The 83091-nt window shown below is 61.2% G+C and carries 62 protein-coding genes, 1 tRNA gene and 12 pseudogenes; 43 read left to right on the forward strand and 32 right to left on the reverse strand.

The genetic code is table 11. From position 1 onward, the window contains the following. Both CI41S_RS37065 and CI41S_RS37070 read left to right on the forward strand, forming a co-directional pair. Window positions 1–694: tyrosine-type recombinase/integrase (locus CI41S_RS37065; RefSeq protein ID WP_172628347.1), on the forward strand; the 694-nt coding region annotated here is incomplete at its 5' end. Beyond that, window positions 691–966 (forward strand): hypothetical protein, encoded by a 276-nt coding sequence (locus CI41S_RS37070; protein ID WP_244626805.1) that lies wholly within the window; start codon window positions 691–693, stop codon window positions 964–966. The genes CI41S_RS37065 and CI41S_RS37070, both read left to right, overlap by 4 nt. Here the strand turns inward: CI41S_RS37070 and CI41S_RS37075 are convergent. Further along, window positions 944–2089: a tyrosine-type recombinase/integrase gene (locus CI41S_RS37075; RefSeq protein ID WP_139863995.1), complete on the reverse strand. Its 1146-nt coding sequence runs from the start codon at window positions 2087–2089 to the stop codon at window positions 944–946. The two genes, CI41S_RS37070 and CI41S_RS37075, sit on opposite strands and share 23 nt — an antisense overlap. Before the next feature lie 123 nt (window positions 2090–2212). Here CI41S_RS37075 and CI41S_RS45430 point away from each other — a divergent pair. From CI41S_RS45430 to CI41S_RS37090, 3 genes and pseudogenes are all read left to right on the forward strand, one after another. Further along, a pseudogene (locus tag CI41S_RS45430) lies at window positions 2213–2335 on the forward strand (transposase domain-containing protein); the annotation flags it as partial. Between the two features lie 308 nt (window positions 2336–2643). Beyond that, window positions 2644–2796 (forward strand): annotated as a pseudogene (locus CI41S_RS44760) (transposase); the annotation flags it as partial. Next, window positions 2763–4112, forward strand: a complete 1350-nt coding sequence (locus tag CI41S_RS37090; protein ID WP_244626806.1) for an IS3 family transposase — start codon at window positions 2763–2765, stop codon at window positions 4110–4112. The pseudogene CI41S_RS44760 and the gene CI41S_RS37090, both read left to right, overlap by 34 nt. A 41-nt stretch (window positions 4113–4153) precedes the next feature. Here the strand turns inward: CI41S_RS37090 and CI41S_RS37095 are convergent, their stop codons facing one another. Next, on the reverse strand, window positions 4154–4699 hold the full coding sequence (locus CI41S_RS37095) for a GNAT family N-acetyltransferase (RefSeq protein WP_139863997.1): 546 nt from the start codon (window positions 4697–4699) through the stop codon (window positions 4154–4156). Between the two features lie 965 nt (window positions 4700–5664). Between CI41S_RS37095 and CI41S_RS37100 the strand changes: the two are divergent. The 7 genes and pseudogenes from CI41S_RS37100 to ltrA all read left to right on the forward strand — a co-directional run bounded on the left by CI41S_RS37100 (window position 5665) and on the right by ltrA (window position 12958). Further along, window positions 5665–6757, forward strand: a pseudogene (locus CI41S_RS37100) (IS110 family RNA-guided transposase). Between the two features lie 436 nt (window positions 6758–7193). After that, window positions 7194–7307 carry a transposase gene (locus tag CI41S_RS45435; RefSeq protein ID WP_430650066.1) on the forward strand — a complete coding sequence of 38 codons (114 nt, stop codon included), beginning with the start codon at window positions 7194–7196 and terminating at the stop codon, window positions 7305–7307. Window positions 7308–7618: 311 nt separating this feature from the next. Continuing rightward, window positions 7619–7855 (forward strand): IS66 family insertion sequence element accessory protein TnpB, encoded by a 237-nt coding sequence (tnpB, locus tag CI41S_RS37110; protein ID WP_430650065.1) that lies wholly within the window; start codon window positions 7619–7621, stop codon window positions 7853–7855. Window positions 7856–7965: 110 nt separating this feature from the next. Continuing rightward, a complete protein-coding gene (gene tnpC / locus CI41S_RS37115; RefSeq protein WP_283813179.1) occupies window positions 7966–9183 on the forward strand; it encodes an IS66 family transposase in 1218 nt (405 codons plus the stop codon). Further along, entirely contained in the window at window positions 9074–9445 is a 372-nt protein-coding gene (locus tag CI41S_RS45100) for an IS66 family transposase (protein ID WP_283813180.1), read from the forward strand. The genes tnpC (CI41S_RS37115) and CI41S_RS45100 overlap by 110 nt, the downstream gene beginning before the upstream one ends. A gap of 470 nt (window positions 9446–9915) precedes the next feature. Then, a pseudogene (locus CI41S_RS37120) lies at window positions 9916–11114 on the forward strand (IS256 family transposase). 557 nt (window positions 11115–11671) lie between these two features. Next, window positions 11672–12958 (forward strand): group II intron reverse transcriptase/maturase, encoded by a 1287-nt coding sequence (gene ltrA, locus CI41S_RS37125; protein ID WP_244626807.1) that lies wholly within the window; start codon window positions 11672–11674, stop codon window positions 12956–12958. A gap of 78 nt (window positions 12959–13036) precedes the next feature. Here ltrA and CI41S_RS37130 read toward each other — a convergent pair. Next, window positions 13037–14129, reverse strand: a pseudogene (locus CI41S_RS37130) (IS110 family RNA-guided transposase). A 180-nt stretch (window positions 14130–14309) separates the two neighbouring features. Here CI41S_RS37130 and CI41S_RS37135 point away from each other — a divergent pair. After that, window positions 14310–15077 (forward strand): methyltransferase, encoded by a 768-nt coding sequence (locus CI41S_RS37135; protein ID WP_139864000.1) that lies wholly within the window; start codon window positions 14310–14312, stop codon window positions 15075–15077. A 76-nt stretch (window positions 15078–15153) separates the two neighbouring features. Here the strand turns inward: CI41S_RS37135 and CI41S_RS37140 are convergent, their stop codons facing one another. Continuing rightward, on the reverse strand, window positions 15154–15387 hold the full coding sequence (locus CI41S_RS37140; RefSeq protein ID WP_139864001.1) for a hypothetical protein: 234 nt from the start codon (window positions 15385–15387) through the stop codon (window positions 15154–15156). Between the two features lie 488 nt (window positions 15388–15875). On the opposite strand from CI41S_RS37140, the gene CI41S_RS37145 reads away from it, so the two are divergent. After that, window positions 15876–17351, forward strand: coding sequence for an MATE family efflux transporter (locus CI41S_RS37145; protein WP_347339288.1), 1476 nt, complete (start codon window positions 15876–15878; stop codon window positions 17349–17351). An 888-nt stretch (window positions 17352–18239) separates the two neighbouring features. On the opposite strand, the gene tnpC (CI41S_RS37150) is transcribed toward CI41S_RS37145, so the two are convergent. The 4 genes and pseudogenes from tnpC (CI41S_RS37150) to CI41S_RS37165 all read right to left on the reverse strand — a co-directional run. Continuing rightward, window positions 18240–19829, reverse strand: a complete 1590-nt coding sequence (tnpC, locus tag CI41S_RS37150) for an IS66 family transposase (RefSeq protein WP_139864002.1) — start codon at window positions 19827–19829, stop codon at window positions 18240–18242. A 69-nt stretch (window positions 19830–19898) separates the two neighbouring features. Continuing rightward, window positions 19899–20252, reverse strand: coding sequence for an IS66 family insertion sequence element accessory protein TnpB (gene tnpB / locus CI41S_RS37155; RefSeq protein WP_139486162.1), 354 nt, complete (start codon window positions 20250–20252; stop codon window positions 19899–19901). Further along, window positions 20249–20671, reverse strand: coding sequence for an IS66-like element accessory protein TnpA (gene tnpA / locus CI41S_RS37160; RefSeq protein ID WP_139481344.1), 423 nt, complete (start codon window positions 20669–20671; stop codon window positions 20249–20251). The genes tnpB (CI41S_RS37155) and tnpA (CI41S_RS37160) overlap by 4 nt, the downstream gene beginning before the upstream one ends. A gap of 79 nt (window positions 20672–20750) precedes the next feature. Continuing rightward, window positions 20751–20891 (reverse strand): annotated as a pseudogene (locus tag CI41S_RS37165) (tyrosine-type recombinase/integrase); the annotation flags it as partial. A gap of 687 nt (window positions 20892–21578) precedes the next feature. Here CI41S_RS37165 and CI41S_RS37170 point away from each other — a divergent pair. From CI41S_RS37170 to CI41S_RS37185, 4 genes are all read left to right on the forward strand, one after another. Beyond that, on the forward strand, window positions 21579–22523 hold the full coding sequence (locus CI41S_RS37170) for a zinc metalloprotease HtpX (RefSeq protein ID WP_172628348.1): 945 nt from the start codon (window positions 21579–21581) through the stop codon (window positions 22521–22523). A gap of 446 nt (window positions 22524–22969) precedes the next feature. Continuing rightward, window positions 22970–23755, forward strand: coding sequence for a hypothetical protein (locus tag CI41S_RS37175; protein ID WP_139864004.1), 786 nt, complete (start codon window positions 22970–22972; stop codon window positions 23753–23755). 103 nt (window positions 23756–23858) lie between these two features. Continuing rightward, entirely contained in the window at window positions 23859–24317 is a 459-nt protein-coding gene (locus CI41S_RS37180; RefSeq protein WP_139864006.1) for a hypothetical protein, read from the forward strand. An 18-nt stretch (window positions 24318–24335) separates the two neighbouring features. Next, window positions 24336–26117: a S8 family serine peptidase gene (locus CI41S_RS37185; protein ID WP_139864007.1), complete on the forward strand. Its 1782-nt coding sequence runs from the start codon at window positions 24336–24338 to the stop codon at window positions 26115–26117. Between the two features lie 416 nt (window positions 26118–26533). Here the strand turns inward: CI41S_RS37185 and CI41S_RS37190 are convergent, their stop codons facing one another. Beyond that, window positions 26534–28111 carry a winged helix-turn-helix domain-containing protein gene (locus CI41S_RS37190; protein WP_139864008.1) on the reverse strand — a complete coding sequence of 526 codons (1578 nt, stop codon included), beginning with the start codon at window positions 28109–28111 and terminating at the stop codon, window positions 26534–26536. 268 nt (window positions 28112–28379) lie between these two features. On the opposite strand from CI41S_RS37190, the gene CI41S_RS37195 reads away from it, so the two are divergent. From CI41S_RS37195 to CI41S_RS37205, 3 genes are read left to right on the forward strand one after another with little or no spacing between them, the layout of a single operon-like run. After that, window positions 28380–29993: a calcium-binding protein gene (locus tag CI41S_RS37195; RefSeq protein ID WP_139864009.1), complete on the forward strand. Its 1614-nt coding sequence runs from the start codon at window positions 28380–28382 to the stop codon at window positions 29991–29993. A gap of 29 nt (window positions 29994–30022) precedes the next feature. Continuing rightward, window positions 30023–32164 (forward strand): type I secretion system permease/ATPase, encoded by a 2142-nt coding sequence (locus CI41S_RS37200; RefSeq protein WP_139864010.1) that lies wholly within the window; start codon window positions 30023–30025, stop codon window positions 32162–32164. Next, a complete protein-coding gene (locus tag CI41S_RS37205) occupies window positions 32151–33599 on the forward strand; it encodes an HlyD family type I secretion periplasmic adaptor subunit (RefSeq protein ID WP_139864011.1) in 1449 nt (482 codons plus the stop codon). Before CI41S_RS37200 ends, CI41S_RS37205 begins: the two co-directional genes overlap by 14 nt. Window positions 33600–33692: 93 nt before the next feature. On the opposite strand, the pseudogene CI41S_RS45440 reads toward CI41S_RS37205, so the two are convergent. Next, window positions 33693–33878: pseudogene (locus CI41S_RS45440) on the reverse strand (hypothetical protein); the annotation flags it as partial. Between the two features lie 36 nt (window positions 33879–33914). Between CI41S_RS45440 and CI41S_RS37215 the strand changes: the two are divergent. Further along, the gene (locus CI41S_RS37215; protein ID WP_139864012.1) at window positions 33915–34298 is read left to right on the forward strand and encodes a hypothetical protein; all 384 of its coding nucleotides are present in this window, start codon (window positions 33915–33917) and stop codon (window positions 34296–34298) included. Between the two features lie 230 nt (window positions 34299–34528). Here the strand turns inward: CI41S_RS37215 and CI41S_RS37220 are convergent, their stop codons facing one another. The 3 genes from CI41S_RS37220 to CI41S_RS37230 all read right to left on the reverse strand — a co-directional run bounded on the left by CI41S_RS37220 (window position 34529) and on the right by CI41S_RS37230 (window position 40111). After that, window positions 34529–36322, reverse strand: a complete 1794-nt coding sequence (locus tag CI41S_RS37220; RefSeq protein ID WP_139864014.1) for an adenylate/guanylate cyclase domain-containing protein — start codon at window positions 36320–36322, stop codon at window positions 34529–34531. 302 nt (window positions 36323–36624) lie between these two features. Next, entirely contained in the window at window positions 36625–38400 is a 1776-nt protein-coding gene (locus tag CI41S_RS37225; RefSeq protein ID WP_139864016.1) for an adenylate/guanylate cyclase domain-containing protein, read from the reverse strand. A gap of 934 nt (window positions 38401–39334) precedes the next feature. Then, the gene (locus CI41S_RS37230) at window positions 39335–40111 is read right to left on the reverse strand and encodes an MBL fold metallo-hydrolase (protein WP_139864017.1); all 777 of its coding nucleotides are present in this window, start codon (window positions 40109–40111) and stop codon (window positions 39335–39337) included. 73 nt (window positions 40112–40184) lie between these two features. Here CI41S_RS37230 and CI41S_RS37235 point away from each other — a divergent pair, with 73 nt between their 5' ends. After that, complete coding sequence (locus CI41S_RS37235; RefSeq protein WP_139864018.1) at window positions 40185–41078, forward strand: LysR family transcriptional regulator; 894 nt, start codon at window positions 40185–40187, stop codon at window positions 41076–41078. On the opposite strand, the gene CI41S_RS37240 is transcribed toward CI41S_RS37235, so the two are convergent. The 4 genes from CI41S_RS37240 to CI41S_RS37255 all read right to left on the reverse strand — a co-directional run bounded on the left by CI41S_RS37240 (window position 41079) and on the right by CI41S_RS37255 (window position 45277). Continuing rightward, window positions 41079–42020 (reverse strand): alpha/beta fold hydrolase, encoded by a 942-nt coding sequence (locus CI41S_RS37240; RefSeq protein ID WP_139864019.1) that lies wholly within the window; start codon window positions 42018–42020, stop codon window positions 41079–41081. It abuts the gene before it with no gap. Window positions 42021–42048: 28 nt separating this feature from the next. Then, window positions 42049–42792, reverse strand: a complete 744-nt coding sequence (locus CI41S_RS37245) for an SDR family oxidoreductase (RefSeq protein ID WP_139864020.1) — start codon at window positions 42790–42792, stop codon at window positions 42049–42051. 284 nt (window positions 42793–43076) lie between these two features. After that, window positions 43077–44069 carry a polysaccharide deacetylase family protein gene (locus CI41S_RS37250; RefSeq protein WP_139864022.1) on the reverse strand — a complete coding sequence of 331 codons (993 nt, stop codon included), beginning with the start codon at window positions 44067–44069 and terminating at the stop codon, window positions 43077–43079. Between the two features lie 86 nt (window positions 44070–44155). Continuing rightward, entirely contained in the window at window positions 44156–45277 is a 1122-nt protein-coding gene (locus tag CI41S_RS37255) for an alkene reductase (protein ID WP_139864024.1), read from the reverse strand. Window positions 45278–45380: 103 nt separating this feature from the next. Between CI41S_RS37255 and CI41S_RS37260 the strand changes: the two genes are divergently transcribed. Then, complete coding sequence (locus tag CI41S_RS37260; protein WP_139864025.1) at window positions 45381–46256, forward strand: LysR family transcriptional regulator; 876 nt, start codon at window positions 45381–45383, stop codon at window positions 46254–46256. Window positions 46257–46815: 559 nt separating this feature from the next. On the opposite strand, the pseudogene CI41S_RS37265 reads toward CI41S_RS37260, so the two are convergent. Continuing rightward, a pseudogene (locus CI41S_RS37265) lies at window positions 46816–47046 on the reverse strand (alpha/beta hydrolase); the annotation flags it as partial. A 274-nt stretch (window positions 47047–47320) separates the two neighbouring features. Then, window positions 47321–47677: a hypothetical protein gene (locus tag CI41S_RS37270; protein WP_139864026.1), complete on the reverse strand. Its 357-nt coding sequence runs from the start codon at window positions 47675–47677 to the stop codon at window positions 47321–47323. 1301 nt (window positions 47678–48978) lie between these two features. On the opposite strand from CI41S_RS37270, the gene tnpA (CI41S_RS37275) reads away from it, so the two are divergent. The 4 genes and pseudogenes from tnpA (CI41S_RS37275) to CI41S_RS37290 all read left to right on the forward strand — a co-directional run bounded on the left by tnpA (CI41S_RS37275) (window position 48979) and on the right by CI41S_RS37290 (window position 51695). Beyond that, window positions 48979–49404 (forward strand): IS66-like element accessory protein TnpA, encoded by a 426-nt coding sequence (gene tnpA / locus CI41S_RS37275; RefSeq protein ID WP_210242730.1) that lies wholly within the window; start codon window positions 48979–48981, stop codon window positions 49402–49404. Continuing rightward, window positions 49401–49748: an IS66 family insertion sequence element accessory protein TnpB gene (gene tnpB / locus CI41S_RS37280; protein WP_139864027.1), complete on the forward strand. Its 348-nt coding sequence runs from the start codon at window positions 49401–49403 to the stop codon at window positions 49746–49748. Before tnpA (CI41S_RS37275) ends, tnpB (CI41S_RS37280) begins: the two co-directional genes overlap by 4 nt. A gap of 69 nt (window positions 49749–49817) precedes the next feature. Then, window positions 49818–51459 (forward strand): annotated as a pseudogene (gene tnpC / locus CI41S_RS37285) (IS66 family transposase). Continuing rightward, entirely contained in the window at window positions 51456–51695 is a 240-nt protein-coding gene (locus CI41S_RS37290) for a hypothetical protein (RefSeq protein WP_139864028.1), read from the forward strand. The pseudogene tnpC (CI41S_RS37285) and the gene CI41S_RS37290 overlap by 4 nt, the downstream one beginning before the upstream one ends. Window positions 51696–52743: 1048 nt before the next feature. Here CI41S_RS37290 and CI41S_RS37295 read toward each other — a convergent pair. From CI41S_RS37295 to CI41S_RS45445, 3 genes and pseudogenes are all read right to left on the reverse strand, one after another. Next, window positions 52744–54129 (reverse strand): FAD-binding oxidoreductase, encoded by a 1386-nt coding sequence (locus CI41S_RS37295; RefSeq protein ID WP_139864029.1) that lies wholly within the window; start codon window positions 54127–54129, stop codon window positions 52744–52746. Between the two features lie 394 nt (window positions 54130–54523). Continuing rightward, window positions 54524–57610 carry an adenylate/guanylate cyclase domain-containing protein gene (locus CI41S_RS37300; RefSeq protein WP_172628349.1) on the reverse strand — a complete coding sequence of 1029 codons (3087 nt, stop codon included), beginning with the start codon at window positions 57608–57610 and terminating at the stop codon, window positions 54524–54526. A gap of 51 nt (window positions 57611–57661) precedes the next feature. Further along, window positions 57662–57814, reverse strand: a pseudogene (locus tag CI41S_RS45445) (double zinc ribbon domain-containing protein); the annotation flags it as partial. Between the two features lie 510 nt (window positions 57815–58324). Between CI41S_RS45445 and CI41S_RS37305 the strand changes: the two are divergent. The 7 genes and pseudogenes from CI41S_RS37305 to CI41S_RS37320 all read left to right on the forward strand — a co-directional run bounded on the left by CI41S_RS37305 (window position 58325) and on the right by CI41S_RS37320 (window position 63300). Further along, complete coding sequence (locus tag CI41S_RS37305; protein WP_172628350.1) at window positions 58325–59017, forward strand: winged helix-turn-helix transcriptional regulator; 693 nt, start codon at window positions 58325–58327, stop codon at window positions 59015–59017. A 124-nt stretch (window positions 59018–59141) separates the two neighbouring features. Then, window positions 59142–59588 (forward strand): YybH family protein, encoded by a 447-nt coding sequence (locus tag CI41S_RS37310; RefSeq protein WP_139864032.1) that lies wholly within the window; start codon window positions 59142–59144, stop codon window positions 59586–59588. A 4-nt stretch (window positions 59589–59592) separates the two neighbouring features. Beyond that, the gene (locus tag CI41S_RS45105; RefSeq protein WP_283813181.1) at window positions 59593–59721 is read left to right on the forward strand and encodes a hypothetical protein; all 129 of its coding nucleotides are present in this window, start codon (window positions 59593–59595) and stop codon (window positions 59719–59721) included. Window positions 59722–59810: 89 nt separating this feature from the next. Continuing rightward, on the forward strand, window positions 59811–59975 hold the full coding sequence (locus CI41S_RS43900; protein ID WP_172628346.1) for a hypothetical protein: 165 nt from the start codon (window positions 59811–59813) through the stop codon (window positions 59973–59975). Window positions 59976–60477: 502 nt separating this feature from the next. After that, window positions 60478–60774 (forward strand): annotated as a pseudogene (locus CI41S_RS44775) (DUF1254 domain-containing protein); the annotation flags it as partial. Window positions 60775–61405: 631 nt separating this feature from the next. After that, window positions 61406–61774, forward strand: coding sequence for a DUF1214 domain-containing protein (locus CI41S_RS44780; protein ID WP_244626808.1), 369 nt, complete (start codon window positions 61406–61408; stop codon window positions 61772–61774). Between the two features lie 518 nt (window positions 61775–62292). After that, window positions 62293–63300: a PAS domain S-box protein gene (locus tag CI41S_RS37320; protein WP_244626809.1), complete on the forward strand. Its 1008-nt coding sequence runs from the start codon at window positions 62293–62295 to the stop codon at window positions 63298–63300. A 216-nt stretch (window positions 63301–63516) separates the two neighbouring features. Here CI41S_RS37320 and CI41S_RS37325 read toward each other — a convergent pair whose 3' ends face one another. Next, window positions 63517–63963: a cupin domain-containing protein gene (locus CI41S_RS37325; protein ID WP_139864034.1), complete on the reverse strand. Its 447-nt coding sequence runs from the start codon at window positions 63961–63963 to the stop codon at window positions 63517–63519. A 118-nt stretch (window positions 63964–64081) separates the two neighbouring features. On the opposite strand from CI41S_RS37325, the gene CI41S_RS37330 reads away from it, so the two are divergent. Beyond that, window positions 64082–65617: a winged helix-turn-helix domain-containing tetratricopeptide repeat protein gene (locus CI41S_RS37330; protein WP_139864035.1), complete on the forward strand. Its 1536-nt coding sequence runs from the start codon at window positions 64082–64084 to the stop codon at window positions 65615–65617. Window positions 65618–66063: 446 nt separating this feature from the next. Here CI41S_RS37330 and CI41S_RS37335 read toward each other — a convergent pair whose 3' ends face one another. The 7 genes from CI41S_RS37335 to CI41S_RS37370 form a co-directional block, all read right to left on the reverse strand. Next, window positions 66064–66459: a hypothetical protein gene (locus tag CI41S_RS37335; RefSeq protein ID WP_139864036.1), complete on the reverse strand. Its 396-nt coding sequence runs from the start codon at window positions 66457–66459 to the stop codon at window positions 66064–66066. 436 nt (window positions 66460–66895) lie between these two features. Then, on the reverse strand, window positions 66896–67153 hold the full coding sequence (locus tag CI41S_RS37345) for a hypothetical protein (protein ID WP_139864037.1): 258 nt from the start codon (window positions 67151–67153) through the stop codon (window positions 66896–66898). A 336-nt stretch (window positions 67154–67489) separates the two neighbouring features. After that, window positions 67490–70849, reverse strand: a complete 3360-nt coding sequence (locus tag CI41S_RS37350) for an AAA family ATPase (protein ID WP_139864038.1) — start codon at window positions 70847–70849, stop codon at window positions 67490–67492. 178 nt (window positions 70850–71027) lie between these two features. After that, the gene (locus CI41S_RS37355; protein WP_139864039.1) at window positions 71028–71453 is read right to left on the reverse strand and encodes a YybH family protein; all 426 of its coding nucleotides are present in this window, start codon (window positions 71451–71453) and stop codon (window positions 71028–71030) included. Window positions 71454–71855: 402 nt separating this feature from the next. Then, a tRNA-Val gene (locus CI41S_RS37360) sits at window positions 71856–71930 on the reverse strand. A 148-nt stretch (window positions 71931–72078) separates the two neighbouring features. Further along, window positions 72079–73362: a coiled-coil domain-containing protein gene (locus CI41S_RS37365; protein WP_139864040.1), complete on the reverse strand. Its 1284-nt coding sequence runs from the start codon at window positions 73360–73362 to the stop codon at window positions 72079–72081. Window positions 73363–73504: 142 nt separating this feature from the next. Next, on the reverse strand, window positions 73505–74110 hold the full coding sequence (locus CI41S_RS37370; protein ID WP_139864041.1) for a DUF1134 domain-containing protein: 606 nt from the start codon (window positions 74108–74110) through the stop codon (window positions 73505–73507). A gap of 151 nt (window positions 74111–74261) precedes the next feature. On the opposite strand from CI41S_RS37370, the gene CI41S_RS37375 reads away from it, so the two are divergent. After that, a complete protein-coding gene (locus CI41S_RS37375) occupies window positions 74262–74726 on the forward strand; it encodes a YHS domain-containing (seleno)protein (protein ID WP_139864042.1) in 465 nt (154 codons plus the stop codon). Here the strand turns inward: CI41S_RS37375 and cysQ are convergent, their stop codons facing one another. Then, window positions 74727–75554 carry a 3'(2'),5'-bisphosphate nucleotidase CysQ gene (cysQ, locus tag CI41S_RS37380; protein WP_139864043.1) on the reverse strand — a complete coding sequence of 276 codons (828 nt, stop codon included), beginning with the start codon at window positions 75552–75554 and terminating at the stop codon, window positions 74727–74729. Between the two features lie 259 nt (window positions 75555–75813). On the opposite strand from cysQ, the gene chpT reads away from it, so the two are divergent. The 6 genes from chpT to CI41S_RS37410 all read left to right on the forward strand — a co-directional run bounded on the left by chpT (window position 75814) and on the right by CI41S_RS37410 (window position 82440). After that, window positions 75814–76458 carry a histidine phosphotransferase ChpT gene (gene chpT / locus CI41S_RS37385; protein ID WP_139864044.1) on the forward strand — a complete coding sequence of 215 codons (645 nt, stop codon included), beginning with the start codon at window positions 75814–75816 and terminating at the stop codon, window positions 76456–76458. Window positions 76459–76650: 192 nt separating this feature from the next. After that, window positions 76651–79356, forward strand: coding sequence for a hybrid sensor histidine kinase/response regulator (locus CI41S_RS37390; protein ID WP_139864045.1), 2706 nt, complete (start codon window positions 76651–76653; stop codon window positions 79354–79356). Window positions 79357–79432: 76 nt separating this feature from the next. Next, window positions 79433–79903, forward strand: a complete 471-nt coding sequence (locus tag CI41S_RS37395) for a chemotaxis protein CheW (protein WP_139864046.1) — start codon at window positions 79433–79435, stop codon at window positions 79901–79903. A gap of 60 nt (window positions 79904–79963) precedes the next feature. After that, window positions 79964–80329 carry a response regulator gene (locus CI41S_RS37400; RefSeq protein WP_139485826.1) on the forward strand — a complete coding sequence of 122 codons (366 nt, stop codon included), beginning with the start codon at window positions 79964–79966 and terminating at the stop codon, window positions 80327–80329. Window positions 80330–80404: 75 nt separating this feature from the next. Further along, window positions 80405–81577 (forward strand): protein-glutamate methylesterase/protein-glutamine glutaminase, encoded by a 1173-nt coding sequence (locus CI41S_RS37405; protein WP_139864047.1) that lies wholly within the window; start codon window positions 80405–80407, stop codon window positions 81575–81577. Further along, window positions 81574–82440 (forward strand): CheR family methyltransferase, encoded by an 867-nt coding sequence (locus CI41S_RS37410; protein WP_139864048.1) that lies wholly within the window; start codon window positions 81574–81576, stop codon window positions 82438–82440. Before CI41S_RS37405 ends, CI41S_RS37410 begins: the two co-directional genes overlap by 4 nt. A 235-nt stretch (window positions 82441–82675) precedes the next feature. On the opposite strand, the pseudogene CI41S_RS37415 reads toward CI41S_RS37410, so the two are convergent. Then, window positions 82676–83091: pseudogene (locus tag CI41S_RS37415) on the reverse strand (IS5/IS1182 family transposase); the annotation flags it as partial.

An 83091-nucleotide genomic window follows, 5' to 3' on the forward strand; every position in this document is an offset into this window, starting at 1 on the left:
AGGCAAGGCGATGTGCTGGTCGTTGCGTGCCTTTCTCCGCTACCTCCACCATAGGGGGCTGAACGCGCGCTCGTTGGCGGATTGCGTTCCATCGGTGCGCCGATGGAGGCTCGCAACTCTACCGACCTATCTGCCTGCCGCTCAGGTGCGGAAGGCTCTCGACGGTTGCGGCCGAGAGACGGTGATAGGACGGCGCGACTACGCCATTCTGTTGCTGCTGGCCAAGCTCGGCCTGCGGGCCAACGAGGTCGCAACGCTCACGCTCGATGATATCGACTGGCGCGCCAGCGAGATACTCGTTCGCGCCAAGGGCCGACAGCGGGCACGGATGCCGATACCGCCAGACGTTGGCGCGGCTATCGTTGCTTATCTGCGCAATGGCCGCCCAAAGTCGTCGTGCCGACGGCTGTTCGTCCGCACACTCGCGCCACACGTCGGCCTTGCTTCCGGATGCGCGATCACCATGATCGCCAAGGCCGCTCTCGATCGCGTTGGAATCGGAGGTTGCGCACACCGCGGCGCCCATATCTTCCGCCACAGTCTCGCTATCGAGCTTCTCCGATCTGGCGCGACCTTGTCGGATATCGGACAGTTGCTGCGGCACGAGAACCACGACACCACCCGGATTTACGCGAAGGTCGATATCGATGCGTTGAGAACATTGAGCCTGCCCTGGCCGGGAGGCGTGCAATGACCAATCTGCGCGCCGCACTCGATAAGTACCTGAGCATGCGCAAGAGGTTTGGCTACAAGTACGAGCACCAGACCCGTCGGCTCGCCGACTTCGTCGCCTTTATGGAGAAGCGCAAAGCCAGGATCATCACGACGAACCTGGCAATGGAATGGGCAACGCTGCCGCCCGATCGTCATGCATCCTGGGCGCTGCGATTGAGCGACGTGCGCGGGTTCGCGCGCCATGTCGTCGATCGGCTGGAAATGGTGATCACGATGCTCTGGAACGCGTGATCACGATGGCCTGGAATCGGTGATCACGATCGGCTGGAACGCGCAAGATATGGGCGCCGCGGTGTGCGCAACCTCCGATTCCAACGCGATCGAGAGCGGCCTTGGCGATCATGGTGATCGCGCATCCGGAAGCAAGGCCGACGTGTGGCGCGAGTGTGCGGACGAACAGCCGTCGGCACGACGACTTTGGGCGGCCATTGCGCAGATATGCAACGATGGCCGCGCCAACATCTGGCGGTATCGGCATCCGTGCCCGCTGTCGGCCCTTGGCGCGAACGAGTATCTCGCTGGCGCGCCAGTCGATATCATCGAGGGTGAGCGTCGCGATCTCGTCGGCCCGCAGGCCGAGCTTGGCCAGCAACAACAGAATGGCGTAGTCGCGCCGTCCCATCACCGTCTCTCGGTCGCAACCGTCGAGAGCCTTCCGCACCTGAGCGGCAGGCAGATAGGTCGGCAGGGTTGCGAGCTTCCATCGGCGCATCGATGGAACGCAATCCGCCAACGAGCGCGCGTTCAGCCCCCGATGGTGGAGGTAACGGAGAAAGGCGCGTAACGACCAGCACATCGCCTTGCCTGTTCCCGGGCTCCAATCCTGGGCGTGGCGCTCAACGTAGCGGATCACGTCCTCTTGGCTGATCTTGCCCAGAGCGGCGGCGCCGCCGGAGCACACCTCGTGCAGGAACCTGCGGATGACTGGGAGATGGCGGACGATGGACCTCGGGGCCAGGCCGCGCTCTGATCGCAGGTAGGCATCGAACTCCTTGAAGATCTGTTCGTGCGGGGTGAGAGGCGGCAGCACCAACGGCGCGATCACGCCTTCCTCGCGCAGCACCAACAGCCATCGCTTGAGCGCGGCCCGGTCACCGGGTTGGATAGACTGCCTCCCGCCTCGATGTCGGAGGTACCGCTCAACGACCTGCTCATCGAGATCGACCAGCTCATAGCGACGGCCTGCCATCCAACTCAGGAGCCCGCCAACCACGTTGAGGCAACGCCATGTGCCGTGCCGAACGAGCCTCTCTTCGATGAGACGAGCGGCGTAGCGCTCGATGAGTTGTCTGTGCGGCCCGCTTCTGAGACGCCGGCACAGCCGGCTTCTGCCCAAGTACTCTTCAACTTCCATCTTCCTGTTCTCCGCTGTTGAAAGCGGAGGCACAGAACGAACTATGCCGAACCGACCAAACGCCGGTCAGCGAGAAATCTGGGGAAAACGACCCGACTCGGCATAGTTCGGCGGGCGGCATAAACCTGTAAGCTGAATCACATTGATCCGCTGGCCTACATCACCGATGTGCTCACCAGGATCGTCAACGGTCACCCGAACCGTCAACTCGACAGTTTGTTGCCATGGGCCTACGGAAACGGCTAGAATCCGGCCTGAGCGAAGAAAAACGACGAGCCAACATTCTTGAGGCGCGCCGGTGAGCGACAAGAACATCTTGTGGCATCAGGACGGGGTAGATCCCGGTTGGTCTACAGCCGATCACATCGGGTCGGTCAGGAACAGCACGAGTTACCGCCCGGGCGGTTGGTGGTTCTTGCCTGCTTGGCTGCCCGACACGCAGGAACACGACGTTGGTCCTTTTAAAACCAAGACTGCGGCACTAGCTGAGGCGGAACGGCTGGCAGCCCTCCACAAACGAAAAACATAGAGATCAGCTAACGCCTCGAACCCGTGTGTTCGGAACAGCGCTTACGGAAGAGCAGATTATCGCGGTATTGAAGGAGCATGAGGCTGGAGCAAAGACGGCCGACCTGGCTCGCAAGCACGGGGTCTCGGAAGCAACGATCTACAATTGGAAGGCCAAATTCGGCGGCATGGACGTTTCGGAGGCGAAGCGGCTGAGGGCGCTGGAGGACGAGAACGCGAAGCTGAAGAAGCTTCTAGCCGAGCAGATGCTCGACGCCGCCGCCCTTCGCGAGCTGCTTTCAAAAAAATGGTAGGGCCCGCCGCCAAGCGCGCTGCGGTCGCGCATCTGCAGGCCGTCATGAGCCTGTCGGAGCGGCGGGCCTGTTCGATTGTCGGAGCGGATCGGAAGATGATCCGCTATCGCTCCAGCCGTCCTCCGGACGCGACTCTCCGTGGCCGGCTGCGTGACCTTGCCAACGAGCGGCGGCGGTTCGGCTACCGCCGGCTATTCGTGCTGCTGCGGCGGGAGGGTGAGCCATCGGGGATCAACCGGATCTACCGGCTTTATCGCGAAGAAGGGCTCACCGTCCGCAAGCGGCGGGCTCGCCGCAAGGCCGTGGGGACCCGTGCCCCAATCCTAGTCGAGGCGATGCCCAACGCGCGCTGGTCGCTGGATTTCGTCCACGACCAATTCGCCAACGGTCGGCGCTTCCGCATCCTCAACATCGTCGACGACGTCACCAAGGAATGTCTGGGCGCCATTCCGGATACGTCGATCTCAGGACGACGCGTCGCCCGCGAACTGACGGCCGCCGTCGAACGACGCGGCAAGCCAGGAATGATCGTGTCCGACCACGGCACCGAGTTCACCTGCAATGCCATGCTCGCCTGGTGCAGGGACGCAGCCATCGACTGGCACTTCATTGCACCGGGAAAGCCGATGCAGAACGGCTTCGTCGAGAGTTTCAACGGCCGGATGCGTGACGAGCTGCTCAACGAGACTCTGTTCTTCGATCTCGACGACGCCCGCGCCAAGATCGCCAATTGGGTTGCCGACTACAATCTTCAGCGGCCTCACTCGTCGCTGAAATACAGTGACCCCCGCGGCTTATGCCGCCCACCTCACCGCAACGGACGATCGGCTACGCAACCCCGACCAGCTCCGCCGATCGTCCGTTGCTCCAACCGCGCCACTTGGCGTACAAAACCCCGAGGCTCTAACCGCGGCCGGATGAAAGTTCGGTGGCAGGTCACCTCATCCCCATTGCCTAACCGATTGCGCTTCCAAGTCCCGCTAAATACGCCGCAAAAACCGTACTTCGCTAACTCCGCCCCGATCGAGATTCATCTGGCCCTCCGCGTCGCAAAATTGAATCTCCTCAACTATTTGATCCTTGGCCGCTGCAGCGGACCAAAACGCATCCGCAAGATAAGTAGCCGGATGACGGTCGCACCTGAAGATCCGATCGCCGGCAGAACCCACCGTCGCATATTCCGAACCAGGGTCCTCAATTAACCAAAATCGCAGCATGCGGATACATCCGAACATCTTCGTACTCACCGGGCGACCTGATGGTGAGGGTGTGAAAAATACTCCTCACGGGTCATTTCGTAATATTGGAATAATTTGTCGTAATACAAGCGGTCATCGATATACCGCAGCCCCAACTTCTTGGCTGCCCGCTCGGCCCGCGCATTGCCGTGGGCAATGAAGCCCACAACTTTTTCTTTGGTCGAGTTTCGCAAGGCATGCGTGATGGTGAAGCGTGCGGCCTCCGGACCCAGGCCTCGCCCGGCCCTGTACTCCAAAAATGCGTAACTGAACTCCAGATTGTTGGTGTTCTCAAAATCTTGCAAACCACAACGACCAATGATGGCCGGACCACCTTTTGTCTTTTCATATACCATCCAGACGCCGAACGAGTTCTTTTGCCATTGCGCCAAATACCTAGCAAGCCAAGTGCGCACGTTTTCACTGGTCTGCGGCACATTCTTGAAGATGGTCTCCTGTATCAACACATCGTTATGCAACTTGAACAACTCCGCCTCGTGTTCGATGCGCATAGGCGTGAGTATCAAATGTTCGGTCTGATATGCGTTCATCGGTCTTCGTTCACCTTATGGGACACAGCACAAGCTTGTGCCGCACTAATCAAGAGGGGAGCCCTATGTGTTCCTCAAGACAGATAAACCTCGCTCTGCTCTGGGGCGGCATGCCCTGAATACAGGACTCGATTCGATCAATTGGCCGCTATTTTCCTTCAGCCAAAGCGGGCCCAAGCGGTCGGCCGAGACTGTATCTCGATCCAGCATGGTGTCATGGCGCGGAGACGTAGCCGACCTATCTGTCGAGCAGCGGCTAAGTCTTACCTGGAGGTGGCGGTGCACTGATCGCATCACGCCGCAATCAGGCAATGAAGGGCAGCGTAACCTGAACTGGTTAAGGGCCATGCCCCGTTGCTTGACCTGTTGCATAATCTCGATAGTGGGAGCATTGGTATCCATGAACACGGTATCTTGGCTCATCACATCTAGCCTCTCCACAGAACGCATAGCTTAACACAGGTGCGATTTTCACTTGATAAGCTGATTTGGGGCGAATAGTAGCAGGCGCAGAGCTGCACGCAGCTACCAAAGTTGAGGGTGAGGTTTAAAGGACCTCTGAAGTTGGGTTTTTGAGTTGCGAGATCGAGGTCGGCAACAGCGGCATTGTTAACGATTTTGGTTAGCCTAGCTGAGCGGCCACCATCCACAGATCGCGCTACTACAATTAGGAGGTCACTCGTAGCCTTGCCCTCGACCGCCTCAATGCGCTCGGCCTCAAGTGTGTGAAAGCCCTCGTGGAGATGCTCGATTGAGGATGATAGGTCCCGCACCACTGAGTACCTGGAACTGCAGCTCGACCTCTCCGAACTAGTCGTCGGTCACGAGTTGACAACGTCTTCCGTTTGCTGACGAACGCGTAAGTCCGTATGTCCGGCTCTTCCAGTGAGATGGCTCGCCCTACACTGCGCGTCCGAGGGTTACTCGAGCGTACCGAGCCGATCCTCACCACAGGAGGACGAGCCGTGGCAGATTATAGGGCAGCATTTGTCGGAATCGACGTCGCGAAGCTGAAAAACGCCATCGCGATCGCGGAAACAGGCCGGGAAGGAGAGGTTCGTTTCTTCGGTGAGGTCGACGCGTCGGCGACCGGCATGCGCCGGGTCGTTGAACGGATCGCCAGCCGGTTTGGTGGTGTGCATTTCTGTTACGAGGCCGGTCCGACTGGCTATGGCCTTTATCGCCTGATCCGGTCGCTCGGCCATGAATGCACCGTGGTTGCGCCATCGCTGATCCCGAGGAAGCCGGGCGATCGCGTGAAGACAAACCGCCGGGACGCTGTTTCTCTCGCCCGGCTGCTGCGCACCGGCGAGTTAACGGCGGTGTGGGTTCCCGATGAAAGCCACGAAGCGCGCCCGGGCGGCGGCGGTTGAGGCGCTGCGGGTCCACCGCCAGCAGGTGAGCGCCTTCATGCTCAAGCATGGCCGCACCTATCCCCGCAAGAAGGGATGGACGATGCGCTATCTGCGTTGGCTTCAGGAATAGCAGTTCAATCATCCCGCGCATCAGATCGCGCTGCAAGAAATGGTCGAAGCAGTTCGCATCGCCAAGGAGCGGGTCGAACGTCTGGAGTGCACGATCGAAGAGTTCGTCTCGGCCTGGTCCTTGGAGCCGCTCGTGCGGGCGCTTCAAACACTGCGAGGTGTCGATCTAATCGTCGCGGTGACATTTGCCACCGAGGTTGGTGACGTGAGCCGTTTTGAGACCTCACGTCAGCTCATGGGCTATCTTGGTCTAGTGCCGGGCGAGCGATCGACCGGGGAGACGGTCAGGCGTGGCAGCATCACTAAGGCTGGCAACGGCCGCGTTCGCCACATGTTGGTCGAGAGCGCCTGGACGTATCGGCACCCGCCGAAGATCGGAAAGACAAAGCTATACCGGCTCGAGCAGGCATCGCCAGCAGTGCGAGAGATCGCATGGAAGGCGCAGACCCGCCTGACTGCTCGCTACCGAAAGCTCGCTTCGCGCGGCAAGCGAACGACGGTGGTCTGCACTGCTATCGCCCGTGAACTGGTCGGCTTCATATGGGCGGTCGCCAGGCAAGTGCAATCAACCTGATCAGGCACTCTCATCATCGCATTGGCGGAGGCGGGACCACGGCAGAGGGAATGCCCGTCAGACGCTTTGTGGCCGGCAAGAGCACCGACGCCCGCAGTAAGATCGGAGCAGACCTCGGACGCACAATCGGGAATGCGGTAGCCAACCCGCGCATCAGAGCTTGATCACCAACGTCCTTCGGTTCAGCCTCCACCCATGCGCGATCATCAGCATCAACAGCCGATCAACGATCGGGCGAACCTCTGCGTTCTGAGCCTTGACAACGGACATCAGAGCGTCGTTCTGCTCCCACCTTCTTGCGGCGCACGGGATAGGCGAGTTTCACGATCGCTTGACCATACGCTTAAGTCGGACGTGCGTCGGCTGGAAGTGATTACGGAGACAGCATGCCGTCGTTGGTTCTAAGAACGACAAGGCCCGCATCGTCGAGGAGACGCTGGTACCAAGCGCGGTCGTTTCCGAGATTGCCCGACGACACAGGCTGACCCCACAACAACTGTTCACTTGGCGCCGGTGGCTGACGATCCGCCGTTTGTACCGGCGGTGGTAGACGCCATGGTGCGGTCGCGGTTACTGACCATGAGCGCAAGACAGCGCAACGCAAGGCCAAGCCGGATGTCCGCGCTCGCCGTTGCGATGCCGGGGCATCGAGATTGAAGCCGAAAGCGTCACTATCCGGGTCGGCCGAGGCGCCGACGTGGTGATCATTGCGGCCTCATCCATGCGCTGAAGGCAGGCCGGTAATCGGCCCGTCCGGAACTGTTCGGCTGATGGTGGCAACCAAGCCGGTCGACTTCTGCAAGGGAATGGAGGGGCTTGCTATGTTGGTCGTGAGCACATCAAGGGCCGATCCGTTCTCGGGTGCTGTTTTATGTCTTCCATGCCAAGCGGGCGTACCGGAGGAAGCTGATCTTCTGGGATTGTACGGGTTTGCGCCTATTCGCCAAGCGGCTCCAGGAAGGCGTCTTCCGCTGGCCGAAGATCGAGGATGGCGTGACGCGTTTGTCGGCGGCGGAATTGTCGGCGCTGCTCGAAGGGCTTGATTGGCGGCGTGTTCACGCGGCACGGGAGACGGTCGTCCCGACGCAAGCCGGATAATTGTGGGCCCCGCTGCGGCGAAGTGAATCAGGGGCATCGAGCACGTCGTCAGGCGGGCGCGAATATGCTCTGATTTGCTTGCGAGCGATAACCTTCCTGATGATCCCGAGATGCTGAAGGCAATGCTGCTTGCCGAGGGGCACGAGAGCGAGCGGCTGCGCCAGATCATCAAGGAATGCAGCGTCATCGCTTTGGCCGGAAAGCGGAGTCGCTTCCTGAGAAGCAGATGCTGCTGGGCCTCGAGGGGATGTCGAGCAGGTCGCGGCCTCCGCCGAGGCCGGTCAGGACACAACAGCCCCGAAGGCCGGGCCGAACGGGCGCGCAAGCGTCGCAACAATCGTGGAGCACTGCCGGCGCATCTGCCGCGGATCGAGGTCGTCGTCGACATCGACGATAAGACCTGCGCCTGCTGCCAGGGCGAACTGCACCAGATCGGCGAAGACAAGAGCGAGCGGCTGGACATGGTGCCGGCGCAGTTCCGCGTTGTCGTCACCCGACGTCCCAAATACGCCTGCCGAGCCTGCGAAGATGACGTCCTGCAGGCCGAGGCTCCGGCCCGCTTGATCGAGGGCGAACTGCCGACGGAGGCAACCGTCGCCCAGGTTCTGGTGTCGAAATATGCCGATCATCTGCCGCTCTACCGGCAGGCCCAGATCTATGCCCGCCAGGGCATCGCTCTCGATCGATCGACACTGGCGGACTGGGTTGGGCATGCCGCCTTCCATCTGCGCCCGCTGCATGAGCGCCTTCTCACTGTGCTTCGCGCGAGGTCCAAGCTGTTCGCCGACGAGACGACGGTGCCGGTGCTCGATCCCGGTCGAGGGCCACCAAGACCGGCCAGCTCTGGGCCTATGCCGGTGACAGGGCCCTGGGGTGGCCTCGATCCGCCCGGCATCGCCGCCTATGTCTATGCACCCGACGGCAAAGCCGAGCGGCTGTTCAGCCATCTTCCCGGCTTCGAGGGCGTCCTGCAGGTCGATGGCTACACCGCCTATCCAAAGCTTGCCGACCGCGGCAAGGTCGAGCTCGCCTTCTGTTGGATGCACATGCGGCGCAACTTCTACGAACTCGCGGCGGCGGGCCCCGCGCCGATCGCAAGCGAGGCGCTGAAGCACATTGCCGCATTCTACGCGATCGAGAAGGAGATCCGCGGCCGGAGCCCGGAGGAGCGATGTCTCGCGTGGCAGCAGAAATGCCGGCCGCTGGCCGATGCCTTCGATGCTTCGGCTACGCGCCAAGCTGACTCTCATCAGCCAGAAGATCAAGCTCGCTGCCGCCATCCGCTACGCTCTCTCGCGCTGGCAGGTGCTGACGCGCTTCATCGATGATGGCGGCATCGAACTCGACAACAACACGGTCGAACGATCAATCCGTGGCATCAAGCTCAGTCGCAAGAACGCGCTGTTTGCCGGATCCGACGGTGGTGCCGAACACTGGGCTGTCTTCGCGTCCCTGATGAAGATTTGCAAGCTCAACGACATCGACCCGCTTGCCTACTTCACCGACGTCCTGACCAGGATCGTCGACGGGCATCCAAACCGCGACAGCTACTGCCCTGGGTCTATCGCGCTCCAGGCCTCAAAGCCGTGACCTGAGAACGACGCTCTGATGTCCGTTGTCAAGGCTCAGAACGCAGAGGTTCGCCCGATCGTTGATCGGCTGTTGATGCTGATGATCGCGCATGGGTGGAGGCTGAACCGAAGGACGTTGGTGATCAAGCTCTGATGCGCGGGTTGGCTACCGCATTCCCGATTGTGCGTCCGAGGTCTGCTCCGATCTTACTGCGGGCGTCGGTGCTCTTGCCGGCCACAAAGCGTCTGACGTGCATTCCCTCTGCCGTGGTCCCGCCTCCGCCAATGCGCGATGATGAGAGTGCCTGATCAGGTTGATTGCACTTGCCTGGCGGTCGTGTCCCAAGGAGTGGTGTAGCTGATTAGCAAAGTCGCTCGCGACGCGCGCCCCACATAGCGCCGTAGCGAGCGAGCGGCTTTGCGGGTGGTCACCGATGATTCGTCGGTAAGGTTTGGGTTGCGACACCAACCTGATTCGAGGAACCACCGATGACCGACGACATGATGAACCTGCGCGCGCTCGTGGAGAAGGCCCCTGATGCCGATCTGCTGCGTGAGATGATCGGCTTTGCCGCCCACGGGCTGATGGAGCTGGAGGTCGAGGGCCTGACCGGGGCCGCTTACGGCGAGAAGAGCCAGGAGCGCCAGGCCCAGCGCAACGGCTACCGCGATCGGAGCTGGGAGACCCGCGCCGGCACGGTCGAGCTACGTATCCCCAGCTGCGCAAGGGCTCCTACTTCCCGGGCTTCCTCGAGCCGCGGCGGATGGCCGAGAAGGCGCTCACCGCCGTGGTGCAGGAAGCCTACGTGCAGGGCGTCTCCACCCGCTCGGTCGATGATCTGGTGCAGGCGATGGGCATGACGGGGATATCCAAGAGCCAGGTGTCGCGGCTGTGCGGCGAGATCGACGACAAGGTGAAGGCCTTCCTCAATCGCCCGATCGAGGGCGACTGGCCCTATCTGTGGATCGACGCGACCTACGTGAAGGTGCGCCAGAACGGGCGCATCGTCTCGGTCGCGGTGATCATCGCGGTCGGCGTCAACAGCGATGGCCGGCGCGAGGTGCTCGGTATGGACATCGGCCCCTCCGAGGCCGAGACGTTCTGGACCGCGTTCCTGCGCAAGCTGGCGCGGCGGGGCCTGCGCGGCGTCAAGCTCGTCGTCTCCGACGCCCATGAGGGGATCAAGGCCACGGTCGGCAAGGTTCTCAACGCCACTTGGCAACGCCGCCGCGTCCACTTCATGCGCAACGCATTGGCGCATGCCGGCAAGAGCGGGCGGCGCGTCGTCTCCGCCTTCATCGCCACCGCCTTTGCCCAGGACGACGCGGAAGCGGCGCGGGCGCAATGGCGGCGCATCGCCGACCAACTCCGCCCCAAGCTGCCCAAGCTTGCCGCGTTCCTCGATGAGGCCGAGACCGACGTGCTCGCCTATATGAGCTTCCCGGTCGCGCACCGCGCCAAGCTGCACTCGACCAATCCGCTCGAACGCGTCAACGGCGAGATCAAGCGCCGAACCGAAGTCGTCGGCATCTTTCCCAATGAGGACGCCATCACCCGCCTGCTTGGCGCCATCCTGCTCGAACAGAACGATGAGTGGGCGGTTCAGCGCGGTCGCTACATGACACTGGAAACGATCGCCCCGTTGGGCGATGATCCCACCGTCAGCTTCCCGGCAATCGCCACCTGACCGATCCGGCCCATGCCGACGAACGCGGTGACCCACCGCCAGCTACACCACGCCCGGGGAGTACGTCATGCCAAGCTGAGGATTGCTTGTGGGTGGAAGTCCCATCCGGCCAAAGCCGAAGCAGGCAAGCCGGGACCGAGTCTTGCGAGCGTCGCGGCAACGCGGGGTGTGAAGTGTAGACAGGAGCCATGCGGGGTGCGGGAATGAGCCTCGAAAGGTGGATGTTCGGGGAGGCCGAGTGTGTTCCCTAGTCACGAAGGCTGCATGAGCATCGTCGTTATGCGAGACGATGTCGCTCCGTCGGGGTCGATGGCCGGATCACGCATGGAAGGTAATCATCGGAACATGAGAGGCCCGACCGGGTCCATTGGATTGGTCTCCAGTGGGGGACAGCGGCAAGGCACTGCCAGAGCCGTTGTTCGAGCTGAGGTCGGGAGTCGGACTGGTCCATACTACCTGTGAAGTCGTCGAAGATAACGAGACGCATGGAGGGAAGGGACCAGCCCGAGGGGAGCCTGCGCGAGGAGGCCAGGGTCCGGACACAGAGCCGGGTTACCTTGCCGCTGAACCTCAAGCGGGTGAACGCGGCAGCCGAGCAGGCTGCCCAAACCCGGTTCACGGCCCTGCTGCACCATGTCGACGAAGACGCTCTTCTTCGGGCGTTTCGACGACAAAAGCGGCAGGCCAGCGCGGGGGTCGATGGGGTGACGGTGGCGAAGTACGAAGAGAGGCTGACGGATAACCTCCGCGACCTCTGCGCACGGGTCCACTCCGGTCGTTACCGGCCACAGCCGGTGCGGCGAGTCTACATCCCCAAAGCCGACGGCGGTAAGCGGCCTCTCGGTGTACCGGCGCTAGAAGACAAGATTGTCCAAAGCGCGGTGGCCGAGGTGTTGAGCGCTGTCTACGAGGCCGACTTCCTCGGATTCTCCTACGGCTTCCGGCCGGGGCGGAATCCTCACATGGCGCTTGATGCCTTGCATACGGCGATCATGAGCCAGCATGTGAACTGGGTGCTCAATGCCGACATACGCAGCTTCTTTGACTCGGTTGACCACGAATGGCTGTTGCGGATGCTGGCGCACAGGATCGCCGATCCTCGCATCTTGCGGCTCATCGGGCTGTGGCTGCGAGCTGGCGTTCTTGAGAGCGGCGAGAAGCAAGAGACGGACAGGGGCACGCTCCTTGCCAACATCTTCCTGCACTACATCCTCGATCTCTGGACTCATCAATGGCGTCGTCGCCGCGCACGCGGTCGCATCGTGATCGTGCGTTATGCGGACGACTTCGTCATGGGCTTCGAGAGTAAGGCAGATGCGCAGGAAATGCTCTTGGCCCTCAAGGCGCGGCTGGCCAGCTTCGGCCTGACGCTCCATGAGGACAAGACGCGGCTGATCGAGTTTGGCCGGTTCGCGGCCGTCTCACGTCAGCGGCGCGGCGAGCGGCGGCCAGAGACCTTCGCCTTCCTCGGCTTCACTCACTACTGTGGGCGGACCCGAGATGGCCGGTTCATCGTGAAGCACAAGACGGAAGGGAAACGCCTGACGCGCAAGCTGACGGCGTTGCGCCAGGAGGCTTGGCGGCTCATGCACGCGCCACTGGCCACGCAGCACGAGCGGTTCGCCGCCGTGCTGCGCGGGCACTATGGCTATTATGGCAGGCCGCACAATTATCCAGCGCTCAACGGCTTCTACCGCGAAGTGCGTCGGACCTGGCTGCGTTGTCTGAGACGGCGTAGCCAGAAAAGTCGGCGCATGGGCTGGCCGGAGTTCGAGGCCCTGACGGCACGCTTCCGCCTGCCAACTCCACGCATCACTCGCACATGGGCGCAGGCGCGGATATGACGCGGGTTACTCTCGGGAAGAGCCGGGTGCGGGAAAGCCGCCTGCCCGGATCTGTGAGGGCAAAGCCGAATGGCCGAGCTACTCGACCACGATCTGCCTGGCGACCGCCCACATGAAGCCGACCAGTTCACGGGCGATAGCAGTGCAGACCACCGTCGTTCGCTTGCCGCGCGAAGCGAGCTTTCGGTAGCGAGCAGTCAGGCGGGTCTGCGCCTTCCATGCGATCTCTCGCACTGCTGGCGATGCCTGCTCGAGCCGGTATAGCTTTGTCTTTCCGATCTTCGGCGGGTGCCGATACGTCCAGGCGCTCTCGACCAACATGTGGCGAACGCGGCCGTTGCCAGCCTTAGTGATGCTGCCACGCCTGACCGTCTCCCCGGTCGATCGCTCGCCCGGCACTAGACCAAGATAGCCCATGAGCTGACGTGAGGTCTCAAAACGGCTCACGTCACCAACCTCGGTGGCAAATGTCACCGCGACGATTAGATCGACACCTCGCAGTGTTTGAAGCGCCCGCACGAGCGGCTCCAAGGACCAGGCCGAGACGAACTCTTCGATCGTGCACTCCAGACGTTCGACCCGCTCCTTGGCGATGCGAACTGCTTCGACCATTTCTTGCAGCGCGATCTGATGCGCGGGATGATTGAACTGCTATTCCTGAAGCCAACGCAGATAGCGCATCGTCCATCCCTTCTTGCGGGGATAGGTGCGGCCATGCTTGAGCATGAAGGCGCTCACCTGCTGGCGGTGGACCCGCAGCGCCTCAACCGCCGCCGCCCGGGCGCGCTTCGTGGCTTTCATCGGGAACCCACACCGCCGTTAACTCGCCGGTGCGCAGCAGCCGGGCGAGAGAAACAGCGTCCCGGCGGTTTGTCTTCACGCGATCGCCCGGCTTCCTCGGGATCAGCGATGGCGCAACCACGGTGCATTCATGGCCGAGCGACCGGATCAGGCGATAAAGGCCATAGCCAGTCGGACCGGCCTCGTAACAGAAATGCACACCACCAAACCGGCTGGCGATCCGTTCAACGACCCGGCGCATGCCGGTCGCCGACGCGTCGACCTCACCGAAGAAACGAACCTCTCCTTCCCGGCCTGTTTCCGCGATCGCGATGGCGTTTTTCAGCTTCGCGACGTCGATTCCGACAAATGCTGCCCTATAATCTGCCACGGCTCGTCCTCCTGTGGTGAGGATCGGCTCGGTACGCTCGAGTAACCCTCGGACGCGCAGTGTAGGGCGAGCCATCTCACTGGAAGAGCCGGACATACGGACTTACGGCGAACCACCTGAGGCGAAGACCATTCGAACTACCAAATGTCCTAGGTTGCACGGGAGACCTCTGACTTTACATTGAGCCACGCAACAAGTTTCAAAAAAGGTCCGATGATGTCTCACTCCACGACGCCGCATGTTGATGAGCTTACGCAAAGTTACAAGTACAAAGCTTGGAACGACGTTTGTGTCTACTATACCGAAGACCTAAATGGTGGCGGTGCGTATATCGCGGACGATTACCTCGACCTATTCAATTGCTTTACGGATCGACGGCGATTTAAGCGCATGTTTGAGTGGTGTTGTGGCCCTGCATTTATTGGATATTCGATGTTGGCTGCTAACATTTGCGCCAGCCTGTGTCTTGCTGATTTTTATGGTCCTGCCATTGAGGCCGCCCAATATACCGCAGATAAAAATAATATCGGAGATCGTGTGACAGTTTATAAGGGCGACGGGCTTCTTGCGTTGCCGGAATCAGAGAGGTTCGATCTCGTGGTTGGTAATCCGCCTCACTTTGTTGAGCGCAATATGTTGGAGTACCGCGAGAATTTTGAGCCCCGCATATATGTAGACGACAAGTGGCGTTTGCATCGCGATTTTTTTTCGGGAATACGCGAGCATCTAGAGCGCGATGGCCTTATAGTTCTGGTTGAAAACACTAGAGGTTCGCATATCGATACTTTCAAGCCTATGATTCAATCGTGTGGGCTCATGATATCGGGATGGCAGTGGTCGCGGCGGTTTAACGTTGCCCCGGCCCTTTGGTATCTATTCATCATGCGCGATGATTCTAAGGTGCAACTGCAGATTCGCGGCAACAATTTTGAATTAACAGCAATATGATAATGGCTTCAATTGTGGGTGTGCGTAAGTGAGTGAGCACCACGCTGCGCGGCACCCGGCAGGCGATCTCTTGCGCTCATGGCTGGACACGATCATCTCGGGCACCGCTGGTGAAGCCGCCGCAGACGATCGATTGCTCGTTCGTCGAGCAGCGCTTCGCGCGATCTACGAGCACAAACCAGACCGGCCCACTTGCCGAGATCGCTAGGTTGCGGTCCTCAAGCACACCAATGACTTCTCGGCCGAGCTCTTCGAAAGCAGGTGGAGAATCCATCGCCAGATCTTCCGCGGCGACGAGCTCTTCGAGCACGAGTTAGTGTTGGATCCCTCGTCGCTGAGGTGCTTGCTAGCGGAGGGGAAGGACAGGCGCGCGCTTTCACGCCTCGCAGGTACAGATGAGCGGTCCGTTGTCCGTAGTGTCCTGGCGTCGGAGCAGCGTGGGCTGAGAGTTTGTCGCTTGAATTGTTGAATTTGGCGGCGAATGTGATTCCAACTGGTTGCGGACTCCACCGCCGACCTGCCGCCCGATCTTGCGGCCGCGCATGCAATGATCGCGGCCGAGCGCGCGGTCAGGCTTGCGGCGGAAGCCAAGCTTGCTCAAGCGGCGGTTGGCCTCAGTGCGTCCTACATACAATTTCAGCAGGATCGATCGTATCGGGATCGCGTGTTACGATGAAGTGCTTAGTATCCACAACCGCAAAGGCGGCGAGACTTCTGCATCAGCAGCTATCACGAATCGGCTGATAGTTCTTTTCGTGAAAACTGAGTCACTTCCTCCCCCTCGGTCAAAGCAGGCGCATGATCGCTATGGACAAGATGGCTAAAATGAATCAAGCGACTGCTTCGCGAGCTAAGGTGAAGAAGGCGAGTTCTCACTTTGCTCTTGAGCTGAACGAAATTACGAAACTCGCTTTGCCCATGGTACTGATCCAGCTCGGGCAGGTTGCGATGACGGCGACTGACCTTGCCTTCATCGGGCGCATTGGTGCAGATTCGCTCGCCGCCGCAGCGGTAGTGATTAGGCTCTATTTTGTTGGGCTGACTGTGGGTATGGGCCTTTTAGCGGCGATCGCACCTATTGCGGCGCAAGCGTTTGTGGTTGATAATCTACGTGTGGTGCGCGGCTCGGTGCGCATGGGATTGTGGACGACCTTGCCGTTGTCGCTGCCAATATTGGTGATTTCGCTGCGCAGCGATCAAATATTGCTCGCATTTGGTCAGGCGCCGGACATCGCGCGACTCGCGCAGCAATACCTGTTTGGATTGGCCTGGGGTGTCATGCCAGCGCTGTGGTTTACAGCCATCCGCACTTTCATGGGTGCGGTCAATCGGCCGAAACCTGCCTTGTGGATCACGCTTGCGGCGATCCCCGTGAACGCTTTCTTAGTTTATCTGCTCGTATTCGGGAAGTTCGGTGTTCCACGGCTGGAGCTCTTCGGGGCCGGTATTGCGACCACCATTGTGAATTATGGGACATTTTTGGCCGGCGTCTGGATTACCATGATGTACCGCCCTTTTCATGGCTACCACGTCCTTGCACATCTCTGGCGCTTCGATTGGCCATTGATGCGACAGCTAATTGTGATCGGCACGCCGATCTCGATCGCGGGCCTGATGGAATGCGGAGTTTCCTCTGCCTTGACACTTTTAATGGGGGTGATCGGCACCAGGGCTCTCGTCGCCCACCAGATCGCGTTCCAAGTTGCCGCTATCCTGTTCGCCATCCCTTGTGGGATCAGTATGGCGGCGAGCGTGCGCGTTGCCCGTGCGGTCAGCCGCAACGACGGTTCTGGCATCAAACGGGCTGGTCTGGCAGCGATGTTGCTCGGTATTGTGATCGTAACGATGCTGACGGCTGTGGTAATCGCAGCGCGATTTTATATTGCCAAGCTGTTTCTGGGTGAATCGGTCGACGATGCCGACGCCATAGTCGCGCTTGCTGCACACCTTCTTCTGGTCGGCGCAAGCGCCTTCATAGCCGCCACAATGTACAGTATCGCTTTGGGTAGCTTGCGCGGACTGAAGGACACGCGGGTACCACTTGTGTTTGCAGGAATCGCTTTTTGGCTGATCGGCGTTTCCCTTAGTTACGTGCTTGGTTTGACCGGCGGCCTTGGAGGTATTGGCGTCTGGATGGGCTTATCAATTGGAACAACCGTCTATGCTGCGCTCCTCATCCTGCGCTTCCAACTGCTGGCGAGTAGGTTTGTTCTTCAGAGCCGATATTTTCCGCAAGGCTATAACGTTGTGCGGCCGCAACGGCTGAATCTCTGAGAATGCCCCGGCACGCCGAACATCTCGTATTAACAATTCTCGAATTGATCGTCACGAGCAGGGGATTGCCGCATGCGCGAGACGCCATCTGGGCTGCGAAGCTCTGCTGCGCCCTTATTTGTAGCCGGATTGTGAGCTCGAGCTTGCGCAACTGCCAGGCGTTCGTGCATCTTGCGTGACCTCCGGCGTAGGATGCTTCTGGTTCGCGGACGGCTGCTTAATGAGGCCTTGCGCACATTTACGATCTGCTTCTTACGTCTGGGCTACGCTGGCGCGTCGGCGGAGGACTTCAACCCAGGCATTCATCTCCGCACCGACCGCATCGTTCTTGGAGAGGCACCCCGTCGCGTTCGCTGAAGTCGCGCCGCCTCGGACTCATGCGGGTCTCGCGCAACTTGCCCTGATCCTAGCCGCCGGACGGGTCTATGGCGACCGTACCGACAATCCGCTTGCGGTCGCAGCGGATCAGTGCGCCTCCCGCCGCAGTTTTCGGAACCTGAGACAGTAAGCGCGCCGTACGCATCCGGCCAGCACCTCCGGCCGGCGCGCCGGTCTGCCTCGGCGGTCAGGCGGCAGCCGCTTTGGACTTGACCAATTCGACGGGAGCAGGTCGTTGAGATCGTCCGCGAAGCGGGTGAACGCCGCCCAGTGTTGAGCAGGTAGTTGATCGTGTGTGCAGTATCGTTGCGTGTGGGGAGCAAAGTTCGCTGCTGGGCGCATCCAGGTTACAAGATCGGCGACGATCGGCCTCGATGCGCGGCGGCGATCAGGGTGAGACTCCGCATTGCCTCGCCCTAAATGTTACCGGATGCTGAGCCGTTGCCTCACGTAAATTGCTCCCTTGGACTGGGAACGAGCGGGGGCAAAGGTAAGCGCTCAGCCGGGGCCCTATTGAGGCTGGCTTGACGCCTTGCGGAAGCGCCACGGCATGAGGTCGCCGATTCTGCTATGGGGATGGCCGTCGATAATCGCCTCGAGTGTTTCGGCGATGTAGCCGGCCGGATTGACGTCGTTGAGTTTGCAGGTGGCGACGATCGAGGCCAGTAAGGCCCAGTTTTCCGCTCCGATTTCATGTCCGGCGAAGAGAGCGTTTTTCCTGGTCAAACAGATTGGCCGGATGGCGTTCTCGACTGGGTTGGTGTCGAGCTCGAGACGTCCGTCTTCGAGGAAGCGGGTCAGCCCCTGCCAATGATTGAGGGCATAGCGAATGTCCTCCGCGAGCGTCGAACCGCTGGAGATCATCGACAGCTGTTTCTCAAACCACGACTTCAACGCGGCTACCATGGGCAGCGAGTGCTCTTTGCGCGCGGCCAACCGGATGTCCGGCGATGAGCCGCGTACCATGGCTTCGATGGCGTAAAGCTGTGCGATGTGCCGCACGGCGGCCTCGGCGATCGGCGATTTGCTGTTGCGCACCAATTTCACGAAGCGCCGGCGCAAATGGCTCCAGCAATGCACGAGCGTCCAAGGCCCTTGCGGTCGAACGACTTCGGTCAGCCGGTCATAGCCGTCATAGGCATCGCATTGCAGGAAGCGTCCGCCAAAGCCGTCCAGGAACTGCTGCGCGAAGGCACCGCTGCGACCGGGGGCATATCTGAACAACACGATTGGTGGACTTGGACCGCTGTGGCCGCGATCGTCTGAGGCGATCGCCCAGAAGTAGCCTTTCTTCGTTTGGCCGCGCCCCGGATCGAGTACCGGCGCCTTGGTCTCATCCATGAACAGCCGATCCGCCATGGCCAGGTGGCGACGCATGTGGTCCGCGATGGGTTGAAGATGGAAGCAGGCGCGGCCAGCCCAATTGCCCAGTGTAGCCCGTTCAAGCCGGATCCCCTGGCGCGCATAGATCTCGGCCTGACGGTAAAATGGCGTATGATCGCCAAATTTGGAGACGATCACGTGCGCGATGGCCGCTTCGGTCGGCAGCCCGCCGGGCACGACGTGCTCCGGTGCGTACGCCTGCGCGACAGGGCCTGAGCAGCGGCGACAGATGTATTTCGGGCGACACGTGACCAGCACGCGCCATTGCGCCGGGATCACGTCGAGGCGCTTGCTGACGTCCTCGCCGATCTTCGTCATGGCGCCACAACCGCACGGGCAGAGCGTGCTTGGTGGCTCGATGATCCGTTCCACTCGCGGCAAATGGGCAGGCAAGCAGCCGCGATTGCGATGAGAACCTTGATCCGGATCGCTCCGCGATCGTCCCTGGATGACCTTCTCGGCTCTTTCCTGCGCCGCGTCCAGAATGCCTTGCGCGATCTCCACGTCCTCGAGCGGCAAATGGTACTGATCTGGACGTAGCTTCTCGGATTTCGAGCCGAACTTGTCCCGTCGCAATTCGCCGAGAATGACCTCCAGCCGACGTCGCGCTTCCTCCGACGCCGCCAGTGCCCCCTGATGCTCGCTCAAGGTCGCCTGCGTTTGCGCCAGAAGCGCCTTCAGGCGTTCGTTTTCGTCGCGTAGCGCCGCGATGCTCATGCGCTATTTCGAGCACATCGGCGCCGCGCATGCCATGTTCAAAATTGCTTCCGAGTCATTCTGCCGCAGTTATCCTGCCACCTGCGGGCGCCGCGCTTCCTCCGGCCGGACCAACCTCCAATCCAGCCCCTCGAACAAGGCCGCGAACATCGCCGGCGACATGCGCATCACGCCGTCCGCGATCGTTGGCCAAACGAACTTGCAACCTTCGAGGCGTTTGTGCACCAACACCAGGCCCGTTCGGTCCCAGACCAAAATCTTGATCCGGTCCGCTCGTTTTGATCGGAACACGAAGGCCGCGCCGCTGAACGGATCGAGACCAAGCATCTCCTGCACCTTCGCCGCAAGCCCGTCGTGTCCGCAGCGGAAGTCGATCGGCCGCGTGGCCACGTAAATCTTCAGATCAGCACCGGCCGCGATCATCGTGACGCTCGCACCGCACGGATCACCCGGGATAGCTGGTCAGCATCAATGGCCGTATCCGTCCGCAGCACGACATCGCCGATCGCGATCTCAAGCTTGATCGCCGGAACCTGACGCTCCTCCGACGCATCTTCCACAACCAGCGGCGCAAACGTCGGTGGAGACGCCTCGCACGGCGGCAACATACCTCGTTGTCGAAGCCGCCGTCGCCAATCGTAGACCTGCCAGCGCGTCGCTCCGTGCTTGCGCGCCACCTCGGATACCTGGGCGCCGGGTAACAGACTCTCGGCGGCGATCCGAGCTCTCTCAGCTTCCGACCGCACACGACGTCCTGACGGCCCTTCAAGGATCTCCAGCCGGCTCACCGACCCCGCCGATGAGCCGTCCAAATGGACGTCCTTTTTGCTGTCCAATCCCATCCCAAACCTCCGTACAAGCCGGAGGCTTCTTCGCATAGCTACCCAGATCCCGAAGCAAGGGTTCCGGCTAAGCGCTTACCGTTCGGCCTTCGATCTGGAGCTTGGTCCGGATCGACCAGACGTGCTTGGGACGGAGCGGCGGCTTTGCGCCGACGATCTTCCCCTTGTTCCAAGGAACGTGCTTCGAGACGGCGGGGATGGTGCTCGGGGTAACGGTCATATTGACCTCCTCAGCTAGTGAGGCTGGTCCTTTTCAGTCCGGAGCCCTTCCAATCCCGCGTCCGCTTTGAAACAATTGGAGACGTACTTGGGCCCAATTTGAACGAAGCGAGGGCCGCCTTTGACCCCGAGCAGACGTCGACCGCACCTACTAATCGCAAGGTTCGCGATGGCGTAGTCGAACCGTCAGTCTGACTGATGAAAATCGGCTCATTGACGTCTCGTCCCGTCTGTGATGCCACGGCACACACAACGAGTCTCGCACCGAAGGTCAGCGAAGCTTTTTTCCGACGAACCGGACAATCGAGGCGGCCCGAAAGGCCACCCGTTCGCCGCATAGCGTGTATCCACAGGAATTACCCCGCCAAACCATCGTTTATCTGGAAAAGGGAACTCGGCTCCTATTTCATAAGGAGCGGCTTTTAACGTGGCGGAACGGATACACTCCTGTGCATTCCACGACATCCCTGTGCCTATGGCATGGAATTGGCATGACATCGCGCGGGTTGATCCGTAGCATTTCGCGTTGGGCGTGTACCAAGGGACAGGGACTGAGGTGTTTGGCGCTGGCGTAAGCTGGATGGCTTTGCGTGGTGGTCGGTCTGGGCGAGACGCCGCCAACGACCTTGCGCCAAACATTTCTACGCCAAACATTTCATTGGCTGTGGTTCGAAGTGCGCCGGCGCAAATGCTGCGCGTCTTGCGGTGCGGGCATGCCGCAATTGTGGAGATCCATTGGCCATCGGGAGAGGCAGGGGTTTTCCTGCGTTGCCTTATCGAGCTGAACTCAAGTGAGCCGGGGCTGTCGCGGCGTCGGCTGCTGGCCCACCTGACCGCGAACCATCAATCATCTGCATTGGCGATCCTTGCCATGACGCTGCTGCTTGCGATGTGCGGCTGGATTGTCGGCGGTACGGAGGGGATGCAGCGGGCATTGCTTGGAACTGCTCCCCGCCCCAACGGCGTGGATATTTCGCGCGAGAGCATGCAGCGCTGGTTCGGCGCCCGCCTGTTGTTCCCTGGCGAGCTGCCGGACTTGTTCGCCATTCTGGCAAGAGTTTGCGCCCGAGCCGGCCTAGCCCGATTGCCGGATCTCTATTGCCTGCCGGCGCCTGGCGATATGAATGCCTACGCGCTCGGCACACCGGAACGCAGCGCCATCGTTGTAACCGAGGGGTTGCTGCGCGGCATGACGCGTGAAGAAATCGCCGGCATTCTGGCGCACGAAGTGGCGCACATCCGCAACAATGACAGCCGGACAATGAGCTGGGCGACCGCATTGCGTCGCGCGATCGATTGGACGTCGCTCGCCGGTCTTGCCTTGCTGCGGACGCGGCATGACCACCGCGGAACGGCGAGCCAGCCTTTGGTGACGCTGCTGAGCGCAGCTCCGACTCTCGGTCAACTGCTTGGATTGGCACTATCGCGCGTTCGCGAACTTGATGCGGATGCCACCGCGCTGGAACTCACCGGCGACGCGCGGGCGCTCATCGCCGCACTCGATAAGCTTGAGCGCCATCACACCGGCTCTACGCCAATACCTGTCTCTGCATTTGGGCACGATCCAATGCGCTTGCTTCGCAGCCATCCCGCCACCTCCGAGCGCGTCGGTACCTTACTCAGCCTCTGCTAACAGCAATTGCGTAAGCCGATGCGCATTGCGGCAAGAGCGCTGACTGGGCAAAGAGTGCTGACAAGCTCGACACGGAATCTGCACAGAGTTACCACATAAATATCGCCGCTGTTCGTCGAAACCATGCGGGCTTGAATGCGTTGACGCGAAATCCCGCAACGCATGTGAAGTCAGCGATCAATCGCAAGGCGTCTGAGCGGACGTAGGCAGCTGGCAGCGAGGACGCGGCCGGCAAGAAAACGACAAGCCGCTCCCACATCTCACCGGCCTCTCTTTGCCGCACCTTAAAATATCTTGCCGTTCGTTTGCGTCTTGAGGGACGCAGCTCGCGTGCCTCAAGCAGCAAGAGGCATTGCTTCTGGCTCGAAATTGCAGCGACAGGCCTCGCACGCGGATAGTCTTCGTTTTGGGCTGAGGGCACTCAACCATCGCAAGGAGATCAAGCGATGACCCAACATGAAACCATGCAACAGAACCCGGCGTATAATCCGCAGTTCGGACAGTTCGGTCCACAGCAATGGGGATCGGGAGCATTCGGTTCGCAAGGCGGCCAACCGTACGGAGGAGGTGGGCTGCAAGGCGGCCTGGGCTTCGGACAGGCGGCCTACGGCCAGCAATACGGTGGTCAGTCGCCCTTCGGCCAGCAATATGGTGGTGGTCAGTCGCCGTTCGCCGGACTTGGCTCTGGCGGGCAACCGATGGGATGGGGTCAGCAGCAGTGGGGCGGACAACAGCGTCAGCTTTCGCAGCAAGACGTGAACGAGGTCGTACGGCAGCTCGTACCGGCGCTGCCTCAGATCCTCGCGCAAGCGCAAACCCCGTTCGCCGGTATTGGCTACGCGGCATACGGCCAGGGGCCGCGGCAGCTAAGCCCGCAGGACGTGAACGAAGTCGTGCGACAGATCTTGCCCATCGTGCCTCAGATCGTTGGAATGCTGCAGGGCCAGCCACAACTGCAACATGCCGCCATGCACGGCGGCTCCGGTCTGGGCCAGTTCGGAGGCCTCGGGCAGTTCGGCCTCGGCTATCCAACGCAGACCCATCCGATGCAGAACTGGGGTACGCAGTTCGGCGCGCCGCAATTCCAGGCGGCGTTCGGCGGTCCTGCGGGCTTTGGCCAGCAGCGACAATTGACGCAGCAGGATGTCGCCGACATCACCCGCCAGCTGATCGGCGTCATTCCTCAGGTCATCGGTAACCTCCAGGCCTATGGGCAGCAGCGGATGATCTGATCGCAATTTGTGATCTGTCCGAAATGACAATCAGCGATCGCCGCCGAAAGCGGCGGTCGCGTTGCCCGCTGTTACGCAGGCTTCCTTGCGAAGGAGAGCACTCATGTCAGATCCCAATCCGTCTGCCGCAACCGCCTCACAGCCCCGTCCGACAGACATTCAGCAACTCGTAGTCCTGCTTGGCAATTTGATGCCGCTTCTCATGCGCATGCAGTCGCAAGGTTTCGAGCAACCGGACCAGACGGTGCCCCGTGACTTCCCGATACCTGGTCCGGTGCTTGATCGTCAGGCCTCGGAAAACATGATCGGAGATATGATTGCCGAATCGCTACGCTCGCTTTCCACTTATCTTGAGGCCAACGCCGTGCAGCATGCCGGCCTGGAAAACTCTGTCGCGATCGTCACCCAGGCCGCTCACGCGTTCGCCGGGCGGGACTATGCGCAGGCCTTCAACCTGATCTGGGTGGCTTATCGCGCCATCGAAGCCGTCCGCGCAGCCGATCCTCGGCTCCCGTTTGTTCGACAGGCTGCGACCGACCGAACTCAATCCTCGATCCATTGAAGAAACGGAGGCGACACCATGGCAGCAAGTCCGGATGATCCGCGCTCCACCTCAACCAGCGACCGACGCAAACCGGCGCGCACCACTCAATACATGATTGCGCCGGCGAGACCCGGTGTTAGCGGCCAAGCGCTGACTGACCAACTTAGCCAGTTCGGCATCGAAACCCTGCGGACCTATGAGGCGCGCGACGCCAATTTTGGCACGCCGATCGCGGTCGTCCGCTTGTCTGACGATGCCGCCGCAACATTGCTCCGTTCCGCAGCAGGCACCTTGATCATCGAGCCCGATGTCCATCTGCGGGCTGCATCTTTTCTTGCCCCGTCCTCATTTTTCCCGCCCGCTTCGATCGGGACCGCGCTTGGGCCAGACATGAAATTGACGATCCGGATCGTCAGCGAAGCCGGTGCGCCGGTGGAGCAGGCCGCGGTGCGGCTCATTGGCGAGCAGGCGGCGAGCCAGGGACTGACCGACAGTGACGGCAGAGTCGATCTGACGCTGCGGGGCGAACTGCCCGAAACAGTTTCCGGCATATTCGTGAACGCGCGCTCCGGCTTTTGGGGCCTCTGGCAGCATCGGCCTTATCTCGAAGCGGATGCGGTCAACACCCTAACCCTGAAGCCGCTGTCGCTGCCGGAGACGTTGGATTGGGGCGGCGCGGCCATGCGGTTCGATCGACTCCCGAACCAATGCCGTGGAGCTGGCATCAAGATCGCACTCATCGACTCTGGCGTTGCGACCAGCCACGAACAATTGACCGATATCGATCATGGTGTCGATATCAGGGATGGGGGAGAACCATCATGGTCGAAGGACGTCATCGGCCACGGCACGCCTTGTGCGGGCATCATCAATGCCGCTCCACAGACGGCTCACGGCATACGCGGCTACGCCCCGGACAGCGAACTGCATGTTTGCAAGCTTCCCGCCGACGCCCGTTGCAGCGACCTGATTGCGGCCCTCGATTACTGCCTGCAGAATGCAATTGACGTGGCCTGCCTGGGCTTTGGCTGCGAACGCGGATCAGCGCTGATCGAGCAGCGCATCGCAGCGGCAAAGCAGCGGGGCGTCAGCATGATTGCTGCAGCCGGAAATTCTGCAGGCGCGGTGCTGTTTCCGGCCTGCTCGCCCCATGTCTTAGCGGTCGGTGCGATCGGACAGACGGCAAGCTGCCCCGAAGACACGCCGCAGGCGGCGCTGGCTGCAACGGCCGCCGCGGCCGCGGGCGGTCTTTTTGTACCGCCGTTTTGCTGTCGCGGGCCCGAACTCGACCTCTGCGCGCCTGGCGTAGCGATCATTGTCTGTCAGGCGCCGGACAGCCACGCCGTCTGCGACGGCACCTCGCTTGCGGCGGCTCACGTCGCCGCGCTCGCAGCCTTGGTCCTCGCCGACCACGTCGATTTCAAGGGCAGGTTCGTTGCAAGGGACCTTCACCGGGTCGAACGGCTGTTCCAGATTCTGAAGGAGACGACGCAACCCGTCGGTCATCCATGGCAGACCGGGGCCGGTCTGCCGGATGCGGCCCGGGCGCTCGGCATCTGGTCCGACCGCCGGCCCTCGGCCGTGCCGTTGAATGCCGGATTGCGCGAGATGCGAAGCGCCATTCGGCAGCTCGATCGGATTCAATTCGGCGCTAGCGAGGCAATCCCATTCGAGCCGCCGCGCGGTCCGGCCAACGTGATGCGGCTGCCGCTGAATCCGACACAAGCAGCGTTCCAGTCCGCCGGCAGCGGGAAAGCAACGGTGCATGAACTCAAAGCAGCGATGGCACTCGCGGGCCTGGCGGAGGGACCGCGCTAGTCCTTATTTATCGCCGGCCGCGTTGCGAGAAGTGCGCTCATCGTGAAATCGGGATAGGGGGGCCTCACGGCTCCTCCCCTCCCACACCGCTCGCCGGCAGGTCGCGTTGGTGGTGCAGGCGGGAGCGGTGGTAAGCCCGGCAGAGCTGGGAAGTCTGGCAATTAGTTGAAATCGCGAAGTGCAAACCCTGCGTCACGTCGAAAGTCGTGACCGGTTTTGCGCTTGACGCAGCATTGCTCCGATGTCCGAAGTTGGCCCATCGCTGCCACATCCCACGGCCGAGGATATGTCGGGTGTCAGGGATAGACCGGACCTAAGCTAAACCGGGCCAACCGTGGCGATTTGACCCATCTGAGACATTGGGGCTGACGAGGAGAGGTTTCGTCGGTCACCTTTGAGCCCAGGACGAGCACAAGCTAACTCAAGCCGGCCCGGCGGAAGGCTTCCAGATAGTGTTCGCGGTCAGCCTCGTATTTGAACGGCAAGTTCTTCCCGATCCAGGCCAGGGAAAAATCGGGCTGTCTGCGGAGCAGTTCCTGCAATGCAGCCGTTGCGATTTCGCCTTTTCCGGCCATCGCAGCCGCTGCGGTCAGCATGCGGTATCCGGACACATGATCGGTGCGAAGCCGAATGCTGGCTCCCGCTAGGCGCATCGCCTCCTCGTAATTTCGTCCGACCAACTGGGCATGGGCGGCGATGCCGTTATAGATCGCCGCAAATGGATCGCGCGGGCTGAGGCGCAACGCTTTCGTGGTGGCGACGCCGGCTTCCTCCCAGTGGCCGCTGAACGTCAGCGCCAGGCCGTACACGCTCAGCGCCAGCGCAAAGCTTGGATTGAGCTTCAGCGCCAGCTCAAACTCGCCAAGCGCTTCGTCGAAACGTCGCAGCAGCACATGAACGCAACCCAGCGCATGGTGCGCCCAGGGATCCTCGCTGTCGGCGCGTACTGCCGCCAGCGCCGCGCGTTCGGCAATCGGCACCGACGTCGCCATCTCGCTCCAGCCATTGTAGGCGCAAAAGGTGTGGCTGGCAGACAGAACGGCAAGCGCTTGTCCGTAGTACGGATCGATCGCAATCGCCTTCTCCAGCAGTTCCTGGGCTTTGACATAGTCGGCTGGCGTGATCCGCCAGAAATGCGACATCGCCCGCATCACCAGACCCCAGGCGTCCATGCTGTCCGGGGTCTTGCGTTTGGAGTGAAAATGCTCCGCCGCATAGAGCTGCGGCTCGATCGACGCAACGATCGCCTCGGTGATCTCGTCCTGCACGGCAAACACGTCGGCGAGGCTGCGATCGTAACGCTCCGCCCACAGGTGACTGCCGGTGGCGACGTCGTTGAGCTGCGCGGTGATACGCACGCGATCGCCTTCCTTGCGCACGCTGCCTTCGATGACATAACCGACACCGAGGGTCTCTCCGACCTCCTTGATGTTGACGGACTTGCCCTTGTAGGCAAACGACGAGTTTCGCGCGATCACGAAGAACCAGCGCAGCTTCGAGAGCGCGGTAATGAGATCCTCGCTGATGCCGTCGGAGAAATAATCCTGGTCCGGATCGTCGCTCATGTTGGCAAAAGGCAGTACGGCGATGGCGGGACGGTCGGGCAGAGGTAAGGCCGCAATTCGCTCGCTGGATTCGTTCAAAGCCGGCTCCGCGCAAAGCTCTCCGAGCTCGTCGTCCATCGGCGGCGTGCGGACTTCGCCGACGAAGCGCAGACCCTTGCGCGAAATGGTGCGGATCAGCTTCTGCTGCTGGCCGCTGTCGCCGACCGCCTTGCGCACGGCATAGATGCGGCTGGTCAGCGTCGCATCCGAGGTGACGCGGCCGCCCCACACCGAAGCAACCAGATCGTCCTTCGTGACGACGCGATCGCGATTCTCGATCAGGTAGAGCAGAAGGTCGTAGACCTGGGGCTCGACGGCAATCAGTTCAGACCTGAGCCGGAGCTCGCGGGCGCTGGTATCAAGCACGTAATCGGCGAAATGAAACTGCATGCTCGTATCCTGGACCGGATTGCCGCGATGGCCTGTCGCGATTTGGACCGCATCGACCGTGGTTGCAACCCGTCTTTGGTGCGCCGCGGCGCGTGCTCGCCGCGTCCGGCTGGGGGCTCAGGCGATCACGGCCCGATCACAATAGCACAATCAGGAAATCAGCAGGGCTTCTTCAGGCAAATCACGGCGTTCTCAAGGCCGGCTTCAAGCCTGTCATCCTCTTCGCGGCTAAGCATCGGTCGAGGGGCATGAAAGAAGGATGACGACCATGGCTATCAAAGCTGGTTTTTCTCCGACCACCGGCCTGCTGTCGGTGTTCGACGACAATCTCAACAACTCGATCACCGTGACCCGCTCCGCGGCCGGAACGATCCTCGTTAACGGCGGCGCGGTCGCGGTCACGAGGGGTACCTCGACGGTCGCGAACACCTCCTTGATCCAGGTGTTCGGCACCGGCGGCAACGACACAATCGCGCTGGACGAGGCCAACGGTGCACTCCCGGCAGCTCAGCTGTTCGGGGGGGCCGGCAACGACGTCATCACCGGCGGCTCCGGCAACGATCAGTTGTTCGGCGGCGCGGGCGACGACACCCTGATCGGCAAGGGCGGCAACGACTTGCTGTTCGGCGGCGGAGGCAACGACACGCTGGTTGGCGGCGCGGGCGACGACCAGATGTTCGGAGGGGCCGGCAACGATGTCATGGTCTGGAATCCGGGCGATGGCACCGACCTGATGGAAGGCGGCGACGGCATCGACACCGCCCAGATCAACGGCGGCAACGGCGCCGAAAACTTCACCCTCACCGCCAACGGGTCCCGCGTACGATTCGATCGCATCAGCCCGGCGCCGTTCTCGCTCGACATCGGCACCACCGAGAACCTCGTGCTCAACATGAATGGCGGCGACGATGTCTTCACCGCTGGAAACGGGCTTGCCAACTTGATCTCGCTAACCGTGGATGGCGGTGCCGGCAATGACTCCATCACCGGCGGCGACGGCAACGACAGGCTGCTCGGCGGTGACGGCAACGACACTATCATCGGCGGCCGCGGCAACGATCAGCTGTTCGGCGGCGCCGGCGACGATACCTTCATCTGGAATCCGGGTGACGGCAGCGACAAGGTCGACGGCGGTGCGGGCAACGACACCCTGGTGTTCAACGGCGCCAATCTGACCGAGAACATGACCATCTCGGCCGATGGCAGCGGCGCCACCCTCACCCGCGACATCGGCACGGTCTCGATGAACCTCACCGGCATCGAGACCATCGATGTCAATGCGCTAGCTGGTGCGGACACCATCACCGTCAATGACCTGACCGGCACCAGCGTCAGTCAGGTCAACATCAACCTCGGCGGCAATGACGCCCAGCCGGACACGGTTGTGCTCAACGCGACCAACGGTGACGACGCGATCAATGTCACCGAAAACAACGGCGTCATCACGGTGACGGGTCTTGCGACCGACGTGACCATCTCCAACGTCGGCGCCGGCGACCGTCTCGTCATCAACGGCCTCGGCGGCGACGATGTGATCTCGGCTTCCGGACTGCGCAACGGCATCCTGCTCACCGCCAATGGCGGCGGCGGCGACGATGTCCTGATCGGCGGGAACGGCAGCGAGATCCTCAGCGGCGGCGCGGGCGATGACATTCTGCTCGGCGGCAGCCCGCAGAACGTCCTCGATGGCGGTGCGGGACACGACGTCGTGATCCCGGGCGCGGCGCCAGGCCTCACGCATACGGCGGCGGCAAGCGCGAGCTTGCTCCGCCAGTTCATGGCGTCGAGCTTCGTCTCGGCGGGAGCGGATCACGGCGCGATGCCCGCCGCCGAGCCGCCGTTGAGCCAGCAGCCGCAGCTCGCTCAGCCGCACGCCGCCTGACGCCGGCGACCTCGTCCTGGAGAACAACCATGAGCATCGAAACCAATGGTGCGAGACCGACCGACCCGGGTCTCGAAATCCTCGTAACGCTGCTGCATCTCCAGGGCGTTGCGGCCGACGCCGGACAGATCAAGCATCGGCTGGGAACGGACAGGATCGGCGCAGCGGATATGCTCCGCTGCGCCAGGGATCTCGGCCTCAAGGCCCGTGCCTACCGAACCGATTGGTCGCGGCTCGGCGGTACGCCCTTGCCCGCCATCGCGTCCCTGCGCGATGGCGGATTCCTTCTCCTTGCCAAGGCAGATGCGGACCGGGTGCTGGTGCAGTCGCCGCTGGCGCCGCGGCCAGTATTGATGTCACGGGACGAACTCCTCGCCATCTGGGATGGGCAGCTGATCCTGATGACCCGACGTGCCGGATTGTCCGACATGGCGCGGCGATTCGACATCAGCTGGTTCGTCGCCGCGATCCAGAAATACCGGCATTTGCTGGGTGAAGTGCTGGTCGCCTCATTCTTCCTGCAATTGCTCGGCCTGGTTTCGCCGCTGTTCTTCCAGGTGGTCATCGACAAGGTGCTGGTGCATCGATCGCTGAGCACACTCGATGTCCTCGTGCTCGGGCTGGTGACGATCTCGGCTTTCGAGACCGTGCTGGGAATCCTGAGGACCTATCTGTTCGCGCACACCACCAACCGCATCGACGTCGAACTCGGCGCACGGCTGTTTCGGCAATTGTTGGCTTTGCCGATGGCCTATTTTCAGGCGCGGCGCGTCGGCGATTCGGTGACCAGAGTTCGCGAGCTGGAAAACATCCGGAACTTCCTCACCAGCTCGGCGCTGACGCTGCTCATCGACCTGTCCTTCACCTTCGTCTTCCTCAGCGTGATGTTCTTCTACTCGCCGCTGCTCAGCTGGATCGTGCTGGGCTCGTTCCCGTTCTATATCGCGATCTCCGCCGGAGCGACGCCGCTGTTCCGGCAGAGGCTGGACGAGAAATTCCGCCGCGGCGCCGAGAACCAGGCCTTCCTGGTCGAGAGCGTCACCGGGATCGAGACGGTCAAGGCCATGGCGGTCGAGCCGCAGATGCAACGGCGCTGGGAAGAGCAGCTCGCAGGCTATGTGGCTGCGAGTTTCCGAGTCCTGAGCCTCGGCAACAGTGCAAGCCAGACGGTGCAGCTCGTCAGCAAACTCGTCACCGCAAGTATCCTCTACTGTGGCGCAAGGCTCGTGATCGACGGCAGCCTTTCCGTGGGCGAGCTGGTCGCCTTCAACATCCTCGCCGGCAGGGTGAGTACGCCGGTGCTGCGTCTCGCGCAGCTCTGGCAGGATTTTCACCAGGCGCGCCTGTCGATCGCACGGCTCGGTGACATTCTCAACACCGCCGCCGAGCCGACCTATTCGGCGGGGCGGGCGCGGCTGCCGGCGATCCGGGGCGACATCAAGTTCGACCACGTCTCGTTCCGCTATCGCGTAGACGGGGAGGAAGTCCTACGCGACGTCTCGTTCGAGGTGCCGGCAGGCCAGACCGTCGGCGTTGTGGGACCTTCCGGGTCCGGCAAGAGCACGTTCGCCAAGCTGGTCCAGCGGCTTTACCTTCCGGAACGCGGACGCGTGCTGGTCGACGGATTGGATCTCGCGATGGCCGACTCCGCTTGGCTGCGCCGCCAGATCGGCGTCGTGCTGCAGGAAAACATGTTGTTCAACCGCTCGGTGCGCGACAACATCGCGCTTGCCGATCCGGCGATGCCGATGGAGCGCGTGATCGCGGCGGCGCGACTTGCGGGCGCGCATGAATTCATCCTCGAACTCGCAGAAGGCTATGACACCATGGTCGGCGAACGCGGTTCGACTCTATCCGGCGGCCAGCGCCAGCGGATTGCCATTGCGCGGGCCCTCGTCACCGACCCGCGCATCCTGATCTTCGACGAAGCGACCAGCGCGCTGGACTACGAGAGCGAACGAATCATTCAACAAAACATGAAGGATATCGCCAACGGGCGGACCGTGCTGGTGATCGCGCACCGACTGTCGACGGTGCGGACGGCGGACCGCATCGTGACGCTCGATCGCGGCCGCCTGGTCGAGGATGGCAGCCACGACACATTGATCAAGACCGGCGGCCGCTATGCGTCGCTGCATCGGTTGCAGGGAGGATTCCATGAGGTCGGCTGAACTCGCGGGGCCTAAACCGTCAGTACAACACGCGATCGCGTTCCGCAGTCCGCGAGGGAGGCGCCGCGAAGAGCTGGCATTTCTCCCCGCCGCGCTTGAAATCGTGGAGACGCCGCCATCGCCGCTCGGTCGCGCGATCGGCAGTGCGATCGTAGTCTTGTTCTGCCTGGCCCTGGTTTGGGCCTGGTGGGGCACGGTCGATATCGTCGCGTCGGCCACCGGAAAAGTCCTTCCCAGCAGTCGCGTCAAGATCATCCAGCCTTTCGAGACCGCCGTCGTGCGCTCCATTCGGGTGCAGGACGGCCAGGTGGTCAACGCCGGCGACGTCCTGATCGAGCTCGATCCGACCGCGAACGAGGCGGAGCGAGATCATCTGCGCAACGACCTCCTTGCCGAGCGGCTCAATATCGCACGTTTGCGCGCGGCACTTTCGGAGAATCCAGCGGCCGATTTCATGCCGTCGGCCGGCGTAGATCCGGAGCTGATCAGCACGCAGCGCCAGCTGCTGCTTAATCAGGTGACTGAGCATCGCGCCAAGATCGCCGCGCTCGCGCGACAGCAAGCTCAGAAGGAAGCCGAACTGGCCACTACAGGGGCGACGATCCACAAGCTGGAGACCATCATTCCGGTCATTCAATCACGCGTCGATATCCGCAAGACGCTTGTGGAGAAGGAATTGGGCTCGAAGCTGACCTATTTCGAGGTGTTCCAGCTCCTGGTCGAGCAGCAGCAGGAACTCGTGGTTCAGACCAGTCACTTGCACGAGACGGAAGCGGCCATCGCAGCGATTCGCGAGACGCGCAGCCAGGCGGCGGCGGAGTATCGGCACACGATCTCCGACGACCTCGCCAAGGCCGAACAGAAAGCGAGCGGTCTCGCCCAGGACCTGATCAAGGCCGAGCAAAGAACGAAGCTGCAGCAGTTGAGGGCGCCGGTGGACGGCGTGGTGCAGCAGCTTGCGATTCACACCGTCGGCGGCGTCGTGACGCCGGCGCAGCAGCTGCTGGTGGTGGTGCCGAGCGAGAGCCGGCTCGAGATCGAGGCCATGGTGTCGAACAGCGATATCGGCTTCGTCCATGCCGGACAACAAGCCGAGATCAAGGTCGATACCTTCAATTTCACCCGCTACGGCTTGTTGCATGGCGAGGTGCTGTCGGTGTCGCAGGACGCCGTGATCCGCGACCGCCCGCAGGATCGCGCCGGCGGTCGGGCGCTGGATACGACAAACGAGACCAGCGAGCCGAAAGGGCAGGAGCTAAACTACAGCGCGAGAGTCTCGCTCGATTATGTCCAGATGCAGATCGACGACAGGATGGTCAAACTGTCGCCCGGCATGGCTGTCACGGTGGAGATCAAGACGGGATCGCGGACCATCCTGAGCTATCTGTTGTCGCCGCTCCGCCGCTATCGGCATGAAACTTTGCGGGAGCGCTAGCAGGCAGGGCAACGTTCGCTCTGATTTCGACAAGGCCGTTCAAACGCTGGAATAGCTCGATTTGGTGCTGTCGGCGGCGCTGTTTGGCTATCCGCCCGGCGCAAGGTCATCGACTTTCAACGCTACGACGTCGCAGCCGCGCAGCTTGCTGTCGATGGCGACGTTGAACAGCGCCAGATCGCGCATTCGGCCTTCGACCTGGAGCTTGGTTCGGATTGACCAAGCGTGCTTCGGACGGAGCGGCGGCTTTGCGCCGACGCCAGTTTCGACGAGGACTATCTCGAGCCGGGCGGCGTCTGCCCCGGATTGACCGCCGTGCGGCCGGCGTTCGTTCAGGCGCATCCCGAGATCGCGGAGCGGCTCATTGCCGTCGAAGCGATGGCACGAGAGGAGATACGGAAGAACCCGCAAGTCGGCGTGGATGCCTTCGTCAAGCAGCTGTCGGTAACGCCCGAGGTCGCGAAGGCGACACTCGATCGCGGGTGCTGCGGTCGCGTGCCGAGCTTTGCCGATCAGCTCGATCCATCGTCGCCTTTCTCGATGACGTCGAAGGATCGTGGTCTGGTCGGGAAGCTGTTTCTGGCAGGTGAGGTGCTTGCAGCGACCAGGGCGATTCCAATGCCGATCCCGCTGGAAAAGATCCAGGCGGCGGTCGATCCGAGCTACCTTCAGAACTACGTGAACTCCCAGCCAAAGTGAGTTCGAGCCACGTCCAATATCGAAAGCCGTCGCGCGTAGCTTTTCTCTGCAAAGGGGGGACCCGGTCGGCCGGGTGGCACTGACGGCCATTTCCGGAAGTACGAACTCGTTGGGGCGTGCCCATAGCCGACATTGCCGCGTTGGCTGCCCAAGTCGCGTGCGAGCGTCGAGGTGCCTTTTGCTAACCGACAATCCAACTTCTTATCTGTAAATGTAACCTAACGTGGACATCAGTCCTCTGGCACTCCGGCTAGGCGCATGCCTTCACAGACGCGCTCTCGTCCGGCGAGATACGTTGCATTGTCGCTTGCACTGAAGGCGCGAAAAAGACGGATAGTAAAGCTGGGATTGAGCGCAAGTCCGGCTGTTGCCACGGCCCTCGCCTCATCGCGTGTGCCAAGTAATCCCAAGGTTGCGGCCAACAAAAAATGTGTTGGTGGAAAATTTCGATTGGCATCAAGGCTTCTCCGTAGCCAGGAAATGGCCTGCACGTACTCGCCGAGGTGGATGCTCGCTGACCCAAGAATGTGGGTCCATTGGTAGGCGGCGATATCGCGCGGGGAGAGCCGAAAAGCCTCGACGACGTGAGCTTCGGACTCAGGCGCGCGACCCAAGAAGACTTTCGCCAGGCCGGTATACGCGTGTGCATCGGCGCAGTTTCGGTCAAGCCGTAATACCTGCTCAAATTCCGCTATCCCGCGAACTGCGCGGTTTGTGAAGATTTGTACGCCTCCCAAGATCAGATGGGCCCATGGATAGTCCGGAGCGAGTGAGACCGCTCTAATCGCGTTTGCTTCGGCTGCCGATAAACGCTCAACTCGGTCGTGAACTAAAACCGCGGCTCCCATAGCGAAATCGACGCGCGCCATTCCGACCAGCGCTCCGACACTCTCAGGATCAATCTTCAAGGCCCGTTCAAAGAAGTTGCGTGCTTGACTCATGTACTCGCGGGTCGCTCCCTTATATGTGCAGGCAAACCCCTGAAAGACCAAGTCAGTTGCGTCCGGATGCATCGAAAGCTGCGCGCGCCGCGCCTCGGCCTCGATGAGCTGGGAGTTGAGCGCGTTGGCGAGCAGGGAAACTATTTCGTCCTGTATATCGAACAGATCGGCGACGGGCTTGTCGAAGCGCTCGGCCCAAACGTGACTGCCAGTTTGCGCGTCAACAAGCTGAACATTCACTCGAAGTCGGTTGCCGCGGCGCTGAACTGACCCTTCAAGCACGTATCGGACGTTCAGCTCGCGACCAACTTGTCGGATGTCGATTGACTTGCCTTTGTACGAGAAGGCACTGTTTCGGGCGACGACGAATGCGCCGCGAATGCGGGATAGGTCCGTGGTCAGAGTCTCGGTCACGCCGTCGACGAAATAGTCTTGGTCGGGATCGCCACTGAGGTTAGAAAATGGTAGCACAACGATGGAGAGACGAGGCGGAGAAGATGAATGCCTAGCGATGTCAGGTGCTGTCACGATCGTGCTGAACGAGCCGCGAGTGGCGACCGCAAAGGCGCGAACGGGGCGAGAAATGTTCTTGAGCACTTGATCGCTCAGATCAACGACCTCGACATCAACCTTTCCTTGGATTTGATCGTAGACAGATAACGAGATGCATATGCCGCCGGCAGTTGCGATGCTCTCAAGCCGCGCCGCAATGTTCACGCCGTCTCCGAAGATGTCGTGTGGCTCTACAATCACGTCGCCGATATTAATGCCCACACGAAAAGCAATGCGCCTGTCTTCCGCGTCGCCAAGTGTAAGCTCGCTGACGCGGGTTTGGAATTGCAAGGCACCTCGAACCGCTTCGACCGCGCTCGGAAACTCCGCCAAGAACCCGTCCCCGGTGTTCTTCACTATGCGGCCGCCATGCTCGGCGATAGCCGGGTGGACAGCTTCCACTAGGAGCGTAGTTAGCCTAGCGTGTGTAGCCTCTTCGTCGCTATGCATGAGCCGCGAATAGCCAGCGACGTCGGCCGCCAATATCGCCAACAACCTGCGCTCGACCCGGACTGGCCTTTCCTGCACCATGGCCCGCGACCTAAACCTAGATGTGATTGTACGACAGATTGGATGGAATGCCTACGGAGGCTGATGTCACATATTGGCCTTCGCCGATGCTTGCTTCAGCCGGCAGCCGGGAGGGAAGCCGACCAAGATCAAGAGGGCGCTGGTCGGCTTTTGACCCATAAGGAACCTCGCGCGCCGCTAACTCGGTCATTCATCGTTACCAGCGATCACGCTGATCACTCCCCAAGCCCAGTCTGTCTCTTTCGGACTTGGCGAACTTTGCGCCTCAGCGCATGAGGATGCAATCCATTAGGAGAAACTTATCAACCCGTCAGGCCCGCCTTCCTCAAACCCTCAAGAAAATGTTCGCGGTCCAAAGGATCTCGGTATCTGTCCGTCCGCGACAGCACAAGGTCGAGACGGCTCAGCGGTAGCGCTTCGCCTCGCTCCCTCAATTCGCGCTCCCGTTCCCCGATAAACGCGTCTAATTCGGTCCGGGCATCGTCGAGCCTGTCGATCTGCCCATAACAGGCGGCCAGGAGGCAATGCGACCAGCGGTCGAGGGTCCGAATCTCTCGAAGTGCTTTGATGGCTTGCTCGTATTCGCGTGCCGAATAGAGGGCAAGCGCGTGGTACCAATGGTAGATATTAGGCGGTAGCGGGTTGAGACGTTTAGCTGTGTCGATCCATGTGAGCGCCTCTCGCCACCTTCCCCAGTAGACGAGAACATTGCCGAAGACGGCGGCGACGTCGGCGTCGTTGGGATTGAACCCAAGCGCGCGCTTGAAGTGGATTTCGGCCTCGTCGTCCCTCTTGAGCAGGAATAGCAATTGCCCGAAGACACCGTGAGACCAGGCATCGCTGTCGTCGATGTCGAGGGCTATCTCCACATGTCGCAGCACGCCGTCCAGCGATGACGCATCCGCGGCCTCGAGGAACACGTTGCAGACATGGGTCCAGGCCACGTTCGCGTGGGCGCGCGCATAATGGGGGTCAAGGGCCACGGCGCTGCGGAAATGATCCAGCGCGTCGGCCAGGTCTTTCCGCGTCAGACGCCGCCATCGTTCGTTACCAAGCAAGACCAGATCGTACGCGGTGATGTTCGAAGTCTGCTTGCGCTTGGCGAGGTCGCGCTCGGCGTTCTCCAGCCTGCCTGGCAGGGTCGAGACAACGGCTCGGGTGATCTCATCCTGGACTACCAAGATGTCCTCAAGCTTGCGGTCGTAGCGCTCGCCCCACAGGTGATTGCCACTTGCCGCATCAAGGAGTTGGACTGTGACCCGCACCCGTTTATCGGCCTTGCGAACGCTGCCTTCAACCAAGTATCGGACACCGAGCCGGCGGCCAACTTCATTAACATCCGTCTTGCCACGCAGCGAGAACGACGAATTGCGCGCGACCACGAACAACGATCGGAATCGCGAAAGCTCAGTGATGATGTCCTCTGCAATCCCATCGGAAAAATAGTCCTGCGCCGGATCGCCACTCATATTCTGGAATGGAAGCACAGCAATGGACGGCTTCTGCGGAAGCGATAATATCGGCAGTGGGCTCGCTGCCGCCGCCGCGCCCTGCACTCGGTACACTTTCGCCGGTCGCGCTATATTCTTCAGCTGGTGCTCGCCTCTATCCTCGAAAATCACATCAAGCTTGTCGCGCACCTGCTGATACGCGGCGTCGGAGATGTAGATGCTGCCCGGCTCGGCAATGCCTTCGAGGCGGGCGGCGATATTGACGCCATCTCCGAGGATATCGTCGCCCTCAATTAGCACGTCGCCAAGATTGATACCGATCCGGAACAACATTCGCCGATCCTCCGGAACATCGACGTTCCGTCCCGCCATGAGGTTCTGGACCACCAAGGCGCACTCGACTGCGGCCACAATGGAAGGAAACTCCACGAGAAGGCCGTCGCCCATTGTCTTGAAGATGCGACCGCCATGGCTCGCCATGATTGGGTCGATTGCCTCGCGATGTTCGCGGAGTGCCCTCGCTGTGCCGAGTTCGTCGGCACCCATGAACCGGCTATAACCGGCGATATCGGCGGCCAGGATGGCGGCTAGTCGGCGATCGATGCGACCCTGCTGAGGAGTGACCATGGCGGTGCCCCTTGTGCGGGTATTCTACACCAACCGCAGCGGCGGTGCAGGGCTCGCCAGGCTCAAGCTTGCTCTGGGGCCTAGCCTGACTGATGTGTCCTGGACTCACCCCGGCCATAGAGGTCGGCACTTGGCCCTTGGCGGACGTGCTTCCACCCATTCACGGATGTCCGATCTTGGGGGCCCAACGGACGACCGCAGCGAAGACCCGGTAAGGTCCCTGGCTTGCGAACTCTCCATTTTGTGGATAGGTAAATTTCCCTATGGGCCGGTCGGGGCCTCTATTTCGCTAAGGATTCACCGCCCCCGGGGGTGAATAGGCCTTCTGAGTGAACAGTGAAGGTTAGTGATCAGCCATCTCGTTAAGTCTCTACGCGCATGTGGAGCGGATAAGGGACGAGTGAAGTCACTACCCTTCACTGGCTCTGTAAGTGATCGTGGATGCAAAAACTATCTTGGGGCGGCGGTTCTTATGCGGGAGGGTCAAGGCTCGCGGTTTTACCGTTCGTGATGCTCTAAAAATGAGTCAGGGGTGTCTTACGATCATGGATGTCCGCTTTCGAGGCTAAAGGTACCTGCGCGATCTAGGCATATCCGCTTTTGACCCGAAGCCGACTCCCTCTATTCATGGAAAATTGAGCATTCATCGCATTCTCGGTTGATAGAGTGCCGCTACGCAACCCAAAAGTGGAACGGCGTTGTGGGCACTTTCGCCGAACCGAGAGCGTGAACTCTCTCCGCAAAAGCGCAGCGTTAGCTCTATTTGCTGCTACGAGCTTATCTGTCGTGGCTTGTTCTCCCCAGGAGGACGTTCATCTCACCTGCGCGACGACTATTTTTGTCTCGGACAAGCTTATGGTGTGTGAATAAGCGCCGAGAATGTTGACTCCCATCGGCTTCCAACCTTCGACGATAAGCAGCGCGCCGAGACCCCTTAGACCGCAAAGGCAACAGGTTTTCCCTTGTCGAAGCGTATCAGACGGTCAGGGAGATTGAACGTCGCAAAGACATGGGCCAGTTGATCCTGATCCTCTTTCAGGTGGCCCCACCCTTCGTTGTGCACGGCAAGTAGCGAGGCCTCGGGAAACGCCGCCGCCGCCTCGAGCGCGTCCTCGCTGCCCATCGTCATGTGGAACCGACCCTTTGGCTCGGCAGCACCGGTGAACAGGATCACCACCTTCGGCGAGAACCGCCGCGACACTTCCTCAGTGCCGCTAAACCATAGCGTGTCGCCGGTGATATAGAGCAGATCGCCAGGCTCTTTGACGCCGAGTGCGAAGCCGACGACGTCGCCAACATCGATACCGACCGGGCCGTGCCGTGCCGGCGTCGCGGTCACAAACAGCCGCTTGCCGTTCTTGCCCTCAAGCGTCCGGGTCTCGAACGGAGCGAACCCGAGAGCATTGCCACCCAAGCGTTCTGCGCCCGAGTTTGTCGTGTAGGTCACGCCGACATTGGGCAGCAGCGCGCGGCCGGAATTATCCAGGTTGTCGAAATGGTGGTCGTGGCTCAGGAGCACCGCATCCAGCGGCCCGACCTGGTCGACGCTAATCGCAGGACCAGACGTCTTTCTGTGAACGACCGGGCTATGCGCGCCCTTGTATTCGCCCGGGGGATCGAAGGTCGGATCGGTGAGCAATCGAATGCCATCATATTCGATTAGGACAGTCGGACCGCCGATGAGGGTCAAGGTAAGATTGGAATTCGTCATTGTCTGCCTCCTGAAAGCTTACCCCTCTAATTAGGCAGATGCGCGCCCTCGAAAAATTCGATAATCCTGCGCAATGGCTGATCAAAAACGCACAACACTCGATTGGGAAGACGTTCGGGTCTTTCTCGCAATCGCCCGCTTCGGGAGCTTGTCAGCTGCGGCGCGATCTCTGGGGATCAACCATGCGACGGTGTCGCGACGCATTCAATCCCTGGAAGCATCGCTCGGCGAAAAGCTGATAGAGCGACGACCGGACGGCTACGTGCTGACGCCGGCCGGCACGAGGGCGATCGGCCCGGCAAACGACATGGAAGCTTCGGCGGCGATCCTCAGCCGCGGCGGCGAGGACGATCGACCAAAGGGCCTCGTGCGCGTAAATGCGCCACCAAGCCTAGCGCAGGCCTTCCTCGTACGGCGACTCGCGCACCTCTCGATCGAGCACCCAGGGCTCGACATCGACGTGGCGACCGACATGCGATCGGTCAGCTTGGTGCGTCGCGAGACGGACATTGCCTTGAGGTTAGCGAGACCGGACGATGGAGACGTCATCGCCAAGCCTCTCGTGGAGCTTGGCTTTGGTTTCTACGGCACCGAAGAAAGCTGCCAAAGAATTACGGAAGGAGGCGACCCGATATTCGTTGGTTTCGACGAGGCAAACGCGCACTTACCGGAAGCGGCGTGGCTCACCCGTCATTTCCCCAACGCGCGTACGTCGTTCCGGGCATACAGCCAGATGACCCAGGCCGTCGCGGCGCGTGAGGGCGCGGGACTCGCGCTACTGCCCTACTTCGTCGGCAAGGCCGACCCCGCCCTCAAGCTCTGCGTATTGGAGCACAATCCACCGGCGCGCGGGATCTGGATGGTGACGCGCCGGCAGGACAAAAAAGACCTCCCGACGCGCGTGATAACGGATCATCTCCAGAAGATTTTCGAACGCGAGCGCGACCTCTTCGAGCGCCCGAACTGATCAGAGCACCTGCTTTGACAGGAAGCGCAGCATCAGCTCGGCGATCTCGTCGACCTTTTCATCAAGAGCAAAGTGGCCGGCGTCGAGGATATGAAGTTCGGCCTCCGGCACATCGCGCTTGTAAGCCTCGGCACCCGGGACGATGAACGAGACATCGTACTTTCCCCACAGCACCATCGTCGGCGGCTTGTGCGCGCGGAGCCAAGCCTGCCATTCGGGGTAGGACGCTACATTCGTCTGATAGTCGTAGAGGAGATCGGCCTGGATCTCCTGCTCGTCTGGCCGGGATAGAATGGCGTATTCGTCGGTCCAGGTGTCAGGATTGTAGCGCTCCGGATGCGGGCTGCCGGCGATGTGCCGCTGCCTGGCGCCTTCGAGCGACGAGAAGGCCTGGAAGATTTCCGGATGCGCCTTCGGATCAGCCCAATACTGCGCTATCCCGGCCCACTTCGGGCCGAGCCCCTCCTTATAGGCGTTGGCGTTCTGAACGACGATCGCGCTCACCCGGTCAGGATGCTGCACCAAGATGCGGAAGCCAACCGGACCGCCGTAGTCCTGCATGTAAAGGACGTAGCGACCGATGTTGAGCTGCTCGAGCAGCCGGTTCGTCGTCTCGGCAAGATGATCGAAGGTGTAGCGATACTTCGCGGGTGACGGCGCTTCGCTCTGGCCAAATCCCGGATAGTCCGGCGCGATCAAATGGTACTGGGACGCGAGCAATGGAATGAGCGTGTCGAACATCCGCGACGACGACGGAAACCCATGCAGCAAGACGATTGTCGGCGCGTCCTTCGGGCCGGCCTCCCGATAGAAGACGCTGACCCCATCAACCAGAGCATGATGATAGGTGGTGGTAGCTGAAGTTGAAGGCATGACCTGGGCCGGTGCCGCTGTGCTAAATGCAAGCATTGCGGCTATCGCGAGTGCAACGATCTTCTTCATATACTGTCTCCTTCCGACCTACACGATCTCAAATGACCTGAGCCGTGGGTCGAACTACGATCTCATTGATGTCGACCGCCGCCGGCTGCTCGATCGCGAAGGCAATCGCGCGCGACACTGCGCTCGCCGGGATGGCCTTCTTGTAGATCTCAAGCATGCGGGCGCGATCGGTGCCGGTTGTCTTGTTCTGGATGCCGGTGTCGACCGCGCCCGGCGTAACCGTCGTGACCCGAATCGCCGTTTCCGCCAGCTCGGCGCGCAAGCCTTCCGAGAAGGCGCGGATCGCGTACTTGGAGGCCGAATGCACCGCTCCGCCGGGCGAGAAAACCTTCAGGCCGTGGATCGAGCCGAGATTGATGATGTGACCGCTCTGCTGCTTCAGGAAGAGCGGCAGCACTGCCGCTACGCCCCAGAGCGTACCTTTCAGATTCAGGTCGATGGTGGTTTCCCACTCGCGAGTGTTGATCTCGGTCAGCGGCCTGATCAGCATGATCCCGGCTGCGTTGATCAGCACGTCGATCTTGCCGAAATCCGCAACGACCCGGTCGACCACGTCGCTCACGAGGTCCTTGTTGGTGACGTCGACGTAATAGCGCTGCGCAGACCCGTTCGACCGAACGATGTCGTCGACAACGGCAACCATCCGTTCCTCATTGATGTCCGCCATCGCGACCCTCGCGCCCTTGCTCGCGAGATCGCGCGCCGCCGCCGAACCGATGCCGCCCGCTCCACCAAAGATGAGAATGACCTTGCCCGTGATGTTCTCGCTCATGTCCGTTTCCTTTCGATCTTTCTTCAAGGGATAGACCGCACACCCACTCCTGGAAATTCGGAGTAACTCAGCAACGGCTGCGCAAAAATGCACAGGGCCGCGCGGAAGGATCGATCGACCTCCGCTCGGCCGCCGGAGTCACCTCCGGACCGGCGATTGCGGCGGTAGCCAGCATGGTTCCGGCCGCCAGAAAAAGCCGAGCGTGCGAATCTTGAACATTTCTTCGGTCCTTTTATTGGAAATGAGGCTCGGCCGGCTGACGCTGACCGAGCCAGTCTCGGCACTCAGGCGGACGGACCAGACAGGCCGGTCTTCTGAACGGGGCCGCGGTCGAGGTACGGGGTGATGTTGCGGGTCTTGAGCGCCCAGTCGGCGATCTCGTCCTTGCGGGCAAACCAGACGCCGGGCTTGCTGCGCGCGTAGGTGAGGAACCGGTCGAGCACGCGGACCCGGTTGGCATGACCGGAGATGCGATCGTGCAGCGCCATGACCATCATCCGGCGCTTCGTCGCGCCTTCCTCATAGAGCTGATCAAATTCGTCCTTCAGCGCCTGCTCATAGGCGGCCGGGTTGTAGCCTTCGAAGGGGTACGATACGATGTCGTTCATGTGGAAGGTGTAGGGAGCGGTGACGAAGTCGCCGCCCTTCACCGGCAGGATGAACGGCTGGTCCATGCTGGCTTCGTCCAGATAATAGGTGAAGCCCAGCTCCTTCAGGATATCGAGCGTATGCGGGCTGTTTCGGACCCAGTAGGCGCTCCAACCCTTCGGGGTCTGTCCGGTCGCGCGCTCGATGCTCTTCATGTTGTCGATGATGAACTGGCGCTCATCCGCCGGATTCATGTCGTAGCTTGCCGACCAAGTACGGCCGTGGGCGGCCGCTTCATGGCCACGCCGGACCACTTCGCGAGCAAGGGCCGGATCCTTGTCCACCGCCCGGGCGATCATGAACGCGGTGACCTTCGCGCCATGCCGGTCGAAAAGATCGAGCAGACGTGGCGTGCCCTCGTAGATGCCATACTGGAAGACGCCGTTGGTCGGCATATCCGGAAGGCCGTTGCGGATCGGCTCGGGAATGACGCCCGGTGCGCCGGAGATCGGCTGGCCACCACCTTCGTACATCAGCGACATGCTGATCGCGAGCCGCGCACCATTCGGCCAGAAGCCTCCGGCGCCGGCGGCGCCCTCAGTCACCCCAGACTGCGCTTGCGCCACAGCCGGGATCGCTGCTGCCGCGGCAATAGCGCCAGCACTCGTAAGCAATTCACGACGGTTCATCGTTCTTCTCCTGGTGAGCCCGGTCGCGAGCGGGTCCTCTCAGGACGACGCTCGCCTTTCCGGGGCGTTGTGATTGGGTGATGGGTTCAGGCGACCTGACGCTGGACGTCTTCGAGCGTCGGGTAGTCGGTGTAGCCAGCCTCGGCCCCGCCGTAGAAAGTGGGACGGTGATAGGCGTTCATCGGCGCATTGAGCCGAAGCCGCTTCACAAGGTCGGGGTTGGCGATGAACAGTCGGCCGAAAGCGACCGCGTCGGCCTTGCCGCTCAACACCGTCGCGCGCGCCGTATCGCCGACATAGCCGCCGGCAGAGATCAGTGGGCCGCCGAAGATTTCCTTCAGCTCGGCCGCGGCGTCGGGCACGTTCGGATCAAGCGCGTTGGTATCGCTGCTCTTGTCCGACCGGGGCTCGACGACGTGGATGTAGGCCAGGCCACGCTCACCGAGAGCCTTCGCCGCGAAATTCCACACCGCAAAGCCTTGGCTGTCGTGCATGTCGCCGTCGCGACCGAAGGGCGAGATACGGACCCCGACGCGATCGGCGGGCCAGACGGTCAGCACTGCGTCGACCACCTCGAGGAGGAAGCGCGCGCGGTTCTCGATCGAGCCGCCGTACCGGTCGGTGCGCTTGTTGCTACCGTCGCGCAGGAACTGGTCGATCAGATATCCGTTCGCGCCGTGGATCTCGATGCCGTCGAAGCCGGCCTTCTTCGAGTTGGCGGCGGCACGGGCGAAGTCCTCAACGATGGCGCCGATCTGCTGCTCGGTAAGCTCGCGCGGCGTCTCGAAAGGAACGACCTCGCCGGTGCGGGTCTTCGTCGTGCCGTTAATCGCGATCGCGGACGGCGCGAGCGGAGCCAAGCCGTCGGGCTGCAGTGACGAGTGCGAGAAACGGCCGGTGTACCAGAGCTGGTTGACCATGAGACCGCCCTTGGCATGTACGGCGTCGGTCACCTTCTTCCAGCCGTCGACCTGCGCCTGGGAATGGATGCCGGGGGCACCGGCATAGCCGGTTGCGGCGGGCGAGATATCGGTCGCCTCGGTGATGATGAGGCCACCGTCCGTGGCGCGCTGGCCATAGTAGATAGCGTTGATGTCCTTGGGCACATCGCCCGGCTGGCGCGACCGCAGCCGAGTGAGCGGCGGCATAACGACACGATGCTTAAGCGACAGAGCGCCGAGTCTAGTGGGGGTGAATAAGGGATCCATGGGGCAACTCCTTTCTGCCCTCCAGACGTACGTCGTAACGATATCCGCGATAAGACAGAAGAAATGAGGTTTCTGTATAACGATTTATGTTATATAGGCCCCCATGGACATCGACGCTCTGAACATCTTCATGCAGGCCTATTCCGCTGGAAGCCTCGCTGCGGCCGCCCGACGGCTGAAAATCACCCCCATGGCCGCGTCTCGCCGACTGCTTGCACTTGAGGACGAACTCGGCGTTCGGTTGATGCACCGATCGACCCGCTCGGTCTCCCTGACGGCCGAAGGTGAAGCATTTCTCTCCTACGCGACCAGTATGGTCGAAACCGCCGAGGCTGGTCGCGCAGCGCTGGCGCCAAGCGATCAGGGCGCGACCGGGCTTCTCAGGGTGACGGCAGCAGCGGCGTTCGGCCGAAAGATCATCATGCCGATCGTCCCGCGCCTGCTGGAGGAGAACCCCGCCCTATCGATCGACATCGAGATCACGGACGGCATCACCGATCTGGTCGGACGAGGCATGGATGTTGGTATCCGCATCGCGCAACTGCGCGACTCAACCCTCGTGGCTCGGCGGCTCGCTCCGAACCAACGCATCCTATGCGCCGCGCCGGCCTACATTGGGCGACACGGAACACCTCGCACCGTTGCCGACCTGGCCAATCACGACTGCATCACTCTGTCGGGAGTCAGTCATTGGCCGTTTCAGATGGGAGAAAAGGAGCGGATGATCAGGGTCGAAGGTCGATGCTCGTCAAACAGCATTGAGGGCTCACACGAAGCGTGTGTCGGGGGCGCAGGGCTGACGGTTCTATCTGACTGGGACATCAGACCCGAGGTTGAGGCTGGACGGCTGGTGCCGATCCAACTGGAAGATGGAACGCCACGCGAGCTTTCGATCTGGGCTGTTTTTCCGACCGCGCGCCAGGTCCTCCCGAAGGTACGCGTCTTTGTGGATCACCTGTTAGCGGCGCTGCGAGCGTAGAACTCCGGGCTCAACCAACGTGGTCGACCAACAGCGTACCTGCCGCGAACGGTCGATGCCGGGGTCAACCTTCGACGCCGATAAGGGCCAAATAACGCGCCGAATGACACTTATGGAAGCCGGCAAGGTCCCACCTGACGCCGCACTACGACAAAAGGCGAACGACGCTGAGATCAACCATCAGAACGCTTCGGCGACTTTCAGACGGTTGGACACACGTGAGCTTGAAGGTGAACGTGAACGTCTCATGGAGCTTGCTTGGGAATGAACGTGATTGAATTCTTAAGGAGCTTTCACCAATGGAAATCGTCGCCCGGGCGAAGACCTGTAAGATATAGCGCGCAGACCAATCGGTACACGTCGATCCGATGCGCGTCGTAAAATAGGATATCAGGGCGAGCAAAACGGACAGTCTGAGAGGCGATCGATGCGCTCTCGTACCCTCAATGGCGGCGAACGCCGCGAACCTTACCGTAGGTTCAACTCCTGCCCTTTCCGCCACTACAAAATTTCTCCTCCGACAGCAAAAAAGCGCGATAAAGGCTGTTGCGGCTAAACTCTAGGCTTGCTGTCCCGTAGCTTCGAGGATCAGCCGCGCGATTTCCTCTGGGTGCGAAATCAGCGAAAGATGGCTTGCCTTCACCTCAATCGTCTTGGCGCCCATCCGTTTGGCCATAAACCGTTCGAGGTCCGGATTGATGGTGCGGTCCTCCGTCGAGACGGCGTGGTAGCTTGGCTTCGACCGCCAGGCTGCGTTCATGATCTTGCCGGCGAGCAGCGCCTTGTGGAATTATCAGCGGCTGTTGAATTACGCGCGCCGGAGAGGCCTTTAGGCGCGCCTTCGTTCCATGCCCTGGATGATCTCCCGGATGAGGACACTATAGGGACGCCATTCCTAGCGCCGCTCATAAAACACTGATGCAACTGCGGAAATTCGAGGTTTAGGTTCGGCGGCCTCTCCCACAAGGGAGAGGCAAAACAGTACCGACGTGACCAACCTACGGATTGCTGAGGCAAAGTCGTCTTAATGGGGAGTGCGAATTCGCTTAGTTCTCGGTCGAGGTCTACCGCTGTTCAACCCTGGTGCGCCACAGGGTATCGAAAGTACTCGGATGAGTCGGAGTCCATTCTTCTGAACCGCTCGGATCGCCAGCTTTCTCCACGACGGCGCTTGCAAGTTCCTTTTTGGGACGAGGTTGCGTCGAAACCTGCACAGGCCATTCCAACAATGATTTTGACAGCATGGGCCGGCCTTCATACCAGCATTTTCGTCCGTCGATGAGGCGCCAAGACCAATACTCGCGCGGACTCGGTGGCATCGCGGCGTTGCATCGTTGTTTCGCCTGCGTGCTTGGCATTCCAATCAATAAAAACGAAGTGATGCAAAGGGCCAAAGAGATTGTTGGAAATTGTTTCGTCATCTGAACACTCAGAGACTACTTCGTTGCTGCAATCGGCTCACAGCAACTACGAGATCGGGCCGCTCAAAAACCTCCACCAGCCTGTCAAGAATGCGCTCATTGTCATGGGGACAGGGCTCGAGGTATTCGTTCAGTATGCGTTGGGCCTCACTGACGGCTTGAAGAGCAAGTTGTTGATCGGTCATAACTTCTTACCCATTCGATTGGTGGGAGATCGCGAGATCAAAGAAGGATAGAGGATCAAGTCGTCTTTTGGACTTATCCCATCAAATTTTATTTCAATGGGGCGGAGATCTAGAACAGTGCTCTGAGGGTTGTGATCTTAGGGGCAGCGCGCCACCAGGGCGCTCGTGGCCCTTAGGCCGCTGACACAATAAACTCGGCCAAAAGCGGTCGGGGGGAACGCGGGTAGCGCTCCAGCGACTCGAACCCTCGACGCCCAGGGTGCGTCGAACTCGAACGTCACGTGCTCTCGCGCGGTTTGTCGGCGCCACTATTTGGAAACGCCTGCTAAGCAATTGAGATTACTAGAGACGAATTCGGCGATTATTTCCAAATGCGCTTTGAAATTATTGGATGATCAAACTGATTTTGATTCCGCCATTCTGGATTTGCTCGGGCTGCGCGTCGGTGCAGAAACTCCAAGAGTTCGCGGCAACTTCAATTGTTCATTTGGAAGCCAAGCATTTCCAAAGGCGCCACTCCACCGGCAACGTTGAGCAGACCTGGCATTTCATCAGGCGCAAAGACCAGCGATTTCAAGTGTTTTTCAATCAGCGATTTTGTCGAAGCGTGCCCAGCAGGCGGGCGACAAAAGGTGCCCGGTCTGCTCACTAACGTCTACCTAAACGAACTGGCTGACGCCGTCAGATGGTTGCCGCGTTCCAACCTGCGCACGAACAAAATGTGGACGTATCTGGTGCGGGTTCTGGTGCGGTCGTCGCGCTACTGGCAACGAGAACTTAGCCGCGCAACGCCAACGGGGGGCACCGATGACTTCGTCTCTTATTGCCTTTCCGAGAATTTGGGGAGCCCAGTCCAAGACCTTCATAGGGTTCATTGCATATCCGCATCTGCGGCCGGTTTGTTCCTCGCCGATGTAGATCGCGAATAAACCTGGCGGGTCCGAAATTGTCGTTAATGCCGCGCCAGACGCCTCTATCCCGCAGGGCCTTCGTTTTCGCGCGAGGTGGCCCCGATCCGAAGGGTCTTCTCCAGAATCAGGAGTCTAGGCCTTCCTGACGTATCGCTGCGGCGAGGACCGCCTTGCGCGGCTTGATGGAGGATGAAGACATAGGCGTATGACTGACCATATGCCTATGCCGAAAGTTTCCCGGCTTGAAGTCGTCTCGACGGGCGCTCGACGCCGTTGGACATTGGAAGAAAAGCAGCGGATCGTCACCGAGAGCTATGGCGGGCCACGTCTGGTGTCGGTGACGGCACGACGCAACGGGCTGTCGACAAGCCAATTGTTCACATGGCGTCGGTTGGCGCGCGAAGGCAAGCTGAGCGGGGATGGCGCGCCGGCGCTCGTTCCGGTTGAGATCACGCCAGTGGCGGCACCGGTATCGATCAGCGCACCGCAACCGACGTCTTCGGCCCCTGCGCAGCGCGCAAGGGTCGGAATCATCGAGATCGAACTTGGGGGCGGGTGTCGCGTTCGGGTTGACCGTGACGTCGACGGCGAAGCGCTGCAGCGAGTTCTTGAGCTCTTGCGACGACGATGATTCCGATTCCGAGCGGCGTCAGAGTCTGGATCGCGACCGGCCACACCGATATGCGCCGCGGCATGCGAAGCCTGGCGCTTACGGTTCAGGAGAGCCTGAAGCGCGATCCCCATGCCGGCGATCTCTACATCTTCCGGGGCCGCAGCGGCGATCTGGTCAAGATTCTCTGGCATGATGGGTTGGGCATGTCGCTCTATGCCAAGCGCCTGGACCGAGGCAAGTTCATCTGGCCTTCGGCGTCGGACGGCGCGGTATCGATCTCGGCGGCGCAGATGGCTTATATGCTAGAGGGCATCGACTGGCGGAATCCGCAGCTGAGCTGGCGGCCGCAGAGCGCGGGCTGAGCGCAGAATCTGTAGCTTCTTGCATTTTGGGGAGTCCCACCGCGTCCAATCTGTGATTCAGTGCGTCGCATGAATGCTGATCGCGACGCTGTTCCGGATGACGTTGCCGCCCTGAAAGAGGCGCTGGCAGCCGAGCGCGCGAAGGGTTTGGAGATCGCAGCCGAGCTCGCGGTCGCCCGCGCGAAAGCGTCGGAAGACGAGGCGCTGATCGCACAGCAGCAGCTGCAGATCGCCAGGCTGAAGCATCAGATCTATGGGCAACGGTCAGAACGTTCGGCGCGGCTGATCGAGCAGTTGGCGCTGACGTTCGAAGAGCTGGAAGCCGACGCCACCGAGGACGAGCTTGCGGCGGAACGAGCCGTGGCGAAGACGACGACGGTGCGGGGATTTACGCGCAAGCGCGCCGAGCGCCAGACCTTCCCCGAGCACCTTCCCCGGGAGCGGGTGGTGATCGATGGGCCTACGGCTTGTGAATGCTGCGGCAGCAATCGCCTGCGCAAGCTCGGCGAGGACGTGACGCGGACGCTGGAAGTGGTGCCGCGCCAGTGGAAGGTGATCGAGACGGTCCGGGAGAAGTTCTCCTGCCGCGACTGCGAGAAGATCAGCCAGGCGCCGGCGCCGTTCCATGCCATTCCCCGGGGATGGGCTGGCCCGAGCCTCCTGGCCATGATCATGTTCGAGAAGTTCGGTCAGCATCAGCCGCTAAACCGCCAGGCCGAGCGCTACGCTCTGGAAGGCGTGCCGATCGCACTGTCGACCATGGCGGACGCCGTCGGGGCGGTCTGTGCGTCGCTGGATCCCCTGCTGCGTCTGGTGGAAGCCCATGTGATGGCGGCCGAGCGGCTTCATGCCGATGATACGACGGTGCCGTGCTGGCCAAGGGCAAGACCGATACGGGCCGGTGCTGGATCTACGTCCGGGACGACCGGCCGTTTGGGGCCCGCCGGCGGCAATGTTCCATTACTCACGCGACCGCAAGGGCGAGCATCCGCAGGGGCATCTGGCCCGGTATGCCGGCATCCTGCAGGCCGACGCCTATGACGGGTACAACCAGCTCTATCTGGCCGGGCGCCAGCCCGGGCCGATCCGGGAGGCTGCCTGCTGGTCGCATGGAAGGCGCCCGTTCTTTGCCATGGCCGACATCGAAGAGAATGCGCGGCGCAAGGGCACCGGAAAGAAGGAAATCCCGCTCTCTCCGATCGCCATCGAGGTCGTGCGGCGGATCGATGCGCTGTTCGAGATCGAACGCTCCATCGATGGCAAGAGCGCCGAGGAGCGTCTTCAGGTGCGACAGACGCTGAGCCGGCCTCTGGTCGAGGACCTTCAGGTCTACATGCGCGAACAGCTCGCCAAACTGTCTCGTGGTCACGACCTGGCCAAGGCGTTCAACTACATCCTGAAGCGATGGGTGAGCTTCACGCTGTTCCTGGAAGATGGACGCGTGTGTCTCTCCAACAATGCCGCCGAACGGGGCTTGCGAGGCATCGCTCTTGGACGGAAGTCCTGGCTGTTCTGCGGATCTGATCGCGGAGGGCGGCGCGCCGCAGCTATGTACAGCCTCATCGTCACGGCAAAAATGAACGGCATCGACCCGCAGGCCTGGCTCACCGATATCCTCGCCCGCATCGCCGCCCATCCGGCTCATCGGCTGGACGAACTTCGGCCCTGGAATTGGACGCCGGCATCAGCACTGTGCGCTCGAGCGGCATGACTACGCACGTCAACAAGGTCCATCACGTCACCACCATTACCCAGGTCGCGAAAGACCTCGGCGAAGATGAAGATTGGCTGTGGGACATCGCCAACGAAATGGAAATCGAGGACGGCGTCATCTGGGTTTATGGCGTCGGAGAAGACGGCGTCCAGGCGTTCACCGACTTCGGAATCGAAAACCTCATCGAGCTGATTAGGTTCTACAAAGAGAACCCTGGACTGCTCAGGCGGTAACCCTGCGGCCTACACCGAATGGATACGAAACTGGCCGCACATCATCGGACATTGGCGGATGAGGTCGAGTGGACCATAGGCGCATCTAAAACGGGTTGCCCCGCACAACGAAAATTTATGACACTGAAAGCTGATTTATCCGGGGTTCTCCGGATAGCCGATAAAGAGTTCCTTAAAGTGGCCCTGCGATCCTCGGCGATGGATCGAAACGAACCACATGAATGGTTCATGCCGGCACTCAGGCGCGGTTACATCCGACTTGCTGGCTGGATGGTGCGCGACAGTAGAACGTTGGAGGCCAGCCGGTTGCCGGAGCCGACGCGGACGGAAGCCCCGACTCGAATCCAGGAATCGTCACGTCATCCACAGTCACCACGACCTTAGAGATCGCTATGAAAGGACTGTTGATAGCGACAGGCATTATCGCCGTCCTTTACATAGGCGATCAGCGCTTCAATCACGGTCAATACACTGACGCCATCCAGCGCATGGCGAGTCAGATGAGGCACTCTTTCGGAGTGTGAGCCCGCCTCGCTTGGCAACCAAGTTCTACCGCGTCACCGAACTGTCATGTGCAGTTGCTAACGCCGGACTTGTCGTGACGACTTGGAAACTCCTCACGGCGACGACCTCCAACCCCGCTCGCGGTTCGAGCGGGGTTTTTTTAGGGGGCGCTTCATTTGGCGGCCTCTTCCAGCAAGTAGAGGGCCCGGAGCCCTACGCGCCCGGACAGCGGGCATCTATCCTTGATATGATCAAGGAGCGGATGGGCATCATGAACAAGGATTTCCCAAAGAGGCGGCCCAAGCGCCCTTGGAGGTCGACGCTGGGGCTCCGAGTTTGACCCGGAGCGGACCTGTCCGACCTTCCGAAATCGCAGTTTTTGTATCTCTGTCGATCGCCAGCATCCACCCGATATGAATTCGGCGATGCTTGAAGGGAGTGACCGACTGGCAGAAATGATGAATCGCGTGGGCGCTCTCCCATGGAACGAAAGAGCGCCCCCGAGACCCTTTGGCGCGATTGAACCGCGAGGAGACGCGATCATTTATGAATGCAGCGGCCTGATGTTCTGGTTGACACGGAAGAAGTTCGTCGGATCGTATTTGCCCTTCAAGGCGACAAGGCGTTCGTAGTTGTCGCCGTAAGTGGCGTTGAGCCTACTGTCGTCCCCATCGTCCATCATGAAATTCACGTAGCAGCCGTCGGCCGAGTAAGGATGCACGGCCTCCCAATAGTCTTTGGTCCAGCGCGTGATCTCGCCCGCCTTTTGCGGATTGGGATCGATGCCGGCGATTACCATCGACCAGGTCGCGTCGCGCCTGTTCCAAGCGGTATCGTTCTTACCGACGCGACGGACAGCACCGTCGATCGGATAAAGATGCATGAGCGAAAGCGCGCTCGGCAGTTTCTGTGCCTGGGCGAGATGGGCGTCAATTGCTTCGTCGGTCAGCTCTTTCACGAAATCGCCGCGCCAGTACCATTGCAAGCCCTTCGGGAAGAACGGATCGAACATGGACTGGAGGGCTGGATAGGGCATTTCGGCCATCCAATTGAAGAGCGGCGGGGGCAGCTGACCGAGTAACCCGGCCATGACCGCCTGGCCATCTTCTGTCGGACCATTGTAACAGGCGATGATGGCGCAAGCGCGCTTCCCCTGATGCTCCGCCGGGAACGGGTCCACCGGTGGAACGGTCTTCAATCCGACAAAGGCCCCAAGCTCCTCGGGAGCGCCATGCAGGAAATCTCTGTACTTCTGCATAACAGTCCGGGCATTTTTGAGATCCCAGAAGACAGGACCGGCGTAGACCATGTTCACCGGATGAGCCTGGAACAGGAAACTCGTGACGATGCCGAAATTGCCACCGCCGCCGCGCAGTCCCCAATAGAGATCAGCGTTCTCTGATTTGTTCGCGGTAACAATGCTGCCATCGGCGAGCACGACATCGGCCTCGAGCAGATTGTCAATGGTGAGGCCATACTTGCGGGTGAGATATCCGGTGCCACCGCCAAGCGTGAGGCCTGCGATACCAGTCGTCGAGACAATGCCGGCCGGCACAGCGAGCCCATAGACATGCGTGGCATGGTCGACGTCGCCCTGGGTGCATCCGGGACCGACGCGGACGGTGCATGCGGTGGGGTTGACCCGCACGCCTTTCATCATCGACATGTCGATCATAAGCCCCTCGTCGACGCTACCAAGGCCCGGCCCATTGTGCCCGCCTCCGCGGATCGCTACCTGGAGGTCGTTCTGCCTTGCAAAATTCACCGCCGTGGTAACGTCGGCGACGTCGGTGCATCGCGCGATCAACAGGGGGCTCTTGTCTATCATCCCGTTGTAGAGGCTACGCACGGCATCGTAGTCGGCGTCCGTTCGCCGGATGACCGGGCCGCGCATGTTGCCGATGAAGGTTTCGGTGGCCATAGCTTGCATGACTTCCCTCCTGTTTCACACAATGATCGGCTAGTTTTGTCTGAGGTTACTCCCATCTTCGGGCGTTAGCCATTGGCAACGATCGCGCATGGCCGTCAACGCATTTGCCGAACGAGATAACATGGATGAGGACGCTAAATGGCGGCCAAGATCGCTGCGTCGAACGATCATTGCGCGTCGAAAGAGCTCACCAAGTCCTCGACGGCGCCGTGGATATGTCCAGCGGGACTGACCTATTGATGACCAACGGCGGGTGCGCCTGTTTCGTGATGCGCGCTCCAGCCACTTCCCCAAGCCTTTGCGGCGCTAGTCCGAGCGGATCGTTGGAAAGACGCCTGATCTCAAATGTGGCAAACTGTCACGCCGCGGATGCGCCAGTCACCGCTGTGTGGGATTAGCCCGTCGACATCGCCTGCTCGATTGTCGCAACGCTTAGCTTTAGGCCAGCCTGTTCTGCCTGGCTTTGCAGACGCCGCAACTCCGCCAATATGCTGTCACCGCATCGCCCACGACCAATGTCCGCCAGCGCACGCCCTCGCGCGATGAAGAAATTACTCCAGGGGAGTGGCTCCGGTTCGGTAAACGCTGCTAGTGCCGCAGCATAACGGTCGACAGCACTCCAGTCACGCCCGCTGAGTGCTGTCTCAATGGCGTCTCGATAGAACCAGAGGTGATTGTGTCCAACACAGCCTTCACCCAGGATGCTCTCGCCTTCGCGTAATGCTTTCCGTTGCTCCGCGGGGTCTTCCGCGGCAAGGGCCCGTTCGGCCAGGATACGAGGTCCAAAAAACAAGACTCCCGTCTCACGGCTCACAGCGATGGCTTCATCGAGCAGATGGCTGGCTTCGAGCCGTCGCCCCTCGGCCCGCATAATCTTTGCGAGATAGGTGAGGTTCTCCGGCACAAACCGCCGAGCGCCGATGCGCTCAATGAGCTTGCCGGCTTCGAGCAGTTGGTCTAGGGCGCGCTGCAGCTCGGCCATGTCATACAATGCAAACGCCGCTATGTTACGCGCGAGCAACTCCGCACGCTGGTGGCCAACGCGCACAGCCGCTTCAGCGGCCGCCAGAGCGTCCTCTGCAGCTGCCGGCAGTTCGTTTGCATATTGGCGTGTTAGTGCAGCCATGTTGAGATTGGCGACCTCAATGCGGCCGAATCCATGCTTGCGGCTTACGGCTACGCACAGGTCAAAGTTTCGATGTGCAGTTAGCATGCGGCCCCGAACATAGGCAGCATCGCCCAATCCGCCCAGCGCTCGAGCTTCACACTCAGCGGAGCCAGCTTGCTGCGCGTAACGCAGGGCCAGATCGTGCTGCTCGACGCAGCCCTCGATTTTGCCGAGTGGGAAGTACAGATTGCCCCGAAGATGGTGAATTCGCGATAGCTCAACGATCAGGCCCTCGGCAGTAGCGAGCGCCTGGGCTCGGTCCAAGGCTTGAAGTGCGTCCTGAATTTGGTCGCTGATCCGCATGACGGTAGCCAAGCCGATCCAGGCCTGGCAGCTCTCAATGTCATCTCCGGCGACTTCGAGCGCTTGTTCAAAGGCTTGGCGCGCCTCGGGGATCGCTCCGAGATCATGTAGAAGCTCGCCTCGAAAATGAATCAGCGCGTAAATATCGGCCTGCTCGACCGCTAGAGCATGGCCGCGTTCGACCAGGCGCAGCGCGCGCTCATTATGGTAGGCCGCCGCCTGCGACCTTGCCGCCAGCAAATACGCCTGAGGTGCAGACGGATCGGCTGCCCGGTCGAGATGGGCTGCACGAAGCATGGAGTCTGACTCTGCGAAGCAGGCTGCAGCCTGTCGATGCAGCTCCCGCCGATTTGCGGTCAGCAGCGAGGAATATACGGCTTCCTGGACGAGGGCATGAGAAAACAGAAAGTCGTCACCATCGGAGCGGACAAGATCCTGCTCGATGAACCTCGTGCAGACATATTTGTCGTTGTTGACGAGATGGCGCAGGACATCAAGTGAGAAGCGTTGCCCCAGCACTGAGGCGGCTTGCAACGCCTGTTTATCCGTCGGTTGGAGTGCATCGATTCTCGCCTGGACGAGACTCTGAATTGATCCCGGAATGCTATCCAGATCGCTGTCCACACCGCTTCGTAGGAGCTGCTCCAGAAATAGCGGGTGTCCTTCGGATCGTTCGACGCACGCGAGGACAAACACCTTGCTCACATCGCTGTACTCGCCCGCCAGGGCGAGCGCGTCCTGCTTGCGGAGGGGACCGAGATCAATTGTAATCAATGGCGCAGCACGTGTCTGGCTGCGCCACGTAGGGTCGAGTTGGTCTCCTTCCGTGCGTGAGGTCATTACCAGCACCAGTGGACATAGCGCGGTGAGCATTGTCAGCTCAGCCGCGTGCGCAAGGGTGACTGCGTCGGCCCAGTGTAGATCTTCAATTGTAACCATTTGCGGACTGCGGGCGCTCAACCGACGGAGCAACTGCGCGACGGTCTTCTGTTTTCCGCGGTTGCGCGCCGCGTTATCCATGGCGCTATACAGCGCCGCCAGATCCGTTGGTTGCGGCAGGTCCAGCAGATCGTTCAAATACACCAGTTGGTCCGGGTCTATGAGTCCATCGGAGAGTGCCCGTTGCGCCGCAGCGCGGGCAGCTGTCTCAGCCTGTCCGGAGCATTCCAGGCAGCTGCGGACGATCGCCCGGATCGCGTCCTGCCCCTTACCGACGCCGAAATCGAGTACAAGACCAAGATGACAAGCGAAGTGCTGACTCATGGCGATCCGCTGGAATTCCTCAACCAGCCGCGTCTTGCCGATACCTGCCTCGCCGCGCACATAGAGGGCGAGCCCGCTACCCGCTTCGCGGCAGCTCGCAACAATCCCGCCGAACTGACCCAGTTCGCCCTGTCTGCCCGCCAACCGCCTGTGGTGCGAACCGCTGCTCCGCATGCCTCGCACGCGCCAGACCGGAACCGGCCGGTCAAGACCCTTGATGGAAATCGCGCCGACATCTTCGCCATCGAGGCGGTCCAGCAAAGATTGATAGACTGCATTGGAGATGAAAGTTTCACCAGCTCCAGCCTGCGCCGTCAGCCGTGAGGCAAGATTCACTGTATCGCCTGTGACAGTGTACTCTTGGCGCTCGCCACTGCCGGTTTTGCTCGCGACCACCTGGCCAGAGGCGAGTCCAACATGGACCTTAAGGATCCGCCCGGTCTTCTCGCTGAGACTCTGCATGGCGGGATGAATGGCGAGCGCTGCGCGCACCGCCCGTTCCGCATCATCGCTGTGGGCGGTGGGCGCGCCGAAAACGGCCATCACGCAATCGCCGATGTGCTTGTCTATCGAGCCGCCGTAGCTCACGACGATATGGTCGATGACCTCAAAATAGGAGTTGAGAAGACCATGCGTCTCCTCCGGATCGAGGGCACTACTGAGACGGGTGAAGCCCGACAGGTCGGCAAAGAGGACTGTGACCTGTCGCCGCTCGCCCGATATCGAGTGGTCGCTTACGCGAGCCACTCGGAGGTCCGGGTCGGAGGCGGTTGTTGCCGCGGTGGCGCCGCAGCCGCCACAGAATTTCACATTCGGCTGGTTGAGAAAGCCGCACTGTCGGCATGGAACGGGCAGTGCGCAACCGCACTCGGCGCAGAACCGACGGTCTGAACTGTTTTCCGTCCTGCAGCTTGCACAGCGCATCCTGGAGCCCCCGCTGGCGACGGCCATTCGCAGGCCTAGGGATGCTGCGGCTCATGCGAACAGGTGGCTCATGCTCCGGCTCGGATTCTAATCAATCTGGCGTCTCGAGTCGATGCTTTTCGCCGCGTGCCGCCCTCGACTGAATCCCGGTATGTGAGTGCGTTCTTGCGGCTCAAGCCAAGTTTGATCTTACAGTCAACCTCAAGACCGCTAACGCGCTCGCTCTCCCATTGCGTGCCGATAGGGAGGTCGGCGGAAAGTGGCCACTCCAATTGGCCCGTGAGCCGAAAAACGCTAAAGGGGCCGCCATGTCGGCTATCTGCGGAAGACCGGACGTTGGACGATGGTTACAGTGACCGCCGTTCGTGATCCAACCGATCAACAGCAGGAGCGGCTAGCTTTAATGTCGCATGCCTGCTTTTGCAGATGCCGAGGAACCACACTAGACGCGATCAGCGCTGTGGGTGGGTAGGCGTCTGCGACATAGTCCAGAAACTGGACTATCTTGCTGGCGCTCGTGATGCTAAAGTTCTCGCCATGAAAGGCTATGGATCATTTTGCCCCGTAGCCAAAGCTGCGGAAATTCTCACGGAGCGGTGGACTCCGCTCGTGCTCCGCGAGCTGTTGCTAGGTTCCCACCATTTCAACCAGCTCCGCCGCGGCATCCCGCAGATGTCGCCGACCCTCCTTTCCAAGCGCCTACAAACGCTAGAAGAGGCAGGGCTAATCTCACGCCAATCCGGCGATAATGGGCATTGGGAGTACCATCCAACCCACGCGGCCAGAGAAGCCCAGCCAATTATCGACGCACTGGGCTATTGGGGTCACAGGTGGGCGCGCAGTCAGCTCACGCCCAACGAACTCCACGCGGGCCGGCTCATGTGGAATATGCACCGTTCGTTCGATCTAGAGCGCATTCCATGCGACTTCGTGCTGTACATCGAGATTGCGGACGCTCGGCCGAAGTGCTGGTGGTTTGTTGTGAAGAAGGAGGAAGCCGATCTTTGCTGGGATGATCCCGGCTTCGAGGTCGATATCAGCCTCTACGCGAGCCTGCTGACGCTTGTGCAGATCTTCATAGGCGAGCTGCCGCTGCTACGGGCGTGTGAGCTCGGCGAGATCCAGATCGACGGTCCTAAGCATCTCGTGAACACTATGCGCACTTGGTTCCCACGCAGCAAATATGCCAATGAGGCGCCTGCGGTCGCAGATCAAGTCTCAGCCAACTGACGACGTCCTCTCCAGTCCACTTTTTGGACTAGTGGCCCAGCTTCCCTCAGCAGTAGCATTTGCGAATGCGCTCATGCGCTAAGCACCTCGGCTAAGCCAAGCATCTCAGCTCAAGGAGGCAAAGATGAGCCGACCTTCTTTTCTTTCATACGCCGTGCTGTTGATCTTGACGTGTGCTTGCGTTGGTCCTGCAGGAGCAGACCCACTTGCCGACGAAATTTCCTCGGTGGCTGCCAAGTGGGATGCCGCTATTAACAACGCAGACTTCGATGCTCTACTTCCATTGTATACCGCCGACGGCAGATTGATGCCCCCTGGTGCTCAGCCCGTCACCGGCCCTTTGGCAATCCGTGGCTTCTTTGCTGGGCGGGGAAGAAGCGTCAGAGATCACAAGGTTGAGCTGGTCGATGTGTTGCCCATCGGGAACTACGCCTACACCACCTCCCATTTCACGGCCACGTTAGTGGTGAATGAGAAGGCGGCGCCAATTTCTGGCAGCACCGTGAGGCTCCTAGAACGTCAACCCGACGGACAGTGGAAGATAAAGTCTCATATCTTCGTTAGAGAATAGATGGGTGCCACAGCCATACGATCAGGCACCCACAGACCTGACACGGGTGGCTCTCTCGGTCCTGGCCTATAATCTGACGCAGGTCATGAACATCGTCGGGACCGAGCCGCTGATGGCCGCGATCGCGGCCTGAGACCAAACCGTCCTGGCTTCCCATCGCCCTCCAGGGGAAGGTGTTTTTACACGACCAAGACCCGTTGCGGACCTAGTTGATCTAAGTCAATGGCCGCCGCCGTTCGGGTCAGATCTTCAGGCATGAATGAGCCCGAGCCAGAGAAACGTCCGGTTCCCAAGCCGACGCGATTGGAAGAGGCTCGACGTGTCATCGAGGAGTACGCGGCCAACCTCCGCGAGATCATCAAGAAGCTCCGCGAAAAGATGAATTAAGGCTGCCTCAGTTCGGGAGTCAGCAGCCAGCGTTGTGTCGTGCCCGATTTCGCCCGCAATACGACTTTTGGTCGCGGGTGAGACTACTCGGGCCGAATTGTCTAGAGCCCTTCACAAGTGAAAATTGCGGCTGCGCTGTATTCTACGGAGACGTTGTATTCCACAGGGAGGCGACAACAATGATGAACACCGTCAGATCCTCGCAGCTATCGCTGGCTGCGCCGTATAGCTGCTGCCGCACTTCGCGACTGCCCAGACCTCCGCTCCCATTCCTTCACCATTGGTCACGCCCGACAGGGTCGAGTCGCGCCTCGGCGTGCTCGAGTTCAAGGATGGCGTCCCGAGCAAGGCGACCACCGAAAAGCTCTTCGACAATCTCGACTTCACCTATGCCTATCGCACGTTCATGGACAACATGCGCGGTGTCAGCATCCATACGCTGCGGGATGGTCTGCGAAGCGTCGGAGTCAAGGAGAACGAGGTGATCGTCTTCTCCGACCTGATGGATGCCAAGTCGCTATTCCTGACGGCAAACGCCGACACGATCTACGTCATGGGCTACCTCGATCTGAGCAAGGGACCCGTGGTGGTGGAGACTCCGCCCAAGTTTCTCGGCACCGTGCAGGATGCCTGGTTTCGCTGGATCGTCGATCTCGGCCTGCCCGGGCCCGACCGCGGAGAGGGCGGCAAGTACCTGATCGTGCCGCCGGACTACAAGGGTCAACTGCCGGACGGCAGATATTTCATCGGGCGTGCCCGCACCAACACCATCCTGTGGTTCGGCCGCTCGTTTCTGGAGGATCACAAGGATCCCAAGCCGGTCGCCGAGACAATCCGTAAGTTCACCAAAGTCTACCCTTACGAGCCCGGCGGTGTAGGCACGCCGATCTCGGATTTCCTGGCCGGTAAGGCCAAGCTGGGGCGGGTCACCGCACCGCCGCCGACGGTGTTCCATGAAGGCAGCGGCAAGGTGATGAATACCCTTCCACCGAACGACTGGACCTTCTACGAAATGCTCAACGAGGTCGTGCAGAAGGAGCCGGCGACCTCGCTCGATGCAGAACTGATGGGACCGGTCGCCGCCATCGGCATCGTCAAGGGCGAGCCGTTCGCGCCCGATGCGCGCATGAAGAAGATCATGACCGAGGCGCTTGCGCTCGCCAACGCGACCTCGCGCGCCCTGTTCATGGTCCCGCGCGATCCGAGCTGGTTCTATTACCCGAACTCGTCGTGGTTCAACTTCCTGTTCATGAGCGGTTACGAGTTCGAGACGCCGATCCCGGAGATCACGCGCGAGGGAGTCAAACCCTTCCGGGCCACCGGCTATCGCACCATGGATGACGCGCACCAACTTCTTCTACGGGGTCACTGGCATCACGCCAGCAATGGCGATGCGCCTGCCTGGCATCGGCTCGCAATATCTGCTGGCGATGACCGATGCGGAACGGAATTATTTCGACGGCGCCAAGACCTACAAAGTGACGCTGCCCAAGGGCATCCCGGAAGAGAACTTCTGGTCGTTCACGGTTTACGACAACATGACTCGCTCGATGCTCGACACGCCGCAGCGCTATCCGCGCGCCGGCAGCCGGAGCGACCCGTCGCCAGCGGCAGAGGCGGACGCCGACGGCTCCGCGACCATCTACTTCGGCCCGACACAGCCCGCAGGAGTGAAGCGCGGCAACTGGATACAAACCGATCCGAAGAAGGGCTGGTTCACGATCCTGCGCCTCTACAGCCCGCTTGAGCCGTTCTTCACGAAATCCTGGCGGCTGAGCGAAGTCGAACAGGTCAACTGACAAGCGGCGGCGGCGAGCATAAACCAACCGCCTGCCGCCGCGCGCTGGACGAGCGCGGCTGGCAATTGCCGCTTACGAACCATGGAGAGGAGGGGCAGGTGGCGCCTAGTTGGTCGGCTGTACTGTACGTCCCCGCCTTAGCAGCGGCTTTCGCTTTCAGCGGGTCCTCTGGGCAGGCTGCCCAGGAGAACGTGCAAAGTATGTTAGCCGCCCAGATCCGCTTGCAGGGATCTGTCCGTGACAAGGTGATTGGTGCGAAGAAGGATACGCAGCGCTCAAGACCTGACTATGCCGTTTGGGTGCTCAACTGTGGCAACGCGCGCCACCGCGTGAGCCGGGCACCCGACATGGCTGCCAAAGTCGACCCGCTCCGTTAATTGGCCGTGCCTCACTAGCGGCCGGTTGGCAGCCCTCGCACCACAGGCCGGTTGTCAGCTTTTTGACCCAACGGAGACATTCAGGCCCTTTCCGTTTGGTGCTATGATTGGGCACAGCATCTGAATCTCGGGGGATTCCCATTGGCGTCCAAAGACGAGTCGGGACTTCAACGCAAGCCTCTCGTCAGCGAGCCGGCTCTCGAACGTGCCGAGCGCTTGGCCAATCTGCTGGCCTCCATCGTTGAGTCTAGCGACGACGCGATCGTTAGCAAGAATCTAGACGGCGTTATTACAAGCTGGAACAAGGCGGCTGAGCGCATCTTCGGCTACTCGGCCTCCGAGGCGACCGGTCAGCCCATTACGCTTGTGATCCCCGAGGACCGGCAAAGCGAGGAACGTGAGATCTTAACCCGCATCCGACGAGGTGAGCGTATCGATCATTTTGAGACTGTTCGGCGACGTAGGGATGGTAGCGTAATCATCGTTTCGCTCACCATTTCTCCCGTCAAAGATGGCTATGGCAACATCATCGGGGCATCAAAGATCGCGAGAGATATTACCGAGCAGAAACGAAATCAGGAGCGGATCAGCGTTCTGGCTCGCGAGGCAGAGCACCGAAGCAAGAACATCCTCGCGAACGTACAGGCAATCGTCAATCTTTCTCAGTCTGACTCTCCCGAGGGCCTCAAGCAAGTGATCAGCGGGCGCATTCAGGCGATGTCAAATGTTCACTCGTTATTTGTTGAAGCGCGGTGGGTAGGCGCCGAAGTCTCGGCTATCGCCAAGCAGGAGCTTGCCCCTTATCTCAGTGAGCACGACACGCGGGTTCGGATGGAGGGCCTGCAAACCGTGCTGGATCCCACTGCCGCGCAGGCGGTTGCGGTGGTCTTGCATGAGTTAGCAACCAACGCTTCCAAATATGGAGCGCTATCTAGCGCGAAAGGCCACATCAGATTGGCGTGGTCGCGCAGCGAGGACGGACAACTTGCGATCCGCTGGACCGAATTTGGCGGCCCGAGGGTAAATCTGCCCGAACGCAAGGGCTTCGGTAGTCGCCTCATCGAAGGAACGATAAGCCAACTTGGCGGCGAAGTGCTATTTGACTGGCGCGCGGAAGGGCTTCATTGCGAAATCGCCATTCCGATATGAAATCCCAATCGACCTGGCTTCGCTGCTCTTCCATCGCGGCAATTTCTGCTCATGGCTCTTAGCTGACAATCTGCATGATCACCGGGAAGATCGCTCTTCGAAGTGAACCGAAAGTCCCTAGGTCCGGTCGCTACGGGCGGCTTTTGACCTGAACCGACATTCGCTCTTGACCACGCCCCGTCGGATCTAATCCAGCGGGGCTATGTCCGGAAGCTCTTACGGGACCTTGCGGTCCATCTCAGGTCTCAGGACGACACTTTCCTGAGCCGTCGCTTCGTTGCGTGAGCCAATGAACACGGCGGGTTGGGCGCCTCGGTTCACCGCAACGTGCAACATGTTTGCTGGGATGAATATGTAATCCCCTGGACGCACGATGTCGCGATACTGAAGTTCATCGCCAGTCCACAATTCCAATTCGTCGCCGCTGAGCATGTAGAGCGCAGTTTCGTGGTGCTCGTGCACGTGTGCCCGCGTTCGCTTTCCCGCCGGCAGCGTGATCATCCCGAGCCAGAGCGATTTTGAGCCAACCGTTTCTGCGTTCACTCCGGGCTCGTAATCGCTTCCTTGTTCTGCGCGGTAGCCCCCGCCACTTTTGACAACGGAGGCTTTATGCAGTGCAGCAATCGCACTGCTGTTGCTCTGGGTGGTTTCAAGAACCGTCATCGAACCCTCCTATCGGTGAAAAGATCCACGCGCATAAATTCGGCCATGGACTACCGAAAAGTCTTGAATGCTAAGCCGAAATGTTCCGAAATTTTGCGAAACCCGCTAGTCTGGGAGCATGTCCACAGACTTCGCCTTCGGCCCATTTGTCCTTAATAGGCAACGCGGAAACCTTCTTCGAGAGGGCCGGCCGATAGCCCTCAGCAGCAAGGGTCTTCGGTTGCTGGAGGCGCTGCTTGGCTCTCCCGGCCGAGTGCTGACGAAAACCGAATTGATGCAGGCGGCCTGGGGCGACACGGCGGTTGAGGAAAGCAATCTCTCGGTCCAGATCGCGGCGCTCAGGAAGCAGTTAGGGCCTACCCCGGAAGGAGGAGATTGGATCACCACGGTTCCACGGGTCGGTTACCGGTTCGTCGGCCTCCCCGTAAAAGAGCCGATGGAAAGGATCGTTGAGACGAAGGTCTTGCCGACTGAACGTCGGCCATGGATCGCTGTTCTGCCGTTCGTGAATTTAGGAGGCGAAAAAGAACAAGAATATCTCGCCGACGGTGTCACCGAAGATATCATTACCGCCCTGACGCGGTTTCGCTGGCTTTTCGTCATCGCGCGCAATTCGAGCTTTGCCTACAAGCACAAGTCGCCTGGCGCGAAGCAGATAGCGCAAGAACTCGGCGTGGAGTATCTAATCGAGGGAAGCCTGCGCAGGTCCGGTCAGAAAATTCGGATTTCCGCGCAGCTCATAGAGGCGACATCAGGCAAAGACATCTGGGCCGAACGGTATGACCTCGAGCTGACTGAGGTATTTGCAATTCAGGACGAAATTGCAGAACGTGTGGCGGGTGCTATTGAACCGGAGCTCCTCAAAACGGAGGGCGCACAAGCGGCGGCTCGACACACTGGCAATGTCACAGCTTGGGACATAGTACGGCGGGGGACTTGGCACTTCCATCAGGTGACCCGTGAGAATCATCTGAAAGCTCGCGAACTGTTTCGTCAGGCCGCAAAACTAGATCCCGAACTTCCGGAGGGCCATCTCTGGCTCGGGCGAGTCAGCGCCGGTCTGGTCGCTTATGGCTGGTCGGACAACCATGTTGCCGATTTGCAGGAGGGCACGGAAGCGGCTCTGAAAGCAGTTCAGCTGGACGAACGAAATCCTTATACGCACTACTCCCTTGCGATCGTCAGTGCGTATGCGTGCCAGTTCGAGCAGTCGATAAGTGCCGCTAAGAAGGCGAATGAAATCAGCCCCAGCTTTGCATTAGGTCATCTGGTCTTGGGAATGGCGCTCTTGTTCAGCGGGCGCGCACCGGAAGCGATTGCGCCGCTTGAATATGGGTTGCGACTGAGCCCTTACGATCCGCAAAATTTCGTTTGGTTCAACATTCTTGCGCTGGCACGGCTCTTCTCCGGACGCACTGAAGCGGGTCTCGAAGCTGCAGCGCGCGCGCTGCAAGTACGACCGAATTGGCGTACTAGTCTGGAAGTGCTCGTCTGCTGCTATGCTGCGCTGGGAAAATGGGAGGAAGCACGTCGTTGCGCGCAACAGATGGCCAGCGTTGCAAAGGAGCTTGACGACGTACTGACGCCGCTTAGAACCCACAACCCGGCATGGACAGATCAGATGGCCAGCAGCCTTCGCAGGTCGCAGACTTAGTACGGGGACGTGCATTGCTGATGTCGGGTTCTGGCCCTCCGCCGACATTGGCGAGCACCGAGCTTGCGCCCGCGTTTGATGCAATAGCGGACATCGATGATTGGGTTTCCCCGAGCGCCGAGCAGAGGGGTAACGAGCCGATTTCGCCGACCCCGCGCCGGCCAGAGCGCAACGCTCGCACGCGTTTCCAGATGGCTGCCCTCCGGACCCAGCGGCGGCGCAAACGCCTGTAGCCTATGCCCCGGGAGCTACAATCCGGCGCCAAACCCAGAGGAAAGGTCTACGCGGCTCCTTGCTGGCGCAGATCATTCCAAGGCACCTTGCAGACAACGTCGGAACTAGACCACATGAATTCATGAGGTCGCGGACGATGGTGGTAATAAGGATATCGTAGTCGTCGCCTGTAGCGAGAGAGTACCGCGGCAGCGTCAGTGGCAAACGGACTTTCAGCGGAAATCCGCCAGAATACCCGTCGTCATTCCAAAAAAAAACGCCGACCGGCGGCGTGGAGAGGTCAACCGGCTGCGGCCCGGAAGCACAAAAACCTGATCACCCACTCTCCGAAGGTGCACGGCGGTCTGCGGCACCGCTGAACCCGGAAAGAACACGGGACGGTTCTCCGCTTGCTTGAATAAAAAGAGCTGGAGCGATTGCTGCGCGATGATGGCCGCGAGCACGCCGGCAAAAAACTGAAGGCAGCAATTGTACTGGTAGGAGAGACCCAGCAGTCGCGCGCTACCGGGGCTGATTCGTGTTTTCTTGCCACGTCGGCGAATGCTCAGAAATCCACTTGGTCGCGTCGTGCTCCGTAACAAAACCCTTGATGACTTCGGTTTCGCCATCAGGCCACAGAATATCGATCCGCCAGCCGGTGCCGGGATTTTTGCAAGCCATGAAAGCTGGTCGCTGCTCGATCATTATTTGACTATGCGCCGACGCTGCTCAGCTACAAGCCAGTAATGCTGCCGCACTTCGCTTTTTTTGGTCTTCCAGGCTCCCGCCGCGACATCTTGCGACCTCAAGCCCGGCGTTTACCTTCCGCCGGCTAAGGCAATGAGCCGCCGATCGGGGACATGCGGATTCAAAAACAGCAACGCCGCCCGCTTGAAATCATCGCAGGCGGCGTTGGTCTAGCCCCGGGAAGGTGATGCAAAATCCCGGCAAGCATTAGCCTGCACTATCCCTGCCAAAAGTTCAGTTCGGTTTCCGACATTTGCGAAACCTACCGGGAAACTACGGGATGAAACCATCCGATCAATCCGCAGAACGGCGCGGCCTTCATCCCTTAATAATGAGGCGACCCAGGAACGCATTGCAGGCCCGCTCGGCTTCAGCGAACGTGCTGAAAGGCGAGCCGGACACTTGAGCTGCGGGCATATTCAGAAAGTCGGGGCGATATGACACAACAAAGCCCGGCTCTCCATGCAAGCCAGGTCCGCTTCGGCTCTCTTTGCTGATTACGAATGTATAATCTTCGCTGCTTGCGATCCATATCTCCAAATCGCCAGCGTCGACGCGGCTGAAGTGCAGGGCCATTTCACCCTCCACATTGCAGGACAGATCCTACCACAGCCGCTATTTCTTCGCCTTTCGGTCCGATCCGGACTTAGCCGGCAGATGGACCTCTGGGCGGCAAATGTTCAATAGGCCAGCTTAATAGGTCAGCACGAGCAAGCGTTGCACAATGGCTCCTAAGCAAATGAGCACCACCAGCAACTTGAGAAGATTCGCTAATCGGCCGTCGGGCGCAAACCCTATCGATTACCCAAAAGCAGATGGCTCCCACGACAACAATGACCAGAATTCCGATCAGGACCGAATGATCGCCATGGCTTCATTTTCCTTTCACCGTTATCCGCAGTCCACGCGGAATTACTGCAGTCGGTCGAGTAATGCCTTTGCCTGCTTCAGATCCTGCGTTTCGAGACCCTCGACGAACCAGCCGTAGATGGGCACGAGCTGGTCGAGCGCTTCGCTGGTTCTGCCCTGATCAATCCACAAGTTGGCGAGGTCTACTGCTACGCGAAGTTCAAGTGCCTTGGCGCGTTGGCCTTTTGCAGTTGTCAACGCGTGATCGAGCAGTGATCGTGCATCGGTGCTGGCCTCCGGTGCATCGCGGACGAGCAATACGCGCGCTTTCAATCGATACAGCTCGGCCTCAAATATCCGTTCGCTATTGCGGCCGGTTGTAGCGAGACCCTGCTCAATCAGTTCAAGCGCAGCTTCGCTTTGATGGCTCGACAACAAAGCGGCACTCAGGAGCACATAGAGTGCTGTGATGCCAAGCTGATAGCCCGCGCCGCGATATTCGTTCATCGCCGTGCGGATTTCCTCGAGCGCAGCGGACGAAGGATCAAGGAAGGTAACGCTTATCCCCCGGATGGCGCGAGCCAATCCTCGCCACTGCCGGAATCCGAGTTCTTCCGACAAGGCGAGACAACGATCGGCATAGCGGTGTGCCTTTCGGAAGTCGCCCCGAAGAGCGTGGAGAATGGATGCATAATAGCATCCATAGGCCTGCGAATGCGGATGACTGATGACGTCGGCACGCTGAAGGGCGGCATTTACACGCGCGAGTGCCGTATCAGCACGGCCCTGCAGCCAGAGCGCCCATGACATCAGAGCCAGGTCGGCCACACCCGCATCCTGGCCGGCAGCACGCGCCGCTAATCTGTCATGCTCGCTGCTCGCTTCGAACGCTTCGAAGGCCCGTTCGATCACCTCCTGGGCACCTACGAGATTTCCCATGAAAAGGCGTATCATCCCTTGCCCACGCATCGCGTTGAGCAACGTTGGTCGATCGCCCCGACCCTCCGCAAGATCGAGCAGCACCGAGATCATTTCCTCGGCGACCGGCAACTCGCCACGAATGACGCTCGCGGTGGTCAACCAAAACATGATTTGTAGTCGCTCGGGGGGATCTCCAAGCCGCTGGCACAGCTCGCGCGCTCGCGCAAAGGTCGCCACCGCCTGGGGCGAGGCCGGCCCCTGAGTGGCAATGAGGCAGGGCCCGAGCGCGTACTGGAAATCAAGCTCCAGCCGGTCCTTAAGTGCACCGTCGGCCAAGTGGGCCGAGACCTCGATGCCTTTGCGCAAGTGTGCGATCGCTTCGAGGTTGGCGGAGCGCATGGCCGTTTTCTTGCCTGCCTGGAGCCAATATTCTCCCGCCTTTTCGAACAATCCCGCCTCGGTAAGGTGGAGTGCGAGAGTCTCGGGTTGAGTCTCCACAATTTCCGGGAATCGTTGCTCGAAAGCGTTGGCGATGGCGGCATGCAGCGCTGCGCGTCGGCTCTTCAGAAGTCCCGCTTCGGCAGCGTCCCGCACGAGCGCATGCTTGAAGGTGTAGACCGCCCGGGGTATCTCGCCTCGGCAGAATATCAACTCCGCCTGAACCAACTGGGCGAGCGCCTCCTCAAGCCGTTGCCTTGGCAGCTTGGCGACCGCGCTCAGCAGTTCGTACGAGAACTCGCGCCCCACAACGGCGCCGATCTGAGCAACTTCCTTCACGGGGGCCAATCGGTCGAGCCTAGCCATCAGCGATGCATTCAATGTCGTTGGAATCGCCATCGAGGGTAGCGGACCGCTGACCACATAATGGTCGTCTCGCTCCTGCAGCAAGCCGGTTTCGAGCACCGCCTTGGTCAGTTCCTCGACGAACAGGGGCACGCCGTCGGTACGCGCGAGGATTTGGTCCAAGACCTCCTCCGGAAGTGTCTTGCCTGCCGTGACGCGCTCGATCAATGCCGCCCCGTTGCGCCGGTTCAGCCGTGTAAGCGAGACGGTCGTCACATGTGCATGACCAGGCCAAGGCGGCGTGAACTCTGGTCTCGCGGTGATGAGCAGCAACACTCGGAGCCGTGGCACCTTTTCCAGTGTAATCGTGAGCAGCTCCAACGAAGTCGGGTCCGACCAATGGGCATCCTCAAAGATGATGAACACTGGCTGCCGCGCCGCCAACGCTTCGAGCTGAGCCGAGAACGCCGCCAGCGTCATCTCCTTGCGTTTCTGCGGACTGAGCTCGGGCAGTTGGTAGCGGTCACTGACCGGCAGCGACAGAAGGTTTGCCAGAGCCGGCACCACACGATCTGCGTCTGCGCCAGACCGCAACAGCAGAGCTTCAAGCTTGGCAAACTTGTCCGTCTGGGTTTCGCCTCTTTCGAACCGGGCAGCACGTTCGAGATTGTCGATGAATGGATACAACGCACTGTTGGTATGGTGCGCCGAGCAGAAATGGCGGACCGTAATGTGTGGTTCGGCTTGGAGCCGCTCTTGAAGCGCCAGCGCGATGTGCGACTTACCGATACCTGGCTCTCCAGTTAGAACGACTACGCAACCTTCGCCCGAAGAGGCATGCTGCCAGCGCCGCAACAGCAGCTCGATCTCCTCGTCTCGCCCGATCAAGGGCGTCAATCGAGTCCTGTGCTGTGCCTCAAAGCGGCTTTCCACTCCAGTCGTCCCGAGCACCTGCCAGGCAGGTATTGGCTCCGCCCATCCTTTCAGCGCGATGGAACCGAGATCGCGGTATTCGAAATATCCTTCGGTGAGCTGGCGCGTACTCTCGGAGATCAGCACCGTACCGGGCTCGGCGAATTGCTGCAGACGAGCAGCCAGATTCGGTGTCTCACCGATCACCGCCTGCTCCTTGGCGGCGCCTTCGCCGATCAGATCGCCCACGACGACCATACCGGTAGCAATGCCAACGCGAATCTGCAGCCTGGTGCCGATATCTGTCTGCAGGTTGGCCACGGCATCGACCAGTGACAGCCCCGCGCGTGTCGCCTGCTCGGCATCGTCCTCGTGCGCCAGGGGGTAGCCGAAATAGGCAAGCACGCCATCCCCCATGTAGCGCGCGATAACGCCCTCACTCCGGGCGATAACCTCAGCGATGCAGGCGTGATAGTCGCCGATTATCGAGCGCAAGTCCTCCGGGTCCAGCCGGGCCGAAAGTGCGGATGAGCCCACCAGATCGCAAAACATGACCGTGATTTGGCGCCGCTCGGCGCTGTCTCGCAGCGCTGGTTTGGCGGCCGTTTGGTCCGATACAGGGACATCGTTCTCAAGTGCCGCAATCGCGCGCAGCATCTTGCGGCGGTGCCCAAGGAGCACGCCGAGGTCCTTGAGGTCCTGCTCCGTGAGATCGCTGACGACCGAGAGGTCGATGGCGTTCTCGGCGAAACGATCAGCGTACTCTCCCAAACCGATCGATGCCAGCCACTCTGCAATACCTGTCATGGTATACCTATGGCCAACAGGCATTAAGAGTAGCACATTGCAGAGACCTGCGAAGGCACATCTACCAATGGAAGCGCCGATCACGAGACTTCTCAGCCAGCTCACGCCTTCGCAACCGGCAACGCCAACTCAACGCACAGCCGCATTTGGCGCGAAGCACAGCTATGAAGAGAAATGCCTAGTTGCCCTCGTTCCAGATGTCGGTGGTCAGCTTCCAATCATTTCCGACCTTCTCCCAAACCACGACATACTTTCCAGTCACGTCCTTCGGTGTCGGTCCCTTGGTCTTGAGGGCGAACGTCCCAATCTCGCGCGCCGCTGAAGGGCCAAGCGGCTTGACGTCAAGGGTTGCGAGCTTCGGATCGCCAACTTGTTCCGCCATGCTTTTCCACATTGCCTCGATCGCTGATCGGCCGTGCACCATCGCAGAACCCGGCGGGAATGCGGTCGCATCCGTGCTGTAGAGTGACGCAATTCCCGAGAAGTCGCCCTTGTTGAAGAATTCAATCCATTTCGCATTGATGGCCTCGATCTCGGCTTTTTGAGCCGAAGCCGGTGCGGTCAATGAGATCACGAATGCAATCATCAAGACTATGCTGCGCATGATCATCTCCAACTATGGTGGTCGATGCGAATTCAGGGCGGAAGTTGCCTTGACAAGAACCCGATGCGTTGAATGCGGCATCCCAGACCGGGCTTGGCGCGCCAGCAATTCCGGGGGATTACCGTCAGCAACATTGACTAACAGCGCAACGCCCGCCTCACCTGCGACTTGAGCGTCGCCTGCCGCGCCGCGTGCCTGCCACGAGGCCGCGATCGCACAAGCGCGTGCTCACGCCCCGCGCGAGCCGGATTCCTTCCTGGGCGAGTTCCTCATAACCGAGATCACGGCACAGTGATCACTGGCCAAAGCCCACAAGGGTGATGTGTCCCCATTGTGCCCCGGCTATTTCGGGGCACGTTTGGAGGGAGCTAAGTCGATAACTAATTGATTTATTGAGATTAATGGTGGACGCACAAGGGATCGAACCTTGGACCTCTCCCGTGTGAAGGGAACGCTCTCCCGCTGAGCTATGCGTCCGGGATTGTGACGTGCGGTGGGCCGCTGGTCGGCGGCCGGTCGAACAAGGCGCTTCGTCAGAGCGTGCGATTTACGAAGTGCCGGGTGGGGGTGTCAAGCCAAGACCTGAGAAACGAGGCCTGCAAAACAACAAGAACCCGTCGGAAAATCAGACCCCCTGCTGGCGGGCGCGGGAGGCGTGGGACTGCAGCGCCCGGATGCGTTCGGCCAGCGTGCCGCCGCCCTCGGGCATTGCGCCGCCGACGGCGCTGCCATTGGCCGGCTTGGCGGCGGTCTTTCCCGGCACGGTCGGCTCGGCCGCCAGCATGGCCTCGATCGCGGAATTCGGGCCCTCGAGCTGGATCGCGAGCTTGGCGACCTCCGCGGCGATGTCGTTGATGCGCTCGCGCAGCAGGGCGTTCTCCATGCGTTCGGTGGCCCAGGAGCTTTCGGCCTGCTGCTGGATCGCGTTGATGTCGCGCTGCAGCTTGCTGCGCTCGTCGCGGGCGATCCGCAGCTGCTCCTCGGCCGCCGCCTTCTCCTGGCGCAGCTTCTCGAGCGCCGGCGACTTGCCGCCGCTCGACGCGGCGATCTCCTCGCGCAATTCCTGCACGGTCCGCTCGGCGGCGGCGTTGGCCTGCTTGAGCTGGCCGTTCTCGTATTCGCGCTCGGCGAGCAGCTTGCCCTGGGTCGCAAGCCGGGTCTCGAGATCGCTGACGCGGTTGCCAAGCATCTCGGCTTCCTTGACCTGGACGATCAGCTGGCGGTCGAGATCGGTGACGCGCTGGCTCAAATTCTCGACCTTGCCGCGCGCATCTGTCAGGTCACGCGTGACCGTCTCCGACTGGCTGCGCTCCTGGGCGAGGCGGGCCTCGGTCGCGGCAAAATCCCTGGCGGCATCGCCGACCCGGTTCTTCAGCTCCTCGACCTGGGTCCGCACCGCGACCAGCTCGATCTGGCGGCTGTCGGCCGTCATCGAGCGGTCGTTGAGCGCGGCATTGATCTTGCCGAGCTCGGCCTGCTTGTCGGCGAGCGCCTGCTCGGCGGTGCGCAGCAGCTCGGTCTTGGCGGAAAACTCTTCCTCGGTGGCGCGCAACTGCTCCTTCATCGCCTTCTCGCGCGCCTCCAGCGCGAAGATGGTGGCGTTCTTCTCGCCGAGTTCGAGCTTCATGCGATTGATCGCATCGGTCTTCTTGCCGAGCTCGGCGAGCTGGCTCGTGGTCTTGCTCTTGAGCTGGTCGACGCTCATCTCGAGCCGGCGCGCCGACATCGCGAACTCGGCGCGGAGCTGGTCCTTGTCGGCCTGGATCTCGGCCATCGACAGCGGGGTGGCCGCCTCGAGGCGCCGCGTCGTCAGCCGGACCGCGCGGTTATGCACCAGCGGCACGATCATCAGGCCACACAGCATCGAGATCAGGAAACCGATCGCCGCGTACATGATCGGTTCGATCATGAAGGGTTGCTCCACAGAAGAAGGAATTCATTAATCACAATGCCACGGCGGGCCGGCCCAAGGCCAGCCCGTTTGCCGCGTTAACGTTGATCGCTAACCGCGCTGGATCGCCTGCCGGCAATCACCCGCCGGGGGCGACGGCCTAGAACGGGTTCCAGGTCGCCCGCGGGGTGTATTTGAGGTAGCCGACGTTGGCGCCGAGCCGCAAGCCGATGCCGGAGCGGATCGGTACCAGCACGATGTTGTTGGAGGTCAGCGCGGTCATGCCGAAGCCGCCGACGATATAGGCCGAGCCGTCGATGCCGACGAAGCGCTGGTAGATCGCCTGGGTCGAGGGCAGGTTGTAGACCAGCGTCATGGTGCGCGCGCCGTCGCCGCCCCAGTCGAAGCCGACCGACGGGCCCTGCCAGTAGACCCGGAGGTCGCCGGCATTCTTGGTGTAGAGCGTGCCTTCGCCGTAGCGCAGCCCGGCCACGAAGGCGCCGGAGCCTTCCTCGCCGAGCACGTAGCCGTTGGGCAGGCCCCATTGGCTGACCGCGCGCTCGATCACCGAGGCGAGCCCGCGCGAAACGTTGCCGAAGAACTTGTGGCCGGCGCCGACGAGCTCGTCGGGCCCGTAAGTATACGGGGTCGGTTCACGCTGTGGCGGCGGATATTGCGGCGGCGGAGGCTGCTGCGCGGACGCCCCCGCCGTCCAGCACATCAGCGCGGCGAAGCCGACCGCGGCAAGGCGTGATGCGAATCTCATTAAGAACCCCTGCTATCGAAATCCGGCGCTGCCCTTAACCAGACGCCAACAAGAACGGCTCTAGGTTGCGCTCGGTGTCCCCTCGACTCGGATGTTATCGATATCAACTATGACGGCACAACGGCAGGAAAACTATGGTTGGTGCCGTCGAATGGCCTTTTTCGGCCTGTTGGCGGGCATTTTGGCGGCCAGCTGCCCCGACCCCGCCGCCCGGGCCGCCACCACCGAGCGTGTGGTGACGAACCGCTATTCGGGGTTAGCGATCGAGGGATTCGATCCCGTCGCCTATTTCACCGATGCCGCGGCGAGCCAGGGACGGCCTGAACTCGAGGCCGCCGAAGCCGGCGTGGTCTGGCGCTTCCGCAACGAAGGCAATCGCGCCTCGTTCGTGGCGCATCCCGAAATCTATGGTCCGCAGTTCGGCGGCTACGATCCGACCGACCTGGTGCGCGGCGTCACCTGCGCCGGCAATCCGCGGTTCTGGGTGATATCAGGGAACAGGCTCTATCTGTTCAATCGGGAGAACAGCCGCGACGCCTTTGCGGCCGATCCGGCGCGCTTCCTGAAAGAGGCCGCCGCGCGCTGGCCGGAGCTGGAAGAAAATCTCGCGCAGTGATCAGGCCACCGCGGCCGGGTCGCCCCAGGCGATGAATTCCGGCACCAGAAAATCCTCGCGGCCAAGTCCGAAATGCAGCGGACCGCCGTTGGCGTCGGTCACCTTGCCGCCGGCCGCGACGACGACCGCGGCACCGGCCGCAACGTCCCATTCGGATGTCGGCGAGAGGCGGGGATAGATATCGACCGCGCCCTCGGCGACGCGGCCGAATTTGACCGCGGATCCCAGCACGGCGCGGACCGCGTTGCTGCGCGCGTCGATAAAGCCTTCGGTGCGCGCATCGCCATGCGAACGGCTGACCGCCACCGTCCATGGCTGGCCGCGCGGCGGACAGGGACGGGTCCTGATCGGCACGCTTTGCGTCACCACGCCGTCCCGCAGCGTCAGCCGCTCGGCGCCCTTGCCGACGATGCCGCGCCAGATCAGTCCGAGCGCCGGCGCCCCGACGATGCCGAGCAGCGGCGCGCCGTGGGTGACCAGGGCCAGATTGACCGTGAACTCGTCGCGGCCGGCGACGAACTCCTTGGTGCCGTCGAGCGGATCGATCAGGAAAAAACTGTCCTTGTAGGGCGGCTTCGCGAGATGAACGCGCTCCTCCGACAGCAGCGATATCCGCGGCGCCAGCCGGCCCAGCCCCTCCACGATGATGCGGTCGGCGGCGAGATCGGCCTCGGTGACCGGCGAACCGTCGCTCTTGCCGGCAACGTTCATCGTGGAACGGTTGACGGCGAGAATCGCCTGGCCGGCCCGGATCACCAGCTCGGTCAGTGATTCCTGCAGCGCCGCCGCGCTGTCGCAGCCGATCGCCGGCTGCTGGACCTCTTTCATGGCAGTCTCATATCCTGTTCGTCTCTCCCTGACATCTATGATACGATGACAATCGCATCATAGATGTCATCCCGTTGTTTGAGCATGATCTTTCCGGAAAGCTGGTTTCCACTTTGCGCTAACGCGGCCGTTCCCGGTCTGGATCATGCTTTAGCAGCCTCGCCGCAAGCTGGCAGCATCTGTCTGCGCGGTGTATCAAGCCGACAGGCATGCGTGATTCGCACTCCTCCCGCGGCGTGCGGCTTTCCAGGAACAATGAATGTCTGTCACTTCTCCCGGTCCCGCTCCCGATGCACTCGAACTCGCGGCGCTGTTGTGCTCCCGGGTCTGCCACGATCTCATCAGTCCGGTCGGCGCGATCGTCAACGGGCTCGAGGTCCTTGACGATAATCCGAAGCCGGAAGATCGCGAATTCGCGCTCGACCTGATCCGCAAGAGCGCGAAGACCGCCTCGGCGCGGCTGCAGTTCTGCCGGCTGGCGTTCGGCGCGGCCGGTTCCTCCGGCGCGCAGATCGACCTCGGCGACGCCCAGACCATGGCGAAGGGCCACATCGAGGACGGCAAGGTCACGCTGACCTGGAATTTGCCGCGGCTGCTGCTGCCGAAAAATCGCGTGAAGCTGCTGCTGAACATGCTGGTGATCGCGCAGCAGACCATCCCGCGCGGCGGCGCACTCACCGTCGATCCGGTCGGCGACGGCGAGACGATGAGCTTCCGCATCACCTCCGCCGGTCTCAATGCCCGCGTGCCGCAGAACATCGTCGACCTGCTCAATGCGACGTCGTCGAACACCGTCGATGCGCATGCGGTGCAGCCGCATTACACGCGGCTTCTGGCGGAAGCCTGCGGGCTGAAGGTGACGCTGACGCTCGACGGCGACAAGGTGATCGTCGCTGCGGCATAAGGCGCATCGGCGGGCACTTTGTTAATCAGGGGTTACTAGAGACCGCGCGATTGAATCTCGCGGTCTTATCTCTTTGTTGATCCCGTTCTTTTCCATTTGCTCAACCAAACTTAAACGCTTTGCGGCGAAGCTGGCCCGGTTCCGTCGGGCGCGTCGATGTCGCGCGCCGCTGCGTATTTGAAGGTTGGTTTCATGGACGATCTGTTGCGCGAGTTCCTGACGGAGAGCAGCGAGAGCCTGGACACGGTCGACAACCAGCTGGTGCAGTTCGAGCAGGATCCGAACAACGCCAAGATCCTCGATAACATCTTCCGCCTGGTGCACACCATCAAGGGCACCTGCGGCTTCCTCGGGCTGCCGCGGCTCGAGGCGCTGGCGCATGCCGGCGAGACCCTGATGGGCAAATTCCGCGACGGCATGCCGGTCAGGGCGGAAGCGGTGACGCTGATCCTGTCCTCGATCGACCGCATCAAGGAGATTCTGGCGGGACTGGAGGCCACCGAGGCCGAGCCCGAGGGCAATGACCGCGACCTGATCGATCAGCTGGAAGCGATGGTTGAGCGCGGCATGGCCGCGATGTCCTCGGCCGCTGAAGAAGCTGCCGTGCCTGTCGTCGAAGCGCCGTCGGTGCAGCCGGATGTCACCGAGGGCACGCTGGTGGTGCAGACGCTGGAGCGTCCACTGCGTCCGGGTGAGGTCTCGCTCGACGAGCTCGAGCGCGCCTTCCGCGAGACCGAGACCGAGGTGGCCGCGCCGCCGCCCGTTGCCAAGCCCGCAGCCGTCGAGCCCGAGGCCGCCAAGAAGCCGGCCCGCAAGGCCGCCGCCGAGAGCGACGTGCAGGAAGGCGACAAGATCGCCAACCAGTCGATCCGGGTCAATGTCGACACCCTCGAGCATTTGATGACCATGGTCTCCGAGCTGGTCTTGACCCGCAACCAGCTGCTTGAGATCTCAAGGCGCAACGAGGACACCGAGTTCAAGGTGCCGCTGCAGCGGCTGTCGAACGTCACCGCCGAGCTGCAGGAGGGCGTCATGAAGACGCGCATGCAGCCGATCGGCAATGCCTGGCAGAAGCTGCCGCGCATCGTCCGCGACCTCAGTGGCGAACTCGGCAAGCAGATCGAGCTCGAGATGCACGGCGCCGACACCGAGCTCGACCGTCAGGTGCTCGACCTGATCAAGGATCCGTTGACGCACATGGTGCGCAACTCCGCCGATCATGGCCTGGAGACCACGGCGGAGCGCGTTGCCGCCGGCAAGCCCGAGCAGGGCACCATTCGCCTTTCCGCCTATCACGAGGGCGGCCACATCATCATCTGCATCGCCGACAATGGCCGCGGCCTCAACACCGAGCGGATCAAGGCCAAGGCGCTCCAGAACGGTCTCGTCACCGAGACCGAGCTGGAGAAGATGACCGAAGCCCAGATCCACAAGTTCATCTTCGCGCCGGGCTTCTCGACCGCGGCGCAGATCACCTCGGTGTCCGGCCGTGGCGTCGGCATGGACGTGGTGCGCACCAATATCGACCAGATCGGCGGCACCATCGACATCAAGAGCGTGGCCGGCGAGGGCGCCTCCGTCACCATCAAGATCCCGCTGACGCTGGCGATCGTCTCCGCCCTGATCGTGGAAGCCGGCGGCGACCGCTTTGCGATTCCCCAATTGTCCGTGGTCGAGCTGGTGCGCGCCCGCGCCAACTCCGAGCACCGCATCGAGCGGATCAAGGACACGGCGGTCTTGCGGCTGCGCAACAAGCTCTTGCCGCTGATCCATCTCAAGAAGCTCTTGAAGATCGACGGCGGCGCGACCACCACAGATGCCGAGAACGGCTTCATCGTGGTCACACAAGTGGGCAGCCAGACCTTTGGCATCGTGGTCGACGGCGTGTTCCACACCGAAGAGATCGTGGTCAAGCCGATGTCGACGAAGCTGCGCCACATCGACATGTTCTCCGGCAACACGATTTTGGGCGATGGCGCGGTCATCATGATCATCGACCCCAACGGCATCGTCAAAGCGCTCGGTGCCTCCAGCGCCGCGGCGCATGACCTCGCCGAGGATCACAGCGCGGCGCACGCCAACTCCGGCGAGCAGCTGACCTCGCTGCTGGTGTTCCGCGCCGGCAATAGTCAGCCCAAGGCGGTGCCGCTCAGCCTGGTCACCCGCCTTGAGGAGATCGCCACCGACAAGATCGAGCTCAGCAACGGCCGCTACATGGTGCAGTACCGCGAGCAGCTGATGCCGCTGGTGCAGATGGCCGGCGTCCAGGTGCAGACCCAGGGCACCCAGCCGATCCTGGTGTTCGCCGACGACGGCCGCTCGATGGGGCTCGTGGTCGACGAGATCATCGACATCGTCGAGGAGCGGCTCAACATCGAGGTCGCCGGCAGCCAGGACGGCATTCTGGGCTCGGCGGTGATCAAGGGCCAGGCCACCGAGGTGATCGACGTCGGCCACTTCCTTCCCATGGCGTTCGCCGACTGGTTCTCGCGCAAGGAGATGCGGCCCTCGGCGAGCGCGCAGTCGGTGCTGCTGGTCGACGACTCGGCCTTCTTCCGCAACATGCTGGCGCCGGTCTTGAAGGCCGCGGGCTACCGGGTGCGGACCGCGCCGAGCGCGCAGGAGGGTCTCGCCGCGCTGCGCTCGGGCCAGAGTTTTGACGTGGTGCTGACCGACATCGAGATGCCCGAGATGAACGGCTTCGAGTTCGCCGAGAGCATCCGCTCGGACCACAATCTCGATGCGATGCCGATCATCGCGCTGTCGGCGATGGTGTCGCCGGCGGCGATCGAGCGCGGCCGGCAGGCCGGCTTCCACGACTATGTCGCCAAGTTCGACCGTCCCGGGCTGATCGCGGCGCTGAAGGAGCAAACCGCCGAAATGCGGCGCGCGGCCTGAGCATGATCCGGAAAAGTGTGAAGCGGTTTTCCGATCAGATCATGCTCAAACAAGAGACTTGAGGGAAACAATATCGATGACCAGCAAGACGGAAGCGAGCGAAGGCGCGATGGCCGAATACGTCACCGCCGTGATCGGCGGGCAGCTGTTCGGCCTGCCGATCTCGCGGGTGCAGGACGTGTTCATGCCGGAGCGGCTGACGCGGGTGCCGCTGGCCTCCAGCGAGATCGCCGGCGTGCTCAATCTGCGCGGCCGCATCGTCACCGTGATCGACATGCGCGCCCGGCTCGGGCTGCCGAAGGCCGAGGACGGCCAGCCGCCGATGGCGGTCGGCGTCGACCAGCGCGGCGAGTCCTATGGGCTGCTGATCGATCAGATCGGCGAGGTCTTGCGGCTGCCCGATGCCGGCCGCGAGGACAACCCGGTCAATCTCGATCCGCGCATGGCCAAGCTCGCCGGCGGCGTCCACCGCCTCGACGGCCAGCTCATGGTCGTGCTCGACGTCGATCGCGTGCTCGAACTGGTGCCCGACGCCAAGGCGGCGTGAGCCGGGCGAAGAACTGAAGAACTAGCCATCCCCTCGGGGATGAGGAAGCAGAGGTCGCAGATGAGAACCTGTCTTGTTGTCGATGACTCAAGCGTCATTCGCAAGGTTGCCCGCCGCATCCTGGAAGGTCTCGATTTCCAGATCACGGAGGCCGAGGACGGTGCCAAGGCGCTCGAAGCCTGCAAGCGCGGCATGCCCGATGCCGTGCTGCTCGACTGGAACATGCCGGTCATGGACGGCTACGAGTTTCTCGGCAATCTCCGCCGCATGCCCGGCGGCGATCAGCCCAAGGTGGTGTTCTGCACCACCGAGAACGACGTCGCGCATATTGCGCGCGCGCTGCATGCCGGCGCCAACGAGTACATCATGAAGCCGTTCGACCGGGACATCGTCACCGCGAAGTTCCAGGAAGTCGGTCTGATTTAGATCACCGTTTGATCCGGCGGCAGAAGCCTTCGGCTCAACGGTTGTTGTGCGTAGTGTTGCGTCGCTGGTGAAGTCATGAGTGTTGCGTTGACAAGTGCTGCGTCCCCGACGTCGACCCATACCGACAAAGTGCGGGTGATGGTGGTTGACGACTCCGTCGTCATCCGCGGCATGATCTCGCGCTGGATCGGCGCCGAGCCCGACATGGAGGTCGTGGCTTCGCTGCGCACCGGCCTGGATGCCGTCAACCAGCTCGAGCGGATCAATCCCGACGTCGCGGTGCTCGATATCGAGATGCCCGACCTCGACGGCATCTCGGCGCTGCCGCAGCTGCTCGCCAAGAAGCGCGACCTCGTCATCATCATGGCCTCCACGCTGACCCGCCGCAACGCGGAGATCAGCATCAAGGCGCTGTCGCTCGGCGCGTCCGATTACATTCCGAAGCCGGAGAGCACCCGCGAGGCGACTGCCGCCGAAACCTTCCGCCACGACCTGATCCAGAAGATCCGCCATCTCGGCCCGCGGGCGCGGCGCAGCCGGCCGCACACCGCGAGCCCGCCGCTCGCCCCGAGCCATGACCGGCCGCGTGCCGTCGTTACGGGCGCGGCGCCGGCAACGCCTGCGGCGCCAGTGCAACTGGCGCGCCGGCCGTTCGGCCTGCTGCCGCCAAAGGTGCTGCTGGTCGGTTCCTCGACCGGCGGTCCGCAAGCGCTGATGGCGCTGGTCGCCGAAATCGGATCGGTGATCGATCGCTTCCCGGTGCTGATCACCCAGCACATGCCGCCGACCTTCACCACCATTCTTGCCGAGCATCTGGCGCGCACCAGCAAGCGGCCGGCGCATGAGGCTGTTGACGGCGAGACCATCAAGGCTGGCCAGATCTATCTCGCGCCGGGTGGTCGCCACATGCGCATCGCCCGCCACGGCATCGACGCCGTGATCGCGCTCGACGACGGGCCGCCGATCAACTTCTGCAAGCCCGCGGTCGATCCGATGTTCACCTCCGCGATCGACGTCTGGCAGGGCAGCATCATGTCGGTGATCCTGACCGGCATGGGCTCCGACGGCATGCGTGGCGGCAAGGACATCGTCGCCGCCGGCGGCAGCGTGATCGCGCAGGACGAGGCGACCAGCGTGGTGTGGGGCATGCCTGGTGCCGCGGCCAACGCCGGCATCTGCGCCGCCGTGCTGCCGCTCAACCAGATCGCACCGAAGCTTGTACGCGTGTTTTCGGGAGACCGTTCGTGACGCCGCTGGACTATGAGTATCTGCGTAAGCTGCTGAAAGAGCGTTCCGGCCTCGATCTCTCGGCCGACAAGCAATATTTGGTTGAGAGCCGCCTGGTGCCGCTGGCGCGCCGGTCGAACCTCGCCGGCATTCCCGAACTGGTGCAGAAGATGAAGGGCGGCGCCGAACCGCTGACGTCGGAGGTGGTCGAGGCGATGACCACCAACGAGACCTTCTTCTTCCGCGACAAGATTCCGTTCGACCACCTCAAGGAGTTGCTGCCGGGCCTCGCCCAGGCGCGTGCCGCGCGCCGCAGCCTGCGGATCTGGTGCGCGGCCTCGTCGACCGGGCAGGAGCCCTATTCGATCGCGATGCTGCTGAAGGAGATGACCGCGCTGTTCACCGGATGGCGCATCGAGATCGTCGCCACCGACCTGTCACAGGCGGTGCTGGAGAAGTCCAGGGCCGGCCTGTTCAGCCAGTTCGAGGTGCAGCGCGGCCTGCCGATCCAGATGCTGGTGAAGTATTTTGTGCAGAAGGGCGAGCTCTGGCAGCTCAATGCTGACATCCGCGGCATGGTGCAGCACCGCCAGCTCAATCTGCTGCAGGACCTCTCGCATCTCGGCACCTTCGACGTGATCTTCTGCCGCAACGTGCTGATCTATTTCGACCAGGACACCAAGGCCGGCATCTTCGCCAAGATCGCGCGCATGCTCGAACCCGACGGCGTGCTGGCGCTGGGCGCGGCGGAGTCGGTGGTGGGCATCACCAACGTGTTCAGGCCTTATCCGGACCGGCGCGGCCTCTATCAGCCGAGCAGCGCCGTCGCCCGCGCCGGCGCCGCGCCGCACGTGCTGAAGGCGGTGGCCTCGGCCGCGCGGTGAGTCACTCGAGTTCTCTCCACGTCATTGCGAGCGAAGCGAAGCAATCCATCTCACCGCATATGCGGAGCGATGGATTGCTTCGTCGCTTCGCGCCTCGCAATGACGGAGGATAGAATAGCGTACGACCTCTCCCCGTCACCCTGAGAGCTTGTGACCCTAACAGGGGTGACCGCGCCATTTGGCCCAGTAGAGCGATGGCGATCAGGGCGCAACCCTCAAGGTCGCTGGTGTTTGGTTATGCTGCTTGGGCCAGGAGCCTGTGTCCGGCGAGGACGTTGTTGGCGAGGGCGAACCAGCGCAGCACGGTGAGCACTTTTTCGCGACCCCGAACCGTGAACTGGCGCAGGCCCCAGTTGCGGAAGCGGGCGTTGATGCATTCGCCCGGCGCCCGGCGTTTGTAGACGCTCTTGCCGTGCAGGCTTTTCATCCGTCTGCGCCAGGCGGCCATGCCGGGGCCGTCCTCGGGGCGTGGTGCATAGGGATCGCTCCCATGCTTGCTGTTGGCCGGCGGGCCATAGACCTTGATCCCCTGGCTAGCAGCCCATTCGATGTCTTCGTGCTTGTTGAACCCGCCGTCGACAAGGTAACGCTTCGCGTGACCATAAAGGCCCGCAAGCCGTTCCTGCATTGGCCGCATCAGGCCGCGGTCCG

This window comes from Bradyrhizobium ivorense, assembly GCF_900696085.1.
In the GTDB taxonomy this organism is placed as follows: domain Bacteria; phylum Pseudomonadota; class Alphaproteobacteria; order Rhizobiales; family Xanthobacteraceae; genus Bradyrhizobium; species Bradyrhizobium ivorense.

Bases quoted from the DNA above. Each gene is read 5' to 3' on its own strand.
- CI41S_RS37095 (WP_139863997.1), bottom strand. From the start codon at position 4,699: ATGAACGCATATCAGACCGAACATTTGATACTCACGCCTATGCGCATC.
- CI41S_RS37225 (WP_139864016.1), bottom strand. From the start codon at position 38,400: ATGGTCACTCCTCAGCAGGGTCGCATCGATCGCCGACTAGCCGCCATC.
- CI41S_RS37355 (WP_139864039.1), bottom strand. From the start codon at position 71,453: ATGCGCAGCATAGTCTTGATGATTGCATTCGTGATCTCATTGACCGCA.
- CI41S_RS37240 (WP_139864019.1), bottom strand. From the start codon at position 42,020: ATGAAGAAGATCGTTGCACTCGCGATAGCCGCAATGCTTGCATTTAGC.
- CI41S_RS37370 (WP_139864041.1), bottom strand. From the start codon at position 74,110: ATGAGATTCGCATCACGCCTTGCCGCGGTCGGCTTCGCCGCGCTGATG.
- CI41S_RS44780 (WP_244626808.1), top strand. From the start codon at position 61,406: ATGACCGATGCGGAACGGAATTATTTCGACGGCGCCAAGACCTACAAA.
- cysQ (WP_139864043.1), bottom strand. From the start codon at position 75,554: ATGAAAGAGGTCCAGCAGCCGGCGATCGGCTGCGACAGCGCGGCGGCG.
- tnpA (WP_210242730.1), top strand. From the start codon at position 48,979: ATGACTGACCATATGCCTATGCCGAAAGTTTCCCGGCTTGAAGTCGTC.
- tnpB (WP_139864027.1), top strand. From the start codon at position 49,401: ATGATTCCGATTCCGAGCGGCGTCAGAGTCTGGATCGCGACCGGCCAC.
- CI41S_RS45100 (WP_283813180.1), top strand. From the start codon at position 9,074: ATGCTTCGGCTACGCGCCAAGCTGACTCTCATCAGCCAGAAGATCAAG.
- CI41S_RS37395 (WP_139864046.1), top strand. From the start codon at position 79,433: ATGACCAGCAAGACGGAAGCGAGCGAAGGCGCGATGGCCGAATACGTC.
- CI41S_RS37220 (WP_139864014.1), bottom strand. From the start codon at position 36,322: ATGGTGCAGGAAAGGCCAGTCCGGGTCGAGCGCAGGTTGTTGGCGATA.
- CI41S_RS37310 (WP_139864032.1), top strand. From the start codon at position 59,142: ATGAGCCGACCTTCTTTTCTTTCATACGCCGTGCTGTTGATCTTGACG.
- CI41S_RS37260 (WP_139864025.1), top strand. From the start codon at position 45,381: ATGGACATCGACGCTCTGAACATCTTCATGCAGGCCTATTCCGCTGGA.
- CI41S_RS37270 (WP_139864026.1), bottom strand. From the start codon at position 47,677: ATGACGAAACAATTTCCAACAATCTCTTTGGCCCTTTGCATCACTTCG.
- CI41S_RS37335 (WP_139864036.1), bottom strand. From the start codon at position 66,459: ATGGCGAAACCGAAGTCATCAAGGGTTTTGTTACGGAGCACGACGCGA.
- CI41S_RS37245 (WP_139864020.1), bottom strand. From the start codon at position 42,792: ATGAGCGAGAACATCACGGGCAAGGTCATTCTCATCTTTGGTGGAGCG.
- CI41S_RS37295 (WP_139864029.1), bottom strand. From the start codon at position 54,129: ATGCAAGCTATGGCCACCGAAACCTTCATCGGCAACATGCGCGGCCCG.
- CI41S_RS37145 (WP_347339288.1), top strand. From the start codon at position 15,876: ATGATCGCTATGGACAAGATGGCTAAAATGAATCAAGCGACTGCTTCG.
- CI41S_RS37255 (WP_139864024.1), bottom strand. From the start codon at position 45,277: ATGGATCCCTTATTCACCCCCACTAGACTCGGCGCTCTGTCGCTTAAG.
- CI41S_RS37185 (WP_139864007.1), top strand. From the start codon at position 24,336: ATGGCAGCAAGTCCGGATGATCCGCGCTCCACCTCAACCAGCGACCGA.
- CI41S_RS37405 (WP_139864047.1), top strand. From the start codon at position 80,405: ATGAGTGTTGCGTTGACAAGTGCTGCGTCCCCGACGTCGACCCATACC.
- CI41S_RS37350 (WP_139864038.1), bottom strand. From the start codon at position 70,849: ATGACAGGTATTGCAGAGTGGCTGGCATCGATCGGTTTGGGAGAGTAC.
- tnpB (WP_139486162.1), bottom strand. From the start codon at position 20,252: ATGATCGCGGCCGGTGCTGATCTGAAGATTTACGTGGCCACGCGGCCG.
- CI41S_RS37070 (WP_244626805.1), top strand. From the start codon at position 691: ATGACCAATCTGCGCGCCGCACTCGATAAGTACCTGAGCATGCGCAAG.
- CI41S_RS37325 (WP_139864034.1), bottom strand. From the start codon at position 63,963: ATGACGGTTCTTGAAACCACCCAGAGCAACAGCAGTGCGATTGCTGCA.
- tnpC (WP_139864002.1), bottom strand. From the start codon at position 19,829: ATGAGCATCGCGGCGCTACGCGACGAAAACGAACGCCTGAAGGCGCTT.
- CI41S_RS37175 (WP_139864004.1), top strand. From the start codon at position 22,970: ATGACCCAACATGAAACCATGCAACAGAACCCGGCGTATAATCCGCAG.
- CI41S_RS37250 (WP_139864022.1), bottom strand. From the start codon at position 44,069: ATGAACCGTCGTGAATTGCTTACGAGTGCTGGCGCTATTGCCGCGGCA.
- tnpA (WP_139481344.1), bottom strand. From the start codon at position 20,671: ATGGGATTGGACAGCAAAAAGGACGTCCATTTGGACGGCTCATCGGCG.
- CI41S_RS37290 (WP_139864028.1), top strand. From the start codon at position 51,456: ATGACTACGCACGTCAACAAGGTCCATCACGTCACCACCATTACCCAG.
- CI41S_RS37230 (WP_139864017.1), bottom strand. From the start codon at position 40,111: ATGACGAATTCCAATCTTACCTTGACCCTCATCGGCGGTCCGACTGTC.
- chpT (WP_139864044.1), top strand. From the start codon at position 75,814: ATGTCTGTCACTTCTCCCGGTCCCGCTCCCGATGCACTCGAACTCGCG.
- tnpC (WP_283813179.1), top strand. From the start codon at position 7,966: ATGCTGAAGGCAATGCTGCTTGCCGAGGGGCACGAGAGCGAGCGGCTG.
- CI41S_RS37170 (WP_172628348.1), top strand. From the start codon at position 21,579: ATGCTGCGCGTCTTGCGGTGCGGGCATGCCGCAATTGTGGAGATCCAT.
- CI41S_RS37345 (WP_139864037.1), bottom strand. From the start codon at position 67,153: ATGGCCCTGCACTTCAGCCGCGTCGACGCTGGCGATTTGGAGATATGG.
- CI41S_RS37205 (WP_139864011.1), top strand. From the start codon at position 32,151: ATGAGGTCGGCTGAACTCGCGGGGCCTAAACCGTCAGTACAACACGCG.
- CI41S_RS37235 (WP_139864018.1), top strand. From the start codon at position 40,185: ATGGCTGATCAAAAACGCACAACACTCGATTGGGAAGACGTTCGGGTC.
- CI41S_RS37200 (WP_139864010.1), top strand. From the start codon at position 30,023: ATGAGCATCGAAACCAATGGTGCGAGACCGACCGACCCGGGTCTCGAA.
- CI41S_RS43900 (WP_172628346.1), top strand. From the start codon at position 59,811: ATGGCCGCCGCCGTTCGGGTCAGATCTTCAGGCATGAATGAGCCCGAG.
- CI41S_RS37375 (WP_139864042.1), top strand. From the start codon at position 74,262: ATGGCCTTTTTCGGCCTGTTGGCGGGCATTTTGGCGGCCAGCTGCCCC.
- CI41S_RS37400 (WP_139485826.1), top strand. From the start codon at position 79,964: ATGAGAACCTGTCTTGTTGTCGATGACTCAAGCGTCATTCGCAAGGTT.
- CI41S_RS37330 (WP_139864035.1), top strand. From the start codon at position 64,082: ATGTCCACAGACTTCGCCTTCGGCCCATTTGTCCTTAATAGGCAACGC.
- CI41S_RS37305 (WP_172628350.1), top strand. From the start codon at position 58,325: ATGAAAGGCTATGGATCATTTTGCCCCGTAGCCAAAGCTGCGGAAATT.
- CI41S_RS37195 (WP_139864009.1), top strand. From the start codon at position 28,380: ATGGCTATCAAAGCTGGTTTTTCTCCGACCACCGGCCTGCTGTCGGTG.
- CI41S_RS37390 (WP_139864045.1), top strand. From the start codon at position 76,651: ATGGACGATCTGTTGCGCGAGTTCCTGACGGAGAGCAGCGAGAGCCTG.
- CI41S_RS37075 (WP_139863995.1), bottom strand. From the start codon at position 2,089: ATGGAAGTTGAAGAGTACTTGGGCAGAAGCCGGCTGTGCCGGCGTCTC.
- CI41S_RS37365 (WP_139864040.1), bottom strand. From the start codon at position 73,362: ATGATCGAACCGATCATGTACGCGGCGATCGGTTTCCTGATCTCGATG.
- CI41S_RS37180 (WP_139864006.1), top strand. From the start codon at position 23,859: ATGTCAGATCCCAATCCGTCTGCCGCAACCGCCTCACAGCCCCGTCCG.
- CI41S_RS37190 (WP_139864008.1), bottom strand. From the start codon at position 28,111: ATGCAGTTTCATTTCGCCGATTACGTGCTTGATACCAGCGCCCGCGAG.